Source organism: Wolbachia endosymbiont (group B) of Chesias legatella, assembly GCF_964026945.1.
Taxonomy (GTDB): domain Bacteria; phylum Pseudomonadota; class Alphaproteobacteria; order Rickettsiales; family Anaplasmataceae; genus Wolbachia.
On record NZ_OZ034711.1, the window covers coordinates 519,043 to 634,385 of the forward strand.

Here is a 115,343-nt window from a genome sequence, read left to right on the forward strand (position 1 = left end):
AGTTTGAGAAATACTTTAAGCATGAGCTAAACTATATTTTAAAGATATGACAAAGTTCTGGACAGATTTACATCAAACAATTTGCAGCACACTGAAGGAAGAAATACCGTCTATACAGACATGTGAAATTTATCCATCGATAAGAAAAGAATTATTAGCGCCAGCGGTGTTTGTGGAACTAGCAAGTTTAGAACCAGGTAAAGATCCAGGTACTGAAGAATTAGCTCTGAAAGCAAGATTTGAGGCACGAATTGTGATTGATAGCACAATAGAAAATGCAGCTATTATTGTCAGAACATTAGCAGCAGAAGTAGCAAGAGTAGTAAATAAAAATACTTGGAACGTGGAAAATGTTTCGCCAGGAGAATTTATCTCTGCGGAAATTGACGGATTTAGGCCAGAATTAGATGCATATCTCGTGTGGATGGTTGAATGGGTGCATACAATACACGTAGGGCGATCTATTTGGAAAGAAGGAAAATTTATGCCACACAAAATAGAAATCGGTGAAATAAATGTTAGAAAATAATTTTGCAATTTCGGAACTACAGAGAAAAATGGCCAACATTGTTCGTATAGGAGTTGTAAAAGAAGTAGATTATGAGAAAGCAAAAGTAAGAGTGAAGATAGGAGAACTTTTAACAGATTTTCTTCCATGGATAACTTCTAGAGCAGGAGAGGAAAGAAGCTGGCTACCACCAAGCATAAATGAACAGGTAGTAATATTGTCACCATTGGGAGAGTTATCATTAGGAGTAGTACTTCCTGGAATATATCAACAGAAGTATGCTGCACCAGAGAATAAAAAAGAAATAAATAGTGTGAAGTTTCAGGATGGAACAAGATTGTTATATGATAAAGAGGAGCATCATTTAGAGATTGAAGTAGTAGACAAAATAACACTGAAAGTTGGGGGATCAAGTATAGAAATGACAAAAAGTGGAATAAAACTGAAAGCAGAAAGGATCGACTTAAATTGAACAAAGGAATAGTGAGGTTAGGAGACTGCTGTGGAGAAGCTATACCACATTTCTGCATTAGCGGAAGTAATAATGTTTTTGTAAACGGTAAGTCAATATGTAGACAAGGAGACAGTTTTAGTGAAGGAAAAGTAATGATTCAAGGATCAAAAACAGTGTTTGCAAATGGTCTTAGTGTAGGAAGAGTAGGAGATATAGTTTCATGTGGGTTTAAAGTAATAAAAGGCAGTGAAAGCGTCTTTGCAAAATAGAAATGAAGGGTATGGATGCTAAAACAGGAAAAACGTTAGAAGGAATAGAGCACTTAAAGCAGTCGATAATTGATATACTGACCACTCCTATTAAGAGTAGAATAATGAGAAGAGATTATGGATCAAGATTATTTGAGTTAGTAGATAAGCCAATAAATAGGGATTTAACTTTGGAAATTTACGCAGCAACTGCAGAAGCTTTGGAAAAATGGGAAAAAAGATTTAAGTTAGAAAAAGTAAAAATAACAGAAGTGAAAGAAGGAAAAGTAACGCTTGACCTAGAAGGATTGTACTTACCAAGTGGAAAAAATATTCGCTTTGATGGAGTTGTGGTATAAAGATGGAGCAGCCTAACATTATTGAGCCACTGAACTTCGAAGAAATTCTGTCTCGGATGAGGGAAGAGTTGGTGAAGCGTGACGCAAGTTTTACAGCATTAGTTGAAAGTGATCCAGCGATAAAGATTCTGGAGGTAGCAGCATGGCGAGAACTTTTACTCAGACAAAGGATAAACGAAGCTGTAAAGGGTAATTTACTTAAATTTGCAACGGGAGAAGATCTTGATAATTTGGCTGAGTTTTATGAAGTGGAAAGACAAAAAGGAGAAGATGATGAAAGATTTAGAAAGAGGGTAAAAGCAAAAATAGCAGGTTGGTCAACAGGAGGAAGTAAGGAATATTATAAATATCATGCACTGTCAGCAGATAGTAGAGTAAAAGATGCACTAGTGGAATCAACTATACCAGGGAAAGTACAAATTTCAATTTTATCAACACAAACTGGCATAGCGTTAGAAGAGCTACTTGAAATTGTAAAAAAGCAAGTTACTAGAGATGATATAAGGGTTTTAACCGATACGATAACAGTAATTGGTTGCAATATTACGGAAATAGATATCCACAGCAGAATGAGCATAAGTCCTTTAATATCAGAGGAAGAAATCAGGAAGCAGTTTATTGAGAAGTTTGAATTAGCAAAAAGATTAGGGTGGAATGTTACAAGATCATGGATAATAGCAAATTTATTTGTAGAGGGTGTAGAAAACGTAGAATTAATCGAGCCAAGAGAGGATGTTGTGGTGCTAGGTAATGAGTGTGCAGTTCTTAGTCATGTTAAATTAGAGGAAATATAGGATTTGAAACGTATTCTTTTACTAGCAAGCACTTTTAAGAAGTTCATAATATTTTTGAATATATTACATTAGCAGTAAATCAATTGACACGATATTACCTCAGATTATATTGTATGTGTGGAGAATACAAAACTTAAATAGGTAACATTAGGGGGTATTTTAATGGCACAGGAACAACAATCAAATGCAAACTTTTGCGGGGCTGTAGGCAGAGCACTACTTTTGCCATTACATGCAATAGTTTATGTGTTTAATCCATGTAATTGGTGTAATTCATCAGATAAGGTTAAAAGAGATGCAAGAGTTGCATTAAAAGAAGTGGTGGATGGCCATCCAAGGGTTTGTTTACACGCAGAAATGTTAAGAAGCAGTGCAGAGTTGGGCATGAAGATCTTGAAAGTTGGATCTGGATTTGTTGCGTTTTCAATACCCAGGTGCTTTTCAAGTAAACTGAAGCAGAAAGAAATTGACGATCTGCAAAGAGAACATCCCAACATCAAGCTTAGTAAGGAAGACAGAACAGCTATTATTGAGATTGATATTGTGGAAATTCAAAGAGGGTTGCATGGCAGAAAAGCTATTATTAACCAAGTTGCAAGCAGGATATGTTCAGACCTAAAAGCATTGACACGAGCTGGCATTGAAAAAGTATCATATGGTGATATGAAGCTCATTTACAGTATTGCAAAAGCGTTGCATGATAGCCATAACTATACTAGAAGCGAGGAGAAAGAGATATTCACAAAATCTGATGGTGCTATGATAATTTGCATTGCCAACAAAGGTATTGTATCTCTCGGTGGTAGAAATCATAGAATAGAAGATAATAAAAAAAACAGAGTATCTCTCAATGAGCCTGGAAGTAGTATGTCTAATGTAACGGCAAGCAGTTTTTACGTTAAGCAAATTTAGTAACAGATACACTTTTAATGAGGAAATTTCCGTACCAAGGTCAGAACTATCTCTTGTTTACTTATGTATCATATAAGCAAAAGAGTTAGAGCAAGAAAAAGCAAATGAAAAGTTTATTACCGCCAAACGCAACAAAGCAAGAAAAAGTGCTAGTAGAAGCAATCGACTACAAAGTTAATCCAAGTTGCATCAGGGAATTTAAATTTAGTCTCAAAGATGAAATACTGCCGTGGATAATAGAAGAATATGGTTTAGAAGAGATACTGCGTTGGGTAAAAGATAGAAGAAAAGCCGTAATAGAAGGAGTAAAATTTCAAAGACTGAGAGGAACTCCAGCATCACTCAAAATAGCACTAAAGTGGGCAAATATAGAAGATATTACAATTATCGAAGAGCCACCTGGTAAGCACTTCTTTGAGCTGCAAATTGGAATAAAAGATGTTCCAAATGACTTCTTCGTAGATGCAGTAGTAGAGCTGGCAAAACTATCACTGCCTGTAAGATCGCGGCTAATGAGGATTTTCAATGACCACTACAACGTTGACAGGTTTATTTTAGATGAGAGTGTATTTGGCAGCTTATTATCAGACTATTCAGGTAGAAAAGTTGAAAAAGATGGACCAGTATTATCGTTTGGAAGAGTAAATTTTTTTAAGTTTAGTGGTACATCAATTAAGGTTATAGAGAGTTATCTACGTAACCATTATGAGCAAGCATTTAGTAATGACATATATCGATTAGATGTAGCAGTACTTGGAGAAACAGAGCCTCACACAAAGGATTACAAAGGCATCTATGAAAGAAATCATCAGTGGTACAATTTAAAAGCACTATATCCATTACCACAGAGTTTATTACCAGAAATTAAGTTTGCGAAGGCGCAAGTTATATTATCGGACAGTTGGAACTTAGAAGAAATAAATGCGTGCTTTCCGGTTGGTAGCATAGAAGAAGAAGGAAATAAATTTTTATTAGGGAGTAGCAAACTATCTGAACAATTTTGGAATTTAAAACACAAGCCAATTCTGGAAAGATTCAGCATTATCCATAATTACAAAGTAGAAAATTATACTGATCAGAAGATCACAAAATATGTTTTAGCAGAACACAACGTTTACTATAAAAATGATTTGGATTCAGAGCAAAAAGACTCAATACACGAATTAGAAAAGCACATTTTAGTATTTTACCCGGGAGTACTGAAGTGGCATGAACATCGACATTTGCACAGAAGTTGGAAAAGTAGTCAAGTAATATCTCTAATGAGTTAAGCGCTTATATTTAGATCCTCATATATTATATTAATAATAGGTAAAAGTGTATGAAATAAAAAGAAAAAGACTTGCTTTCTCATGCTAAAAAGGACATGACTTGAATAGCAGCAGGTAAATATAAGAAATTTGTCTGGCGCTAGAAAAGCTAATTTTGTGAGGTAAGTATGAAGTTTAGCAAAGAATCTTTTAGTAAGTTTTTTAAAGAAGTATCAAGTAACGGATTTAAAAATATTAACAAAAAAAATGAAGAAGGAGAGACGATCTTGCATCAAGCATCCGATTACAAAACAGTGAGATTATTAATAAAAAAAGGAGCTGAGGTTAATGCAAGAGATAAGAATGGTTATACACCACTACACTGTGCAGTATTTGCGAAAAGCTTAGAAAATGTAAAAGTGCTGCTAATGTCGGGAGCAGAAGTAAATGCCACTCAATATGTCACTGGATGTACGCCACTGCACTCTGCGTGCAAAATAGGAGGAGCAGGAGTTGAAATAATAAAAGAGCTAGTAAAAGCAGGGGCTGAGGTTAATCAACTGAATAAATATGGTGCAACACCAATGTATTACATCTGGGAAAGTGAAAAGTATCGTCTATGTGATAGCAAAGAGAGTGAAAAGGCAAGTAAATTTTTGAGAGAAAAAGGAGGAATAACAAAAAGTAGAGAACTGACCTGCTATGGAATAGAGGGGCTAGTGGGAGAAATAGCAGACATGTTGAATGTAAGCTACATGCCGGAGCTAAAAATAATAGAGATAGGAGAAATAAGGAAGAGAGACAAATCACTGATAAAGGAAGAATGTCAAAATTTAGCAAGCAAGATAATGAGCCAAGTAAATGAGATGATAGATGAGGTGGTGAAAAGGAGGGCTTAAAATTCAAAGAAAAGGTGAGGTAGGTCATGAGTAAAAAAGGAAAAGAGGAGTCACTATTAGAGAACTCATTTAAAAGTATTTATGCAAGAGACGAAAAAGGAAGAACAGCTCTACATTATGCAGTAGAGGTAAAAACAGTGGAGTTATTAGTCGAAAAAGGAGTGAATGTGAATGCAGCAGATGTAGAAGGATACACAGCACTGCACCTAGCGGTAACGGAAAAACGCCTAGAAACCGTGAGAGAGTTGATAAAGTCAGGAGCAAATGTAAATGCTGAAGAGTATGGCAATAAATGCACTCCATTGCACCTTGCATGTATGGTGGGGAAAGTAGAGATAGTAAAAGAGTTAGTGGAAGCAGGAGCAGAAATAGAGCAAGCAGATAAATTTGGAATGACAGCGATGGATTATGTGAAAAATAGTAAAGAGGTAGCTGAAGTATTGAAGAAAGAAACAGACAGAATTGAAAAGCTATTTATGAAGGGCTAAAAATATGGAGAAAGAAATAGAAAAGAAAGTAATGAATTTAGAGAGAAAACCTTTAGATGAGCTGAGAAAAATATGGAAGAAGGTATATGGGGAAGAGGCACCTAAACATTCAAAGAAATATCTGATACCAAGACTATCATATAGAATGCAGGAGGAAGCATATGGAAAAATGTCAAGAAAAGGGTCAAAAAGACTAGAGTATCTGGCAGATCGACTAGAGAAGGGAAAAAGAATAAGTAGTGACAAATTGCCAGTAGCAGGAACAGAGCTAATATTAGAGAGAGGGGAAGAAACGCATGCGGTAATGGTAACAGACAAGGGTTTAATCTACAAAGAAGAGTTTTTTACATCATTGTCAGCAGTAGCCGGAAAAATAATGGGAATGAGTTACAATGGGCCGCTCCTATTTGGTTTGCGTGATCAAAAGGGAAGGGAAAATGTGTAAAGGGATAAGATGTGGAATATATACGAGAAAGTCAAATGAAGACGTTCTAGAGCAGAAGTTTAACAGTTTAGATGCGCAACGAGTAGCATGTGAGAAGTACATAAAGAGCAAAGAAGGCTGGGTAGCATTGGCCAAAAGGTATGATGATGGCGGATATTCAGGAAAGAATTTAGAAAGACCAGCAATAAAGGAATTATTTGAAGATGTTAAAGGAGGAGAAGTAGATTGTGTGGTAGTGTATACTCTGGATAGGCTATCAAGGGAAACAAAAGATAGTATAGAAGTGACATCATTTTTTAGAAGGCATAGAGTAAATTTTATAGCAGTAACGCAGATATTTGATAATAATACGCCAATGGGAAAGTTCGTACAAACGGTATTATCAGGTGCAGCACAACTAGAAAGAGAGATGATAGTAGAGAGAGTAAAAAACAAAATAGCAACATCAAAAGAACAAGGTTTATGGATGGGTGGAACTTTACCGCTGGGATATGATGTAAAAGATAAAGAATTAATAATAAATGAGAAAGAAGCAAAAGTGGTAAGTTATATATTTGAAAGATATGTGGAGCTAAAGTCAATGGCAGAACTGGCAAGAGAGTTAAATAGTCAAGGGTACCGGATAAAATCAGATATCTTTAAAAAAGCGACGGTGAGAAGAATAATAACAAACCCAATATATATGGGAAAAATACGGCATTATGAGAAAGAGTATGAAGGAAAACATGAAGCAATAATAGAAGAGGAAAAGTGGAAAAAAGCACAAGAATTAATAAAGAATCAGCCATATAGAAAAGCAAAATATAAGGAAGCGCTGCTAAAGGGAATAATTAAGTGCAAGAGCTGTAATGTAAATATGACACTGACATATGCAAAAAAAGAGAATAAGAGATATCGATACTACGTATGTAATAACCACTTAAGGGGAAAGAATTGTGAATCAGTGAATCGAACAATAGTAGCAGGAGAAGTAGAAAAAGAAGTGATGAAGAGAGCTGAACAGCTATATGAAAAATGGGGAGAAAAAGCGGAAGAGTGGAAAAATTTAAGTTTTGGAAAGCAGAAAGAAGTAGTGAGGAAATTAATAAAGGGAGTAATGGTAAAAGAAGATGGAATAGAAGTATGTTCTGAATCAGAGGAAAAATTTATACCAATAAAGAAGAAGGGAAAGAAATGCACAGTAATCGAGCCAGAAGGTAAGACAAATAATGCGCTACTTAGAGCAGTGGTAAGAGCCCATTCCTGGAAACGTCAGCTAGAAGAGGGAAAATATAGAAGTGTGAAAGAGCTGAGTGCCAAAATTAATATAGGTACAAGACGTATACAGCAAATTTTAAAAAAAAATGTACTAAATAACACTTGATCTGACACTTTAAAAAAGTAAGTTATAAAATAATAAACAAACAAAAGGAGTGTTAGAAATGAGTACAATACAAACAAAAATACTAAAACCAAAGTTGGGATTGCTAGAACTTGCAAAGCAATTAGGAAATGTATCACAGGCGTGTAAAGTAATGGAGGGATACATTTTACCGCTTCAAAGAACTGTATGAAACAGGAGGAGAAGAGGCTTTACACGAGATAAGCAAAAGCAAGCCATTGTATGCAAATAGAGTGTCGGAGGATATAGAAAAAGCAGTATAGTATTTTCTAAAATGAATGATAAATTTCCATTATGGTATTACCAACCAAAAGTTGTAAGTCTGTACATTTATACATTAGAGGTCTGAGGCGGCTTTTGATGGTATGCCAACAGTGTTCTATGGGATTCAAATCTGGTGAATATGTTGGAAGATACAGCACATGACAGCCAAAAGACTCTATTAATGATTTTGTTTTAGTGGTCTTATGAAATGTAGCATTATCCATAACTATGGTTGTGCCAAGTGGCAATTTAGGTAATAACATCTTCTCCAACCATATATTGAATACCTCTTTGTCACACCCACCTTTGAAAGTCATTGGTGCAATAAATCTCATTCCAATCCACCCGGCTACTATACTGATTCTCTCTCGAGTTCTCCCTGGAATATCTGCATAAATTTTCTTTCCTCTTGGAGCACGTCCATATTCTCGGTATAACTTATTATCAACTCCTGCTTCATCTATATATAAGATGCTGGAATGGTCTATTTTTGAGATTTTATCAATAAATTGCTGCCTATCTTCTTGATTGCGCTCTTGATATAGTGTGACTTTTTTTTAAAGTAATTTTTAGCTGTTTTAGTCTATACCAAATTGAATTTATTCCAAATCCAAGATTTTGTTTCATCTCTGCCAGAGTATGATCTGGATTCTTTGTAACATATTCTTCGAGTATTTTTGGGTCTATTTTTCGAATAAAGCTACCGTTTTTAGATGGCTTTAGGCTTTCACCAGCAGCTTTCTTTTTTAACCAGCGGTACAGAGTTGCTATTCCTATCTCCATGAGCTCTGCTATCTCAACCTTTGTCTTCCCTTTTTCTATCATCAATACTGCCTTTTCCCTTAAATCCACACTATATGCCATTATAACTCAAATACTTCATTATACCTTTATCATTTACTTTAGGAAATACTATAGTTGAAATAGCAATAGAGTTTCCAGCATACGGACAAGAAAGAGCAGCAAACGAACTGAAAAAGAGAGATCTCTGCAAGTGGAATAAGATCAGTGTGGCAAAGAAACGATCTTGAAAATTTTAAAAAGAGGTTAAAGGCATTAGAAGCAAAAGTAGCTCAGGATGGTATCATTTTAACAGAAGAACAGATAACAGCTCTAGAAAAGGCTAAGGAAGAAAAAGAGGCCCATGGAGAAATTGAAACAGAGCATCCAGGATACTTAGGTAGCCAAGACAGTTATTATGTTGGTAATATCAAAGGTATTGGACCAGCAAACCTTTGTTGATACCTATTCCAGAGTTGCTTTTGCTAAGCTTTACACAGAAAGGACTGCTATCACAGCTGCAGATCTTCTTAATGATAGGGTAGTACCGTTCTTTGATGAACAGAAAGTATCATTGCTACGTGTTTTGACGGATCGTGGTACAGAGTATTGTGGCAGACCTGAAAATCACGCTTACCAGCTATATTTAGGGGTAGAAAATATTGATCATTCTCGAACCAAAGCTCGTTCTCCACAGACTAATGGCATATGTGAAAGGTTCCATAGAACTATGCAAGATGAATGTTACAATATTATCTTTAGAAAGAAAATTTACACCTCTTTGGCAGAACTTCAGTTAGACGTAGACCATTGGGTGCATTCTTACAATAGATCTAGACCACATTCAGGTAAATATTGCTATGCCTATGCAAACCTTTTTTGATAGTATGCATATTGCTTATCAGAAAAATATTGATAGCATTAAACAGGATGCTGATATCGGTTTTGACTTTGTCAATTCTTCTGTCAGATAATTCATGCCTGTCAGATTAAGTCTAAACTATTACACAACAACATTAGTATAAGGAAAACTTACAATTTAACCCACTGGAAAAAGAAGACAAGGTATGAAATACGTTCACGTATCGAGAGTTTTTTCCTGAGGCTCAAAAAAACATTTGGATTTAGTTTTAAGAATAAATCTGAGGTAAATCGCTCTCAAGAGGTGCTTTTAAAATGCTATTTGATTAATAACTTTACTGATATAGGTATGCCTATTTTCAAATTTGCCTCGTAAATTCCTTTCATTACTCCTCCTCATTCCTTGCCATTCAACAAAGCCACCCATCTTGAAAACTTCAGAAAAACTTACTTGTCGCTTTTAACCTGCTTAAATTTCCAAAACCAATCTATTTGGATCTTCTATGTAATTTTTGATTTTCACAAGGAAAGTAACTGCTCCTTTACCATCAACTATTCTGTGGTCGTAAGAGAGAGCAATGTACATCATTGGTCTGATTTCAATTGAGCTACTCACAGCAACTGGTCTATTTTGTATTGAGTGCATTCCAAGTATTCCAGATTGGGGAGGGTTGATTATTGGAGTAGAAAGAAGTGAACCGTATACACCACCGTTTGAGATAGTAAATGTTGCACCTTCCATTTCCGATACTTGCAGCTTACCTTCTCGTGCTTTTTTGCCAAGGGCAACTAAAGTTAGTTCAATTTCAGCAAATGACATTTGATCAGCATTGCGAATAACTGGTACAACAAGACCTTTGTCAGTGCCAACAGCAACACCTATGTCATAATAATTTTTATATATGATTTCATCACCTGAAATTTCAGCATTAATCTCACGAATTTCTTTTAGTGCTTGCACTGCTGCCTTTATAAAAAACGACATGAAACCCAGTTTTATTCCATATTTCTTTTCAAAAGTTTCTTTATACTTTGCCCTCAGATCCATGACATTTTTCATGTCAATTTCATTGAACGTGGTCAGTATTGCAGCAGTATTTTGCGATGCTTTCAAACGAGCAGCAATGACTTGCCTTATTTTGCTCATTTTCACTCGTTCTTCTCTTCTCTCTCCACTTGCTACACTTTTTGGCGATTCATATTGTTTTACCGCAGGTTGTTCAGCTTTACTCATATGGTCTATCACATCTGCTTTGGTTACTCTGCCTCCCATGCCAGTTCCCTTTACATTTTCTGCACTAATTGCATTTTCTTCCATAATTTTACGAGCTGAAGGGGCATCTTTTTTATCAGCGCTTTCGCCTTTATCTTCTTTCTTCACTTCTTCTTTTACTTCTCCTACAGCAAGTTTTGCCAGTAATTGATCAGGGCTGATTACATCATCTTCTTTCACAAAAAATTCGGTTATTTGTCCTGAAGCTTCTGCAGTTAGTTCTAGCGCCGTTTTATCAGTTTCAATTTCAAAGATCAAGTCATCTACTTTTATTGCTTCACCGATATTTTTCTTTATTTTTACTATACCTTCCGTAACTGATTCACCACCAAGAGTTTTTGGTGCTCTGACTTCTATAATTTTGCTCATAAAACAACTTCTTTATAAAACTTTCTATAAATTTATACATGAAAAGAAACATAAATAAACTAATAAATTCATTAGGCCTTTTATCATAATGCTTGATTATTTCTTTTTATATATTTAAAATTAAAATACTAAGTAAATTGGAATAAGATTATGGCTTTTGATAAAGCAGGCAGCTCAAAAGATTTAGGTAACGAAAAATTTCAACGGATATGTAAGTTGTATAACGGAAAATTACTACCAACTCAAAGAGTTGTTGATGGCATCAATTCAATGAATGAAAATAAATTTGAAATCTTATGCAAGTGTTACAAGAATTTTAGTCTCGAAGGTATTGAAGAATTACTATCAGATGAGAGCATTGTTAATCACATCAACAATTACGATGATGAAGTGTTTAGGTCCATACTAGATTGTGCATCTTCGGAGCTCAATATTCTAGAAATACTAAAAGGTGGAGAGGTTTGCAATACCAATAATGAATTTGAGAGTAGTGATAGTGAGGAGAATTATGATTACGAGGAAGATGAAAAAAATGATCCGAATAACTTCGCTAAAGAAGCACTAGGAAATAAAGGAATTAATGAAAAACATGTTGATGATGTTCAGTTTTGCAACGATGCAGATGTGGGAATACCACTAGAAAATCAAAATGCTATTAGGAATATCCGTTTTATTCAATGGATGATAGTTGAGAGTGATGGTAAGCTTAGTGAGCAAAATGTTACAGAATTACTAAAAGATTCGAGTTCTATTGATCGAATTAACTCTCTTGATGATCAAAAGCTTCAACTTATACTCAAGAGTGATAAGTTTAGTGGTGAAAATATTATAGAGTTATTAGGAAATCAAAGAGTTGTTGAATACCTCTATTTTATTGATTATGAAAAATTTGAACTCATTCATAATAGTGATAAGTTTAATAGTAGCAAGTATGCTAGTAGCAGTCACAAGGTTATAAGGTTGCTAGAAAATCAAGAGCTTGTTAAGCACATCAATTTTATTGATTATGAAAAACTTCAATTCATACTTTGTAATGATAAGTTTCTTCTTAGCGATATTATAATACTACTAAAAAATCAGGAGGTTGTTGAGAATATCATTTCTTTTAACATTGAAAAATTTCGACTCATATTTTATAGTGATAAGCTTAACTGTGTAGATACAATAGAATTACTAGAAAATCAGAAAATTGTTGATTGCATCGATTCGATTGCTCTTAAGAAATTAGAACTCATATTTAATAATGGGAATTTTAGTTTTGAAAATATTATAAAAACACTAAAAGATCAAAAAATTGTTGATTGCATCAATTCAATTGCTCCTGAGAAATTAGAACTCATATTTAATAAGTTTAGTTCTCAAGATATTATAAAAGTACTAGAAGATCAAGATGTTGTTAAGGGCATCAATTCTGTTACCAATAAAGAGCTAAAAGCAATAACAGATAATGTTACTGGTAAGGTATTCATCAGTATATTTAAAAATTTTGAACCTAGCGTAAAGTCAACTTTGAGGTTTGTCATACCTCTGTTTAGAGCTGGTCGAGTCAGAGATATTAATATCGATTATTTGAATAACAAAAATAGTGTTTACAATGATATAATTGAACATCTTTACTCAGAGCCGAATATAGAGTTGCTTATTAAACATTTTTGCCCAAATCTGGATATAATATCGCTTGTAGAATTCCCTACATTCGAGAAAAATATCACATGCGAAGAACCTGTGTCAAAATTATATAATTTATCTTTAGAGCAGGTTATTGAGAATATCAATTCACATAAAAGAGCTAGGTATTTCTAATAACACCAAATTCATTTATTTATAATAATTTTACTATATCGTAAAACCATCTATATCAGACTATTTTTACTATATTTTCTTGGTAAAATCACTGGCAGCTGACACCGAGGTTGAGAAAATTTTTGTAATATAGACTATCAATGATTTTTCAGTAATAATATAGTTTTAGGTGGATATAGTGAACGTTTCATACAGAGATATAGACATTAAGCTAATTAGAACAGGTTGAATTCAAATGTTGAATCTAGAATCTCTGCCAAAACATCTAGCAATTATTATGGATGGTAATGGTAGGTGGGCAAACAATCAAGGAAGGGTAAAAATTGATGGCTATAGAAAAGGCAGTGAGGTTGCATTTGATATTGCTAAGTATTGCACAGTCCTGGCCATACCTTACTTAACTTTGTATGCATTTTCCATGGAAAATTGGCTCAGATCTGAAAACGAAACAGACTACCTATTTAATTTATTTTACTCCACTTTAACTAATGAAGATAAAATGAAATTCATTTACAATTGTAACATTAAGTTAAATTTTATTGGCAATTTAAGTCTATTGCCCAGTAAAATATTCGATCAAATCAAAAAAGCAGAAGAAGTGACACATAAGAACGATGGTCTATTACTCACTGTTGCAGTTAGTTATGGAGCAAAGCAGGAAATTATACATGCTATCAACAACGTCATAAAAGGAAATATTGATTGCGTATTGGAAGAGGAATTTGAAAAATTTCTGTATACTAAAGATTTGCCAAAATTGGATTTATTAATTCGCACTGGTGGCGAAAAAAGGTTGAGCAATTTTTTATTATGGCAAGCAGCTTATGCTGAATTGTATTTTTGTGATACTTTGTGGCCCGATTTTTCTTGTCAAGATTTGACCAAAGCACTAGAAGATTATACAAAAAGAGAAAAAAAATATGGTAGATAATAACTTTATGGTTAGAATATTGTCCTCAATAGTAATATTACTCATATTTTCTTTTGCTACATATTTCAGTGATTTATCATTTTATCTACTAATTTTTTCAATTGCAGTTTTATCTTCTTTTGAATGGTATAATCTAACTCAGGGCAATAGAATCTTATACATTTTCGCATTACTATTAATCGCACTACCAAATGCCTCGCTAATATGCCTATATAATCTACCACAGGGAAAATATGCATTAGTATGGCTTATCTTAACTATTTGGAGCATCGATATTGCTGCCTATTTTTTCGGCAAAAATTTTGGTAAAACTAGAATTTGTCCAATCATTAGCCCTGGGAAAACTTGGTTAGGACTTTTTGGTGCAGTCTTAGCTGGAATAGTGTGTACAATTTTTGGCTCAATATTTTTGAGTTTATTTCCAATTTTTTATTCTCCAATAATTGGTTTGATAGTTGCTATTCTAGCTCAACTTGGAGATTTCACTGAGTCACTCATCAAAAGAGTTTACAATGTTAAAGATAGTGGAGGTATTATACCAGGCCATGGAGGAGTACTCGACCGTATGGATAGTTTCATTTTTACTGCCCCTCTCATTGCTATTTACATAAGCTAAAAAAATGAAGTACTATTAACCTTTGGTTCTTTCCTTCTTGCTTATTACTTTCACCTCAACAGATTGAAATTCTTCGGCACTCACTATTTCATCCATTGACTTATTACAATAAGGACAATACATTTCTCCTTCTTTGTGTAAGTATACTATTGGATGACCAGAACCATCATCATTCTCATCACCACGGCAGCAAACTATTACATTATTATCCCTCACTTTTAACATGTCTCTCCTTTAGCTTACAATATTTTACACATCTAACATACTCTTTTGGAAATAAAAAAGACAACAAATACTTATTCTCCATTTTCTACCCTATTTAGATTAATCAATTCACTTTGGACACTTTTTGACACAAAGTTGCTAACATCTCCTCCTAATCTCGCTATTTCCTTTACAAAACTTGATGAGATAAATTGAGTATCCTCAGATGCAGGAAGAAATATAGTTTCGATTTCAGGAAAGAGCTTATAATTTACCCAACTCATTTGAAACTCGTAATCAAAATCCGATACTGCTCTCAGTCCTCTAATAATAACAGAAGCATTTTGCTCTTTGGCAAACTTCACTAGCAACCCATTAAAGGATATAATATCTGCATCAATTCCTGCTCCTTTCACTTCATTTTTAGCCATGCTTGTGCGTAGACTTATGTCAAAATTAGTATGTTTATTAACATTCTCTGCAACACCAATTATCAACTTATCGACTAGCTTACATGCTCTTTTTATTATGTCAAGGTGCCCAAAAGTTATGGGGTCAAATGTACCAGGATAAATTCCTATTTTGTTACTAATGTTCATTCTTTGTTTCTATACTTCAAAAACTTTTGATGGACATGATAACGTTTTTTATCTAAAAATGAAAGTACGTAGTTGGCCTGATAGCTCAGTTGGTAGAGCAAAGGACTGAAAATCCTTGTGTCGCTGGTTCGATTCCTGCTCAGGCCACATTCTTTTTCTTAATGTTCTATAATATATTATAATATTAATATAATTATTTAGGAAATAATGTATAAATGTTACAATAGAATATTTAATATACTATTAATTACATTTCTACTATTGAGTAATATTGCTTATAGTGAAAAAGTAAACAAAGAATTATCTGCTTTGACAGTGGAAAATGCAGTAAATTATAATATAATTGTTGGTTTATTGCAAACAGATGAATCTCAAAATATCTATGAGATATTCAATAATTTTGGGGTTAAAACTATATTCATTGACTACGACAAAATAATTAATCTAAAAGAAATCCAAGAAGAGTTCGCAAAACAAGATGAAATATTGGCAAAAAAGCTGATACTAGATCGAATAAAAGTTGAAGTTGCAAAATTTATCAAAGAGCAAAAGATAAACAGAATATTTATTTCAGATAACTTTCATTCAGCTCTTAACCCTTACCGCCAGCTTGTGAATGAAGCAATTGTAAAAATAGTAGATGACAATCCTACAATTCATTTGCTTGCCATATGCGGTGGTTTACAAGACATTATGAATGCAAAAGAAATTGAAATAACAAATGTTGTTAATGATGAGAAGAATCATTTAAAATCATCATCCTATCCACAAAAAGAGAATATATCTCTTCAGCAGATAAAAATTGTTCCAGGTAGTCGTTTGGAAAAAGTGGTAGCTAGATTTTTACTACCTAATCAAAATGGCTGGTTTTCAACTTATTTTCCGAATGCTCATTCAGGTACAGTAAGTAATACTACAGAGAATAGAAGAAGGCTAGAGCTACTTGGATATAAAATTGCAGCATTTGCCAATGACGGGGTAATAGAAGCTATCGAAGATAAGCATGGTAATATTTACTTTCAAAGTCATCTAGAAGCCCTTGTTGTCAAATCAGATAAAAACTCTCGTTTGTCAAGCCAAAAGGTACGTCAGGTTTCAACACTAGTTGCTATAGCGATTATAAATGATTTTCTTCATCGCGTTTAATGCTAAAATAAGGAAAATCATTTAATGTCATGCCAGTACCCTTTTTCTTGTCATTCCAGTGCGTGACGCTGGAATGGCTTTGTTGCATAGGTCAAATAAAAAGAACTGGCAGTTACTGACAAAATTCACTATAAGACAAGCATTTAACCTACTAAAGAAAAATATGCCACAAAAAATGAGAGTCAGTAACTGCCATGAATATAACAAATTTCTCCAAGAGAGGGGAAATATTTTTTATTACGTCAATGATGCCATAGAAAATTGGTACGAAAAAGGTCCAAAAATGGCTGGTGGCAACTATATTTATAGCGATAAGGTCGTGATTCTGGTTCACATAATAACTTATTTATTTAGAATAGGTCTGAGACAAACAGCGGGATTTATAGCAGGGTACCTTGAGCAAGTAAGGAAAAACTTGCAAGTTATTAGCTATTCCTAGGCCTCAAGAAGGCTTAAAAAACTTAACATCAAAATTAATGATCGAAGACATGATAAAAATAATACAGAAGATATTGGGATTGCCATAGATAGTACTGATCTACAATAATATTCCAGAAGGCAAATGGTACAGATAGAAAGTATCGCCGCTATGAGCAAACAAGAAAACTGCATGTAATGCTAGAGATAGGTAGCAAAAAAGTTATAGCAGCAAAATACAGTGGCGGAGTTTATTCTGACCACTATGAAGCATGTGATCTTATTGCAAGGATTGATGTTAAATATAATATAAGCACACTATATGCAGACAGGGCATATAATCGAAAGAAGTTATACAAACTGTGCGATGAGCTTGACATAAAGACAAGGATTCCTCCGCAAAATAATGCAGTAGAGCATCCAAAGTTGGATTATATGGATGAGAGAAATTCTACAATCAAGCTCATAAAGTCATATGATGAAGATGGTATGAAGAGGTGGAAAAAAGAGATAAATTATGGGAAGAGATCTTATATAGAAAGTTTTTTCTCGCGACTGAAGCAAACATTTGGGTTTAGTTTTAGAAACAAATCTGAGGTTAATCGTGAGAGAGAACTGCTACTCAAGTGTTATTTGCTTAACAAATTTACTGATATAGGCATGGCTAAATTTGAGATAGCTTCATGAATTTATTCCACGTTACCTATTATCCGAAGAGTGATGCAACAAAGCCCGCTGGAATTCAGTTTTTCATTTCATCAAATTTAGCATAAGCTCAAGTTTGCTTATAAATTTTTCTGGATGCCAGTGTCTGGGCACTGGCATGACATTATGGAATTTGGGCTCCAGTGTCAACTACTCTAATGACACCTGATTATGATGAAAGAAATCTAATGATTTATATAAACCCCATAGCATGTCGAACGAAGCTTTTTTTAAGAAAATCTGAATTTTCAACTACCATTAAACCAAGATTGCTCAGAACTTTAACGCAAAGTATTCTGTTGGAAAATATTCTATTTAGTCCATCAGTTGCAAGTGCCATAGTAAAATTATCAAAGTATCTATCACGTGAAATTTTCTTCAATAGATAATTACTGCCAACATCAATGCCAGAGGATTTTGCAGCAGTTATTTGTCTAATAACACTCTCTACATCTCTCATTCCAAGGTTAAGTCCTTGACCTGCAACCGGGTGGATTGAATGTGCTGCATCGCCAATCAGCAAAATTCTGCTTTTATGAAGCTTTCTCGCAAAAGTAAAACTCAAAGGGTAAGATTTTCTTTCACCCTCTAATTCAATTTCTCCCAAATAAGAACCAAATCTTTTTTTGAGTTCTATGATAAACTCCTCTTCAGATAAGCTCATCAGCATTTTTGAAATTTCGCATTTTTCTGTCCAAACTATTGAAGAAGTATAGCCACCTTTCATTGGCAAAATTGCAAATGGACCACCAGGAAAAAACCGCTCTACAGCTAAGTTTTGGTGATGTAATTCATGTTTTACATTAAATACCATGCTATTTTGTTTATAATCAAATTTTATCATTGGTATAGAAAACAACTCTGGCAACTTAGAGTTTTTACCTTCAGCACAGATAAATAGTGATGATATCAATTTTTGATCATTATCAAGAGTAACTTCCATGTATCCTTCGTCACAAGAGATTGTTTTATAGGAACGTGGAGAATATATATTGAGTTTATGCAAAAAATTGTTATTGATTGCATTCCATATAATAGCGCTCTTGATTACGTAGCCCATTGGCTCTTCACCAACCATTTTATGGTCATAATGCACAGTAAATGGACTATCTCCATCTAATATGCATATATCAAGTATTGGTTCAGCTTCGCCTTCTAAGAGCCGCCAAATCCCTAATTTTTCTAGTATTTTTTTTGATCCTTGAGAAATAGCAAATGCTCGATTATCATCAACTGCACGTGGTAAACTATTTTTCTCAATTACGGCTACAGATACAGAGTCATTACTCAGGCCAATAGCAGTAATAAGACCAATTAGCCCACTACCTGAAATGATTACATCGTAATTCATTTTATTTACCTAAAATTACATTTTATTCGTTTTGAAAATAGTTTAAATAAACTTCGTAGATGCTGGACTTCTTATCACTACCTTAGTATACCTCAGATTAGTAATAAAGTATTAATTATTTTATGCTAAAATAGGTTTTAATTTTATTAAAGGAAACAGCTTATGACTACAGATTGTAAAGAAGAAATGAGAAACTGTATCTCTAAATATAGAGAAGAACTTGCAGAAAATAAAGCAGCAATTAAACAAACCGTAACTGGCAATAATAAAATCAATATAAGCGATTACTTTTATCAGGGTGATAAAATCTGTAACAAAGAGCTGTTTAACATAGGAAGTGAGTGTCAAGATACAAAATATGGTAGTCGACAAGAATATACGTATGATGAGTGGAAGGAAAAAATTGAAAAACCTCATGCTAAAGATCTACTTAAAACATTAAAGGAGACAGCAGAATGTAGGATATTAGAGAAACTTAAAGATTATGAAGGGTATCATAAAGCAGCAATTGAAGAAATAAGAAAAGAGTTAGATATAGATTCAAAATTAAAAGCAATATTTAAAGAGAAACAACAGCCAGAGACCGATGAAACTAGAGAATATTATGATGTTATAAAAAGCTTTTATGAAAATGAAGATATGAGATTAAAATTGAAATGCAGAGATTTTGATTGTTTTAATAGAATAATAGAGAGTAAGTTATCCGAGAAAGAAGAAGAGTTAGCAAACATTAAGAATAACTTTGTAGAAGATACACAGAACATCTTGAGGTATATTCAAGTAGAAGAAAGCATTGTATAGTAAAAGTTGAAAGAAAAACTAGCCTGACATTCGCTAAAAAAGAGGTTAGTTTTTCTTGTGTTATGGAGAAAGCTCAAAAGAGAAATACCGATGTTATGGAGTGAGCAGATGGAGAAATTTTACGGGTTTAAGCAAGCTGTCTGCCAATAAAAAATAAGATAATTTCTTTAGAAGAACCTATAAATAATTAAAGTTTCTACAATTCTTTAACCTCGCTTATGGAAAGATTAGTAAATTTAACACTCCCACTAAATTGGATAAATTGATTGCAAAAAAATAACATTTTCAGGAAGGTAACCTTTCATAGGTAACAAAGCCAACCTTCCTGATATTTCTCCTTACCTTGAGTTATAATCATTCCACTGTTATTTGATTCACTACAATTTCAACATTGCTATCTTTAAGTAAATTTGAAGGACTATTACAACAGTATATGACTGCAGCAGCAATTAGACAACAAACTCCAACTGCTATTCCTACCGCTAACATTCCTGAGTAAACTGCAATAGCTATCCCTGAAACAATTCCAGCTATTGCTAATGTGAAAGCACATACAGTAGGCAGTTTATTTTTTTCTTTACTTCGTGGAGCATCATTATTTAAATTACTCGGCTGTTGATTATTATTTTGAATACCATTTGTTTGATCTGTTGCTACAACTGAAGTTTCTGAGTGTGATCTTTTTGGAACTAATTGTGTATTATTTTCCTCTTCTCTTGTAATATTCTCTTGCTGATTAGATGGCTCTTGTGTAAAATCTTGCATTTTTTTTTTACCTCTGACAGTCCATTGATGATAAGTTTGTATTCATCATTATTTGGTATAAGTCCATAGTAATTCGGTAAAGCCTTTTGAATATGTTCATAAAAATATTTATTTATCTCTGCTAAAATTTTTTGCCGTTCAAGGGTAATTTCTTCAGGATTATCAATATTTACATTGCATATAGCAAAATCTTCAAGAGCTTCTTTCAATTCCGGATGAGATTCCGCATGTTGAACTAGATTCTTAGCCAAATCTTCCAGAAATGGTTTAATGTTCTCTTCTGTAATAACATTTTTCTGTGCTTCTAGTTTTTGTTCTTCTTCTAAATAGCGATCATATTGATCCACGATCTCAGAGCTAATTTCGTTTATACTATTAATAATTTGGGTCCATATACCTGTTGTACAAGCACTTTCATTTTTACCATATGTTGTTGACGCTACATATATTTGTTTTAGAAGAACGAACTCTTTTTGCTCTCTCCAGATCTTTTCTATATCTAAGTCACTGATTTCTTTAAACAACTCATCTACTTTTTTACCGTCATCTATACCATTTAATAATCCATGTAGTTCTTCTTTATTAAACTGTTCTTTATCGAGGATTACGCTATTTCCAAGTTTTTCTTTTACCTTAGATGATTTGTTCTTTACCAAATCTGGATTTTGTTCCATAAGAGTGACTAGCAACTCCTTTTTTTCTTTCAGTGGAACGGAAAAATTATCAATAAGTAGTTTTATATAACCTATAGATTCAGGTATAGTAATCTTTGCATCATATCTCGTATAATCATATTGTAATGGTTCTGTAGGGTATCCTCGTTCATATTCACCAAATTTATTTTTCTTTAAGTATTTAGTGTTTAATGCATCTTTAGCTTTGTCGATTACAGTTTTTATAAACTCTTTGTCATTTGGTACAGGATTATAACCTAATGTTTGTGCCATCACATTGCTTTTTTCACTGTCAATTAAACTGAGAAGCTTTAGTCTTATTGGATCATTCTGATATTGTTCAAGTAGTTCTATACTTTCTACGTAAGAAGTCGCTGCTTGCTTTAACTGTTCTTCACTGGCTTCCGTGGATTCAACCAATTTTTTAGTAAAAAAGTTTATCCGCTTACTTACTGAACCTCTATGAACAGATTGAGGGTCTTGTGCAATGCGCAAGTCATCTCTTCTTTGTTCAGGTATCATACCACGTTCAAACAAAAAATTTTGCATTTGAAGGTCGTTGTTATAGAAATGAGATAGTGTGTGTCCTTGCTCATTTCTTGAATTAATTAGAAAAGGATATTTATCATAGTCATCCAGCAAAACCTCTATTCCCTCTGTATGATGACCGCGTTGTGCAAGATCAAAAAACAACTTTTTTACAGTGCTTTCATCTAGCTTGCAAACATTACTCTTAGATTTTGCTCTTGCTTGAGACCATAATTCTTTCAGACGTTTACAAAAACCCATAGGTTCGTTATTATCTTCTATATGAGTAATTCTATCGAAGAATTCGTTATTATCTTCTATATGAGTAACTTTATCTATGAATTTGTAGTATTTCTCAGATTCGGCTAAAGCTTTTGCTCCTTTGTGACCAATCATATTGTAACTTAAATCAAGTTTAGTAAGTTTTGTAAGATTACCATTAGCTAAAGCTTCTGCTCCTTTTACATCAATCTGATTGACACTTAAATTAAGTTGAGTAAGGTTTGTAAGATTACTATCAGCTAAAGCTTCTGCTCCTTCTGCATCAATCAAGTTAAATAGCAAACCAAGTTGAGTAAGGTTTGTAAGATTACTCTTAGCTAAAGCTTTTGCTCCTTCGTGACCAATCATATTGAAACTTAAATCAAGTTTAGTAAGGTTTGTAAGATTACTCTTAGCTAAAGCTTTTGCTCCTTCGTGACCAATATTATTGTAACTTAAATTAAGTTCAGTAAGGTTTGTAAGATTACTATTAGCTAAAGCTTTTGCTCCTTCGTTACCAATATTATTGTAACTTAAATTAAGTTCAGTAAGGTTTGTAAGATTACTCTTAGCTAAAGCTTTTGCTCCTTCGTGACCAATATTATTGCGATGTAAATCAAGTTGAGTAAGGTTTGTAAGATTACTATTAGCTAAAGCTTTTGCTCCTTCGTTACCAATATTACAACGAATGAGAGAAAGTTCTTTAATATATTTGTTCTGTTGCAAAAATCTTATCAATTCATTGATATCTACTTTTATATCATACAAACGTAATCCGTTGGCTCTAACATAATTAGAGAAATCCATTTTTATCCTACTAATGTTATTTGATTAACAATTATAACAAATTGTTTTACAATTATCAACTTTATGAATATATTAACTGAACTATATTATAGTTTGCAGAAAATACTGGATTCTATAGCGTTACAACAAATTTAATCATTTACTCTTTTAAAAGATGCAAGAAAAATGCCTACCTTTGTGAGAGCAGCTCAAATAAAAGCAGGATTGTGAAAATAGAAGCTTGAAATCTTTACAACAAATTTAGACAAATTGGTTCATATGTAAATTTAGCTGAAGTAGGCTAATATAGATAGTTTTAGCGTATAGCAAAATTAATATATAAAAAAGTTCGTATGGATCACGTGGTAGACCAATTGATTCCAAGAAAAACACTTCTCACCACCATTAGTTTTGAACACTGGAAATGGTCATATTGTTTAGGTTCTTAATAATACTTAATATTAAATTAACAGTAATCCATTTGAGAATAGCAAAAGACCTGCTGCAAAAGGTAATTGAAAAAGTGATGCGAGAGAGGTAGAAGAAGAATAAGCAGATCGAGTAAGGTAAAAAATGAGCTTTAGTTACTATAAAATGAAGAAGCACCCAAGAAACTTTCGTAATATAACAGGTTTAACTATAGAGGAGTTTGAAAAGGTGGTGGAAAAAGTGAGGTCTGAGTGGAAAAAACTTGAAAAACAGAAAAAGTGCCATGGTAGAAGATCACAACTACCAACTCTGGAAGATAAGTTATTTTGCGTAATTTTGTACTATCGCACTTACATAACACATAGATTTTTAGGGTGCCTGTTCAATATGCACAACGCAAATGTATGTAGGTTACTGAAGAAAATAGAGCCATTACTTGCCAAGAAAGTTACTATAACAAAAGATAGAAGTATGACATCAGAAAAAATACTAAAGATTCTGGCTGATGTTACAGAACAGCAAATACAGAGGCCAGAAGATAGTAAAAAACGGAAGAAGTCATATTCAGGAAAAAAAAGAACCAACACTATGAAAACTGAGATTGTTATCGAAGAAGATGGAAGAATTTTATCAGTGTCAAAGTCATATCGTAGTAGAATTAGTGATTTTCGCATAAGGAAACAAGGAAAATATCTACCACTCGATAGCATAAAATATGCCGATTCTGGATATCAAGGTTGGCAAAAATTGCAAAGTAATGTCATATAAAAAGTACCGTAAAAAGCCATTAATTTCAGAGCAGAAAGAGCATAATAGACGATTAGCATCATTTAGAATGAGAGTAGAAAATAAGATCCGTGAGGTAAAGATATTTAAGATTATGTCCCATGTTTACCGCAATTTTCAGAAAAAATATAACCTGAGGTTCAATATTATTGCTGGTATTGTGAATCTTAAGCACTCCTTTTAGTTAACCTTGATTTTAGTCACCCTCCTTCCCTTTTTTTATCGCTTGATTCGCAGCAGGTCTTATGCTATAGATACTCAAATTTATATAATTTAGTAACAGCTTTATAGTGTAAAGAAAGGTTAATATCATTGGGGGGTTTATGCAAATATCTGAGCTTACTACAGAAACTTCAACAACTATAACAGAGGTTTCTATTGAGAACCCAAACAGCGAATTATTTGATGCTGTAAAAAAGGTAACCTTGATAGAGTTAAGGAGCTTATAGAAAGAGGAGCCAGCATTAACACTAAAGGTAGTGATGGCAATACTCCTTTACACTTAGCTGCTAAAGTTGGTAATTTGAGTGTAGTAACCTATCTTGTGGGTGAAGAAAGAGCTGATATTTATGCAAAAAATCAATACGGACAAACACCTATATCTCTTGCTGCTAAAAATAATCACTTAGAGCATGTCTTCAAACCAAAAAATGAGCTAATTTGTGAAGTATAATAGTGATCATATTAAAGAAGATATTAGTTTTTGAAGTGAGGGGAGAATGCTCATAATCCTTGTTCATACGTCTAAAATTGGAAAGCCAGGCAAATGTCCGTTCTACGATCCAACGTTTAGGAATAATCTGAAATCCTGTATCAACCAATTTCTTGGCAATTGTTAGCAAACATCCAGTTTCCAATAAACATCGATTTTGTAATTTACCTGTGTACCCTTGATCGGCAAAAAACTTTCGTAAGGTTGGGGCTTTGCATTTAGCCTGAGCAAAAAGATCTAGAGCACTATCGCGATCTTGAATACTTGCACTGTGTACTTCAGCAGCAATTACAAGACCCACAGTATCTACAATGATATGGCGTTTTCTGCCCTTTATTTTCTTTCCAGCATCGTATCCCTCTCGATCCCCTTTTTGAGTCGTTTTTACTGACTGGCTGTCTATTATTCCCACTGATGGAGTTTCATTCTTACCGATTATCTCTCTTACTTTTTTAACTAGAAAATCATGAATTTCTTGCCATATTCCACTTTTTTTTAAGCGCGAATCACAACTATACACGGTTTTCCATGGTGGAAAATCTTTAGGCAGTTGTCTTCATTGACATCCTGTTCTCATCATATAGCGGATTGCGTTAACAATTGTTCTAATACTATGTTTTCTTGCTCTGCCGGTCTTTTAAGGTTCAAAATATGGCTCTATTATCTTCCATTCTTTGTCACTTATGTCGCTTGGTACATCTTAAAATATATCTTATACCATACTTCTTAACTTCTTTCTACTCAGTTTCAAGACGGGCTCTAACAACCCCAACTTTGATTTTAGTATTTTTTCTTGTGTTGTACTCATATCTGACACTCCTTTAAAATTTGTTTATATTTTTATCTTACTTTATTACCCTGTCAGATTAAGTCTAAACTATTACATCTGCAATCTCTCCTATTTGACCTACCAACAATGAGTATTGGTATTAGCAATGGGATAAAAAACAAATAGCAAACACTGAAATTAAATAAGTACATAAGCAAAGTGCTCTAGTTCGTTTGTGTATCCCTATAACTATCAAGGGCTCTCTCTGCTTTTACATTATTTTGAATATTAGAGCTAGGTTTATCTCCTTTTTCTTTCTCATATAATGACCACCCACATAGTCCAATTACTGCAGGTACAATAAGTGCTGCTAAAAATATATATGTTTGTGTCACAAATGCTAATGCTATAATCAAAGCTGAAAGAGATGCTGATAAAGTGAAATACACAGTTGACCTGTGACGTTGAATGTTTTGTGTCTTATTTTGTACTCTGTCAGATTTCACATTTTCTCCCCTGTAACAATTTTTATCTAGCACCTTTTCATTAAATGCTCCACTAAACATTAACACAGTTTCTCCTAACGTTCTTCTAGTAAGATTTTCCTCCACTGCAATATTACCTCGTGCGGATAATGCACCATTACCAACGTATCCAACTCCCTCACCCATTATAGATTCTGCAAACTTTCCTTCTTTTGATACCCTACTTGGCGCGCTAAGATCACCATAATTAATAGCAATGCTTTTGATGCCACTGTCGCTTATCAGCTTATTTAAATCTTGAGTATTTCCAGTATTGACAAATATCCCACAAAATCCTGAGTATTTTCCACTATCTTGCTCTATTTCCTTAGCAGCTTCTATTGCTGCATTGACAAAAGCTATTTTTGCTTCTTTTTGCTCATCATTACTCAAACCACTCAAAAAAGCATTAGGTACCACAATGCTTAATCCTTCTTTATGTTTGGCAGCCATTAAGGCATTCAGTTTTACTACGTTTTTAAACTTATCTTGTAGCTCAGATTTTCTGCTACCTATTAACTCTCGACTTCTAGCAAAATACTTGTAGTCTAAGGTATTTCCTTTTAACTTAGGAAAAGTAGTATAATGAACAACGCTTTCTATAGGATCATTCAGCAGCTTTCCTGAATGATCTAAATGTTGTGTTACTTCAGCCCTTATAACTATATAAGAAGATTTTTTCTGTAGCTCTCTCCTATAATCTTCAAAACTTTTATATTTAGATGGTATTGTTACTCTTTTACCAGCCTTAAGAAGCTGAATATCATGCACTTCTTTTGCGCCAATACGATCCTTATCATATATTAAATCTATTTTTTGTTGTTTATTTTTAATCTCTTTTGCATATACTGTTTTAGTTGTGTTATCTATTACTATATCCGCATCCACTCCTTGTGTAAGCTGCACAATAGGGGCTAATTTATTATCAGTTATCATGCACTTCCCAGTGTACGGATTAGAACAACAGCCTTTTTTAGACCCTAGCCCAAACATTTCCATTAGTGGCCTTCGAATTTCATAATGCAATGAATAAGGAGTTGTGCAAAATGGAATTTCTTTTGTTTCTTCCTGAATTAGTCTAAGATTCATAACCTCCTCACTTTACACATTGTAGTATCATTAATGATAGCATTTTATAAATCAGGAGTCAAGCATTCCAAACAAATATAAGCTACATATACAAAGCACAAAGATTTTTGAAAATAGCTCTAAATAGAACTCTTGTATTGTGAATCAGATAGCTAAAATGCTGCTAGATAATGGAGAAAATGCTAACTTGAAAATCAGGATTGTGTACCATTACACCTTGCAGCTCAAAAAGGTTACAGAGAAATTGTCGAAATTCTGTTAAACAATAATGCAGATCCTGAATGGCTTTGTTGCATAGCTGTCAATAAGATGTAGAGATGGAAGGAATTTACAAGGCAAATTCGAAAAGAGGCATACCGATATCAGTAAATTTATTAAGTAATACCAATTCCCATTCCCACTATACAAAGAACGGATAGACAATAATGGAAAAAAAGCCATACTAAAGTAAGTGAAGTAGCGAGGTTTAAATGGCATTAAGATCAAAATTATTGGATGAAAAAGTGAGCAAAAGAAATGCTGAAGAAAGTAAGGAACAATGCATATGTTTCAAAAAAACTAAATGCTGTAATTGCGGCAAAAAAGCATAGTATAACGGCTGTAGCAAAAATATATTGCATTTCAAGAAGCGCACTAACTTCGTGGATAAAATTCTTAAAATTTGGCAGAGAAGAAAAACTGTTTGCTCCTCCACAACGCCGTAAAAGAACTAAATTAAATCAGGCTCAACTACAGCAAGTTGAAGCATGGATAGAAGAAAATCCTAATATTACCATTAAAGAAATGAGAATAAGAATCCAGGAAAAGTTCGGATTAAATATCAGCAAATCTACAGTACACCGCCATATACAAAAGATGAAATTTTCATATATTACACCAAGACCAGTACACAACGTACAAGATAAAAGTAAACAAGAGGAATTCAAAAAAAAATCTCAATGAAGTTATTGGCAAGTATCCAGAAAAAGAGCTATTTTTCTTTGATGAATCAAGGTTTGGCACACATTCGAAAGTTGGGCTCTGTAATATCTTTCTTCATAGGTAATCTCCTAAATTGAAAGAATTACTTGGAGTTTACCCACTTTCCAGCCTTTTTTCACTTCTTTCTAACCCATAGTTGGGGTTAATAGAATTTTTTTTGTGCCGTTAAACTTTACACAATTTTTTAGCTGTGTTTTATCTTGAACCGATAGAAAATCATAGTATATTGAGTATTTTAATCGGGTTAGGTAATGAATTACACTCTAATGCCATCACTTAAGCATAAAGCTCTTGTGGAAATAGCTATTACGTTATGGAATCAAGATGATGCCTGGGATTTAGCGTCAAAGTTTTACTTCTCATCACCAATCCTAAATGTCAGTGAAAGAAAAAGAGAATGGCAAAAGGTAGAGGATGAAGTGATAAAAAAGGTACTAAAACTTCCGCTGCCAGAATTGTTAAAAAAGGAACTATCAAGTTTTGTTGAAGCAATAGGTTGGCAGATACTCATATGGAAACAATATCATAAAAATCTTTTAGGTGGCAAAGATGCTAGAGCAAGCTTAAGCAAGCTTTGTTGGACACCACAAGGCACTATTGATAAAGAGAAAACAGCAAAGATATTAGTGCAAGATGAAAATTTAGATATTGCTAAGCGCTATAGATTAGCATGCACTTATTGTTTAGAAGATAACATTCTCACCCTATGGAAACAAATCAGTGGTAGGAAACTCTATGGAAAAGATCTTAGGAAAATAAGAATAAATGAATCACCTCTAGTATCGTTCTGGTCCCATCATATAGAAGAAGAAACAGCTCAGTTAGGCGATATAATAAGAAGATATTGTCAAGATGATAGTGTTACTCATTATGAGTATGCATTTCGACGTTCAGCAGTTAGTGGCAATGAAGCAGCAACCAGATATTTCCTACAAAAGTTAACTCCTGAAGAAAAAGATAAGGTCTTAGTAAGAACTGCAGAATATGTGGCAAAAAGACGTTGTGACTGTGTTAGTGAGTTTACAGATTTTTCCAGGGAGAATTATATTGATGTTTTGTGCTTTTTACTTTCAGAAATGGATAGAGAACAACAAATGGAAGTGTTCAAGAGCTGCTCTTATGAAGTGCTAAAGTGCTTTTTGGATTGGCCATGGCAGAGTTTTTTTATGGAAACAGCGCAGCATATGTGGGCTTTCCTTTCTGAAGAAGGTTATGATTGTTTATTGAGAGTAATCGTTAATAAGATGATAGATGGTAATAAAGATTACAATTATCAAAAGCTCTTTGGAATATTTTGGCAGCAAGGTCCTAGTACTCACACAAAACATGTAATAGATAAATGCGGATCAGGTGGGTTATTATTACTAGACTTATTTAAGGTTGAAGATGTGGAAAATATCAAACTGATCTTTCAAGATGCAACTCCCAAAGAGAAAGAAAGGCTTATTTTTTGTAGTAGGGGGCAAGATATTTGCCAAGATTTGATTTATGGTGATAGGGGGGGATTTATTGAGTTCTTCATTCGAGAATGTATATCATCAAAAAATGAAATGGTAAAATTTAGGGAGGAATTTAAAGAACGTATAACATGGTGTTGTTCAAGAGAGGAATTTACAAAGAGGAAAGATAAATGGGATAAGTTTTTTCAATTACTGGATAATCTTATTCAAGAAAATGACAAAAAGAGAGGAATAGAAGGAGAAGAAAGTAGTCCAGCAAAGAAACTTCGTAGTATAGAACTTGAGGAAGTGACACACAGTATGAAGAAATAGATAAGAAAATGCCAAGAGCAACAGCTGAAGCGAAACATATTGAACACAAGCTTGAGTTAATAGAATTATTACTCACTGAACCAATTAATCCAGGTAACAGTAAGGGTAACCCTGTTCTCTCAGTAAATTTCGATGCACCTAAGGGATTTGCTGAAAAGTTTAGTTTATTTCTTCGTGAAACTCCAAATATTGGTTCAACATCTAGTCCTGAGTTTTTTATTCATAGCATATTAGGATCGATTTTAACCCTTCCTAATAGTGGTCTAGTAGAAAAGCTTGGCATCAATAAGGTGTATATTAAGCGTACTAATTTGAAAGTAGAGGGATTGAAAAATGAGATTAGCATTGTAAAACTATGCTTTTTTCTTGAAAAAAGTGGAAGAAAACAAGTGGTTCTTAGAGCTTTTACAAATGATCAAATTACAGGTTATGGGGATTTAAAACGGAAATATTGTTATAATGATGATGAACTTAAAGAGATAGCAAAAACACTAGAGATCTCTGACATAGATAACACAGATATAAATGAGTATTCGTTTCATATGCGTACTGAAGAAGATTTAGGCAACCTGTCATTCGAACTATATAGAGAACAAAGAGATAGAGTAAAAGAAAAATTTAAGGATTTGGTGTCTTCTCCATCTCAAACTAGTGAATTTGAGGAGATCAATATAGGTCGGTCTACAAGTCTTGAAGGTGCATTTAAACAGCTTTCTGATAAGAGTATAGATCAAGTAATAGTTGGTATTAGAGAAATTTTTCTTGAACTGGCCGAAATATACAAAAGTAATCAGGGAAAGTTTTCACTGGGCAACTCAGAAGCAGCATATCATGGGTTTGTTTATGGAGCTTTAGCATTAAATTTTAAATATCGTTATGGTCTTAATTGTTATGTTGAACGTGCTGCAGGTAACGGACGTGCAGATTTAATACTTATGTCACGTACAAAAGATGCAAATGGTAGGATAAATCCTAAACCTGTTCCAGTAGTTGTTGAGTTTAAAGGAGAAGGTCATACTGCTGATGAAGCTATAACACAGATCAAGAACAAAGGTTATTTGTATAACCTCAGCATTAGAACTAAAGCAGAAGAGGCGGTTATAGTGGGAATTAGTTATGCTGAAGTAAAGACAGAACAAGCTAAGATTTTTCAATCCCAAGGTTTTGTGCATCAATTATTAGAAGGTGCTAAAGATTTTGATGGCAATGAAGCAAAGGAAAATTTAAAGGCAGAACTAAAGAACTTATATCACTTGATACCAAGTAAGGATAAAAACTATTTAAGCAAACTAGTGTTCGGACAGATTTTAGCTATGGATAGTATAGATAAAAATATTTTCACTTATCAGAATGAAGATAGAAGTATAGGAAGAGAGGCTACTACATTTCTACTATTCAATCAAGGGGAAGATAGAGCAGTAATATTAAATATTATAGAACGTAGTGGTGAATTAAGAGAACTTAGAAGGCAAAAGAGATTTGACAGTAATAAAATTCCTCCAATTGATGAACTGGATATTGATTCTGCAGTTAAAATCGACCTGATAATAAACACAGGAGTAAAGAATAACCTAGGTGGGTTTGAAGTAGGAGAAAGAAAAGATAAGTCTTATTTTCAGGATATAAATATAAAAGAAGTCTCTCATAACTCTAAAAATAGATACAAGGGTAAATTTGAAAGAATAGGGAATGTTGACGTAAATAGCTTAATTGAACAATTACGTGGAATTGATGTTGTAGACTTGCTTAAGGAAAGTAAAGATGAAGAGATGATGGGAAATAAGTTAAAAGAGTCACTATCTCCTTTAGTAGAAGCTTTATTGCCTTTTAAGGAATTAATAAAAAGAGAAGTGGACTTTCAAGCAATAATGCAAGGGTTATTGATAAATGGAAAAACGCAAGATGGTAAAGAGATTAAAGTGTATGTGGAATCTAATATATCTTCATTAGGGAAAATGGACCTGGCGCTATCTTTTACATATTTGCAAGGAGATGAATCTACTATTGAGGAAGATGAACCAATTATCATAGAATTAAAATGTGCTAATAGTAGTGTAAAGAAAAAATTAGGACATGCAGAAAAACAGATGAGTGACAAATATAAAATTCTTAGATCTTTTACTGATAAGAGAACAGCCAAGTTTTTAGCCATGGTTTTTAATCAATCTAGTAGGTCCGATAAAGATTTAATTACAGCAAGCATAAAAAGTATTGAAGTCTATCATACCACATCTCAAGGTGAGATTAGCTCTCCCGAAAGAGGTGGTGCAAGAAAAAGGCTAAGGCTTGAAACTGGGCCTCAAATGGAATGTTTAGAAGCTAAAAGAAGAAAAATAAGAAATATAGGCATGTACTGCATAGACTCACGTGATGAAGAAAATATTACAGAGGAAGAAAAAGAGCAACGTATTAAAGAGTTGTTTAATGCTAACAAGGTAGCGGAAAGAGTAAAGAATATTGAGTTTTATGATCAGCTTTTCAAAGTTTCTGAACGAATCTCTAGAGGTGAAGCTACAGACCAAAATGTTGAAGAAGCATTTATTGCAAAGGTTAAAAATGTAGATCTAAATTCAATAGACCCAGAGATCAAGGATATTGTAAAGGAGATGAAAGAAAATAAAGAAGAAATCAAAAATATTCTCAGAGGATATGGGGTAGCAGAAAAAATAGGGAAAGTAGCAGAAAGTGCAGGTTTTGCCTTTACAGTATTTTTAGTTGGTAAACATATAGCAAATGGAGATGTAGAAGGCCTAGGTTATGATGCATTAAATCTCTGGGTAATGCCAAAGATTGGTGAGAAAATCTCTGGAAAAATATTAGGATTAGGAGAAAAACTTGATTCTCAAATGCTAAAGGGGTTTGCCCCAGTTATGGGACCTGCTATAGGTAACTTTGCAGCATTTTTAGGGTTAGCAGAGTCGATAAAAGCTCGGGAAAGTGCAACGAATCCTGTAGATATAAAGATTGCTGACCTAAACATCGCAACTAACTCCATTTTTATAGCTGCAGATGTACCTGCGATTGTTACTGAGACAATGTCAGCCGTAGGAATAGAAGCTGGAGTAATGGGAGAATTTGCTGGTCCAGTTGGTACTGCTATTTCAGTTGCTGTTATTATTATATCGCAATTTGTAGAAGCAGAGCTTGAGGTAGAGAAATTGGAAGAGCACATAAATCTTACAGATCAGGAGAAGCATGATTTGTATTGGGATTTCTTTCTTGGTAAAAAAGTACCAGATTATATAGAAAATGATATAGAGGCAGAAAGTATATATAAACAATATGTATTAAAGCTTATAAGCCAATATAAAGGTAATTATGATAAAATAGTTATGTCGCTGCCTTATATATTGGTTACAAAGGAAAAGCGTGTTTATGGGGAAATACAACTCCTCAGAGTTTATTGTCGTACTAACACAAAAATAGTTGATACTAAGTTTGATTTTGGATTCAATACGAATGTTACATATCCATTTCATATCAGTGATATTAATTCTAGAGTGATTCCTACGAACATTGAAAGTTATAGTGTCGTTTGCGGACCACACGATAGCGATATTAAAGTACAAATTGATAATCCTCCCTGTACTGACTGTGTTGTAAATGGAATTGGCTCAGGATGTGATAACTTATATGATCATAGTAATGTATTACTAAATAGAACATTTGAAAAGTGGTTTTTACAAGAATACCCTAGCGACTGTTATAATGCGGTTATATACAGAAATAAGAATTTCCGTGGGTATGGAAGCGTATACTATATAACAGCTCAAAATGCTAATATTAATGTTGTTTTTCAAGAAAAGGATATTTTAAATGGTGATCGAGGTAGAAGAGGTAAGGTAGAAAATAGGTACTATTTTGAAAAGTCATTAGATAGTTGCAAGGTGTATAACTCAGGTAGAAATTTCTTTTACATAGCAGGGAAGTTCTCTTGTGATTTAGGAGCAGATAGACAAAAGAATATAGTTATAACACAAGGTAATCTTACTACAGATTCAATAAACATACATTCTATTATCGGCAGTAATAGAACTAATTATATAAAGTTCTCTAATGCAGATTATGTAGATGGTAAGGGTGGAAATGATATAATAACAGCAAAAAACTTTGCTACAATAAAAGGTTATTTTGGTGATTCTATTCACGGAAGTGGCTTAGTATTATTGCCGATAAATTTTAGTGATATAGATAAAATAACTCATGTTAACGACAGAACAAATATTTATAATAAAAGTGGAGATTCTATAAGTGTAGATAAACAGACATTAATAAAAACAGCAGATGGTTTGTTTGTAACTCCAACGAAAGTAGAGAGTAATACTGGAACAGTAGCAAGTCTACAAATAACAAAAAGCGTTGGTAGTGATGTTATATTAGATGATGAGTTAGATAAGTTGCAAACAATAGATAATCGGAACTTTAATATTACAAAGCAATTATCAAGTACTAATTATCGTAGTACTATAGGTAGTTTTAGTAATCATATTTTTTATCCTGATAAAGAGCACCATAATTTTTACTGGGAAGCTCCAAGTAATATAAACCATCTTTATCTTTTCGATGAAAAAAGTGCTAATATTACGATTGCTCAAGCAAATGGTATATTAGACTTTAGTCAATTAAATAGCACATTAAATGATATACAATTTGCAGAGAATAATGAAGGAGAAATAAAGATTAACAAAAGTAGACTAAATGTAACCCTGCTACCAGATTATAAAGATGTTACGGTAACATTTGATAGGGAAAAATATTATAAACTTCAGAATGGTGAACTAGAGCGTGATTATTGTTCTCATAGCTTAAAAATAGATGGAAGATTTAGCGTTAATGGTACTGATCTGTTAAATCATTATAATTGTTTCACATTTGATTCAGATAAGGTGCTTTTTTTAAAACTCAATAATGATTTGCTATTGTTATCAGATAAAGGAGCATATATCACAGATTACTATTCTTTTGTTCATAGAAACTGGGATTTATCTATAGAACTAAACAATAGAATTATAGAACCAGAAGAATTTGGAGAAAGAGCTGATGATTTTAGTTCTTTCAGGTATTATAAACCAGATGAACAAGGGTTACAGATTTATCATAATCAGCCTATTAATAAGAATGATATTGGTTTAGTTGATTTGAAAGGTAAGTCTATATTAGATTTCGATATGAAAGTTATGAATGATACCTTATTGCTATCACATAAAAATAACACTCTTGTAAAAGTAGAGAACTGGAATACTTATCAACCAGCAAGAGAAATGATGTTTGCTTTTAATGATACAATAGTTTCTAACTCAAAATGTATAGCTTCTACTTGCAATCCACAAGATGTTATAATGGACTTTAATAAAGAAAAACAGAAACAGTATTCTCAGCTAATAAAAACCTCAGGGCCTGAAGAAGCAAAGTCACTTATAAGAAAAGCTATCCAGGAGAATAAGTCGAACTTGCTTGAAGCTCTTCTTGATGGTATGAGAAACAGGGATGATAGATATACTCTTATCAATGCTAAAAACGATTTCGGCGAGACATTTCTGCACCTTGCTATCTCTCAGTGTTTTGTTGATAACGGCGTTAATAACCTAAAAGATACTAAGTTAAAGATTGTAGAGCTGCTGCTTAACAGTGGTATTGATGTTAATGCTCAGGATACCCAGGGCAAGACGTCTTTGCACCGCGTTGTCCTTCTAATGGGTTATTTAGTTCAAAATAATCATGATTTTAGTTTGTTACAACTTCTGATTTTTAAAAATGCTGATGTTAATATTCGTGACAATAATAGTAAGAAGCCTTTAGATATTGCAAGAGATAAAGGTTTCACAAACATAATTTCCTTTTTAGAGAAGGCAGAAAGAAGAAATGAATACGTTGCACCAAAGCATATACGTCATCATAAAAGACATGCTTATCATAGAGGGAACCGTCATCGTTATTCACCTATTGAAAAGACAACAAAAGCTAGAATAGAAGGAAAAGCTATAGTAGGTAAAATTGAGTCTATGATAGATGAAAAAAGTCCTACAGTAGGATATGATGATGTAGAGGTTATGGTAATAGGTGGCATAGAGATTGCTGCAATAAATAGAAAAAAAATCAAAGTGAATAAGGCAGAAGAGGTGCGCTATAAGAAAGCTACAAGCAGAGCAAGTGCACTATCTTCATGGATAAACAGTTTGTTCGGTTCAGTAAAAACCTCAATAGGTCGGTTATTAGATTCTAAACCTACATTGTCTGACGGAGTATCAAGTACTACAAGTCCAATCTCACAAGTTGATTCACCAGTAGATATAAACGGCACAATCATGTTACTTGATGTGCTTATTAGAAAAGTTACAGGTCAAAAATACATTTCTACAGCAGATCAGCACGTATCATTACTGGAAGCGCAGGGCTATGCATTAAATATTACAGAGGAATTTGAGAAAGTAGTAGAGCAAGCTGGATTAAAAAGTGGTGTGTCAATGCATCGATTAAATATTGATTTTGTGGAAATACAGAAAGAAGTTACAGGAAAAATCATGAGTGGTAAATTTGATGAGATTTCGGGGATTTTCAACTCATATGTAGAGAAAGCATGTTCTGGTAAAGAAGCTGGTAAATTAAGTCCGAAGAAATTTGAAAAGTTTATAGCTCAATTTAATAAGGGTCTGCTAAATCAATCAATAGAGCAGATATTACACAACAGAGATGGTAGATTAGAAGTTGATGGTACAAAAAAACAGCAGATAAGTTTAGAGCCTCAAAGTTATTTAAGTAATGCTTCAGTTCACAGCCATTCAAAGGACAAAGTATCAACTTGTCTTTCTGATGTAGGAGTAACCAAGCTTGGAAATACTTTGAGTAAGTAGATGAGAATATGGAAGGTATAATATGCCAAATAGTGAAAAGCTTATAATAGAATTTAAAGTGGAGGTGGTAGATCCCCTTAGCAAGTTTGATGGTTCTAATACTAACATGGATGAAGTAGGAATGAGAAGTACAAGACTAGAATTGGGAAATAAATGGTTAATGTACTATCAATATTAAACTTACGGTATATATCTTTAATATGTAAGGCTGAATAAGAGGGTAACGTTATGATAGTAATTTATATAATTCTATGTGCAATCTTTATAGCCATTTTAGACAGTTCACTAGATTCTTAATTAGGGGACATGTCTAACTTAGAAAAGGTTTTTATAAGTGTTAAAGTGAATAAGTAGGAATATTATGTTTTTTCTTTGAGTTGTGAAATTTCAGAATGAGAGAGACCGGTAATTTGAGCTATAACATCAATAGATACACCGGCCTTGAGTGAGTTTTTTGCTACTTCAATTTTTTCTTCTTGTCTACCTTTTTCTTGACCTACTTTAAGGCCCTCATCAAATTTTTGAGCTAAAGCAGCTACCTCATCCATTATGCGTTTTTTCATTTGTTCATATGCTAGTAACTCTTCTTCTGACCAATTAAACTTATTCATTTCTTCATAAGCTCGTTTTATTATTACGTCACTACCAACTATCTTATCTAGATCCTCTTCCCTTGTTTCTCCTGCATAGCGAAAAAAGTAACACCATTTTTCTACTATATTTTCTAATTGGTCTTCTTTTGTCTTTGTAAATTTTGGTAGTTCTATGAATACAAAGTAAAAATCCTTTAAGTCATGTTCAAAGCTATTTTGATCTAAAATGACATGATTAGATTTGTACTCAGCCTTATCTGGAAAAATAATACAATCAGCAACAGCTATGAAGATAATTTCCTTGAGATTATGATAATTATCACCTTGATCAGCTTGACTTGAGTAGGCTTTAGCAGCATAATATTGAGCACGTTTTTCGAAGCCTTTGGTCTTAGTAAACTGGTCAGGTAAGGAAGCAGTATTACTACTACCCCCTCCCTTAGAAACGCAGCATGCAGGTTTCCCCACACTACGCTTGAGCCCCTTATCTAAGTTCTTCTTTTCTAGAACCGGCTTGTCCTTCATGATTCCTCAGGAAACATCATTCTTAATGGTGACACCAACAGTAGAGAACCTTCTCTTGAGAAAGAGCTTGCTAACATTCTTGTTCGTTTCACTCTCTCATCAAAATACTTTTTCCATTTTAAGTCAAGGGGATTTGCATCCGCTCTGATTTTAACATGTCGTCTGATAGGTATATCAATCAGCTTAAGCAGTCTTAAATACCGTATCTCTTTTGGTTTGTTCTTGCATAGGGGTGCAGCAAAGACCCATTGTCGTTGACCCATTACTTTGAAGTAACGATTCTTTATCCAACGTAATCCTTTACGAGGATGTCTTTTCTTTGCCCATTTCCATAAACTATGCCAAATTTCATTGTCGATCTTTCTAAACGCTTTTTTAGCACACACATGGTGATAGTAATTTCCCCATCCTCTCAGTAGAGAGTTGAGTGACTTAATTACTATAGCCTGAGTGTTCGCTATATTTGCTTTTATCAATGTACGTGCTTTATTAAGAAGTCTTTTAATACTTTCTTTCGAAGGTTTAATAATTAACTTCTTATTATATCTACGTACATTACAACCAAGAAAGTCAAACCCTGTTGTGATAGATGTAATCTTTGTCTTCTCTTCTGACAGAATTAAACCTCGCTCATGAAGAAAAGATGATACTAAAGGCTTAACTTCCTTTTCCAGTACTTCATGTGTGAAACCTGAAATAATAAAGTCGTCTGCGTATCTGATTACATTCACTCCACTTCTGATTTTGTTTCTTTTTCTACTGCCGAGTTTACCAAATCGACTTTCCAATAACTTTTCAAGTCCGTTTAAGGCTAAATTGGCTAGTATTGGAGAAATTATACCACCTTGCGGGGTACCTGCAGTTGTGGGATACAGAGTTTTTGATTCTAGGAAGCCAGCTTTTAACCAACTATGCAGAATTTTTTTCTCCATAGGAATATGCTTCATAAGCCATTCATGATTAATGTTGTCAAAGCATCCTTTGATATCACCTTCAAGTATCCATTGTAGTTGATTACGACTTGCCAGTAACAAATGACAAGCTACTGTAGCATCTGCACAGGATCTTTTAGGTCTAAAGCCATAGGAGTGACGATCACTGATCGTTTCAGCTATCGGTTCCAGAGCAAACAGATATAATGCTTGCATGGCTCTATCTTTTATCGTGGGTATTCCAAGAGGTCTTCTTTTGCCATTAGATTTACTGATATAAATCCGTTTTAGCGGAGAAGGTTTATATCCTCTTTGCTTTAACTGCTTTATTCCTTGAAATTTAGCATTGCAAGTTGACCATAGTTGACGATCTACACCTGCTGTGGTTTTTCCTTGGTTTTCAGTTACTCTCTTAACAGCCAAAGCTTTTCCGCTAAAAGAGCGTGTGAGAAGATGTTGTAAAGCTTTTACCTTACCCCATCTTCCTTCTTGGACAGCCTTAACAATACGTCTTTGTAGCCTCACAATAACTTTCTGGCATTTCTTCCATGGCAATTGCTTCCATGCTTCAAAGCTTTCGGTAGATGCACTTACAGGTTTACTTGTAATCATCTGCTTTCCTACCTTAAGTGGTTAACAAAGTTTCTTGTCACGAGGGACCAAATGGAAGTCTGCTCGTTTTCACGCGAATTAATGTTACAAATTCTATCCATTTCGTTACAAAATGGCATTCGCTTTCTCCATTCTCCTTTACCTGCACTTCCATCAGCATTCCTTGCGGTTTGCTTGCCATGTAGGCGAAAATACAGGCTTACCCTGTTTCTCCAGTCATACAACAGTGGGTTAGGTGGCTTCTCTATACCGGTGGAGTTATTATTTGCGTACATCTAGAAATGAAAAATGTAACTTATCCACATTACCTTTTGGTCAGAGCTTATCAGCATCTTTAGCTCTTTCATCGTATCGGTACTTATAAAGCTTCACTTACGTTCACCATACCACTAGCCTAGCCCTCCAACCACATGATGCTTGCAGTTTATGCCCCTCTCACGATTGAGCATCTTCTTTTTCAAGAGGAGGTTCATTGTCCGCATCGCTTGGCACCAACCGGTTGCCCGATTCGCACTGATGCGTAGACTCAGACGGCAAAACATCTGGTTTAATAAGTTTTAGAATCCTTTCAGTTTCTTTCTGAATGAATTCCTCTCCTTTTAAACAATATGACCGAAGACTTTCAGGTCGCACCATCTCGCAAACGTACTGAACACCTGAAGAATCTCTACAGAGGACATCAACAATACTTTGTTTTTTAGAGGCAATATCAGGGTCTTGAATAGTACTTAAGAACTCTATATCCTGTATTGCGTTTTTGCCAGTAAAGCCCAGAATATCGTTGAGAAAGTGAATGAGGATGTCTTTATTCTTTTCAGTACCAAAGATACGGCGAAATGCGACATCATTCTTCGGGTCGAGAAACTTTGAAAGAGCCATAGCAAGAGTACGTAAAAAGCATTGATAATTATACACAATTGTGAAGAAATATACAACGTTTTTATACTAAAGCCTATTAAAGTTAGCAAAATTTCAAGAGTTGGGAAAAATTATCTTCATAGATAACCCTAGTATGCACCTTAGACGCCCTTTTGTAGATCTTTTTATCAACTCTTCTATAAGATATATTAAAATGCCAAAAATGGATTTATGATTTAGCAGCCTCCAAAGATACCTATTTAAAGTGTGAACTTCTTAGCTTGTCACATTATAGGCATTTAATATACTAGTTCTCAACAAAGGTAACATATGCTAGCAAAATTTCTATCTAAAACTTTTAAAATGGCAGGTTATGAAAAAGAATGACCGTTAGCTATACTAATTCTTTAGATCACGAAGTGGGAGAGAAGGTAAGAAGTTTTAGGTTAGCAAAGGGATATACTCAAAAAGATTTAGCGGGAAAAATCGGTGTAACATATCAAATAGTACTACAGTATGAAAAAGGAATACGTAAAATTTCGATTGAGAAATTGTATGCTATAGCAGAAGTGTTATCGGTTGGCATCATAGATCTTATTCAATTTGCCTTAAAAACGAAGAAGAGGAAATATTCAATCTAGTAAGAAAATATAAAACGATTAATGATCAAGAGTTGCGCAAGGTGTTTTACTTGCTAACAAAATTTACCCGAGTTGGTGAGAAAAGTAGTAAAAAAGCAGAGAAAGTAAAAATTGCAAAGGGCCTGGTTAAAGCAGGGATTTCTGTTGATATTGTTTCACAGGCAATTGGCCTCTCTGCTGATGAATGTGTTGAAGAAAAAACAGGTTATATATACTACAAAATAGGAAAAAAGATAAAGGAGTGTAGGGCAGTACGGGAGTATACTCAAAAGGATTTAGCAGAGAAAATGAGTACAACACGTGACGAAATAAGCAATTATGAACAAGGAAGGGTTGCTGTTCCACTTGATAAATTATATGAGATAGCAAAGGCATTATCGATTAATATTATCGACCTACTTGAGCTAACAGAAGATGCAGATGATAAAGTGGTACCTGATTTAATAAAAGAATACAAAAAGATTGAAAGCCAAGAACTACGTAATGCACTAATGAAATCTCTGTTTAAAAGCATACAAATTTGCGAAGAGAAAGTGAAAAGAGCAGAAAAGATGAAAATTGCAAAGAATTTAGTTAAGGAAGGAATTTCTATCAATATTATTTTAAAAACAGTAGGCATCTCTTTAGACGAAATTCAACAAATTTAAAATAAAAAAATCAGTATCTATTAATATCTTTACTTTTTGATGAAAAAATAAGTAAAAAAGATTTAAAAATTGATTTGACTTCACTCAAAAGCTATGGCTTTATGCCAATGCTGACAAAAAACAGCAGTAAATATATAAAAACATTTTGTTATTAGTGAAGGGTAATTTTTATGAATAATAAGGAAAACAGTAAGGATCGTAGAGAAGAAATAGAATTCAGAGCATTAGAAAGCAACGGTAAAGCACTACTTGATCGTGAAGTAATAGAAACGTTTCTAAGTGCAGTGCATGACAGGGAAGAAGCTCGAATTATTGCTAGAAAGCTAATAGATAGTTTTGGAATAGGAGGAGTTTTAGGCCAGGAAATAGATGACTTGAAAACTATAGAAGGGATAACTGACTCTACAGTAGCAGTAATTTTATGCCTAAAGGAAGCTTCAAAGAGAGTACCAAGAGAAGAGTTAAAGAAAGGACCTGTAATGGATAACTTGGAAACCATAGTAAAATATTTAAGGGTGAGTATTGGCTATTCAGAGGAGGAAAAGATGAAAATAATATATTTTGATCAAAAGTGCCGTTTAAAGGGGGAAGAAGTGTTTACTGGTACAGTAGATAAGGTACCTTTTTACATAAGAGAAGTAACAAGAAAGGCATTAATAAGAAAAGCGACGTCAATAATAATATCGCATAACCACCCAGAAGGAAGGTTAAAGCCATCTGATGAGGATGAAGCTGTAACTAAAGACTTGGCTAAAGCTTGTCAGACTATAGGGATTAGGTTACTGGATCATATTATCATCACAAGTGTTGGGTATTTTAGCTTTAAAGAGCAAGGACTGTTATAAAGGAGATGTTTGAAGATTTTCATGAGCTGTTTAACTACTTGAATGAAGAAAGTATTTGTAAATGCATTAATTATTGCTTATAATTAATGAAAAAGTATATATTAAGTTAATAATAAAGTAATAAAGTCGGTTGTAGACTTAGTAAAGTATATTTAATAGCGGAGGCTAATATGGTTAATAAAATAATTGTACCTTTTGATGATCAAGAAGGAGGTGTTTACGAATTAAATGTTGATCTTGATAGATTATCAAAGGGTGAAATATCAAATGCGATTATAGGAATTGGTCGTACTAAGGAGCAATCCACCTTTGTAGGCAAAATTAATAAGGCTAAAAAACCTGGAGAAGTGCCCTCCTCTAATAGAGACGTTCAAATCAACTATGGAAAAGGGCTTGATTATATATATGGTACAAAACCTTTAAACGATCAAGCAGAATATTTAAATCCATTTACTTCAGCTTTGAAAAAAATAAAGCCAAGTGCAAGCGAAAGTGAAAAGTTAAGCTGGTTTAAGAGTTCTGTAGTAGAGGCAAAAAGCGTAAATGAATTGCATAAAGCCATAGACCAAGTATTAGCATCTGGAGAAAGGCTAAATGCATGTAATGATGGGGAATGGAGCTTTGCTGAGTATGTAATATTGGGTACACATTTTCATAAATTTGATAAGGCTGATCGTAAAAAGCTAATACGTAAACTAATGCTAAACGGTGCAGAGTTTCATGATACTTTATTGGAGAATAAATTGATAGGTGAAATCTATAATGAGCTACAACCAGAAGTTCAGCCACAGATAGATGAGAGACTAGAAGAACTAGAGAAAGCTGGAGAAAGTGCTGTGCAAGAAGGAGAATTAATAGATGTTGAAATAGATAATACAACATCGTATATAGAATTTTCTGGGGATAGCAAGGTAGAGGTAGCCAAAATACTGAGAGAGTTAGGAAGTAATATTTTAAAAATTGGCAATGATGCAGTTGAGGTTAAAAGTGAGAAGGGAGGTATAAGAAACTATATCGATATGTCAGATGGAAGCTCTATTATATTAGAATTTCCTACAAGCATTGGTAAGCTAGATATTATATTGTACCACGATGTAAAAAAATATGATCAAGTACAAGTCAGAGTAGAAAATAAGGAAATGTGGTCTAAATTACAAGAAAGAGGCGAAGAAATAGGAAAAAATTGTCTTTTTGCTGGAGTAAAACTTAAAGAAGCAGTAGAAAAGGGAAGTTTTATGAGATGTGGCATATGGAATAGCAAGCAGCTTATGAAGGAGGTTGATAGCCCAAGTGAAAAATTGTCTTCATGGGTAGATAAAGTACGTGAAAATAGTAAAGAAACTTTTAGGGGGCTTTAATTCATTTATTTTAAGGTTCCAGAGTCTAGTGTGCCGTAGAGACACAAGGAATGTTCAAGTAAGAGCAAACTAAGTGCAAAAGCTACGCAATAGATGGGGGTGGGCCCCTCGGAGCCGGCTTACAAGAGCAGGCTTCAAACAACCATAAGCTGCTTTGGTAAAAAGCTAAGGTAGTGAGCGTTATGGAAAAGGCGCAAATATGCGTCATGTGTAAAATAGAGAGATGAATGAAAATGAACCACTGATAAAGTGTCGAAAGGAATTGGATGATGTCAAAACCAGGGGTTAGACTTAACCTGGGATAAATCTATCGGGAGCTTGTTTACTGGATAGATGGCGTCCGGCATAGAGGTGGCATGAATCTATTTTGGGCTATTGCGTGGAACTGCGGGAACCTGTCGTTTCGATGATAAGGGAGAAATCCAAGGAGCTGATCTCTGAGGATGAGAGTACCGATGCGGAAAACAGGGGCGGATCAGCTCGTAGTAGTGAAGAAGTTTCTGTAATGGAAATGGAGCGAAGGAGCTGAGTTATTTAGTTTTAGTTATTTATCAACCGAAAGGGAGGAGTTAATGAATAAAACAAAGTCTTTTGATATACCAAAGCAACTTATTTGGAGAGCTTATAAACAAGTATCGAAAAATAGAGGTGCTGCTGGTGTAGATGGGGTTTCGATAACAAAGTTTGAGGAAAATCTAAAAGATAATCTATACAAACTATGGAATCGTATGACATCCGGAAGTTATTTTCCAGAGCCTGTAAAAGCTGTAGCAATACCGAAAGATATGGGAGGAGGACAAAGAATTTTATGTGTTCCTTCAGTATCAGATAGGATAGCGCAAACAGCAGCAACAATGTATCTCGAACCGTTAGTGGAGCCAAAATTCCATGAGGATTCATATGGTTATAGATCGAATAAATCAGCATTGGATGCGGTAGATACAGCGCGTAAGAGATGCTGGAAGTACGATTGGGTGGTAGACCTTGATATATCAGGGTTCTTCGACAATCTGGATCACGACTTAGCACTTCAGGCTATCAAGAAACACACAGACTGCAAATGGGTCATACTATATGTTGAAAGGTGGATGAAATCCCCTATACAACTTGCAGATGGCAGTAAAGTAGTTAGGGATAAAGGAGTTCCGCAAGGAGGTTCAGTTAGCCCAATCATCTCTAATATATTCATGCATCATGTGTTTGATATATGGATGAAAAAGAACTATCCGACGGTACCATTTGAGAGATATGTGGACGATGCGATAGTGCACTGCAGAACAGAGAAACAGACAAGATTTGTGAAAGTAATGATCGAAGAAAGATTGGCTGAGTATAGGTTGAAATTACATCCTAAAAAGACACAGATAGTGTACTGTAAGGATGACAATAGGAGAGATGAATTTCCTAAACAAAGTTTTGATTTTCTGGGTTACACATTCAGACCCAGGTTAGCAAGAAATAAAATAGGGAAGCATTTTGTTTCATTTCTCCCAGCAATTAGCAACAAGGCCAAGAAAAAGATTACTACAACCATAAGATCATGGAAAATGCTACGAAATACGCATATAACATTAGAGGAGATATCAGGAAAAGTAAATCCAATAGTCAGAGGCTGGTATCAGTACTATGGCAAATTTTACAGAACTGAGGTCTACAAATCTCTAAAGAATGTAGAGCGGCATCTAGAAAAGTGGGTCAAAAGGAAATATAAGAGACTCAGGAGTCACGGAAGACTAGCAAGACAATTTCTAGGAAAGGTGAGAGATAGGTCTCCAAATATTTTCTATCATTGGACACTAGGTTTAGGGTCAAAAAGGCTAAATAATGGGAGCTGTATAAGCTGAGAGGTTTATGTACAGTTCTGCGAGAGACTGGTAGGGGAAGTTCCACTGGTCTACTCTCCCCATTATATCTGGAGCCTTTGAGCTATAGTAGAAAATATTATATGTATGGTTCTTTGTATGGAAAAAAGTCTAGACTGTGAGGTAGGGCAAAAAGTAAAAAATTGGAGGTTAGAGAGAGGGTATACTCAGAAGGATTTAGCGGAGAAGGTTGGTGTAAAGTACTGGGCAATACTGCAATATGAAAAAGGGAGTCGTAAAATTCCAATTAAGAAATTATATGCTATAGCAGAAGCATTATCAGTAAATGTTAAAGGTCTAGTTTGTGGAGAGACGCTACCAAATGAAAAAAGATATTTTGAAGATGAAGAAATATTAAATTTAGTAAAGGGTTATAAAGATAAAGAATTAAGCGAGGTATTTTATTTATTAACCAAATTTATTCGTTTGAGTGAGGAAAGAAGCAGAAAAGCGGTAAAAATAGAAGTAGCAAGGGGTTTGATGAAAGTAGGAGTTTCTGCTCATGTTATCTCTCGAACAACTAACTTATCTATTGGTGAGTGTGAGGAGAACAAAATTCCCATTCCATACAAAGTAGGGCAAAGGATAAAAGAGTGGAGATTGATACGAGGATATACACAAAAAGATTTAGCGAATAAAGTTGGCATAACAAATCAAGGAATATACGAGTATGAACAAGGGAGAGCTGCTGTCTCACTTGAAATGTTAGATGAAATAGCAAAGGTATTATCAATCAGTATCATAGATCTACTTCCCGAATCAGATGAGGATAGTGAAGCGGAAGAAAAGCTATCAAAGTTGATAGAAGAATACAAAAAGATTGAGAGTCGGGAATTACGCGATATGCTAATCAAGTCTTTATTTGAAGGTATACATGTTTGTAGAGAAAAGGTCAGAGAGGAAAAGAAGATTGAAGTTGCAAGGAATTTAGTGAAAGAAGGAATTTCTGTTGATATTATCTTGCAAACGACAGGCTTATCAAATTATATGATTGAGGAATTTTTGTGATTTCATAAAAACTTAGCCAATAGTGGATTTTTTTGTGATAGAATATATGTTTGCTTCTGTAGGAAAAACAGCTTTTAGAGGATTTATCTATGATAATTCAGAGCATATTGAGCTACGAGCTGGGGAAAAAAATAGAAGGTTGTAGGATAGTACAAGGGTATACTCAGGCAAAATTAGCAAGCAAAATTGGTTTAACATATAAGGAAATACATAACTTTGAACTAGGGTGCAAGGCTATTACAATCAAAGAATCGTATATAATAGCAGGAGCATTATCAGTTAATGTTATAGATCTACTTCCAGTACCAACAGTACTAAGAGAAAACAGTTGGTATGAAGATGAGGATAAAGAAATAGTCTATCTAACAAAAATACATAGAGAAATTAAGGATCAGGAATTACGCAAGAAGCTGTATCCATTAGTAAGGTTTGTATATATTAGCGAGAAAATTAGCCAAGAAGAAGCGAAAATAGAAGTAGCAAAGAATCTAGTGAAAGAAGGAGTTTCAGTTGATATTATTTCCCAAGTGACTCGCTTATCTACTTATGAATATGATGATATAGAGAAAGAAATTTGTACTGATTCTATACTCTACAAAGTGGGGAAAAGGATAAAAGAGCAGAGATTAATACGGGAATACACTCAGGAGGACTTGGCAAATAAAATAGGTTCAACACCTAAAGAAATACACGACTATGAACGAGGATATACAGACATTCCAATTGAAATATTATATAAGATAGCAAAGACATTATCAGTTAACATTAAAGCTCTTGGACTAACAGAATATGAAAATGAGCCAGTTTTTGGGTTTATAGGTAAATGCGAAAAAATTGAGGATCAAGAATTACTGGATACGGTAGCCAGATCTTTATCTGAAGGAATGCAAACTGGTAAAGAAAAGGTTAAAAAAGCAGAGAAAATCAAGATTGCAAAAGATCTAGTTAAGGAAGGTGTTGCTATTGATATTATTGTGCGAGCAAGTGGCCTAACTGCTGATGAGTTGGGTGAGTGTGAAAATTGAATGTGTTTAAGATATAAGTAAAGTTAGTTAATGATTTAACCAGTAGAATTTGCTAACCAACTTTTTTGGCTCAGTTGAATTTTGCTTGGTATAAATTAAGATATGAAATCGCAAAGTTTATCTATTAATTTCTGGTTGTCCTTTATCATTGCATTTGCCTCTTGCTGAAGAGATTTGATATTTTTGAGTGTAATATTGTCCATCTCAGTCGATGCTACTTTCAATTGCGATTGTATTCTTATGTATTTATCATCTATTACTTGTTCTAGTTGATAATCAACGCAATCCAATCCAGAGGCAAACATCACATTCAGTAGTGGCTTGATCCACCCTATTTTGCCAAATTTCCTTGAGTTAGCATACTTTATACTTCTATCTGTTCCACCAGTGCCTATTGATAGCAGTATAATCTCATCATTTGGAAATAACCTCTTACCACTTGCATATGCACAAGCCGCTGGATTATTGGCAAACACTCCACCATCTATCAATACTCTCTCTGTTTGGCTAATTTTCAGACGTTTTGGTGTGAAGTACGTTGGAGCAGCTGTTGTAGCTCTGAGTGCATCTTTCAACTTAATGTTTTTTTCTTTCCAACTTTTGAAGAAAAATTCACAACTATTGTGAATGTCATAACTGGTGAGTAGTAGATTACTCGCAACATCGGCCATAGTACTTTCACCAAAGTATTTGTTGAGAATAAATTCCATATTTCTATATGAGTACTGAGAACCACTCAGCCAAGAAGCAATTGATTTTCTCCAAAATGATGATTGAAAGATATATGCTCCATACTCTTGGTAAAGTTCAACCAAATCATTGGCAGAGTATTGAAGTTTATTGCTTTTACAAAGTCCAGCAACAATAATCCCACCGGTTGAGGTTCCTGCCATTAAATCAAAAATCTGGGAAATTGGCTTTTTTGTCCTAGATTCAATTTCTGCTAGAATAATGGCAGGTATTATCCCTCTAATGCCACCTCCATCTACAGATAAAATGTACTTTGTCACTGTAAAATTTATTTGTGTTTGTGAATAGCTTCAAGTTCGTTGACTTCTTCAGTGAGGTTTTTCACTCTCTCTTCAAGTCGATAGACTATTTCGATTAGTCCTTGGTTTTTTTCTATAAATTTATCATGGATGTGTACACGTAAGTCAAGTTTTGCCAACCACCATATGAATCCTACAGTCTGTAGAACTATTGTTATTATTACCGCTATTGGGATTTTTTGCTTTTTCATGTGAAAGTATTAATCTATTATGGATAGTTTGAGGATTTATATAGAGATCATAGAAAACTTACAGCTTTAGTGATTACTTTTTGTTGATTCGTATTGATCCTCTGCTTTAGCAAGTAGCTTTATGATTTTATCGTAATGTTTGTTATTTTTATTGTGTCGCGATTCCACTACAGCCATATTTCTAGGTCTTCTTCCGTCTTGAGCTGTAGCTGTAGGATTTGCTCCTTTGCTTAGTAAAAACTCAACGATTTCCAAATGTCCCTTATCTGCTGCATGGTGCAAAGCTGTCCATCCCATATACCCACCTGTAGCATTTATATTTGCTTTTTCTTTCACTAAAAACTCAACAATTCTTAGACACCCAGAATCAGATGCATGATGTAATGCTGTTAACTTATTAATCTGTACGCTAGTATCTAACAAATTTTCTACTGAGAATTTAACAATCTCTAAGTTACAATTTTCAGATGCAATTTGTAATATTGTTTTATAATTATCTGTAGCTTTTGCTTTCATATAGCAATAAGTAATAATAACACATACTACTGTTACTATAAACCACCAAAAATGTAGCTTATTTCTTGAGTCTCTATTCATATTCAATACCTTTTTCAATATTAAACATTTGTTTTACTGATTTTTCTTTAACGTTGATGCTGATAACACAGTGCGATAACCTGAACTATCTAACACATGTTCTGCTCTGTCGATTACCCATTCACCATCTATGTCTTGATGAAATTCTAATAAGCTAAGTTTCGCCTCTGCAAATAGTTCTGGATTACCAGGCATAGTGATATCCAATACTGCATTATTTTGCTTTAGTTGTTTTAACTTAGCATTTGCTGCACTGATTGCTGATTCTACATTAGAGTAAAGCGTTTGTATAGTATAACTTGGACTACCAGTGCCAGCTGTTTCTGACATAGTTTCACCTTTTTCATAGCTATGCCATTTCGCAATTACCGAGGTGTACCTGCTCACTGTAAAGTGCACTTTCCAATTTATTGTGTCTTGAGGTCTAATAGCTGTTGTTCCTAAAGCTTTTCCAGTTGCCGACTTTGCTTTGCCTTTTGGAATAAAGAGTATATATCCGCCAGCTAGTTTTGCCATTGCTCCGTATTCTATTGCTATTTTTGTTAATAAACTTATATCACTTTCTTCTATTTGGTTAATATATGGAATCAACACATTTTCAAACTCTTCTGCAACTCTGTACCCATATCCATGCTTTTCTGCTATTTCCTTAACCAAGTTACCTAGAGTAATTTGATTCCATTCTTTGGATATTTTTTCCTTTAATGATAATTTCAAATTTGTTGCATGAGCTTTTATGAGTAAAGTCTTTGGTGGGTTCTGCACCGTAATCTCATTAACTGTATATATACCCATAGGCATCACTCCGGTTTCCCTGTACCCTAAAGAAATATTCAATTCATTCGGAATATTTAAGTTTTCATCTCTGTAATTAACACACACTTCAACTACATCGTCTATTGTCCCAGATTCATCTGTAAGGCGCAATGATATAACTCTATCTTTAATTGATTCACATTTATCTATTATAAAATCTGGCTGCATTTATTCCCATACTTTTAATTTTGACTTTTGTAGAGGTTTTTCTGTTACAGGCAATTTAATTTTTAGTCCTACCGGTAAAAAACTTCCATGTTCTGCAAGGCCTGGATTTTTAAGCAATACTTCCTCCACTATTCCATCGGTAAATCCATAATGTTTCCAGCAAATTAGATCTAGCATTTCTCCTTCTTTAGTTAAGTAATATATAGTCATCTATAGCTCTTCAAACTCAAACTAAATTCAACTTTTCTTGGTAGTCCATTAGGTAAAAAATACATCTGCTTTTCTTCTAACCTAGTAATTACGAATTGTCCTAAAATATTACCTAGACTATCTACTAAAACATGCGGTTTTTCAGCTTCTTTCATATTCTTTAATTGATTTACTCTGTTGAGAATATTAAGGTAAATAACTCCTTCTATATCTACATTTTCCACTCCTCGACCAATATTTTGTAGTGACGGCATTTTATCGATACATTCAATTACACTCCAACGATTTTCTTTACTATACTTCAAACTTATCGGAGTAAATTTATATGGACCAAGAGATAACACAAATAAAAAATTTTAAAAAACATAGTTGATCAATAAAACGTCTCTACTGTATCAAATAAAGCATCACGTGATTTTTCTCTTATCCTTTTTATTACTTCATCTGCAAGACTACGAACATCTTGATTTGGCTCTGCTTTAATGCTGATAGTGTAATTATTAGTGATGTTCTGAGTTTTATTTTGTTCTTTATTTTCAAATTTACTCCTTCCAAAATCTGCAAATATCTTATCATTATCGCTCTCTGTAAACTTTTTCTCCTCAATAAGGCTTTTGATTCTGAAATTATTCTGATTTCTCTTGGAAAATTCTTTAATTATACTGTTACTTAGCAAAGGATTTCCACTGTTGAGAATATTACTCTTTAGGGGACTATGTACTGCTTTTACTTCAGTTTTTCTTTTTTCAAACTCTTTCAGTGGGCTATTCCCTAATACTTTTCCAAATACACTTTCCCCTATCCATGAAAAAGTTTCTTCTATGGGTTTTATTATCGATTTCCAAAAGCTAAAGAAAAAGTCTTTCACCTTTTGCCAGTTAGTGATAACAAGAGCTGCGCCAGTAACAAGTCCAGCAATTAAAAGCCCTATAGGATTACTCATTACAGCAAGCGTTATTGCTCTTAGTCCTGTTACTACTGCAGGAAAAACTGTAGCTGATAAAAATGAAAATACTCCAAGTAGGTTTGCTTTCAGACCAAAAATCGTACTTCCTAGCAATGTAAATCCGTATCCTAGTCCTACTGCTGCAATTTTTAAACTTATCAAAGCTGCTACAGTACCCATGATCGTCGTGGTTAAAGTTGGATATTTTTCTGCAAAAGAAGCTATATGCTCTGTTATTGTTTTCAAACTTCCAGCTACATAATTCAAGGTAGGTAACATTACTGACCCTAGATTCATGCCAGCTTCAACTATTGCATTTTTAAGTAATTGTAATTTATTAGCTGTAGTGTCTGCACGATTTTTGAATTCTTCTTGCAGAGAGCTTCCGTACTTTTCTGTATTAGCCAGTAACTTTATTGCATCCTCATACTTATTAAAACTTCCAGCTAATAATGCAATATCATCTTGATATTCCTGACCGAAAAGTTTCATCAGGATTGTAGAACGTTCCTGATTATCCATTTTCTTTAGAGTTTGAAAAAAGTGAAGTAGTGCTTCTTCTCCGCTTTCACTGATCCTTTGTACCATTTCTTCCGCGGTTATGCCCATTTCTTCTAGTGCTGCTTTGAATTCTTTTCCTTGACCTTCAGCAGTTTGAAGTTTGCTAAGCAGTGCATTTATAGCAGTTGCAGCTTTTGCTGGTTGTTTACCTAAACTAATAAAAGCATTTACTAAGCTGCTTGTTTGTTCAAACTTTAATCCAAACTGCTTTGCAGTACCACCAACTGTTGCTAGAGCTTCAACCATATCTTTTGCTTTAGCAGCAGTGTTATCTGATAAGTGGTTGATTACATTACCAACATGCTCCATTTCACTAACATCAATTCCATAGACGTTAGAAAGTTTAGCTATGGAATCACCTGCTTGCTCTGCAGACATATCAAATGCTGTAGACATTTTTGCTACTGTTTCTGTAAACTTAAAAAGATCTTCTTTCTTGATACCAAGTTGACCACCGCTTGCAGCTATTTGTGCTAATTCTGCGGCTGATAATGGTATTGTTCTTGACATTTCCTTTAACCCTTCAGCAAATTTAGTTACTTCATCTTTTTTATTATCAAACTTTACTACCTTCTTAACATCAGCCATAGCCGATTCAAAATCAATCGCAACTTTAACTGGAGCTGCAAGCGAAAGACCTAGCCCAATAGTCTCTATAATTTGTGACTTAAAATGTGCTTTACTTGCTAAAAAACTTTGGTGACTACGTATTGCAGACCCAAGCTTACCATACTTACCTTTTAGCACTTCAATAGAAGAACCAAGTTTATATTGATCACTTACTAATGACTTAATATTTCTTCCACTTTTTCTTACTTCTTCATTAAATGAATGTAAAGCATCTCTCTTTTTCAAATATGCTTCTTTTGCTTTTGTTGCAGAAAACTTAGCTTTATCAAACTCAGCTTTTAAAGTTTTGCTTGGTTTCTCTATCGCTTTCATTTGTTTAGCTAAAGATTTTACTTGATCCTCAAAACCTTTCCATGACCTCTTGCTAGTCAAAACATCATGACCCAACTGCTTAAACTTTGATACTGATTTTAAAGATGAGTCAAGCTTTCTTATATTCTCACCAAGATGAGTAAGTTGACTACTACTTCCTTTTATTACAGTATTAAAACTGCCATCTAAGACTGCTCCGATTTTTATAGATAACGTTGACATTGTACCTTCCTCGCTGCTTCATGCCATAAGATAAATTCGTTAATTTCCATATCAAGCAAAGGCTCAATTCCACTACCAATAATAGAACTGAGCTCGGTTACTTCTGACCTCAAGTTTTTTGGATAATTGGTGAAAAAAAATCTTTTAATACCTCTTGCACTTTTACATAATCAGCAATATCTAACTCTTCAATCGCTTCTTTTGCAACTGATGTCAAATTGGCAGTCAAAGTTACTTCCTTATTTAGGTCACTACCATTAAGGCGTTCTATTACCAAATAGTCTCTAACTTTTGGACGTCTAACAGTAAGTTCTGAGACAGAAATACCATCAACTGTTATTGGGTTATTAAGTGTTATAGCTTGCATGTTCCTCCTTAAAAAGTTAATTAAATAAAAGTCTATATCGGCTTTTACATAACTAATTTCTTTGTTATAACTATGGTGCTATAAATAGGGTTAGCTTTGATAAGAATCTTTCCTATGTTCAATTGAAGTAATAACTACTGTATGCTCTGGCGCATCTATGTAATAAAGTATACGGTAGGTACTTACACGTAGACTACGTTGCCCGCTTAAGTTGTGCTTTAATGGCTTTCCAAGTCCAATTGGATCAGCTGTTAGACGCTCCATTATTGCCTTCTTAATCATTAACTTTACTTTTGCTGGAAGAGCCGGAATGTCTTTCTTTATAACAGATTCTGAATAGTCTATATTGTAAGGCTTAATCCCAGAAGGCATCTTGATGTTTAACCCTCTTTTCTTTATAGCGTTCGTCAGCAATCTTAGATAATTCCATATCTTCAATTTCTTCTTCCATTAATTCAGTTAATAACTTTAAAACGGACTTGTCTTGAGATTGTGCTACACTAACAAGTAAACCAGTTAGCTGCTCTATGGAATTTGTATGAGCTTTAGAATCCATATTAACTATATACCTACAACTTCTTATATTTTAACATTTTTATGTAATTTTGTCAACCATATTAGATCCCTAGAATCGTTTGCAGAAAGGCCATTTGATCAACGCCATTTATCTTTCTAATCATATTTTCAGCGTCGATCTCTATCAGTTCATTACCACCTATCGTAAGTTTATAATAATGGGCAGCTACAGTGCATTTGAGAGTGGCTTTTTCAGCAGGTTTCCAGCTACCAAAATCAAATTCTTTGAATATTCCCCTGAGATTGATTACTACAGCTTCAATATCGTTACTACCACTCCCTTGCATTCCACCTCTGAGTGTCAAAGCTACTGAATTCCCATCTATCAAACCGAAAAGCCTAAAGAGCTCAGAGTCATATTCAGAAAAAGTGAGCTCTGCTTCTAATTTCTCCATGCCCATGTCAATGCTGACTGGTATATCCATTCCACCTGCGCGATATTCTTCAGTTTTTATCGCAAGTTTTGGTAGGCTAATTTCATCGATACGACCAGCATAACCTCGACCATCAACGAATACGTTAAAATTCTTTAGGATCTTTGGTAACATCTCTCTTTCTCTCCTTTTTACAATATTACGCCACTCACAAGGTGTGACCTGAAAGTAACCTGTTCTGCCGGATATGGTGGTGTAAACTCAAAGTCAAAGTATACTTTTCCACTTGCAATGTTTGTTGGTGTATTGAGTTCTGGTGTTGCATAACATTTTCCGCTAATAATAGCTCCTTGTGCTTTTAAATTGGCCAATAAGAATTCACCCCCTCAATCACATCATCTATATAAGTTTTGGTAATATTGCGATCAACTGCCCATAGATGAGCTCGCAGCAGACTATCGTTGATTAAATCTGCAGTTCTTCTCACTGATAGAAAAGCCCATTTTGAATCATCTGAACATGTTCTATTTCCCCAAAGCCTATAGCCATTTTGATGAATTATCGTTGTTACTTCATTTTCATTTAAATGGTTTGCTCTACAATTTGTATTACCGAGCGTAAAATCAATAGGCCTGCTTGTGCCAACAATACCATTTATCTCTTTATTTGAAGGTGAGTGCCAAAATCCTTGTTCGCTATCTACTTTTGCTATTAAACCAGCTACAAATGGGCTTGCTGGCAAGGTTCCTTCTTTTCCTTCAATAAATACCTTAACCCATGGGTCAATCACGTAAACTCTTGAGCTGCCTACACTTTTTCTCCATTTTATTACTTCTTCATCATTAGTATTTGGTCCATCTGCTACTATTATGCTTCTCAGTTTTTCTGCTATAGGAGTTAATGCTGCAACTACTGGATTTTTGCCATCTTCTGGTAGTTGGTGAGTAAATTGAGGTGCAATTAATATTCTTGGCGCAACATGAACGATACTTTCACTGCTGAGGAATGCCTCAATTCCCTGATATTCTCCAGTTTCTTCATCAACACCGCCAATTATATTTTTCAGCGTCTCTTCTTCTTTTAATTTTAGATCGCTGTTTTCACTTTCCTCAACTCGAATAACTACTACTGTTGCACCAATTTGGGAAAATACTCCATTTACTGCTGAAAAAAGAGTCCCCTTTTTGCCAAGTTTTACCGCTTCTTTTAAGCTTCCTGCTATCAGTACTGGCTTATTCAGTGGAAATTTTTGCCCATCTGCTTCAGGTGCAGTACCAATTACACCTATCACTGATGATTTAGCTGTGCGTACTACCTTGGCCCCTGAGGTTACCTCAATAACATTTACACCATGTAAAAATTGCTCTGTCATTTTTTTTGCATTCTTTGTTTAAAATCATTGAGCAAAGCCTGTAGCTCTACTTCACTTTTAGCTTCTTCAATTTTCCTCTTCGCCATGTCTTCCAACTCCTCGCATTTCACTATCGCTTTTACTGCTTTTTTCACTTTTTCTTCGATTATTCTTGCCATTTCAATAACTGTAATACCACGGACTTTTGCTAAAGGTTCTATAATTTCTTTATCCTTTGCATTCATAGATTCTGGTGCTGCTAAGATGTTCTCTGCGGCTTTCGCTTGAATCTCATAAGATTTAGACTTCTGGTAAGAATGTCCTGCGTATTGGTGAGTATGATTATCATAATAAAAACGCATACTATCAAGTGCAGAAAGCTTTGCATTATCCAGTAACTCCAACTCAATATCTTCTTGATTTCGCTGAGCAATTTCTCCTCCTTCTGTTAAACAATAACTTTTTTGCCAATCAAAATTCTTTGGCGCTTCATACCAATCATTTCCTGTTGGCTTATTTTCAAGTATTGTTGTTTCAATCTGCTTGTGGTTTTCAAAACGTATATAAATAGTCACAAATTCCTCCTCATCGCCATATTTGATCAGTTCGTTCTAATCCTGGACATTGCCAAGCTTTTAGCGTTCTCTCCACATCTACTTCAAGTCCTGTATTTAGAACATTGCTACGTATGTTATAAATCCCCCACTGAATAAATTGACCATAGTTGTGTACATAATTTGATGCAAGCATACCTTGACTGACTTGTGTTCTGGAACATAGGTAAGATGATGTGTAAAGTAATATTGCAACTGTTTTTCCTGCTGGAATCTCCACATTACCAGATCCGGCTAACTTGCTATCAGAACTCGTGTATTGGTAAACATTTTTCCATACTATTTTTGAAATACTTGATTTATTAGAATTAGTGTTATCAGGAGTTCCCACAAATAATCCTGCTCCCCCATACTCCGTACTAGAATAAGATGATCCAACAAATTCCATTGTCTTATTTATGTTCACATTGGTTGTATTTTTTACAAATACTACTCCAAGTGCAGCATACGGGTAATAGTATATCTCATCATAACTACCAGAAAAACTTTTTGTGCATAACTCTCCGTAAATAAATGTTCCTTTACTTCCCTCTATAAAACTTAGTTGTCTTGGCCGATAAAAACTAACGTAATCTGTATTGTACGTATGGCTACCTGCTAGTAGTTGTAACATATAGTCAGTTTTTGTTATATCACTACTCCACTTTCCAAGCTCTGTCGTAAAAGTTCCGTGGCCAAAATAATTATTTTTTCTGCCAAGTACACCAAATAAGAAAGGTAATGACCCTGGTTCAACCATGTTGCGCTTTCTTATTTCATTTATAAGAGACACTTTTAACTGTTCATCCCGAGTTTTTACCTCATTAGAGATGTTTTCAATTCGAGTTTCTATTTCTCCTATAATTGATGAGCCAGGTGGTACATTATTAACAGCACGAAAATCTTCTACTAAACCTTTAAGACCATCTTTATGACTATTACTAATGCTATTTATTGCTTCAATATTGGCATTCTTTCTCGTATCAAGTAGCGATAAATTTGTTGTTCCTTTTTCATCAATTCTCTTTAATAACTGCTTCTCTGATTCAGAGATCACTGCTAAAGAACTAGCTTTTTTATTATCCAGATCAGTTAAGTGTTTTTTTGCACTATCAAGAAGTTCTTTTAGCTTACCATCAGTCATCTGTACAATTTCAGAAACTGCACTTTTGTCGACTATTGATTCCAATGCTTTAGCAAGATATGCTAATTGATCTGGTGTACTGTTTGCTGCTAAATCCTTAAGCCTCTTTTGTAGTGCATCAATTATCTCTTTTATCTCAGTCATCTGCACAATGTCAGCAATAGCTTTTTTATCTGCTATCAATTCCAGCGATTTTGCAAGATATGCCAGTTGATCAGGTGTGCTGTTTGCTGCTAAATCCTTTATCCTTTGGTATATTGCTTCTTTCATTTCCAAAAATCTAAAAAAGTCTCAAAATTAAACCGCTCAAAATTACTCTTAAGTTGATTATGCTCATCTTCTCTTTCGGTAATATCTGCATCTATTTTCTTAATTGTGGTACGGATACGAACAACATCTTGCACAGCAATGTTTTCTGGATGAGGCAAAGAGTATCCTCTACTTGTTTTATCATCTGACATTCTGCTAAGTGATAATGATTCGTAGATTTTTGACTTTTGGACGATAGACAACCGTTCCACTTAAAACCAATTTTATCCTTGTATCATTACCATTAAAATTTGATAGCACATGAGTTCTCTCTACCAAATTTTCTCCAATTGGTTTTCCTGATGTTAAATTTACTAATTGCCAATCCACGTTTTTTTGTACATATGCTTTAACATCTGCAGTGCCAGGTATCAGCGCATCATATGTTATGGTAATCTTAGTGTTAGCTCCTGCTGTAATGCTTCTTGTAACATAATCTCCGAACTCTGAAAGATTACCCAGAACTAGCTGTAACCCAGGATAGAGAACAGGACTTTTTTCTCGCCTTCCTTTTAGGCTTGCTTTTACCGTTAATTCCCCATTTATTCTTTCACGCAGCGCGAGCGGCAAATTATCAGACAAAAAGTTTTCTCTTCCCTCTTCATCTGTTAAGATAAATTCTACATTGGTATCAAATGCTACTTTTTCGACGTTCGTCAAAACAATTAAATCTGATACATTATTTACAGTAACTTTGCCCAGGTCAACAACATGAGAAACTTCACTAAATTTTGCAGCTAGTAGTCGAAACGTTAAATCTAAATTTTGATGTGGAGTCCAGGTGCTTGCATTGCTAGATGACAGTAATACTCCTACTTGATATGGTTGACTTGTTACCCAACGGCTATTTACTGCATCATACTTGCCAAGCTCTGCTATTTTTACTGCAGTATCTGCATCATCAGTAAGTAGTACTATCGCATACTCCTCTCCTGCATGGCAAAACATTGGTGACCATTCTATACGTGTTGCTGTGCCATCTATCTTTATATCTTTTGGCTCAATATAACTTTCAGCAATGACAGTCTGCGAGGGCATTCCCACTGCTGTTTCTCTAATCTGCACAACAACACGTTTTTTGCCTTTATTTATAAACCATAACTCTAGACCTCCTATGTGTCTGCTCTCATTTAAAGTAAATGTTTGCGCTAAAGGATCAACTCTTCTTGCTGCGATAACTCTTCTTCTCTCTTCTATGGTAATAGTTTTTTTACCAGTGTACGTTGCTTCTCCATAGCTTCCTTTATCACCATAAAACTGTACTAATTTAGTACCTGCTGGAATATTTGCTGGGATTTTTATTTTTCCACTTATTTGTCCTTGATTGTTAACTATTAACATATTTTTATGCTATAGGTTGAATAATTATTCCGTCAAATTTTATCTCTTTAAGCTTCTCACTTGGCTCAAAACCTTCAATTTCAAAATTCTGTACTGCTTCTCTCATAAATTCAGTTTCGTATGAGGTACTTGACAGCAGCTCTGTTGTTTCTTTAACATTAAATACTCTGGTTACTGGACTTTTCCAATTCGTGGTAACCTCTGTCCAGTGGTCAATGTTTTTATTTAGAGTAATTTGTGCCGAAACTGGATCAAAAGCTTGATATGGATTGATCTTTTCTCCTTTAGTCTGTAAAAGCTGCTCCAGTACCGGTTCAAGTTTATAAGGTAAAAGATAAGGTTCTTTACCTCTTTCAACATCAATAATTTCCACATCTATAGGTAAAATTAATTCTTTGTTTACTATTGCTGCAGACTGCGAAATTCCTTGATCACGCATATCATCATCAAAAAACGAATCAACAAATACTCCTTTTTTCGTTGTAGGTTCTCTTGAATTTGCATCACTGCGTAAACGTTCCTGTGCAACCAGCGCATAAAGATCATTTATTCCTTTTTTCATTGCTTCAAGCTCATTCATCGGTACAGCATGAATAGCATTATTCACTATTTTTACCCCTTCTTTTTCTCCGTTTTTCCATGTCTGATGAATGTAGCAGAGCAAAAGTTGTCCGCTAGGTGCTTTAGGCATCGATGGTCTCCAAGAGTGGGAAATTCCTTTTATTCTTCTTACCACCCCTTTGCTATCGATAGTAATTAAATCATAGCGGGGCATTTTCCAGGTGTAATCAATCAAAACCAAGCTGTTATCAACTGCTCCTTTTACTTTGCATCCCTGTTCACTTATATCTTCAGGACTTACATGAGTACGACAGCGGTAAGTTATTTGATAACTACTTCCAGGAGCTGGTTCTTTACCTGGTAATGACCAATCAACATTTCCTGCGTTTAATTTGTAATCTATACTATTTTCATAAATAACATTGCCTTGTTTAACTTGAATAATCTCAAGTACTGCAGAGTCAGGTATTGGATCAACAGCTCCTGAATATGAACCATGAGTAATGGTAATGGTTTTTTGAACGGTTATATCTACTTTTTTAATTTCACTTATTGGAAAATCATTAACTTTAAGTTCCATTACTCTTTGGCTATTTGGCTGAAAAGTATGTGGTTCTGATTCAACTGATTTTATATCCGGATCTTCATCAAAAGAAACACGAATACTGTGAGGAAGTTCAATCTCATAGCCATCAACATGAGCTTTGCCCTCATTAATCACAAATATTTTTTTTCCTCCTTCTCCCTCTTCCTTTTGCAGGAACATTACTTCAAGACCATTTACGACATAGGAACCATTGGCTTCTTTGTCATAACGAGCAAGAGCAGTAGTTACTATATTTGCTTGTGGTGGCGGTGAATGTTCTATTAATACTCCATTTTCAATGTTATAAATTGGATAAAATTCTCCTTCAGAAAAACGTGGAGAAAGACCTTCTGCTTGATAACCCCAAATGGTGGAAACTTTAAGCCTTGCAGCTCCTACTTCCTGATAGTTTCTTGTACCAACAGCAGGATCACGAAGATTTTCGTCCTCAAGTTCTGTAATCGTAGATTCTAGATAATAAACACCTATGCGAACTATAGTACTCAGTGGAATAATAAATTCTTCTTTTTCGACTTTTCTAACTGCTCCACGAAGATAGATTTTTCCTGATTCAAGCGTAACTTTACCAGTTTCTCTATCTATAATACAATTGCTTCCTGTTATAACATCACCATCACGAAATATTGCATCACCTATGCCTTTAAGCTTAGAAAGAGCATACTCCTGAGTCTCGTTTAATTCTGCTGACTGTAGACCTCTTCCTGCCAGGAACAAACTTTTTTCGTATTCTTTGTCAGGATTAAAGCGATTGTAATAGGCGTTTAAAGTCATTTTATGCTAGAAAAATTCAAAAAGTTACAACAAATGAAAAAGTTTCCCGGGTGGCAGCAGTTCTGATAAGCGGCACTGTATGCTCAAGGACCAATAAAATTCCAGGATCTTCTATATCTTGTGGTTCAAAATATCTCTGTCCTTCAGGTAATCCTTCTTTTATTTTAGTACCAACCATAACCCCTAATTCCCGTATAACTTGATTTGCTGCGTCCGTGAAATCGAAAGTAAATTTAAGGTATAAATTATTGGTTGGTACATTTGAGGACCTAAACCTCCCTGTTGGAGTCAAAAGCTCTCCATTCTCATCACCTGTGCAAAAAAGAACTTCATCTGCAGTACGTCTACCAAGCTCATTGAGCAGTTTTTCAGAAGTTATCAGCTCTGGTGGTGTGCTTTCAGTATACTCTATAGTAACTGCACTATTTGCCGTGATAGAGCTATTTTCCGTACGTTTTATTACACCACTACTGCTATCAACTATATAATCTATACTTGGCTGATAAGTTGTTTGTCCTGTAAAAACCCTTACATCTTTAATAGTATGGTGATCTAGAGCTATTTCATCCTCAACAAAAACTTTTTCGACTTGATGACTACTTTCCCAATTGGCATCACCACTGCCCCAAGCAAGATGTAGAGATTGCTCTTTTATGCTGGCTGCTATTGCTGCTCTTCCTGATTGTGTAAGAATTGACACCTATGATGAGTTTGAAAGGCTTATATAATATATATTCAGGATTTGGAAAATTTTTGTCCAAAAAAAATGAATTTTTGCCTAATTTTTTGTTGCAGTATTATTTAAAAATCGAACTGTATTATTCTCGAAAAAAAACAATAGAATATCAATAGGTTAAAAATTGCATCTGTATTATTTATTTTTGCTCCTGTCCTACAAAGTGCACCTATAGTTTCTCATCCTTAAAGCATTAATTGTTTTAGGGAAAAGTTATGAAACTAAAAACTGCCATAGTTGTTCAAAATATACGGTATCAAGCTAAGAGATTAAAACTTTTTGAATGCTTTGCTCATGAAACTCATGAAGATCTTGAGCAAGAACTTTTCTGTGAAATTTGGACTTATCTTGATAGATATGACGAAAGTAAAGGTAGCTTTAACACTTTTGTAGCAAGATTAACTGAACGTCGTGCCAATAACTTATTGGAGAAACAACTATGTATGAAGCGCAATATTAATAACTATGTCAATATTGAGAAAACAGAAGCTTTTGAAGATGAAGTAGCGAAACGTACTGATGTAGATTACATGATTTCAACGCTACCAAGAAAGATGCAAAAGATATGCGAGCAACTCAAGTACTTTAACTTATATGAAGTTGCTAAGATGAACAACATATCAAGAACTACTTTAAATACTATGGTAAGAAAAATACGTATAAAACTCTCTTCCATCTACTACAAGGGCAAAAAGAAAAATTGAACATAAATTCTACCTTTCCTGAATATATAACATATACCATTGAGGTGAATAAATGACTTTTAAAATTTTAAACAATAATGAAAGATTGAAAACAACTACAGGCATAAAAGTAGTAATTTTTGGTCCTTACGGTATTGGTAAAACCAGCCTCTTAAAGACTATAAGTGAACCAACACTATGTCTTGACTTTGAAGCAGGTCTGCTTGCTGTTCAAGATTGGCAGGGAGATTCAATTAGTGTTCGTACTTGGAATCAAGCTCGGGATATTGCCTGCCTAATTGGTGGTCCGAACCCTGCACTAAAATCTGATCAGGCGTATAGTCAGAAACACTATGAGCATGTCTGTAGCAAGCACAAAGATCTTCTTTCTGAAGTGTCTAAATACCGATGCATCTTTGTGGATAGTATAACCGTTGCTTCACGTTTATGTCTATTATGGGCAAGGATGCAACCTGAAGCTTTTTCCGATAGATCAGGAAAAGAAGATAAAAGAGCTGCTTATGGGTTGCTTGCTCAAGAGATGATGGCTTGGCTCAATCAGTTTCAACATATCAGAGATAAAGACATCATCATAGTTGGCACACTAGGTCAATATCTCGATGACTGTAATCGTTCAACATGGCTACCTCAATGTGAAGGGGCTAAAACTGCTAGTGAGATTCCAGGGATAGTTGATGAGGTAATCAGCATGGTTGGAATCAAGAAAGATGATGGCACAGAAAAACGTTCATTTGTCTGTCAGACTATTAACTCTTGGGGATACCCTGCTAAAGATCGCAGTGGCTGCCTGAATATGGTTGAAGAACCGCATCTGGGTAATTTACTTGCGAAAATTAAAGCTAAGGCTTTTGCTACTGCTGCTTAAATTTCTACTCAAAGTTAACTTTTAGAGGTTATATATGTTACAAGACTTTTTCACCATTACTCAAAAAATTCCCTTTTTCAGTGTAAAAGAATACTTGGATGATCAATCGCCAATACCAGAAGATATAATCGCACCAAGGATTCTAACTAAAAGAGGTCTATTAGTACTGGGTGGCCCACCTAAGATTGGCAAAAGCGACTTTTTGATCTCTTGGCTTGTTTACATGGCTGCTGGAGTTTCATTTTTGGGTATGACTCCAAGCAAACCTATGAAAATTTTCTATCTGCAAACTGAAATTGAATATGAATATATGAAAGAACGTTTGCAACAACTTCAACTGGATAACGAACTTTTGAATATAGCTGCCAATAACTTAATCATTACACCAAGAGTACAATTATCTTTCAGCAGTGAAGAAATAGATGAAATTAAAAATGTTATTAAAGAGCGTTTTAAACCTGATATTATTGCAATCGATCGTGTGTCCAGAGAAGGCAAGTATGTTCAGTGGGAGGTAGACCCACCAGGATAAAAGTCGAAGTCCTGTAGCTAGGGTAGCAATGTGGAGGGAAAGCAAAATGTTGAAGCCTACCGACAACGTTATCATAGGATAATGGCGAATTACTAGGCCGTAGCGAAAGCAAACACATAGGTGGCCTCGAAAACGATAAGAACTGAAGGCTGAGCCAGCGGTCAATGGGCGAAAGCAGAATAGGCAGTTGAAAAACGACTGATACAATTGTTCTACTTCAGCGGGGTGGTAGTGATAGCATGGTAATGAGGACATACAAAGCAACTGGAGAAGCCCTCCTCATCCCAAGGAGAAATACCTTGGAGTGGTAGGTTCTATAACTGGAAAACAGGAAAAGAACAGAAGATGAGAGGGTGGCGGATGGGTGCGTAGTAGTAAAGAAGTGAGGTAACTCTCATGGAGCAAAGGCACCCTACTAGTAGAAATCTTTTAACAAAAAGGAAGGTAAAGGTAAAAATGATAAAAATGCCAATAAAATTACAAGACCTGAGAAGAAAGATATATACCAAAGCGAAAACAGAACCGGAATGGCGATTCTGGGGAATCTATGTTCACGTCTGCAAGATGGAGACACTAGAAGAAGCATATAAGCTGACAAAGAAGAGCAAAGGGGCACCAGGAATGGATGGGGTGACATTTGAATCGATAGAGGCAGAAGGCTTAGAAAAGTATCTTCAACAAATAAGACACGAACTAATAACCAAAACCTATAGCCCAAATAGGAACCGGAGGAAGGAAATACCAAAAGTTGGGGGAAAACTCAGAACGTTGAACATACCCTGCATCCGGGACAGAATAGTGCAAACAGCACTGAAGCTAATACTTGAACCAATATTTGAATCTGACTTTCAGGACGGATCATATGGATATAGACCTAGGAGAAAAGCGCATGAAGCAATTGATAAAGTATCGAAAGCAGCAATCAAAGGCAATACAAAAGTTATTGACATAGATCTGAAATCCTACTTCGACAATGTGCGACACCATATTCTTATGGAAAAGATTTCCAAAAGAGTAAATGATAAAGAAATCATGCACTTGATCAAGCTAATCCTCAAAGTAGGAGGGAAACGAGGAATAGCGCAAGGATCACCACTTTCACCACTAATAAGCAATATATACCTCAATGAGGTAGATAAAATGCTAGAGAAGGCAAAAGAGGTGAATAAAGAAGGAAAATATCGACATATAGAATACGCAAGATGGGCGGACGATTTGGTGATACTGATAGATGGCCACCAGAAATGGGAATGGCTAGAAAAATTAGTGTATAGAAGGGTACAAGAAGAATTAGCAAAACTAAAGGTAGAAGTAAATAAAGAAAAGACAAAAGTAACTAACCTAAAGGAAAGAGAGACATTCAGCTTTCTAGGATTTGATTTTCGAGAGAAGATCACAAAACAAGGAAAGTGGAGGGTACAAACAACACCACAGATGAAAGCGCGGACAAACTTACTTCAAAAATTGAAGGAGGTATTTCGCGACCACAAATCGCAACCAATATGGAAAGTGATAAATATCATTAATCCAATACTGAGAGGGTGGACAAACTACTTTAGGATAGGAAACTCAGGTCGAAACTTTAACTACGTGAAACTATGGGTAGAGAAGAAAGTAAGACGTAAATTAATGAAAGCTAGAAAAGCAAAAGGATTTGGCTGGGAGAGGTGGAGTAGCGAATGGATATACGAAACACTAGGTCTATATAAAGACTATAGATTAAGATATTACGTTCCGAAAGCAGCCCCAGTACAAGATGTTATAAACTTTGGTAAGAATCTGCTAGGAAAGCGTAGTGCGGGAAAACTGCATGCTGCGTTTGACGAGGCGGGAGCTGGAAACGTAAACATGGGAATTTTGGATTGAGGCCCAACATGAAAATAATGGATCAGCCACCAAGCCCTAAAGAGGCGCGCCAGTTCTCGACCCTACCTCTTCGCAACATCTTCAACTCAAGTGAATATGGCAATGAAAATGACAATAGCGCTATGCTATTCTTTTTGCAAAAAACGCTTGAAAGACTGAGAAATGTTATCAATCCAGATTCGGGCATAATACTCACTCACCACACAAAAAAATTATCGAAAAAGATGCTGGAAGAAGATCCATTTCAAGGCCTAAGCGGTGCTGGATCTTTACGTGGATTTTATAGCACTGGCATGGTGATGTTTGCTCATGATGAGGAAAGCACTGTCCGTCAAATAGTATTTGAGCTTCGTAATGGTGAACGTGTAGCAAGTAAGCTTGTTGATAAGATAGATGGTCGTTGGAAGCTTGCAGACCAATGGAGTTGATTCCTTTTTTTCACTTAATTTATAGGAGACAATATGTTATCAGATTTTTTAACTGATTTTAATACTGCAAAATTACAAAGTAATTTAATACCAAAAGGTACAATAGTCAAGGTAAAAATGGCAATTAAACCAGGAGGTTATGAAAATTGGTTCACTAAAAGCTACACTACTGGCAGCATCTATTTAAACGTTGAATTTACTGTCACTGAAGGTCCATATGCAAAACGCAAGATTTTTCAAGTAATTGGTATTAAAAGTGGCAAAGCAAGCGTTGAAGGAGAAGATACTTGGGGAGAATCTGGACGTTCTATGCTTAGAAGTATTTTAGAGTCAGCACGAAATATTCATGCACATGACACTTCAGAGAAAGCAGTTATTGCTAGAAAAATCAACTCTATAGCTGATTTTAACGGGTTAGAGTTTACTGCAAAAGTTGGTATTGAAGCTGATCGATATGGAGAAAAAAACAAGATTGCTACGGTTATTATCCCAGAGCAACCTGAAGTTGATTGGGTGCCATTTTGAAGTACGACGAAGAGAAGCTCTGGATTGCTGTAATTGAGAGAGCTATCAAAGATGCAGCAGTAGAGCTAAAGAAAGAAGCAATTAAATGGTTTGATTCAGAGTCTTTTGAAACTGTTTGTGAGCTAGCTAATCTCAGCTCTAAACGTATGAAAAGTATGTATGGGGGTTTTATGCAGAGAAAGGAAATAAAAGGATTATTGATTGATAATATTAAGAAGTGTGTACCTTACCTAATTCCAAACGGTAATTTTTATCGAGAGAGGACTTATGTTGGCAACTGTGACGGGGATATGATTACGGTTAAAATAGTGGGTAAAGAAGCTGGAAATTGGCGTAATTTTACTAAAGGAATTAGTGGTGATATTATTGATCTTTGGACTTTAGTTAAAGGTGATATAAATTCCGCTAAGAGGTGGTTAAATACTAAAGAAAACACAACAGAACATAAAATTACATCGTTTTCAGCAAGGCATTACTTGAATGATAAATCACCAATGCCAAAAGATATAATAGGCCCAAGAATTCTAACTCCAGGCGGTCTTTTGGTTATAGGTGGAACTCCTAAAATAGGAAAGAGTAATTTTCTACTTTCCATGTTGGTACATTTAGCTGCTGGAGTATCATTTCTTGGTATGAAGCCTGCAAGGCCACTTAAGATATTCTATCTACAGGATGAAATGGAATATAGAGAGCGCTTACAGAAGCTAAGAATCAGCAAGAAAACCCTTGATGCAGGGACAGAAAACTTAGTCATCACTCAAAAAATAAAACTAACCTTGAATGTGGAAGAAATAAAAGAAATTATGTACGAAAATCTCGATGTAAAAACAGTTGACGTTATAGTGATAGATTCTCTTTTTGATTATAGGAGTATGATCTCTTTTCTGAAAAATGATGTTGATAAACTACGTTCTATAACTAATCCTATGGCCGGAGTAATCTTTACACATTATACCAAAAAAGTATCCACAACTACGTTAAAAAAGAATCCATTTCAAGCATTGAGTGGTGATAATGTTTTAAGAAGTTTATATACATCTGGAGTAATGATATTTAGGCCAGAAAGGAATACTCTGCAATTGATGTACGAACTTAAAAATGGCAAACCAATACCAACAAAATTCATAAATATGGTTAACGGACGCTGGATAGCTACAGCTTAACCAAATTTCTAAACTTTAAATATATTGGAGATTTTATGGATATCTATTGCAATTTTAATACTGCAGCTTCACGAAAAAATGCATCGTTAGTAGAAAAAGAACAGCTTAAAGCTCAGCTTTTGTTAAATATCAGATCATGCCTTTCATATCTATTACCAAGAGGAACTTTTCGTGGTGATAAGTTTTATGTAGGCAATGTACAAGGCGATAAAGGAAAAAGTCTAGTAGTAGAATTAAGTGGTAGTGAAGCTGGACTATGGCACGATTTTGCAACAAAAGAAGGTGGAGATATAATTGATCTTTGGGCAGAAGTGCATAGAAAAAGTACTAGAACAGAGTTTACTGAAGTAATCGACTCTATAGCTGAATGGCTTGGTCATTTTAAAAAGATCAAAACTGACAAAACTGCAGGTAATCCAACTGCATATTGGGATTATTACGATGAAAACGGCCAAGCTATTGTTAGAGTATATCGTTATGATGATGATAGTGGAAAGAGATATCTTCCTTTTGATATCAAAAAATCCACCTTTAGTGTACCAGAGATAAGGCCGCTATATAATATTCCAGGTATTTTAAAGTCCGATAAAATTATTCTTGTAGAAGGGGAAAAGTGTGCAAATGCTCTCATAGAGCAAGGTATTACTGCCACAACTGCAATGTCTGGAGCAAATGCACCTATTGAAAAAACAGATTGGACTCCACTTAAAGGTAAACACATTATTATATGGCCAGATAATGATGAAGCAGGTAAGAAATACGCTGAAAAATCTGCTATGAAACTTACTTGTCTTGGAGTTGAAGAACTTTGCATTTTGGAAATACCTAAAGATAAACCAAAGGGTTGGGACGCTGCTGATTGCGTGAAAGAAGGTATAAATGTTGAAAAATTCTTATCTTTAATTCTTCAAGTTCCATATGTGAAAAAACTATCAACTACCGAGGAATTCTCGAAAGTTCAAAAAGCAGGACGTTGCATTTCACTTTCAGCAATTCCAGTAATAAAGTATTTAAACGATAAATCACCAATGCCGAAAGACATAATAGTTCCAAGAATTTTAACTCCAGGAGGACTATTGGTGTTTGCAGGTGCACCTAAGGTTGGAAAAAGTGATTTTCTTATTTCTTGGTTATTACACATGGCAGGAGGAATTCCATTTTTGAACATGATGCCCACAAGACCTTTGAAAATCTTTTACTTACAAACTGAAATTGGCTATCACTATATGCGTGAACGTCTTCAGCAAATTAAACTAAATGAAGAACTTCTTGAAATTGCTGGATATAACTTAGTTATTACACCACAAGTGGAGTTACTTCTAAATGATGATAGTATAGAGATTATTGTAGATAAAATAGAAAGTTCATTTGGCTCGAATGCAGTTGATATAATAGCAATAGATCCACTACGCAATATTTTTGATGCCGGCGAGAATAGTAGTGAAAATGACAACAATGCTATGTTATTCTTTCTACAAGAAAGGGTTGGTAAATTGAGAAAGCTGGCTAATCAAGATGCAGGAGTTATTTTAGTACACCACACAAAGAAGATGCAAAAGAAATCATTGGAAGAAGACCCATTTCAAAGTTTTAGCGGTGCAAGCAGTTTAAGGGGATTTTATACTACAGGAATAATTATGCACAGACCAGATGAACAACAAAGTAAACGTCAACTAATCTTTGAGTTACGTAATGGCCACGCTATTGCATCAAAATACATTGATAAGATTAACAATAACTGGTACGTAGTTGATTATGAATCGCAAAGACTTGTGAACAAAGATTATGGCCAAAGGTTAGATGCAGAACGTTCGCGTAGGTATGATACTATTCTACAATTAATTTATGATGAAGCACGGAAGGGACGTCTATATACAATAAATTCGTTCTGTCAGGCATTTGAGAATAAAGCAGGTCTTGGTAGTCAACATTCGATCCGTGAACGTATTGATACTTTAGCTACAAAAGGCTATATAAAATTTAACAGAGAAGGTAAAAATGGAGCAAGAACTAGATATGGAGTACTTTGTGTTGCAGGCATGGAAAAGAAAAGTAAGGTATTTGATCACCAACTGAATAAAGAAGTGACAATTTATGAAAAGGTCTTACCAACCGACTATAAATCAACGGAGAATGGTAGCATTTTACCAGTTGAAAATCCGAATACTTGGGTTCATCATAGCATCTGCGATTAATAAAATTAAAATAGAAAATATGAGTTATTTCAGTCTTCGGATTTGCTCAGTTTGTCTTCAGAATTTGCTTAGTCTATGCAGACTGAATTTAGTAAGGATGAAAGAAATGCGAGATTTTCAACAACTTAGAGGGATTGTTGAATTTTATAGCTGCAGACTGAGCAATAGGGAAAAAGTTCAGGAATATAGAGGGTTTTGTTCAACTCTCAGTTTTCAGAATAACTCCTATTATTATATAATAATATAGTAGTATGACTTTAAAACATACTACTCTGTTCGTTTCTCTTTTACTTACAATAATAAGCTATGGAAAGCTCTCTTTCAAAGTTATCTGATAAAAGAAACGAAAGAAAACGCTCAGAAAAAACAAATGGCCCGTAATTGCGTTTTAAAGTCATCCTACAACTTCAGGGTACAATTATACCACCTTGACCTAAAGAACGCTTATAACAGCCCTTAAAAGCCGATTAACACCATGTCTTAACTTATAAGAAAGACCATATGTTGATTTTATCACGTTTTACTTTAGTTGTAAAGAAATTTTTTTAATGTATGACAGATTTGTATAGTCGATATTTTACGTAACTTATGGCGTTTAATTGGTTATTTAGTATCTCTAAAACTTAACGAGTTGCTTTTATAACCAAAGTAAAAGGGTTAATACGGTAACCATAATCTCTACGCGATGATCCAGGCCAACCAACTGTTTGAATCACATCATTACGTTCGATGTTTAGTCCTAATTTTTTAGCTAAGGTGGTTTTTATTGTTCTTTGGATTGTGTTTAGTGGTTTTCTGATGTGATGTTCTGGATCTGCTTCTGGATCAAGATTTAGGCGCTTTTCTATTTCAGTTATGCTAAGCAACATGTGTTTTTCAGGAGGTAATTCTTTTTTACAATCATTCAAAAATTGTTCAAATAATATGCGAAAAACCTTCATACATGCTACAGCTTTCTTATTTAGAATCTCTATATTGTTTACGTAAAGTGAGCCCTCTATCAATTGCAACTTTAGTAATTCTTTCTCTTTAGAAGGTTCAATTAGATTAAGTGCAGTATGTAAGATTTGCATTGAAGTATTTGGTATGAACTCTAGTACTCCTCTTTGTGCTGCTTCTTGGAATACTTCAATTAAAGTCTTATGCTGAAAGAAAAGGTCAACCATTTTTACTATGGGCAAATCAAGAGGTATGTTTGATGGATTTTTTCTCAGTATTATTAATACAGTTGGATTAGCTTTAAGCTTATCTATCGTTAAGAATGTTGGATTGGTGCAAAAATCAAGAACAATGAGATTTACAAATTGACCTTGTCCACCAACATGATAAACTCCACTTTCCACTTTTTGCCACATAAAATTTGTATCACTTAGCTGACCTTCAAACCAATTCATAAATTTCTCTGGGTTAAAATATACAGATAAGCGGTGAAATCTTTGCTTCTTGTAGGTATTAGGCAAAATATCACGGTTGCAATTTTCACAAATTATATTATCGCATGCTTCGTTAAAGTCCTCATCAATGAAAATCTCATTGTTACAGTATGGATCAACTATATTTGGCCAATCTAATTTATCTTGTCTACGAGAGCAGATAATGTAAGACCTCTCTTGCATCTGAATTAATTCAAGATCTGACAAATACCTTGCTGCTTTGATGTAATTTTGATTTGGATTAACCCAAGAGCTGCCAGAATTAAGAAGATCAGAGATTTGCTCTTGGCAAGATTGTAAGACCATAAAATTGTTTTATGTATGCTTTAAAATCCTCTCTTTCCCTTTTATTCAGAGGATGTTCAGAGTAGTAAATTGCTATGTACTCATCACTTCTCTTGAAAAATAAGCCTATCTTTTTGCCTTGAAATATTACTTTAATCGACTCTATAAGTGGCACTATGTTTCCTACAAATGGCTTTAAAACATGCAATTCCGGTGCAATAGGATCATATGGAGCGACAGTCAAAGTGATATTAGTATAGCTGTAATTGAAACGATTTGACTGAAACTTTAACTCAAAAACACGAATATTTGAATCAGATTCATTAATACAAGTTTCTATAAATTTATGCACCTGTTCCGCGAAGTTTTTATCCTGCACATCTACAAAAATACATTCGCAGCCAAAGTAACAACTTGCAATGCTATTTGCTATTTCTATAGCTTGATCAATATTTCTAGCACCAAGATCTACCTGAGTGCCATTTAGTAGAAAATCCAAAATCATCCACTCTGCCTTATGGCCATGAATAACTTTGTTTGAATTTAACAACAAATCTATATCGCTAGCTTTGCGTATTAACACATATAAACGATTCTGATGATAGAAGAAACCTTGTAGTTGATTCTCGAAACTGTCATTTCTCTTAATGTTATCTTCTTTCAGTATTTGTTGTATGATTTCCTCTGAGATAAAGTCCTTAAATGGAGTACTTGGTCGTCTTGGTATTTTTTGTAAGGTAAAAGACATGAAACTCTTTCTTTGTATTTTTTCAAAGTGATAGACAGACTTTAAAAGATTGTAATCTGCATGAAACAGTAGAAACAGCAAAGACTTTTTATCATATTTATTATTATTTTTTACAAGGTAGGATTTCATGAGTTCCGTAGTTAATGCAGATCTTGCAATTTCACTGACAGTAACTTCTAGTTTTGCACGGTCAAAACAGGTAATCAAGTAGTAAGTAACGAGAGAATCGGAATAATTAGCAATCACTTTACGTTTGTATTGTACAGATGTATTATCGTAACTTTCATCATCAAAGAGTTGAGCATTTAATTTATCTTTAAAGGAGTTTTGAAAAATAATATTTAATTGCTTACCAGAAAGTGAATCTATCCAAGACTGACGTATTTTTGTATTGTGAAAACGATCAAGCAAATGGTTAACAGGGACTTCTAAATCATCTTCCCAAAATTTACGATTTGGATAAATGTTCATAAGAAACTAACCACACCATAATAACATAATAGACTATTTAAATAGTTAAGATAGAAATCTGAAAGTCTTGACCAATAATTATGCAAGGGCTGTTTACTGATTTTTAACCAAGTTTTTTCTAAAAAGTTTGCTTAAGAAGAAGATTTTTTGGACAAAAATTTTTCAAATCCTGAATATATATTATATAGCACTCTAGCAAAACAAATTCTGAATATAAATGTCAACCCTAACACTGGACCTTGGCAAACAAACAGGCTGGGCAATTCTAACCAATGGAGTAATTGAAAGTGGAAGCAAAAGTTTTCATGGTAGCCGTTTTAGCGGAGGTGGCATGTGCTTCTTGAATTTTCGTAATTGGCTTAATTCTTTGAAGGACATTTCTGCAGTGTATTTTGAGGAAGTAAGAAGACACTTAGGAACTGATGCTGCTCATTGCTACGGTGGTTTTCTTGCCGTTCTATCTGCTTGGTGTGAAGAGAACAATATTCCCTACCAAGGTGTTAATGTTAAAACTATAAAACGCTTTATAGCAGGCAAAGGTAATGCAAGTAAGAGTGAAGTTATTGAAGCTGTAAAGGAAAAAGGATTTTCACCTAGAGATGATAATCAAGCAGATGCTTTGGCATTAATGTTCTATGTTATGAATTTTAGTAAAGATTTTAACACATTAAAAATACCATAAAAGTGGGTCCTTTCGGCCATACTGGCGGGTTTGGTGGTGCTGACCCCAGGCCTTCTTTAGCGTCAGACATATTTTAAATATTAACTTTTTAATTAGTATAGCAATTATATGAATTTAGCAATCCACTATTATCCTGTTGAAAACCTCGTCGAATATAAGCGTAATCCTCGTAAAAATGATGACGTAGTAAATAGAATGTGTGCTTCAATCAGGGAATTCGGCTTTCGTATTCCAATAGTTGCAAAAAGCGATGGAACTGTGGTTGATGGTCATTTAAGACTTAAAGCAGCAAGAAAACTTGGTATGGAAAGTATTCCAGTGGTCTTAAGTGATAATTTAAATGAACCACAAACTAAAGCTTTTCGACTACTTGCCAATCAATCAGCTAATTGGGCAAAGTGGGATGATGATCTTTTAAAGGTAGAAATTCAAGAGCTAGAAGATTTGCAGTTTGACCTTAAAATGACAGGATTTGAATTGGAAAAAGTTCAACATTTCCTTGATGATTTAGACAGTGAAAAAGAAGATCTTTCTGACTTAGCTATTGATGACAAACAAGTAACAAAACCATGGGATTTATGGATTTTAGGTGATCATCGAATCTATTGTGGTGATAGCTCTGTAGTTGAATCATATAAAGCGCTGTTAGATGATAAGATGGCAGACATTACTGTTTGTGATCCTCCATATAACGTTGATTATGGTAATAGCCAAGATAAAAAGATATTAAATGATAATCAAGGTGAAAAGTACGAACTTTTTCTCTATGATATTTGCAGTCATATTTTAGCATACACCAAAGGTGCGATTTATATCTGTGCATCATCATCAGAGTTTTCAACGTTGCAAAAAGCATTTGAGGAAGCGGGAGGAAAATGGTCAACATTTATCATTTGGGCAAAGAATCATTTTACGCTAGGCAGGTCTGATTATCAAAGACAATACGAAGCAATGCTCTATGGATGGAAAAGCGGCAATAAACGTGAGTGGCATGGAGGAAGAAATCAAAGTGATCTGTGGTTTTATGATAAGCCAACACACAATACACTACATCCAACGATGAAGCCAGTAGAGCTAATGGAAAAAGCAATAGTAAACAGCAGCAGATCAGGAGACATAGTACTTGATCCATTTAGTGGTTCTGGCAGCACACTAATTGCATGTGAGAGAACAGGAAGAATTTGCAGAACAATAGAGCTAGATTCAAAATTTGTAGATGTAACCATAAAACGTTGGCAAATATACACAGGTAGGGAGGCAATTCTTTCTGGTACTGGCAAAACTTTTGCAGAAATTCAAGAAGAAAATTCGTAAAAAGGAGCAAAAAGAGTGGAAAAGATAACGCAAACAGAATGGGCAAGAGAGATAGGAGTATCAAAGCAATATGTCTGTTATTTAGTAAAAAAAGGAATAGTTGAGTTGGAGGATGGTTTGATCAATAGAGAACAAGCAAATGAAGCAGTAGCGGCAATAAGAGATCCAAGTCAGCCACTTAGGAGGAAAAATCCAGAAAACGAAAATACAAGTAACCTTTCCACGATGTTGCTAAAAACTCGAATAAAAAATGAAATGGAACGAGGTAAACTTCTTGAGGCGAAAGCTAAGGCTGAGATAGGAGAACTTGTGGCAGTAGAGGAAGTAAAGCGCGATGCATTTAATGTAGCAAGAGTTGTACGTAATAATTTGCTTAATATTCCAAATAGAGTTTCAGCACTGCTTGCATCACTGAGTGACACTGAAAAAATTCATGGAACATTGACCGAGGAAATTACAAACTCACTTGAAGAGTTATCTAATATTAAATTTTAAATAATGGCTGATAACTTAAGTTTAGAATTAATAAAATGCCTCATCAATCAACCTGGATTAGATGTTAATGTCAGAGGATTAAATGGAAAAACCCCACTACATTGCGCTATAGAGTTTGATGAATTAAGTATGGTGGATCTGCTACTCACAAAAAAGAATATCAATCCTTTTGTAGAAGATAATGATGGCAAAACATCTCTTGATTACGCCAAAGAAGAGAAAAAAGCAGAGATATTACAAGCGCTAATTAATAACAAATACGGGTCAGAACAAGATAGCTTACTTCATTTAGCTGCAATGATAGGTGAAGTTAATGCAGTTAGATATTTGATAGGAAAAGGTATTGACGTTAATGTACGAAATGCTTTGCACCATACTCCATTACATCTAGCAGCAGGCATAGGACATGCAGAAGTTGTAAAGATTTTGATAAGAGAAGGAAAAGCTGAAATCGAGGTTTTTGATGCACGAAATCAGACACCGATGCACTATGCAGTTAACAACAAAAAATTGGAGATAGTAAAGTTATTACTGGAGCTAGGAGCAGATGTAAATAGCGCGCGCATGGGACAAAACTCAATGAAATTGTCACCTGTTCATATAGCTGTAAGTAATACTAATTACGATGAAAGAGATTTATGTCTTGATATCCTCAAATGCTTAATAAAGGAGCCTAATACTCAAGTAAATTTGCAAGACTATGAAAATAAAACGCCACTACATTACGCTGAAAGACTTAAAACAATAGAGGTCTTACTAACTCGAGAAGATATAGATCCATTGGTAAAAGACGATAGCGGTAAAACACCATTTGATTACGCTGAAAATAGACCTGAGATAAAGAAGGCTTTGATGAGTAATAAGTACGGTCCTGAAAAGAATAGTCTACTCCATTTAGCTGCACAAAGAGGAGTTGTAGATGCAATTTTAAAAGAAGAAATTGATATTAATATTTTAAATAACAAAGGTCACTCTCCGATTTACCTTGCTGCAGAAAAAGGGCATTTACATGTAGTAAAGTTATTGCTGAAAAAAGGAGCAAACTATACACCTGTTTTGCACTTAGCAATCAAGTCAAATAATTTAGAATTACTTAAAGTTTTATTTAATGAAAAAAATGGAGCGTTACTCTGCAGAGATACCGTTGTTAATTTTCCAACCCTTCATAATAAATATATAGCACAGAGAGAAATAGCAGATAAAAGGATGAAAAAACATAATAATATTATCTGCATCTGTATTACAGTCAGCGCAATAGCAGTAGCAGTATATATAGGATTAATAACAACAACAATAAGCAGTGCGATCATTTTTGCAACAGTAACAGGAGTATTTGCGCTTGTTATAGCAATAATGATAAGTGAGATGAGCAAAAGATATATAGAAAACGAATTTCAGAAAAAGATGTTTATGGAATTGGAGGAGTCTGGAGAAATAAGTTCTGCTGTTAATGATGTTGCAATTATGAGTAGATGCAGACAATGATATACGCCATATCTTTTTCTGAAGGTTTAAAACCAGATCCAGAGCTTAAAGTATCAGAGTGGGCGAATGAGTATCGAGTTTTAGCTCCAACTGCAGCATCAGAACCAGGAAAATGGAGAACGGAAAGAACTCCTTATTTAAAAGAAATCATGGATTCACTTTCTCCGTCCTCACCAGCAGAAAAAGTAGTATTCATGAAAGGAGCGCAGATTGGGGGAACAGAAGCTGGTAACAATTGGATAGGCTATATCATCGATCAAACACCAGGTCCAATGTTAGTTGTGCAGCCAACAGTCGAAATGGGAAAGCGTTGGTCAAAGGGAAGATTTGCGCCACTGATTGAAAGTACACCATGTTTAAAAAGTAAAGTAAAAGACCCAAGATCAAGAGACTCAGGCAATACTGTGCAGAGTAAGGAATTTCCAGGTGGAATAGTAGTAATAACTGGAGCAAATAGCAGTGTAGGACTTAGATCTATGCCAGTAAAGTATCTCTTTCTTGATGAAATAGATGCCTATCCAGGAGATTCGGGAGGTGAAGGAGATCCAGTTTTACTCAGCATAGCCCGTACTAATACATTTGCACGGCGAAAGATTTTTTTAGTATCAACGCCAACGATTCATGGAATAAGCAGAATTGAGAAGGAATTTGAAGCTACAGACAAGAGATATTTTTTTGTACCATGTCCGCATTGTAATTACTATCAAGTTCTAAAATGGTCACAAATAAAATGGGAAAATAATGACTCAAGAACAGCACATTATGTCTGCACTGAATGTAGCGGCAAAATAGAAAATCATCAAAAAACAGAGATGCTTGAACGTGGAGAATGGAGGCCTACTAATAGAGTAAAAGGTGAGAAAAAAGGATTTCATCTTTCAAGTCTTTATAGTCCAGTAGGCTGGTATAGTTGGCAACAAGCAGTAGAGGACTTTCTCCATGCAAAGGAAAGCGAACAATTACTGAAAGTTTGGATAAATACCACACTTGGAGAAACTTGGGTAGACAAAGGAGAAGTACCAGACTGGAAGCAATTATTTAACAGGAGAGAATTTTTTCCCGTAGGCACAGTGCCTAGGAGAGAAGTGGTACTTACTGCAGGAGTTGATGTTCAAAAAGACCGCTTAGAAGTAGAAGTTGTAGCATGGGGAAGAAGCCGTGAAAATTGGTCAATAGACTACCGAGTATTTGAAGGAGATACAGGAGGTGGGGAAGTATGGGGAAAACTCTCTGAGCTCTTAAATCATCATTTTATCGGTGAAAATGGGCTTGAATATATGATAAGTATGATGGCAGTAGATGCTGGATATGCAACGCAAGAAGTATACAATTGGGTAAGAGGTCATCAGGGCTCTGGAAGAGTAATGGCAGTCAAAGGTGTAAACAAAGCGCTAGTACCACTTAGCAGCCCAAGTAGAGTAGATATAACAGTTGGTGGTCAAAAGCTAAAGAGAGGAATAAAGCTATGGCCAGTAGGAGTATCGATATTAAAGTCAGAGCTTTTTCAATTACTTAATGTTTTAAAAAACGGGGAAAAGGAGAAAGTGCCAGCAGGATATTGTCATTTTCCCGAGTATGCACCTGAATATTTTAAGCAGCTAACAGCAGAGCAATTAGTCAGCAAAGTGGTAAAAGGATACACCAAACAAGAGTGGCAGAAGGTAAGAGAAAGAAATGAAGTACTGGATTGCCGAATTTATGCGAGAGCAGCATCTATTGCGCTTGGAATTGATCGTTGGCCAGAGAGTAAATGGAATAGTTTAAGTGAAAAACCAGAAAGCAAAAAATCAAAGAAAATAGTCAAAAGCAAGTGGATCAGCAAGTAGTAAATGTATAACGCAGAATATTTAATTCAAGTCGAAGAAGCGATCAAAAAACTGCAAAATGGAGAGCGAGTAGTATCAATTGCATATGGTGACCATGTTGTGAGATATGCAGAAGTAGATATAAATGATTTACTAAGCTTAAGACAACGTATTAAAGCTGAGCTAAAGATTGCTGGAATGGAGCTAAAGAGGAAAATTGTTTTTTCAACGAGTAAAGGAATTTTATAAATGCTGCTAAAAACCTTCAAGCAATTATTTAACAAACAAAAGATAAAAAGCTCAGCGTGGGATGCAGCAGGCTCAGGAAGAAGATTTTTTCACTTTCAACCAGAGTTAGGAAGTATAAACAATTTGCTGTCTCAAAACCTTGAAACTTTACGTAGTAGATCACGTGATATGGTGAGAAAAAATCCTTACGCTGCAAATATAATTGATACGATAGTAAGTAACTCTATTGGAACAGGAATAAAACCACAATCAAAAGCAAGAGATGGAGAATTTCGAAAGAAGGTGCAAGAATTATGGCTAAAATGGACAGATGAAGCAGACAGTAACGGAGTAAGTGATTTTTATGGATTACAAGCTCTAGTATGCAGAAGTATGATAGAAGGAGGAGAATGTTTTGTAAGACTCCGAACAAGAAAACAAGAAGATGGTTTTTGTGTACCATTACAACTGCAAGTACTTGAGTCTGAACATTTAGACAATAAAACAAATCAAACTTTAGCAAATGGTAATGTAATAAGAAATGGTATTGAGTTTAATAGAATTGGGCAGAGAGAAGCATATTACTTATTTAGAGAACATCCAGGAGAAGGCTCATTTGGAGAATCAGTGAGAGTACCAGCAAATGATGTTTTACATATTTATAGACCATTAAGACCTGGGCAAATCAGAGGGGAGCCTTGGCTTTCTAATATACTGCTGAAGCTTTATGAGCTTGATCAATATGATGATGCAGAATTAGTGAGAAAAAAGACAGCAGCAATGTTTGCGGGATTTATTACGAGACTCGATCCTGAGGCAAATATTTTAGGAGAAGGCGAAGCGAATGAGCAAGGAGTAGCATTATCAGGTTTAGAGCCTGGAACAATGCAGCTTTTAGACCCAGGAGAAGACATAAAATTTTCAGAACCATCTGATGTTGGAGGAAGTTATGAAGCATTCATGAGACAGCAACTGAGGGCAATAGCAATAGGTACAGGAATAACATATGAGCAGCTAACAGGAGATTTAACAGGTGTTAATTATTCATCCATTCGAGCAGGATTAATAGAGTTTCGTCGTAGATGCGCTATGCTGCAACATAACATTATGGTATTCCAATTTTGCAGACCAGTATGGAGTAGATGGCTAGAACTTGCCACTTTATCTGGAGAGCTTTCTACAACAGATAATCAAGTATTTAAAGATGTAAAATGGATACCACAGGGATTTGATTGGGTGGATCCACTGAAAGATCAGCAAGCACAGCAAATGGCAGTAAGGAATGGCTTCAAAAGTCGAGCAGAAGTAGTATCAGAAATGGGTTACGATGTAGAAGAAATTGATCAAGAGATTGCCGAAGATCAAAAGCGTGCTGATTCTTTCAACCTTCTCTTTGATTCTGATGTCAGAACACAAACAAAATAAATCTCATTTACATTATGAAAATTTTACAAACCAACTGGATGTGCAAGCCGATGATGATAGAGCAAAAAAGCTTTGACTTGTTGTCGCTATATAACGGAAAACAGCCTATATTTAAAAATATAAAACATGCAATAAATCAAAATATAGAAAAAACAGCAGTAATAGCAATACATGGAATTTTGACCAAAAAACCAGGAGCTTTTGATGATTTTCTAGGCATGACATCGTATGAGAAAATTCAAGAAGAAATAGAAGAAGCTTTAGAAAATAAGGAAGTAGAAACTATTATACTTGATATAGATAGTCCAGGAGGAGAAGTAAACGGTGTATTTGATTTAGCTGATTTTATCTATAGTGCAAGAGGAAAAAAGAGGATAATAGCGATAGCAAATGATGATGCGTACTCTGCTGCATATGCTATAGCTTCAAGCGCTGAAAAGGTTTTTGTGAGTAGAACCTCTGGTGTTGGCAGTATTGGAGTAATAGCAAGTCATATAGATCAAAGTGGATTTGATGAAAAATGTGGAATAAAATATACCACAGTATTTGCAGGAAGTAGAAAAAATGATTTAAATCCGCATGAGCCAATAACGTCTGAAAGTCTGGAAAGCTTACAAAAAGAAGTAGGCCGACTATATGAAATGTTTTTGCAGCTAATAGCAAGGAACAGAGGTCTTTCAATTGAAAAGATTCGATCAACAGAAGCAGGGCTATATTTTGGCAAGAACGCTGTGGATATTGGTCTTGCAGACGGAATGACAATTCTTTCATCTATTAATAAAAACAGGAGTATTACTATGAATGAACAAACTACAACTGACCTAGAAACTGATAATTTAACTAAGTATCGTACTGAAGTTGTTGAATTAATACGTTTATGTAACTTATCACGAATGCCAGAGAAAATAGGAGAATTTATTGAGCAGGGTGTAAGTGTTGAGCAAGCAAGGGAAGTTTTAATGGAACTACTAGCAGAGCGGACGAAAAAGACAGAGATACTGAGTGCAATACCACAGAATTCAGGAGAAGAGTTGATGATGCAGGTAGCTAAAGCTAGAGCACAATCAAGTATTTAAGTTTTTTTATAACCGCCGCGTACAACAATTACAAAGATGGCGGTAAAACTAAAGGGAAAAAAGGAGGAAAAATGACAAGTATAACTGAAGCAAATAATCTTGGTGACCTATTAAAGTATGAGGTGTCAAGTCTATATTCAAGAGATCAGATAACAGTAGCAAAAGGGCAGAACCTAAAGCTTGGTACAGTAGTGGCTCTCGATAAAGATAGCATGGTTAAGATAATAAATCCAACTGCCACAGATGGGACGCAAACAGCAATAGGTGCGATAGTAAGTGATGTGAATGCGACAGAAAATGCCAAAGCAGTAATCATTACACGTATAGCAATGCTAGCAGATCATGCAGTTGTGTGGCCAGCAAATATCACTGAAGAACAGAAAGCTGCAGCAATAAAGCAACTTGAAGGACGAGGGGTCATTATCCGCAAGGGAGCTTAAAAAAACTATTAAAAATACAAAAGGGGGAAAAGAAAGAATGCAAAATCCATTTACAAATACAGCATTTAGCATGACGGCACTAACAAATGCGATGAATATATTGCCGATAAATTATGGACGAGTTGAAAATTTAAATTTATTTCCAAGTAGGTCAGTAAGATTTAGACATATTACCATAGAAGAACATAACGGAGTTTTAAGTTTACTACCAACGCAAGTTCCAGGAGCACCAGCAACAGTAGGAAAAAGAGGAAAAAGAAAGGTAAGAACGTTTACGATTCCACATATTCCACATGATGATGTAGTGTTACCAGAGGAAGTACAGGGAATAAGGGCATTTGGATCAGAGAGTGAACTTAAAGCGCTGGCAGATGTAATAACTGACCATTTGCAGCTAATGAGAAATAAACATGCAATAACATTAGAGCATTTGCGAATGGGAGCGCTAAAGGGAATCATTCTTGATGCTGACGGGTCAGAATTATTAAATCTGTACAACGAATTTGAAATAACACCAAAAGTAGTAAATTTTGCCCTTGGAACAGCAACAACAGATGTCAAGCGTAAGTGTATGGAAGTACTCCGGCATATAGAAGATAATCTAAGTGGTGAATATATGACAGGAGTACATGCCTTGGTAAGCCCTGAATTTTTTGATGCATTAACTTCGCATAGTAAAGTGAAAGAAGCATATGAAAGATGGCAAGAAGGAGCAGCGCTAAGAAACGATATGAGATCAGGATTTACGTTCTGTGGCATAACATTTGAGGAGTATAGAGGGCAAGCAACTGACCCTGAAGGAACTGTGAGAAGATTTATTGAGAAAGATACAGGGCACTGTTTTCCACTAGGAACAGCGAGCACATTTACAACATATTTTGCACCAGCAGATTTTAATGAGACAGTAAATACTCTTGGACAGCCACTCTATGGAAAACAAGAACCAAGGAGATTTGATAGAGGAACTGATTTACATACGCAGTCAAACCCTCTGCCAATGTGTCACAGACCTGGGGTATTAATCAAAATTACTGCAAGTTAATGAGTATAGAGAGGTTGTTGGAGGATTGTTTTGAGCATCTAGGAGTGGAAGCCACATATTGTAATAAAAATAAGGAGGGTATTCATAAAATAAAAGTGCTAATGAAACGTCCTGAGACTACGTACTCTTTAGGTACAGATGGAGCATTAACTCAGCAAATTGCTTCTATAGAAATACGTGATCAGGACGTTACTTCCTTTAGCATAGGTGATTATATCAAGATTGAAAAAAGGTTCTACAAGATTTTTGAACCACCATTGAAAGATTCTTCAAGTAAAATATGGAAAATTCAAGCTGTAGGAGAAGGAAGTGTTTCATAATGTAAACCAGGTAATAAGTGATATCAGAGGAAAAGAAGCTCAAATCAAATTAGTAGTAGCAAAAGCACTGAATAAAACAGCAATATGGTTAAAGGGACAAGCAGCTAAGGAAATCAGTGAGGAAAAGAAGATAAAATTAACGGTAATGAGAAAAAGGTTGCGAATCTTTAAAGCGAAAGCAGGTAGGTTAGAGGTTTTAATAAGAGCAAACTTGTATGATGTAAGGGCTTCATCTATTGGCAGTATGAGAGAAACAAAAAGAGGTACGAAAACAGGAAATCATGAGTTTATAGGAGCATTTACTGCAACAATGCCAAGAGGTTATAAAGGAGCTTTTAAACGTGAAGGAAGAGCAGCATTGCCAATAAAGGAAGTTAAATTGTCACTCGAACCTGAGGCTTCAAGGATAATAGGGAATCTTGTTAATTATGAGGTTGAGGAAGTGTTTGAAAAGTTCTTTGAACGTGATATTACAAGAAATATATGAATTTTAAAGATTTGCATAACGCAATCTGCACTACGCTGAAGAAAGAAATACCAGCAATTCAAACTTGTGAAATTTATCCATCGATAAGGAAAGAATTATTAGCGCCAGCGTTATTTGTAGAGCTTGTGAGTTTAGAATCGGGAAAAGATCCAGGAACAGAAGAATTAGCACTGAAAGCAAGATTTGAAGCACGAATTGTGATTGATAGCACAATAGAAAATGCAGCTATTATTGTCAGAACACTAGCTGCTGAGGTTGCGAGAGTAGTAAATAAAAATACTTGGAATGTGGAAAATGTTTCACCAGGAGAATTTATCTCTGCGGAAATTGACGGATTTAGGCCAGAATTAGATGCGTATCTTGTTTGGGTAGTTGATTGGGTTCATGAGATACATATTGGTAAATCAGTGTGGTCAGAAACTGGAATTAAGCCGCATATTATAGAGATAGGTAACGTACATGTTGGATCATAGTTTTGCAATTTCAGAGCTAAATAGAAAAGTAGCGAATATTATCCGTATTGGATTGGTGAAAGAAATAAATTATGAGAAAGCAAAAGTAAGAGTGAAAATAGGAGAATTTTTAACAGATTATTTACCGTGGATAACAAGTAAAGCAGGAAAAGATAGAGATTGGTGTCCGCCAGATATTGATGAGCAAGTAGTTATACTTTCCCCGCTGGGAGAATTATCTTTAGGAGTAGTACTTCCTGGAATATATCAACAAAAGTACTCTGCTCCAGAGAATAAAAAAGAAATAAATAGTGTGAAGTTTCAAGATGGAACAAAGTTGTCATACGATAAAGATAAACATCATTTAGAGATTGAAGTAGTAGATAAAATAACACTGAAAGCTGGAGAATCGAGTATAGAAATGACAAAAGAAAGAATAAAACTTAAGGGAAGGAGAATAGATCTAAACTAGCATATGGGTAAAGCAATCGTTTGTGTAGGGGATAATTGTACAGGAATACCGGTTCATGTTTGTATGAGTGGAAGTGAAGACGTATTTGTAAATAGTAGATCTGTGTGTCGTAGATACCGTCTTGCAAGTCAACAAAAAAATTACAAAAATTGTTCAAGCTGTATCATAAAATTAAAAAATACTTCCAATTCACATTTTGTGTAACGGTACACAGATTATAGTTAGTGAATATGTTGATAAGTAAATTTCCGCTTTTTTGTACGTATAAAATTAATTTACTTATCAACATATTCACTAACCAGTTACAAAATTTGTGTAAGATACTATTTTACATAATTGGAGCGTTTTTTGATTTTAAAGCACTAAACTTTCAGCCAAACTCCTAGCTCTGTAGTTTTTGATATGATCTGGATCAAAAGCCTTCTTTGACCTTAAAACACCAAAAACAATATGGAGTAACTTACGCATTGCAGCTCCCACAATGGCCATGTTATGCTTGCCTTTCTCTTTTAACCTTTTGCAAAAAGTCATAATAGTAGGATTATGATTCTTAGCTACTATGGCAGGAAAGTACATTGCCTTACATAATGTTCGTGAACCGGATTTACTTAATCTGGGCTTGGCATGTACAGACGTACCTGACGTTATATTTCGTGGTATAGCTCCAGCATATGCTGCCAATTGCCTGGCATCCTTGAAAGCTTTTATGTTAGGAACTTCAGCCAAAATAGCTACTGCTGATTCTTCTCCTATTCCTGGAATGGTCAATAGAAGTTGAAAATTTTCCAACAATTCTTTGTGTTTATTTAATAGTTCACGTAAGGAGTTTTTTATTCTTTCTATTTTTTGTTTTATGTTCATTGCAAGGTCTTCCCAAGCATTTGCAACTTCTTTAGGCAGTCTCTCTTTTTTTTCTAAGTGGTTATTTACTAATGTCAATTCATCTTTTAACGCAGCCGAGCAACGATAAAGATGCTTTAATTTCTTTAACTCAGGAGAAGGTGGTGCCCAACGAATAGGTTCCTGTCTTTGGCAATAATCGGCAATTATCTCTGCATCAGTCTGATCATTCTTTTGTCGTATAAGCTTACTTTTTGCATAAAATCTTATACAAGCTGGATTAACAACACTCACAAAATGTCCAGTATTGTGTAGAAATTCAGCTAAGGCTTCACTATAACAACCAGTAGCTTCCATGCAGGCTTTTACTTGTTCTACATTATGCTTTTGTAGAAAGCTCAGTAAACCTTGAAACCCATGATCATTATTCTTGAAACTCCTTTTCCTGGTTTCACGTTTTCCTTTGTTGCTTATGAATGAAAGAGAAACATCAAAGCGATCTTTTGATATGTCTATACCCAAAAAGTTGTTGATCATATATAACTCCATACGTTACTATTAAAATGAAAAGTAAGGCTAACCTTGTGGATACAGAATTATAACCATTTAGGTCTTTCTACGATACCGTTCAGCCTATACTTTTGAGAAGGGAACTCTTGTCTACCACACAGATTTTATATCTAAGGAGATATTCAAAGTTCTTCCCTTCTCCACCTAATGCTTAAGCTTAAAACATCAGATGCTTTTGACAAGATACAAGGAGATATAGTTTCATGTGGGTTTAAAGTAATAAAAGGCAGTGAAAGCGTTTTTGCAAAATAGAAATGAAGGGTATGGATGCTAAAACAGGAAAAGCGTTAGAAGGAATAGAGCACTTAAAGCAGTCGATAATTGATATACTGACCACTCCTATTAACAGTAGAGTAATGAGAAGAGATTATGGTTCTCGATTATTTGAATTAGTAGATAAGCCAATAAATAGAGATTTAACTTTGGAAATCTATGCAGCAACAGCAGAAGCACTGGGGAAATTTGAGAAGAGATTTAAGTTAGAAAAAGTAAAAGTTGAAGGAGTAAAAGAAGGGAGGGTAACATTGAATTTAGAAGGTGTCTATCTTTCAGAAGGTAAGTTCATAAATATTAATGGAGTAGTTGTTTAAAAATGCAGCAGCCAAATATTATCGAACCACTGAACTTTGAAGAGATTTTTTCTCGGATGAAGGAAGAGTTAGTAAATAGAGATGAAACCTTTTCAGCATTAGTAGAAAGTGATCCAGCGATAAAGATTCTGGAGGTAGCAGCATGGAGGGAATTGTTACTAAGACAAAGAATAAATGAAGCAGTAAAGAGCAATTTACTAAAATTTGCAACGGGAGAAGATCTTGATAATTTAGCTGAGTTTTATGGAGTGGAGAGGCAGAAAGAAGAAGAGGACGAACGATTTAGAAAAAGAATCAAAGCAAAAATAAAGGGGTGGTCAACAGGAGGAAGTAAGGAATATTATAGATATCATGCACTGTCAGCAGATAAAAGAGTAAAGGATGCGCTGGTTGAGTCAAAAGTGCCAGGAAGTGTAGAGATCTCAATTTTATCCACAGAGTTATCCACAGTGCCAGAAGACCTACTTGAAATTGTAAAAAAGCAGGTTACTAGAGATGATATAAGGGTTTTAACCGATACAGTAACAGTGATAGGTTGCAATATTACGGAAATAGATATTCACAGCAGAGTGAGCGTAAGTCCTGTAATATCAGAGGAAGAAATCAAGAAGCAGTTCATCAAGAAGTTTGAAGCAAGCAAAAGATTGGGATGGAATGTTACAAAATCTTGGATAATAGCGAATTTGTTTGTGGAAGGAGTAGAAAACGTAGAATTAATCGAGCCAAAAGAGGATGTTGTAATTAGAGGAAATGAATGTCCTATATTGAAAACTTTGAATATTGAATTTATAGGTAAAAACTAATGCTTCTACCACCAAATGCAACAAAACAAGAACGTAGAATAGTTGAAGCAATAGATTATAAAGTAGATTCGAGCTGTATAAGAGGGTTTAAGTTCAACCTGAAAGAAGAAACATTACCATGGATAATAGAAGAATATGGATTAGAAGAAATTTTATTCTGGGTGAAGGATAAGAAAAAGGCTGTAACAGAAGGAGTAAAATTTCAAAGAGTTAGAGGAACGCTAACATCATTAAAAATAGCTCTAAAATGGGCAAATATAGATGAGATTACAATTATTGAAGAACCGCCTGGAAAACATTTTTTTGAGCTGCAAATTGGAATAAAGGATGTGCCAAATGACTTTTTTGTAGATGCAGTTGTAGAATTGGCAAAGCTGTCATTACCAGCAAGATCGCGACTAATGAGAATTTTTAATGACTATTACAATGCTCAAAGATTCATATTAGACGAAAGTTTTTTCGGAGATCTTCTATCAGACTATTCAGGGGTGAAAGTTGAAAAAGAAGGGCCAATGTTGTCTTTTGGTCGGAAAAATTCATTTAAACTAAAAATAGCAAATGCAACTTTCAATTTTAGTACATTTCGAAATCATTATGAGAGAAGTTTTAGCAATGATTTATATCGCCTAGATGTTGCAATACTTGAAGAAACAGAGCCACATACCAAAAACTACAGTGGAATATATGAACGAAGTCACCTGTGGTATAATGTCAAAGCACTATATTCTATTTCGCAGAGTTTACTACCACCAATAAAGTTTGCCAAAGCACAGATTGTACTGTCAGATAGCTGGAAATTAGGAGAAATAAATAGCTGTTTTCCTCTTTGTTATCAAGAAGAGATAGGAGGCACACTTTTCCTTGGTAATGATAAACTTTCTGATCAGCTATGGAACTTGGAATACACACCAATTTTGGAAAGATTTAATATCAGCTATGAATATGAAGCAAAGAATCTTACTGATCAAAAGGTTGCGAAAGCTAATTTAACGGAATATCACGTTAGTTGCAAAAATGATAGAAGTTCAGGAAAAGAAGATTCAATACACGAATTAGAAAATTACATTTTAGTGTTTTACCCAGGAGTACTGAAGTGGCATGAACATCGACATTTGCACAGAAGTTGGAAAAATAGTCAAGTAATATCTCTAATAAGTTAAGTACTTATATTTAGATCCTCATATATTATATTAATAATAGGTTAAAATGTATGAAATAAAAAGAAAAGGACTTGCTTTCTCATGCTAAAAAGGACATGACTTGAATAGCGGCAGGTAAATATAAGAAATTTGTCTGGCGCTAGAAAAGCTAATTTTGTGAGGTAAGTATGAAGTTTAGCAAGAGTAAGTTTTTTAAAGAAGTATCAAGTAAAAACATTAATAAAAGAAATGAAGAAGGAGAGACGATCTTGCATCAAGCAGTAGAAATCTCTGATTACAAAACAGTGAGATTATTAATAAAAAAAGGATCAGAGGTAAATGCAAGAGATAAAAAGGGTTATACACCACTACACTGTGCAGTATTTGCGAAAAGCTTAGAAAATGTAAAAGTGCTGCTAAGAGAAGGAGCGGAAGTAAATGCCACTCAATATGTCACTGGATGTACGCCACTACACTCTGCGTGCAAAATAGGAGGAGCAGGAGTTGAAATAATAAAAGAGCTAGTAAAAGCAGGAGCTGAGGTTAATCAACTGAATAAATATGGTGCAACACCAATGTATTACATTTGGGAAAGTGAAAAGTATTCTCTGTGTGATAGTAAAGAAAGTGAAAAGGCGAGCAAATTTCTGAGAGAAAAAGGTGGAATAACAAAAAGCAGAGAACTGACGTGCTATGGAATAGAGAGGCTAGTGGGAGAAATAGCAGACATGTTGAATGGGAGCTATATGCCGGAGCTAAAAATAATAGAGATAGGAGAAATAAGGAAGAAAGATAAATCACTAATAAAGGAAGAATGTGAAAATTTAGCAAGCAAAATAATGAGCCAAGTAAATGAGATGATAGATGAGGTGGTGAGAAGGAGGGCTTAGAAAAGGGATTTAAATTCAAAGAAAAAGGTGAGGTAAATTATGGTGACACTCGGTAAAAAAGAAAAAGAGGTATTTAATAAGTCAGCAAAAGAATTATTAGAGAACTCATATAAAAATATTTATGCAAGAGACAGAATAGCTCTGCATTACGCGGTAGACGCAAAAACAGTGAAGTTATTAGTTAAAAAAGGAGCGAATGTGAATGTAGCAGATGCGGAAGGATATACAGCACTGCACCTAGCAGTAACGGAGAAACGTCTAGAAATCGTGAGAGAATTGATAAAATCAGGAGCAGAAGTAAATGCTGAGGAATATGGAAATAAATGCATACCTCTACACCTTGCATGTATGGTGGAGAAAGTGGAAATAGTAAAAGAGTTAGTGGAAGCAGGAGCAGAAATAGAGCAAGAAGATAAGTTCGGAATGACAGCAATGGATTATGCGAAAACCAGTAAAGAAGTAACTGAAGTATTGAAGAAAGAAATAGACAGAATTGAAAAGTTATTTATGAAAGACTAAAAATATGGAGAAAGAAATAGAAAAGAAGGTAATGAATTTAGAGAGAAAACCTTTGGGTGAGCTGAGAAAAATATGGAAGAAGGTATATGGAGAAGAAGCGCCTAGATACTCAAAGAAATATCTGATACCGAGATTAGCTTATAGAATGCAGGAAAAAGCGTATGGAGAAATGTCAAGAAAGGGGACAAAAAGACTAGAGTATCTGGCAGATCGGCTAGAGAAGGGAAAAAGAATAAGTAGCGATAAATTACCAGTAGAGGGGACAGAATTAATATTAGAGAGAGGTGAAGAGACGCATGCGGTAATGGTAACAGATAAGGGTTTAATCTACCGAGAAGAATTTTTCACATCATTGTCAGCAGTAGCCGGAAAAATAATGGGAATGAGCTACAATGGGCCGCTTCTATTTGGAATGAGAGATAAGGAGAAAGAATGCTGAAAGAGGTAAGATGTGCGATATATACTAGGAAGTCAAATGAAGATGGTCTAGAACAAAAGTTTAATAGTCTTGATGCGCAGCGAGTAGCATGTGAGAAGTACATAAAGAGCAGAGAGGGTTGGGTAATATTGGCCAAAAGGTACGATGATGGAGGTTTCTCAGGAAAAAACTTAGAAAGACCAGCGATAAAGGAATTGTTTGAAGATGTAAAAAAAGGAGAAGTAGATTGTGTAGTAGTATATACGCTAGATAGGCTATCAAGGGAAACAAAAGACAGCATCGAAGTAACGTCATTTTTTAGAAGACATCGAGTAAATTTTGTAGCAGTAACACAAATATTTGATAATAATACGCCAATGGGAAAATTTGTACAAACGGTATTGTCAGGAGCAGCACAACTAGAAAGAGAAATGATTGTAGAAAGAGTAAAAAATAAAATAGCAACATCAAAGGAGCAGGGATTATGGATGGGTGGAACTTTGCCGCTAGGGTATGATGTAAAAGATAAAGAATTAATAATAAATGAGAAAGAAGCGAAAATAGTAGGGCACATATTTGAAAGATATTTGGAGCTGAAGTCAATGGCAGAACTAGCAAGGGAATTAAATAGTCAAGGTTACAGAACAAAATCGGATATCTTTAAAAAAGCAACGGTGAGAAGAATAATAACAAATCCAATATATATGGGAAAAATCAGGCATTATGAGAAAGAGTATGAAGGAAAGCATGAAGCAATAATAGAGGAAGAAAAATGGCAAAAAGCGCAGGAATTGATAAGTAATCAGCCATATAGAAAAGCAAAATATGAGGAAGCGCTGCTTAGGGGAATAATTAAGTGTAAGAGCTGTAGTGTAAATATGACACTGACATACTCAAAAAAAGAAAATAAAAGGTACCGATATTATGTATGCAACAATCACTTAAGGGGAAAGAATTGTGAATCAGTAAATCGAACAATAGTAGCAGGAGAAGTAGAAAAAGAAGTGATGAGAAAAGCGGAGCAGATATATGAAAATTGGAGAGAAAAGACCGAAGAAAAATGGGAAAATTTAAATTTTGGAAAGCAGAAAGAAGTAGTGAAAAAGTTAATAAAAGGAGTAATGATAAAAGAAGATGGAATAGAGGTGAGTTTAGAGGATAAGGTGGAATTTATACCAATAAAAAAGAAAGGAAAGAAATGCACAGTAACTGAGCCAGAAGGCAAAACAAACAATGCACTACTGAAAGCAGTGGTAAGAGCCCATCTGTGGAAACGGCAACTAGAAGAGGGAAAATACGAAAGTGTGAAGGAGCTGAGTGCCAAAATTAATATAGGTACAAGACGTATACAGCAAATTTTAAGGTTAAATTATTTAGCTCCGAAGATTAAGGAAGACATAGTAAATGGGAGACAGCCAAGGGGTTTGAAGCTAGTTGATTTGAGAGAAATACCGATGCTGTGGAGTAAGCAAAGGGAGAAATTTTACGGCTCAGCGTCGTAACGTTTATAAAAACAACAATATGAAAAAACATCGAAAAAAGTATGTGCCAGAAAATTAAAAAAGGTTATTGCAAAAGGAGCTACTGCAAAGGGCCACACAAAAAGATGTTGAAATCGATATAGAAGAGCAAATAAATGTTACAAAATCAATTATGTAAAAATATCAATACAAGTGATGAAGATTTTAGCATATTAGGTGCAACAATGGTAGAAAATGATCCAATTTTAGCTGCATATTTTAGTATAGTATTTCCTAAAGTAAATGATAAAGGTATAATGAAGTATTTGAGTTATAATGGCATATAGTGTGGATTTAAGGGAAAAGGCAGTATTGATGATAGAAAAAGGGAAGACAAAGGTTGAGATAGCAGAGCTCATGGAGATAGGAATAGCAACTCTGTACCGCTGGTTAAAAAAGAAAGCTGCTGGTGAAAGCCTAAAGCCATCTAAAAACGGTAGCTTTATTCGAAAAATAGACCCAAAAATACTCGAAGAATATGTTACAAAGAATCCAGATCATACTCTGGCAGAGATGAAACAAAATCTTGGATTTGGAATAAATTCAATTTGGTATAGACTAAAACAGCTAAAAATTACTTTAAAAAAAAGTCACACTATATCAAGAGCGCAATCAAGAAGATAGGCAGCAATTTATTGATAAAATCTCAAAAATAGACCATTCCAGCATCTTATATATAGATGAAGCAGGAGTTGATAATAAGTTATACCGAGAATATGGACGTGCTCCAAGAGGAAAGAAAATTTATGCAGATATTCCAGGGAGAACTCGAGAGAGAATCAGTATAGTAGCCGGGTGGATTGGAATGAGATTTATTGCACCAATGACTTTCAAAGGTGGGTGTGACAAAGAGGTATTCAATATATGGTTGGAGAAGATGTTATTACCTAAATTGCCACTTGGCACAACCATAGTTATGGATAATGCTACATTTCATAAGACCACTAAAACAAAATCATTAATAGAGTCTTTTGGCTGTCATGTGCTGTATCTTCCAACATATTCACCAGATTTGAATCCCATAGAACACTGTTGGCATACCATCAAAAGCCGCCTCAGACCTCTAATGTATAAATGTACAGACTTACAACTTTTGGTTGGTAATACCATAATGGAAATTTATCATTCATTTTAGAAAATACTATAGTAGACCTGGAGTGTAAAAGGCAGCTCAGCCAATTGTATGTCCCATATCCTCATTTTGTAGCCAGCTTAAAAACAATATAAAAGAGTATTCTTAGAAGACATTGGTACAATTTCCTTAATCTATAAATTATAGTAGTTTGTATTTAAATAATAATCTTCAACTTTTATGGCAAACTAGCAATTTTTCCCCTAGAATCAGAAGCCCTTCTTAGCTCTTCACGTCCTACCCATGAATCTTTGTTCTTGTTAGACTCGCTTATTACTTCAGGACGCATTAATCCACCAGATCTAGCAAAAACACCTCGATCTATAGCTTCAATAACCGGTAAACCTCCCAATAAGCAATTTTGCCCTATTTCTTCATGACTTGCTATTTCTTCAAATAGATCTTCATCGCTCACTTCTACTCTTATCAACTTTTTATTGTTCTCATCAGGATATAATCTAACTTCTAATTCTCCTAAACTAGTATAAAAAGTTAATGCTATACTGCTACCTTCTGTAAGATCTGTGTAATTCCTTATGCCATCTTCAGTTTTAATTTCTACTTCACTATTACCGATCTTTACTATATTTCTTCCACACTTTACATCCCCATCTGTTAGACCTAAATCCCTTGCCCCATCTGTTATCTTTATAATGTCTATTTTACTATCTTTAGAATATTCTAAATAAAAAACGGAGTTGTCTACTCTTGCATCTTTTAGCTCGCTATTGGTTGCACTTTTTGCGATTTCAATAAATTTATGAGAATTGCTAATATAATCTCTATAAGCTTTTTTTAGGTTAGTTTTATGCTCTTTAAATTCTGATGTCAGTGTGTTGGCATCAATTGTATTACCAAACACTGCCCCTTTTGATACTAATTGACATATTATATTACTAGCAACTTTAGGATTTTTTTCCAACTCACTGATTTTTTTCATCACATAATCGGTAAAAGTGTACTCATTACCTGAAAAGAAATCTTGTGAAAGAGAATAGTTTAATCGTACACCAGACTTTATAGCATCGTTTACAATCTCTTCAAGTTCAGCCATGTTTTGAGCCTGAAACACCTTATCAGAAAACTCATTTAACTTTTCCTTTTGATTTGAGGTTAAATTAACGAGTAATTTACTGACCTGTCCTTTCTTTTGCTGACGATAAATATTTATACCATAATCTAATGCTCCTGCTTCTAGAAATATTTTTCTTAACTCTTGAGCAAGATCTTCATTATCCCAAGCAAAACGATCAACATACGAAAACACTTTTGATTCACCCATTCCTTGCCTAATATTTAGCACTACTTTTAGGTCTGAATCTCTTTTATGCTTACTTAAAAACTCCTTTAAATTTTTAGTGCAGTCTGAATCGAGTACAAGTAAGTCATACAATTCCTTATTCATCTTTTTCTGTTTACCAGTTAAAAATAATTCTTCAATATCATAGCAGAGGTTATTAGTTGCTATTCGTTGTGGAGTTTTACCCTTTCTACTTGTTATATTAGGTTTAGCTCCTTTCAAAAGAAGAGAGTTTGCATTATCGTGGTGACCTTTGGCAGCAGCAAGGTATAATGGTGTTTTTCCTTTATTATCTTGTATGTTAGGATCTGCGCCTGCTTCTAAGAGTAAATCTATAGCCTGATTTCCTGTGCGACGAAATCCACCAATGTTTGCTCCTGCAATCGCATGCAATACTGTTGATTGAGATTCTCCTCTTCTTAGGTTAAGAATTACTTTTAAATCTTTATTGTTTCTATTATCATGTAAAAATTCTTCAAGGGGCTCAGTATTATCAAATGAACCACAGTTAGAAGTTAAACATTTTAGAGCACTAAGTAACTTTTTGTTTAAATTTTTTTGACTTGGTGTAAGGTCATGATCTAGAGCAAACCAAACACAAATCTGTTCACTTAATCCAAGTTTGCTATCTATCAAAGATAATGGTTCATTATAGTTTCTGACTGATGGTAAGTCTCCTGAGTACCACATATCATTCATCAGCTCATTTAATAAATGCTCTTTAGATGATAGATGTTCTATAATTGATTCATATTCAAAATCAGATGGCTCTGGTTTGGATTTTGGTTTTAGTAGATTGATAATAGATTTTACTATCCCAGTAGACTCACCCATACTTATCCCTCTAAGCTAAGATATATGATACATTGTATGCGATATGTAACATTAAGTCAATAACCATAATCTTTTTACTACTCACGTCGTTAAGCTTTTGTGAAGTTTTTATGGTGAGTAATATAAGATCTTTAGACAATCAAGCAGTTTAGCATTTACCCTACAGTACGGCTTGTTGTCTGTTTTGAATTTGTTACTATCTCACACCAACTATTTTTTTTCTTTTCATTAGATAAGGTAATTTTTTCAGAAGATTGACGTAGTGTTTCATGTTTTTCAAAATATCCTCGTTTAATCGCATCATGTACTGAATATCCACCAAGTAAGCAATTTTCTCCTATTTCTTCCTTATCTTTTAATTGATCAAGTTTCTTCTTGTCATCGTCACTTATCTTTACTTCAATTTTATTGTTGTCTTTATCACTAGAACGTAGATGAATACTAATCTTTCCTACTTCAGTAGTAAAAGACATTTCAATGCCACCTTCTAAAACGTCTGTATAATTTCTTTTTCCTCCTACATTTTCAACTCTTACTATACTCTTTCCAACATGAAATATATGATGTCTAAAACTTAAATCTTTCACTTTTGGATTATTTATAACTTTTGCAACCTCAACAGTGCTATCTTGCGAATATTTTACATAAAAATATCCATTATCCATTTCTACGTGTAAAGCTTTGCCTTGGGCACTACTGTTTATAATACCTTCATCTGCTACACTTTTTAGCTTGTTATCGATTTCTTCACGTTCTGCAAAAATCTCATAACTGAACCCATAAGTTGCATACAATAACTTATCATCATAAAAGGAACTGCATTTTACTCTTCCACCCTTTAATAGTAAATTACTCATGATATTGCGTATAATACCTATATTTTTATCATCTGATACACCCTCGTAGGCAGGAATATCTCTTATTCCCTTAGAAACTAAACTTGTTATAGTCTCACTATCGTCTGATAAACTCTCATAAGGTGGTAATCCCTTATGCTGTCGTATTCTATCAGGGATATTTCTTATTTCCTTAAAAATTAAACTTGTTATAGTATACTTATCATCGTTATATTTTGAATTGAGTCTTATCCCTTTTTGCAAATATTTATTTGTTATGCACTCTATACGCTCTAAAGCAGTGTTTGTAAAATTTTCATGCTTATCCCTATAACCTTGATCATTTTTTGTTACTACATCTTTTAACTCTTTACGAAATTCATCAATTAGACTTCTCTCACTTTCAGTCAGTAGTAGATCTAACTTAATTAAAGCAGAGTCTCTTGGACTAATAGAGTAATTTTTCCAATATAAATCACTATCATCAGTTTCACTCTGATACGACAATGTATGTTTTACACATGTGTCAACAGCCTCCCTAGTTTCATGTCTCTGATCAAGGTCATAACATTCCGAACGATTACTTATTCCTTGAACAAACAAACTATAATCATCTAAATCTGTTATGTCATCTTCAGGCGTTGGTTCCTCATTGCTATTACGCTCAATTTTTGAATGCCATGGCTCAGTATTTAATTCCTCTCCTAGCTTTTGTTCACTGATAGATTCTACAACATATTTTACTGACTCTGTATCCATACTACCTCCTAGCCTAGATATAGAATATATTATGTACAATATATAATATTGGTCAAGCTAATTTCAACACAATCTTTTTACTACTCATATTTTTGTTAAGTTTTTATGGTGAGTAACAATGGAGTATGTAGATAGGTTAAAAGTTGCTTATGACTGCAAATTTGAGCTAATTTTACTATAGATTAAAATAGTTAAGACCTATATTTGATATCACTATTATTAAGAGCGTGATGGATTATGCTTTAAAGGAGTACGGAAACTGCTGAAGTTTTTACAGCAAACCTGTATGGAGCAACTTCAGCAGAATAAACAAACACATGCCAGTATTAGTAGAGAATTATTTATAAGTCAATTAACTTTTTCAAAAAATATTTTAGTGAAGATACCATGCTAGCTAGTGTTATAAACAATTCAATTGTTTACTCCTTCAAAAAAGATCGTATATTTTTGAGAACAAGTTGCGTAAAAATAAGGTTATAAAAATAGAAGATTTAAATTATTTCCATAAGCTTAGGCAAAACAGTTCGTATGTATATATGGATAAAATGGGCTAATATGGCTAGTTTTAGCGTATAGCAAAGTCAGAATACAAAAAAGTTCGTATGTATCGCGCGGTAGACCAATCTACCCCAAAACGAACGATTCTCACCGCCTGTGGTTTTGGTTGCTGAAAATGGTTAATTCAATTGATATATTAAGTAATATATTTTGCTAAATTAATATTATCTTGCTTGCAGAAGGATTAACGAACTTATAACAAAAACAAAATTTAAAATAAACAAGAGTTCATGTATGGAGCTCGTTATCAAAAATTATTCCAAATCTAAAAAATCTTCTAAAATAATGGTTGACAAATTTTAAGGGTGGGGTAACTTTAACTATTATGACACACGAATCAAGAAATAAGTAGTACATAGGGCAAGTAGTGCAGGCGTTTGTGCTTGTTCGCCATATAAGGGCTAGAGGAATAATGTTTTATAGGTATTGAATTGTAAAATATCTGCATGTAGGTTTTGGGTAAATAAAGATAAAGCAGCAGAACCATTGTCACAACGTCATCCTAGATTCGCAGTACGATCGAGCAACTGATTTATAAGTAAAGCTATGTTAAATAGTAATATGTCTGATTTACCTGTTTGTAAACAAACTACAAGAGTTTGTGAAACAGTGGGTGATGGTAACTGTTTTTTTCATGCAGTGTTTGGTGACTATACACCTGATGGGTATCGGGCTGAAAGAGCGCAAGATATGAGAATGGAATGGCATAGATTTCTTAATCAATTTACGTGTTTAAACGATGAAAGCATGCCTGCTGATTTAAAGAGTCAGTTGTACTCAGTTCTAACTACCTTTTTAGGTGAACCAGAAAAGTTAGGTAGTAACTCTCATAAAATAAAGGATTTCGCTAAAGAAGTAAATGATAAGGTTGATAAAGCTTCTAATGACATTCGAGAATTAAGAGAAGCAATTGCAGCAAAGTTTCGTGAGGATGACGAATTTGCAAAGATAATATATTCAGTAATAACTGATGTGTATAATACCAGATCTTTAGGAAATAAGAAAGTTTCTCTTACTATCTCAGATTTACGTAAAGAAGAAAACAAGAATAAACTACTTGCTCCTATCGAGGAAGACACTTTCCCCTATTTATCATGTTACATTCCTGGTCTTCATATTAGAGACTATGACGTTAGATACAATCCTAAATTCATAAGCGACACGTTTATTGAAAGTGAATCCTTATATCAAGCCTATCTAGAAGAAATACAAAGTCAAAGTTATTTTATTTTCATTGAAGAAGTTCCTATTTTAGCTTCCCTATCTAATACTAGAATTATCGTCAATATTGAAGGTAATTCTGAGCAAAATGTACATGATTTTAAACCAGACTCAAGAATGATAAATACTAAGTATGTAAGGGTAGATAAATTATGGGGTAGTAAAGAGCAAGAAACAATATTTTTATCAGCAGGGCATTTCTCTAGACTCGTGCTCTAGGTCCAGAACAAATAGCAGGTGATTTAGCAGGTCCAAGCTGTGCAAAACAAGGATCTTCTACTGATATAAGTAGTTCTAAAAATGAAACACAAAAGCAGTCATCAATATTAAAAGGGCCTCCTGTTACAAAGAATCAAAAAAAGGCGGGACCTGCTTCAGGTATATGTCTTCTGAGTAAAGATTTTCAAGAGAACTTGACAGGTAATAATTGTCGATCTTTTCTTGAAAATTACGTTATCTCGGATCTTGGAAAGCATATCTATAAATGGACTGAAAGTAATGATATAATTTTTGGAGTTGAAGGTTGTGAAATCTTACGAGCGCAATTAAACAAGTTCAAGAAGAATAGAGATAAGAAATTAATATACATTCTTAATCAAAATTCTAACCACTGGGTAACATTGGTTGCTATCCGTGATAATAGGAAGGAAGATATTTTTTTCTATTCAGATTCTCTTGGAGAAGGTATCGAAACGTGTCTTGTAAGTGCTACTGGTAGATGTAATGTCGGTCGTAATATGAAGAATAAAGCTTCTTCTGTTAAACGGACTTGCTTAGATGAGTTTTTAGAAAGCAATGGATACTCGAAGAATAATATTTACAATGTATCTTGCAAACAGCAGCAGGACGGTCATAATTGTGGAGTATTTGCTTTGGAAAATGCGAAAGAGATTTTAAATGTAATAGGGGGTGGAAACTATGATCACGTTAAGGTAAAGGAGAGCTTAAAAAGCTTAAAAAAAGATCCTGTCTCTTTAAGAAAGGGTTTTGCTGAAGGTCTTAAAGAAACTTTAAATTCTGAGTCTACGGTAGCTAAGAAATCAGAGAGAAGTGTTAATAAGCCAAAAAAAGCTTGCAAATTAAAAAGTGGTGTTATTACTAAAAATGCTTCCGGTAATGATGATTCTTTTTTTTACTTTTTAAGAACAAAAGAAGAGAAAGCGATGTTTGACTTCTTGTCTAAAAATCAATATATAAGCGGTATACAGTCTATTATTCGTGGATCGGGATGTAAGTCTGAAGAAGCATTCAAGGCAGCATATAATACTTTCTTTGATTCGAACGGAAAAAAAACAGATGAGCTACAACATGTATTAGGTATTGGGTTCACTATGGATCATGTATTCTCCATTATGACTAATTCGGGAGTGAGGGTGGGGAAGTTATTCAATGAATTTCATAATGCTGTGTGCACTAAAGAAGGAGAAAAAACACCAGAACTAGAGCATATCTTGAGTACTGGACTGACTCTGTGTGATGTAAAAAATATTATGAGAGGAGTAAGAGGAAAGGCTGCAGAAATGTTTAGGAAGTTTTATGATGTATTTTTTTTTGAAGGAAAGCCCAAAGCGATACTAATCCGTCTGTCAGCAAGTGTTATGAGTATGCAAGACTTGGTCACTATTCTGGGTATGAGAGGGATCGTGCATGTGGAAGTATTGGAGAAGTTGATAAATAAGTTTTTTGATAGCGAGGGGAAAGCAAAACAGGAACTAGAGCATATGTTAAATGCTAGGTGCACTATGCATGATATATCTTACATTTTAAGTGGGTCAGGAAGGCATACTCTAAAAGTATTCAATGACTTGCATAATATTTGGTTTGATAAGGAAGGAAGAAAAAAAAAGGAGCTGTCTTGCATGTTAAACTTTGGGTTTGATTGGAAGAGTATCTCTCGTGCTTTGGGTAAATCAGGAGACAAGTCTCCAGAAATGTTTAATCAACTTCATAGTATATTTTTTTCGAAAGATGGATCGGAAAAGTTAAGGCTCATGTTAGATAATGGATTGACTGTCTCTCATATCCTATCCATTGTAAATAAATCAAAATTAAATTTTTCAAAAGCATTCGACTCGTTCTATAAAGTATTATTTGATGAAAAAAAAGAAAGAACAAAAGAATTCAACGATTACTTAGAATACGGTTTTACTTTAACTAGAATATTCAACGTTATATCTATTTCATCAGCAAAGATTGCAGATGTATTTAAGGATTTCCATGATGCTTTGTTTTTTATCGTAAATCAAGAAAGCAGGATATCCTATATATCGCGCAGATGTCTGAATAGTGAGAAGGTGTCCTCCTTAATGATTGGAGCGGGATCAAAGGCTCCAGGAGCATTCGAGAAATTGTATGATGCCTTATTTGATAATAGAGGACAGCCATCATCAGAACTACAGGATATACTAAGAGCTGGATTATCTTTGACTGTTGTGTTCAGCATCTTAAGTGGATCGGGAGCACAGGTTGTAGAAACATTCAAGAAATTGCATGGTATTTTATTTAAGTCGGATGGAGAGAAAACAAATGAGCTAAATCATATGATAGATAGCGGGATATATTTGCCTGGTATAGCCAGCGTTTTGCATGGATCAGGATCAAAGGCTCCAAAAGCATTCAAGAATTTGCATGATGTTTTATTTAAGTCGGATGGAGGGAAAACAGATGAGCTAAGTCATATAATAGATAGCGGGATACATTTTTCTAGTATAACCAGTATCCTAAGTGGATCAGGAGCAAAGGCTGCAGAGGCATTCAAGAATTTGCATGATGTTTTATTTGAGTCGGATGGACAACAAACAGATGAGCTAAGTCGTATGTTAAATTGCGGGGTGAGATTTTTTTGCATATCCAACGTTTTGAGTGGAGCGGGATTAAAGGCTGCAGAAGCATTCAAGAATTTGCATGATACTTTATTTGATAAGGAAGGAAAGGCCACAAATATTCTATCAAGTATTACAAATAGCGGTCTCAAGTTATCTTTCGTGTTTAGCTTGATAACTAAAGCAAAGGCAGCGGCTGCAGATGAATTAAAGAATTTACATAAGATCTTTTTTGATAATAAAAGCGAAAAAATACAGAATATGTTAAGTGGAGGTATAGATTTTGCCAATGTGTCCAGTATTTTAAGTGGATCAGGAACAAAGGCTTCAGAAACATTCAAGAATTTGTATGATATTTTGTTTAAGTCGGACGGAGAGAAAACAGATAAGCTAAATCATATAATAGATAGCGGTATAGATTTTGCCAATTTATCCAGTATTTTAAGTGGATCAGGAGTAAAGGCTCCAAAAGCATTCAACGATTTGTATGGTGTTTTGTTTGATTTGGACGACAATCAACAATGCAGGCTGGATTATATATTACGAAGCGGGATTAGGTTTTCTAGCATATCTGGTATTTTATGCGGATCAGGAGCAAAGGCTGCAGAAGCATTCAAGAATTTGTATGATGTTTTGTTTGATGGTTCGGGAAGAAAAAAAACAGAGTTAGAGCATATGCTAAACGAAAGTATAGATTTTGTCAACGTGTCCAATATTTTAAGTAGATCAGGAGCAAAGGCTGCAGAAGCATTCAAGAAATTGCATGATGTTTTATTTGAGTCGAACGGAAATCAAAAAAGTAGACTAAAGTGTATATTAAATAGCGAGATAAATTTTTCTAGCATATCCCATATTTTAAGTGGATCAGGAACAAAGGCTGCAGAAGCATTCAAGAATTTGTATGATGTTTTGTTTGATGGTTCGGGAAGAAAAAAAACAGAGTTAGAGAATATGCTAAACAAAGGTATAAGTTTTGTCAACGTATCCAATATTTTAAATGGATCAGGAACAAAGGCTGCAGAAGCATTCAGGAATTTGTACGGTGTTTTGTTTAAGTCAGATGGGAGGAAAACAGATGAGCTAATTGATATGACAGATAGGGGTATAGATTTTGCCAGCCTTTCCAATATTATATCTTCGGCGGGAGCTGGGATTGGAGAAGTATTCTATGAGCTCTACTATGCATTTGATTTGAAGGGAAAAGAAACAGGTAAGCTAAGTCGTATATTAGATATCGGTATAGATTTTGTGAGCATTTCGACTATTATGGCTAGGTTAGGACCACGTGCTCCAGAAGTATTTAATAGGTTGTATGATGCTTTGTTTTCTTTGGATAAAAGTCAACGATGCAAGATAGAGTATATGCTAAAAAGAAAAGTGAACTTTTCTAGCATATCTTGTATTTTAAAAAGGACAGGAGTAGAGGCTCCAAAAGCATTCAATGGGTTGTATGATGCTTTGTTTGATTTGGACCACAATCAACGGTGCAAGCTAGATTATATATTACAAAGCAGGGTTAGTTTTTCTAGCATATCTTCTATTTTAAAAAATGCAGGAGAAAGGGCTCCAAAAGCATTCAATGGGTTGTATGATGCTTTGTTTGATTTTAATGGAAGAGAAACAGATAAGCTAACGAATGTATTAAGTAGCGGGATAGCTTTTTCTAGCATATCTGGTATTTTATGCGGATCAGGAATAAAGGCTCCAGAAGCATTCAAGAATTTGTATAGTGTTTTGTTTGATTCGAGCGGAAATCAAAAAAGTAGGCTAGAGTGTATATTAAATAGCAGGGTAGATTTTTCTAGCATATCCCATATTTTGACCGAGACAGGAGCAAATGCTCCAGAGGCATTCAAGAATTTGTATGATGTTTTGTTTGATAGCTCGGGAAGAGAAAGACCAGAGTTAGAGCGTATATTAAACATAGGTATAAATTTTTCCAGCCTTTCCCATATTATAGGGGTGCGAGCAAATGCTCCAGAGGCATTCAAGAATTTGTATGATGTTTTGTTTGATAGTTCGGGAAGAGAAAGACCAGAGTTAGAGCGTATATTAAACATTGGTGTAGATTTTACCAATGTGTCCAGTATTTTAAGTAGATCAGGAACAAAGGCTGCAGAAGCATTCAAGAAATTATGTAATGTTTTGTTTGATTTGGACGACAATCAACTATGCAAGCTGGATTATATATTACAAAGCGGGATAGCTTTTTCTAGCATATCTAGTATTTTAAGTGGATCAGGAACAAAGGCTGCAGAAGCATTTAAAGATTTTTATGATGCTTTATTTGATGAGGAGGGAGGGAAAACAGATGAGCTAAGTCATATAATAGATAGCGATATAGATTTTGCCAGTTTGTCCAGTATTTTAAGTGGAGCGGGATTAAAGGCTGCAGAAGCATTCAAGAATTTGTATGGTGTTTTGTTTAAGTCAGATGGAGGGAAAACAGATGAGCTAAGTCATATAATAGATAGCGGTATAGGCTTTGCCAATGTGTTCAGTATTTTAAGAAGATCGGGAACAAAGGCTGCAGAAGCATTTAAGAATTTGTATGGTGTTTTGTTTAAGTCAGATGGAGGGAAAACAGATGAGCTAAGTCATATAATAGATAGCGGTATAGATTTTGCCAGTTTGTCCAGTATTTTAAGTGGATCAGGAGCAAAGGCTGCAGAGGCATTCAAGAAATTATATGATGTTTTGTTTGATTCGAGCGGAAATCAAAAGTGTATATTTGATCAAGAGTTAAATGTAACTCATTTTTTCAATATTTTAGCCTGTTCTGGAGAAAAGGCTCCAGAAATTCTCAAGGATTTTTATGATGCTTTTTCTGATAATAAAGTGGACCTAGAAGCGGATTTACAATGTATGTTAAGCAACCAAATGGCTCCGGACAATATATCCGATATTTTATATGGATCAGGATTGAATGCTAAAAGTTGTTTTAAGGACTTGCGGTATGTTCTTTTTGATAGTAATGGAGCTGTGGTGCAAGATCTGGACGATATGTTAAAAAATGAAATAACTATATGTGATCTATCCAATATATTAAGTAAAACAGGAATAAAGGCTCCAGAAGTATTCAAGAGATTTTATCATGTTTTGTTTGATGATAAAAGAAAGCCGAAACGAGAGCTAAAGGATATGTTGTTTCACAAGATAAGTCTTGGGGATATATTCAACATTTTGGGTGGAGAAGGAGAAGTTTCTCCAGAAGCATTCAGGAAATTGCACGGTGTTTTGTTTAAGTCAGATGGGAGGAAAACAGATGAGCTAAGTCATATAATAGATAGCGGTATAGATTTTGCCAGTGTATCCAGTATTTTAAGTGGATCAGGAGCAAAGGCTGCAGAAGCATTTAAAGATTTTTATGATGCTTTATTTGATAAGGAGGGAGGTAAAAAACCAAATCTAGAACGTATATTGAATGAAAAAATAAGTTTTGTTGAAATATCTCGTGTCTTGTATGGAACAGGAGCGAAAGCTAAAGAGCGTTTTAATCAGTTATGTGGTTTTTGGTTTGATTTTGAGGGAGAAGAAGTGAGCGATGTTTATATAGCTTCTATCTTTAATCTTAAGGTGCTCAAAAACAATTCAGTATTTGGTCTTCCTGAAAATATTGCTCAAATCTGTGTCTGCTTATCAACATGGTCATCAGAGATGCTAATGGGTAAGAATGTCCAATCCCTCAGTGATAAGCTTATAAAAAATGTAAAAAAAATCTCCGCGCAGTTTAAGTTTCAGGATATTGCTCCTATCTATAATGCGATAACAAAATTATATGAAAGTAAACAACGATCAGCTAGTTTTTCTCATGCTAATTTTGATAACAGTATTTACAATGATTGTGTTTCTGATCTTGCAGCTCGTGCTATTGCCATCGCTCCTGTAAAACATAATATACGATACATTATGAATACAGTCTTTAGCTTATCTAGATTGACCCATGCAGGTTTAGTGATAGATGAAGACCTATTATGTGAGTTAATTCGTTCTTTGACAAAAGGCCTTGGTGATTGTCGATTAGATAGTAGCTATTCCGATGAAAATTACTTATGTATTCGTGTTCTTGTTAATTCTTTATGTACACTTGTTTATCTCATTTATCAAAACGGAGAAAGAGATGCTATTATTAATAAGGAGCTTGCTCAAGGTATGCTAAGAATGGTTTCTAATTTAAATAGTCTTCAGAAGGATGTTAAATCTTCTACTGAGATATTGTCTATATTAGGTAGAGTATCTAAACTGACGAAAGACAAAGTAGAGATAAAATTCTTCCAAAGGACTATTGGTAGGGTATTATACAGACTACACTTTATTGGTGAGCATCGAAATGATGATTTAGAAAAAAAAGCTCTTTCCGTCGTTCATGAGTTGTCAGATGAATTAAAAAATTTACTACATTCAGATTGGTACCTGGACTATCTTTTAGGCAAAACAAGAGTGGAAGGTCATTTGAAGCGCACGAAAGGAGAATCTCCAATCACTAGTGATAATATACTTATTGATGAGGACCAACCAGAAAAGTATACGTTAAAACAAATTAAGGAACAAGGCAAAATTAAGTACAAGGCAGGTATTGAAGATCAAATTAAGTATAATTACCGTGCATTGGGCTTAAATTCTGACTTTAATGTAGAGAAAAATGATTCTAGTATTATACTTGCAAAAATTGCCTGCTTAGAAGAAGAAACGGTTTATGGGTTGTTTTTGAATACCCAAGAAAGAATATCTCCTAAAGCTTTCTTGGGAACGGGTAATAGGGAAATGAACGAGTGTACTCTGGAACGTTATTCACAAATATCTACAAATTCAGAGAAAGAAAGAAACTGGGTAAGTTACTTAAATCATGCATCGATAGGCACCAGTAATGTTGTTGCCACTTTAAATAGGATTCAAAGACATGCCTGTTTCATCTTGAGTACAAGTAGAGAAATTTTGCCTGGTCATCAACTGCTTTTTAATTATAAGCAAGATTGTTCTCGTAAATTAGATTCTACTCCTATCTACCTGCATTACACTGATAATTACAAGTCACCTTCACAACGTTATAATAGCGCAAAAGATTTTTATTATGATTATGTTTTCTCTTTAGAGAAAGAGATTGCTAGAGGTTTAGGGTACCGCGGGCAAAAGTATTTTGTGGTAACTAAATTATTCAAAGAAATATACGATAATAGTCTTTCGCAGGCAGGTTGTGCGCCAGACACTATAGCTGCATTGTCAGAAGGATCGAATATGCCGATCTATGCGGTAACTTTGAAAAATAAGAAATGGAATTTTGATAAATATAGCGAACAACAACAGATAGTTCCTTTAATGCTTGCATGTTATTTGGGACAGGAGGATATCATAAAAGTGTTATTGGAAAGAGATTACGTTGATGTTACTCGTCGTTCATTACATGATGGATATAATGCATTGACTTTTACAGTCATCAGTAGAAGAACTGATTCAGAAACAAAAAAAAGGATCCTTGGTCGTTTGATTGAGAAGATAAGTACAATAGATAAGATGCATGACAATGCAAAGCAGGTAGTGATGTTTGTATCTGAGGTGCTATGTTCTACCGATTCCCTTGGTTACAACCTATTTGATCACCTGATGAGTGCGGGTGAGTATTTGTTGTATCAAGAATTTTACAAAAAACTTTCTCCGCAATCGCAGAGGAAAGTTGCAAGAAAGTTTATAATTGAAAGAGGAATATTCAATGTTGTATTTAGCTTGGGTGATTTAGAATATATTAAAATAGTAAACTTATTGCTAAAAAAAGTTTCAGTCAAAATGATAAAAGAATGTTTAGAAAATCATGAAAAAAGAGGTGTTGATTGTAATGAGGAACTTGCAGACTTACTATCTAATAACAGAGATATGAGGTTGAGTAACTTTGGCAAGCTTACAAGTCTTAGTGAACCTATAAAGCGGAAGATATTTAGTTTTTTAGTAGGAGAGGAGCCGCCTCAGGAGGGAGTCAGTCCTAATGTAGCAGGAGAGCTGCCTCAGGAAGGAGCCCGTCCTACTAGGAAGAGAGCCTGTCCTAATGTGGCAGGAGAGCCACCTCAGGAGGGAGTCGGTTCTAGTATAGCAGGAGAGGAGCTGCTTCAGGAAGGAGCCTGTCCTAATGTGGCAGGAGAGCCACCTCAGGAGGGAGTCGGTTCTAATATAGCAGGAGAGGAGCTGCCTCAGGAAGGAGCCCGTACTAGTAAGGAAGGAGAAGTAGATTTATTAGTTAATCTAGCTAATTGGGATGCAGATATTAATGAATACTATAAAATATCAGACAAATGTAAAGGTAAAATTTTTAAATCTTTAGTAGATCAAAAGGATTCAAATTATGTGAATTTCAATATAGATTTTATAAAAAAAACAATAAGGACTATAAGATTGAGTAAATCTAGTCTATCTCCTTGTAATAAAGAAAAGTTATTAAAGTGTTTTTTATGGGATGTATTAAGGTTTAATCATAAAAATGAGCTCAAAAATGAGCTCAAAGAAGTGTTTTCTTTAGCTCTCGATCTGGGTTGTGATGTAAAAAAGATCCTTAGTGATTTGTCATATCATTCTGTTAGATGTGCTATCTATTCTGGTAATATTTATTTTGTAGAATTCATATTAAACAAAATAGGTCAAGATTTTGATAAAGAAAAGATGAAGGATGCTATCTTATATGCTACACTTTTGGCTGTGTTGAATGGTGATTTAAAAATTCTATTGTTTCTACTGAATAATGTGAAAGAAGGAGAAAAAATGTATTTTTTAAGTGAAATCATAAAAACTACTATTTACTTGCATAGTAAAACCTATATGTATGAAGAATTAGATAGTACAGAAGTTTTTTGCCATTTTGCTAATATTATCACTTATGATGATAGGGAAGCTATATTTAAATCTGTCAATGCTTCTTATAAAGTAAATTTAGAGCTTTTGAAGGAGAAGCTGGTAGTATCTTCTGTGAGAGAAGATGCCTCTATTAGTACAGAGGAGCCACTTCAGGAGGGAGCCTGTCCTAATGTGGCAGGAGAGCCACCTCAGGAGGGAGTCGGTTCTAGTATAGCAGGAGAGGAGCTGCTTCAGGAAGGAGCCTGTCCTAATGTGGCAGGAGAGCCACCTCAGGAGGGAGCCTCTCCTAATGTGGCAGGAGAGAAGCCACCTCGGAAGGGAGAAGTACGACTACGTGAGTGTTCTACTTTTGAACAAAAATTGAGAAAGTTACAGGCTTTTCCGAGGGATTCTCTTCCTCCATCAAGCGCTCTAGATGATTTATCACTTCGAAAGATAAAAAGAAGAGAGAGTGATATTTTGATGTAGCTCTCTATGAACTAATCGACTTCTTGGAGTATGTTTTTGAACTGATTAGAGAAGAAAATGATATGAATTGTTATTGCTTGGTTAGAAGGATGAGAAGGTATAATAACTCCTCAGAGTGGATAGGTGGTAGGTTGAACATTTTTGTGAGAACCTTTCTGCTTTTTGCGGTATGGAGGAAAAAGACCTCATAAGGGAGGTTAGTTGCCTCTGTCACCGAAAATCATCGTGCGGCCTATAAAATTTAGTGACTACGTATAGGAGAATGGACCAACTGGTAATATTCTACTCTGATATGTTGGGGTATTCAATAAGAAGAAATTTGTGCGTTATATAGGTGTTGATTTACATACTAATAACCCCAGTTATGGATTAGAAAGTAGAATTAATAAAAAGAGGAATAGGGTAAACTCAAGTATTTTAGCAATAATTAAGAGATTACCCATGAAGAAAGATATTACAGAACTTTACTGTTTCATAGAAGATTTTTGTCGCATTGCTGATGAAAAACTTTCAGAAAAGCTTCTATCAAGTGGCAAAAAAACAACAAGAATACCTAAAATTACCGTGCCAGAAATACTTATACCAAAATCCATTACTGAGCGAACAAATAAGAAACATTACAAACTCGTTTAATAGTAGTGCTGGAAATATTAACAATAAAATTACACAAAACATCTTCAAACCCCAACTATGGATTAAATAAAGAGATAAAAGTGCAGCTAAGAAGAGGAAAACAGGGTAAGCTCGAGTATTTTAGCAATAATTAAGAGGTTGCCCACGAAGAAAGATATTACAGAACTTTACTGTTGCGTCGAGGATTTTTGTCGCACAGTCGATGATAATTTTGCTAATATGCTCCTATCAAAAGGCAGAAAACCCACTAGAATACCAGGAATTAACACTTCGGAAATTCTCACCATAATTCTATTATATCATCAATCCCCTTGCAAAAGTTTCAAAGCTTTTTACCTACTTTATCTGCCACTTTATAAATCTGAGTTTTCTAAATTGCCAACATATGACCGATTTATCGCTCTTAAATCACGGGTTTTATGGTATTTAGCATTACTTTTGCAATGGTTCTGCAAACAAGCAAAAATGACAGGTATTTCCTACATAGACACTTCTATAATCGCTGTTTGCCACAAAAAAAGAATCTCCAAGAACAAAGTTTTGATGGTTTGGCAGAAATTAGTAAAAGCACATACGGCTGGTTTTTTGGCTTTAAATTGCACTTGGTAATTAATGAAATTGGAGAAATTCAAGCACTTACTCTAACCAAAGGTAACGTTGATGACAGAAAACCTGTGCCAACTATAACTAAAAGATTGACCGGACTTTTGTTTGGCGATAAGGGCTATATAAAGAAAGAGCTCTTTGAGAAACTCTTTGATAGAGGCCTAAAACTCGTCACTAAAGTAAAAAAAGGTATAAAAAACGTACTCATTTCATTTAAAGAGAAGATTTTACTAAGGAAAAGATCGATTGTTGAGACTGTTTTCGACTCCTTGAAAAACAAATTTGAGATTGAGCACACAAGACACAGATCGCTAACAAATTTCCTAATTCATGTTTTTTCTGTTCTGATTTCCTATTCCATGCAGTCGAAAAAGCCCTCTATTTCTATGCCTTTCTTTGCTGGTTAATCCATAGTTGGGGTTATAAGATATAAAATAGCACAAAAAATAAGAAGCTGGAGGTTAAAACAAAAGTATACCCTAAAAGATTTAGTAGATAAAACCAGCATAAAATATCATACCTTTTTAAGATATGAGCAAGGAACATGTGGCATTCCAACTAAAAAATTAAAAGTCATAGCGGACGCATTATCAGTTCATGTTGGCAGCTTATTTCCTAGACAAAAAGTACTGAGAGAAAATTGTTCTTTTAACAAAGAATGGATGATAGCAAAAATAAAGGGACAAGAGTCATGCAAGTTGATTCGGGACTTGACTGGGTTTATTCAAGCTGAAGAGGATGTAATAGTTTAGACTTAATCTGACAAGCATAAATTAACTGACAGAAGAATCGACGAAGTCAAAACGGGGATGTTCAAAAAAGTGTGTCAAACCGAATTTTTAGTTCGACTCAATTTTTAATCTACTAGGGAAAAAAATATCGAGTTGAGATATAGATAATGCCCAATCATGTACAGGCATCGTCCATTTTTCCTCCACCTTTCTTATAGCACAATATACCAGCTTGTACAAGGCATTTATGCTGGTGAATGCGCCCTTGGTCTTGGTAAATTTCCTAATTTGCCTGTGTAGCCCCTCGATGGGATTAGTGGTATAAATTAGCCTTCTAACAGGACCTGAATACTTGAAGTAACCGGATAAACTTTCCCAATTGTTCTGCCAAGATTTCACAACTAATGGATACTTTTCGCCCCATTTTTCCTCTAGCTCAAGCAAATAATTTTCTGCAATTTCTTTACTTGTAGCACGGTATATTTTTTTCAAATCATTCATGAAAACTTTTACATCTTTGCTCGATACGTATTTCAGAGAGTTCCTTATTTGATGCACTACACATAGCTGTACTTCCACATTAGGAAATACGCTATTTATAGCTGCAGGAAAGCTTTTTAGGCCATCGACACAAGCTATCAAAATGTCTTCTATTCCTCTCTCTTTCAAGTCATTTAATACGCCTAACCAGAAGCTAGCTCCCTCGCTTTCTGCTAAGTAAAAACCCAGTACTTCTTTTCTGCCATTTTGGTCTATTCCTAATATGTTATACATGCACTTACTTACACAGCGACCGTCTTCTTTTACCTTAAAGAACATCCCATCCATAAATACTATTGGATACACTGATTGCAGTGGACGACTACGCCATTCATTGATTATAGGTAGTAATTTATCTGTAATTCCAGATATCTCTGCTGCAGATATTTTATGGTCATAAATTTCTTCCACATATGATGATATATCTCTGTATCCCACACCACTTGCAAACATGTTCAAGACCTTTGTTTCAAGTTCTGGATGTAGGCTTGTTTGCCTTTTTTTCACTATCTGTGGTTCAAAACTTCCCTCTCTGTCTCTTGGTGTCAATAGTTCAAATGAACCTGCACTTGTCTTCAAAGTTTTTCCATTCCTTCCGTTTCTACGATTGTTTTCTTCGCTTTCAGTAGATAAATGATGTTCTATTTCACCCTCCAAGCTTGCTTCAAGTAGCCTTTTTACAAATGGCGTTAATGCACCGTCTTTTCCCATTAATGGTCTACCTTCTCGTATAGACGACAAGATATTTGTTTCTAATTCTTTATAATCTACCAAACCAGTAGTTCTATTTGCTTGACTCATGTCAAACCTCCATTTTTATCTCAATTATATTTTATTTCTCGGTTTGACACACTTTTTTGAACATCCCCTTTTTCCTTGAGTTGTAAAATTTCAGAATGAGAGAGACCGGTAATTTGAGCGATAACATCTATAGAGACACCGGCCTTGAGTGAGTTTTTTGCAACTTCAATTTTACCTTCAATTTTACCTTTTTCATGGCCGATTTGAATGCCTTCTTGTCTACCTTCTTGTCTACCTTCATGTTTAGCATCATCGAGTTTTTGAGCAAGGACAGCCTGTTCATCACGAATGCGCTTGATCTCTTGTTCATAAGCAATAAATTCTTTTTCTGACCAGTTGAACCTATTGAGTTCTTCATATGCTCTTTTAATTATTAGATCACTTCCTATTATTCTCTCTAGCTCTTCTTCACTAGTTTCATCTGCATATCTAAAGAAGTAGACCCATTTTTCAACTATACTTGAAAGCTGATCTTCTTTGGTTTTTGGAAATTTAGGCAACTCAATAAATATAAAGTAAAAATCTTTTAGATCATGTTCATTAGTATCTTCATCGCGAATAGTATGCTTTGATTTGTACTCAGACTTATCAGGAAATAAAATACAATCTGCTATAGCAATAAAGATAATTTCCTTAAGGTCATGATATTGATCACCTTTGTCAGCCTGTCTTGAATAAGCTTTAGCGGCATAGTATTGGGCACGTTTTTCAAAGCCCTTAGTTTTAGCGACCTGGTCAGGTAAGGAAGCAGTATTACTACTACCCCCTCCCTTAGAAACGCAGCATGCAGGTTTCCCCACACTACGCTTGAGCCCCTTATCTAAGTTCTTCTTTTCTAGAACCGGCTTGTCCTTCATGATTCCTCAGGAAACATCATTCTTAATGGTGACACCAACAGTAGAGAACCTTCTCTTGAAAAGGAGCTTGCTAACATTCTTGTTCGTTTCACTCTCTCATCAAAATACTTTTTCCATTTTAAGTCAAGGGGATTTGCATCCGCTCTGATTTTAACATGTCGTCTGATAGGTATATCAATCAGCTTAAGCAGTCTTAAATACCGTATCTCTTTTGGTTTGTTCTTGCATATGGGTGCAGCAAAAACCCATTGGCGTTGACCCATTACTTTGAAGTAACGATTCTTTATCCAACGTAATCCTTTACGAGGATGTCTTTTCTTTGCCCATTTCCATAAACTATGCCAAATTTCATTGTCGATCTTTCTAAACGCTTTTTTAGCACACACATGGTGATAGTAATTTCCCCATCCTCTCAGTAGAGAGTTGAGTGACTTAATTACTATAGCCTGAGTGTTCGCTATATTTGCTTTTATCAATGTACGTGCTTTATTAAGAAGTCTTTTAATACTTTCTTTCGAAGGTTTAATAATTAACTTCTTATTATATCTACGTACATTACAACCAAGAAAGTCAAACCCTGTTGTAATAGATGTAATCTTTGTCTTCTCTTCTGACAGAATTAAACCTCGCTCATGAAGAAAAGATGATACTAAAGGCTTAACTTCCTTTTCCAGTACTTCATGTGTGAAACCTGAAATAATAAAGTCGTCTGCGTACCTGATTACATTCACTCCACTTCTGATTTTTCCTCTTCTTTTGCTACCTAATTTACCAAAGCGACTTTCTAATAACTGTTCAAGACCATCTAAGGTAAAGTTAGCTAGTATTGGAGAAATTATACTTCCTTGCGGAGTGCCAGCAGTTGTGGGATACAGAGTTTTCGATTCTAGGAAACCAGCTTTTAACCATCTATGAAGAATTTTCTTTTCCATAGGAATATGCTTCATAAGCCATTCATGGTTAATGTTGTCAAAGCACCCTTTGATATCACCTTCTAGTATCCATTGTGGTCGATTGCGTCTTGCCAGTAATAAGTGACAAGCAGCAATAGCATCCGCGCAGGATCTTTTAGGTCTAAAGCCATAGGAGTGACGATCACTGATCGTTTCAGCTATCGGTTCCAGAGCAAACAGATATAATGCTTGCATCGCTCTATCTTTTATCGTGGGTATACCGAGAGGCCTTCTTTTGCCATTAGATTTACTGATATAAATTCGTTTGAGCGGAGAAGGTTTATATCCTCTTTGTTTTAACAGCTTTATTCCTTGAAATTTAGCATTGCAAGTTGACCATAGTTGACGATCTACACCTGCTGTGGTTTTTCCTTGGTTTTCAGTTACTCTCTTAACAGCCAAAGCTTTTCCGCTAAAAGAGCGTGTGAGAAGATGTTGTAAAGCTTTTACCTTACCCCATCTTCCTTCTTGGACAGCCTTAACAATACGTCTTTGTAGCCTCACAATAACTTTCTGGCATTTCTTCCATGGCAATTGCTTCCATGCTTCAAAGCTTTCGGTAGATGCACTTACAGGTTTACTTGTAATCATCTGCTTTCCTACCTTAAGTGGTTAACAAAGTTTCTTGTCACGAGGGACCAAATGGAAGTCTGCTCGTTTTCACGCGAATTAATGTTACAAATTCTATCCATTTCGTTACAAAATGGCATTCGCTTTCTCCATTCTCCTTTACCTGCACTTCCATCAGCATTCCTTGCGGTTTGCTTGCCATGTAGGCGAAAATACAGGCTTACCCTGTTTCTCCAGTCATACAACAGTGGGTTAGGTGGCTTCTCTATACCGGTGGAGTTATTATTTGCGTACATCTAGAAATGAAAAATGTAACTTATCCACATTACCTTTTGGTCAGAGCTTATCAGCATCTTTAGCTCTTTCATCGTATCGGTACTTATAAAGCTTCACTTACGTTCACCATACCACTAGCCTAGCCCTCCAACCACATGATGCTTGCAGTTTATGCCCCTCTCACGATTGAGCATCTTCTTTTTCAAGAGGAGGTTCATTGTCCGCATCGCTTGGCACCAACCGGTTGCCCGATTCGCAC

At 34.7% G+C, this 115,343-nt stretch carries 101 protein-coding genes, 1 tRNA gene and 10 pseudogenes (1 of these 112 running past the window's edge); 73 read left to right on the forward strand and 39 right to left on the reverse strand.

The window, feature by feature from the left end:
• The 13 genes and pseudogenes from AAGD65_RS02350 to AAGD65_RS02410 all read left to right on the forward strand — a co-directional run.
• On the forward strand, positions 1–50 hold the final stretch of the coding sequence (locus AAGD65_RS02350; protein ID WP_264683234.1) for a phage tail protein. It extends 466 nt beyond the left edge of the window; only the last 50 of its 516 coding nucleotides appear in the window; its start codon lies beyond the left edge, outside the window; its stop codon occupies positions 48–50.
• Entirely contained in the window at positions 47–529 is a 483-nt protein-coding gene (locus AAGD65_RS02355) for a hypothetical protein (RefSeq protein ID WP_264683233.1), read from the forward strand. The genes AAGD65_RS02350 and AAGD65_RS02355 overlap by 4 nt, the downstream gene beginning before the upstream one ends.
• Positions 516–980 (forward strand): phage baseplate assembly protein V, encoded by a 465-nt coding sequence (locus AAGD65_RS02360; RefSeq protein ID WP_264683232.1) that lies wholly within the window; start codon positions 516–518, stop codon positions 978–980. Before AAGD65_RS02355 ends, AAGD65_RS02360 begins: the two co-directional genes overlap by 14 nt.
• Entirely contained in the window at positions 977–1,231 is a 255-nt protein-coding gene (locus tag AAGD65_RS02365; protein WP_264683231.1) for a PAAR domain-containing protein, read from the forward strand. The genes AAGD65_RS02360 and AAGD65_RS02365 overlap by 4 nt, the downstream gene beginning before the upstream one ends.
• Positions 1,232–1,233: 2 nt before the next feature.
• Complete coding sequence (locus AAGD65_RS02370) at positions 1,234–1,569, forward strand: GPW/gp25 family protein (protein WP_264683230.1); 336 nt, start codon at positions 1,234–1,236, stop codon at positions 1,567–1,569.
• A gap of 2 nt (positions 1,570–1,571) precedes the next feature.
• Complete coding sequence (locus AAGD65_RS02375; protein ID WP_264683229.1) at positions 1,572–2,363, forward strand: baseplate J/gp47 family protein; 792 nt, start codon at positions 1,572–1,574, stop codon at positions 2,361–2,363.
• Positions 2,364–2,525: 162 nt separating this feature from the next.
• A complete protein-coding gene (locus tag AAGD65_RS02380) occupies positions 2,526–3,275 on the forward strand; it encodes a hypothetical protein (protein ID WP_264683228.1) in 750 nt (249 codons plus the stop codon).
• A 104-nt stretch (positions 3,276–3,379) separates the two neighbouring features.
• On the forward strand, positions 3,380–4,546 hold the full coding sequence (locus AAGD65_RS02385; protein WP_264683227.1) for a phage tail protein: 1,167 nt from the start codon (positions 3,380–3,382) through the stop codon (positions 4,544–4,546).
• Between the two features lie 167 nt (positions 4,547–4,713).
• Positions 4,714–5,424 (forward strand): ankyrin repeat domain-containing protein, encoded by a 711-nt coding sequence (locus tag AAGD65_RS02390; RefSeq protein WP_264683271.1) that lies wholly within the window; start codon positions 4,714–4,716, stop codon positions 5,422–5,424.
• Positions 5,425–5,450: 26 nt separating this feature from the next.
• Positions 5,451–5,912 (forward strand): ankyrin repeat domain-containing protein, encoded by a 462-nt coding sequence (locus AAGD65_RS02395; protein ID WP_264683226.1) that lies wholly within the window; start codon positions 5,451–5,453, stop codon positions 5,910–5,912.
• A 4-nt stretch (positions 5,913–5,916) separates the two neighbouring features.
• Entirely contained in the window at positions 5,917–6,357 is a 441-nt protein-coding gene (locus tag AAGD65_RS02400) for a DUF2924 domain-containing protein (protein WP_264683225.1), read from the forward strand.
• A complete protein-coding gene (locus AAGD65_RS02405) occupies positions 6,350–7,720 on the forward strand; it encodes a recombinase family protein (RefSeq protein WP_341810981.1) in 1,371 nt (456 codons plus the stop codon). The genes AAGD65_RS02400 and AAGD65_RS02405 overlap by 8 nt, the downstream gene beginning before the upstream one ends.
• A gap of 58 nt (positions 7,721–7,778) precedes the next feature.
• Positions 7,779–7,998: pseudogene (locus AAGD65_RS02410) on the forward strand (helix-turn-helix domain-containing protein); the annotation flags it as partial.
• A gap of 9 nt (positions 7,999–8,007) precedes the next feature.
• Here the strand turns inward: AAGD65_RS02410 and AAGD65_RS02415 are convergent.
• Positions 8,008–8,508, reverse strand: coding sequence for an IS630 family transposase (locus AAGD65_RS02415; protein ID WP_306794344.1), 501 nt, complete (start codon positions 8,506–8,508; stop codon positions 8,008–8,010).
• 10 nt (positions 8,509–8,518) lie between these two features.
• Positions 8,519–8,866 (reverse strand): transposase, encoded by a 348-nt coding sequence (locus AAGD65_RS02420; RefSeq protein ID WP_264336399.1) that lies wholly within the window; start codon positions 8,864–8,866, stop codon positions 8,519–8,521.
• A 50-nt stretch (positions 8,867–8,916) separates the two neighbouring features.
• Between AAGD65_RS02420 and AAGD65_RS02425 the strand changes: the two are divergent.
• Positions 8,917–9,756, forward strand: a pseudogene (locus AAGD65_RS02425) (integrase core domain-containing protein); the annotation flags it as partial.
• A gap of 356 nt (positions 9,757–10,112) precedes the next feature.
• Here AAGD65_RS02425 and odhB read toward each other — a convergent pair.
• Complete coding sequence (gene odhB, locus AAGD65_RS02430; RefSeq protein WP_264683223.1) at positions 10,113–11,285, reverse strand: 2-oxoglutarate dehydrogenase complex dihydrolipoyllysine-residue succinyltransferase; 1,173 nt, start codon at positions 11,283–11,285, stop codon at positions 10,113–10,115.
• Between the two features lie 150 nt (positions 11,286–11,435).
• On the opposite strand from odhB, the gene AAGD65_RS02435 reads away from it, so the two are divergent.
• The 3 genes from AAGD65_RS02435 (at position 11,436) to AAGD65_RS02445 (ending at position 14,635) form a co-directional block, all read left to right on the forward strand.
• The gene (locus tag AAGD65_RS02435; RefSeq protein WP_264683222.1) at positions 11,436–13,088 is read left to right on the forward strand and encodes a hypothetical protein; all 1,653 of its coding nucleotides are present in this window, start codon (positions 11,436–11,438) and stop codon (positions 13,086–13,088) included.
• A gap of 235 nt (positions 13,089–13,323) precedes the next feature.
• Positions 13,324–14,019 (forward strand): polyprenyl diphosphate synthase, encoded by a 696-nt coding sequence (gene uppS, locus AAGD65_RS02440; protein ID WP_264683221.1) that lies wholly within the window; start codon positions 13,324–13,326, stop codon positions 14,017–14,019.
• The gene (locus AAGD65_RS02445; protein ID WP_007302837.1) at positions 14,009–14,635 is read left to right on the forward strand and encodes a phosphatidate cytidylyltransferase; all 627 of its coding nucleotides are present in this window, start codon (positions 14,009–14,011) and stop codon (positions 14,633–14,635) included. The genes uppS and AAGD65_RS02445 overlap by 11 nt, the downstream gene beginning before the upstream one ends.
• Positions 14,636–14,650: 15 nt before the next feature.
• On the opposite strand, the gene AAGD65_RS02450 is transcribed toward AAGD65_RS02445, so the two are convergent.
• Both AAGD65_RS02450 and coaD read right to left on the reverse strand, forming a co-directional pair.
• A complete protein-coding gene (locus AAGD65_RS02450) occupies positions 14,651–14,860 on the reverse strand; it encodes a zinc-finger domain-containing protein (protein WP_007302836.1) in 210 nt (69 codons plus the stop codon).
• A 71-nt stretch (positions 14,861–14,931) separates the two neighbouring features.
• Positions 14,932–15,438: a pantetheine-phosphate adenylyltransferase gene (coaD, locus tag AAGD65_RS02455; RefSeq protein ID WP_264375308.1), complete on the reverse strand. Its 507-nt coding sequence runs from the start codon at positions 15,436–15,438 to the stop codon at positions 14,932–14,934.
• A gap of 74 nt (positions 15,439–15,512) precedes the next feature.
• On the opposite strand from coaD, the gene AAGD65_RS02460 reads away from it, so the two are divergent.
• From AAGD65_RS02460 to AAGD65_RS02475, 4 genes are all read left to right on the forward strand, one after another.
• Positions 15,513–15,585 (forward strand) — tRNA-Phe (locus tag AAGD65_RS02460).
• Positions 15,586–15,645: 60 nt separating this feature from the next.
• The gene (locus AAGD65_RS02465; protein WP_264683220.1) at positions 15,646–16,584 is read left to right on the forward strand and encodes a gamma-glutamyl-gamma-aminobutyrate hydrolase family protein; all 939 of its coding nucleotides are present in this window, start codon (positions 15,646–15,648) and stop codon (positions 16,582–16,584) included.
• Between the two features lie 58 nt (positions 16,585–16,642).
• The gene (locus tag AAGD65_RS02470) at positions 16,643–17,023 is read left to right on the forward strand and encodes a transposase (protein ID WP_341810982.1); all 381 of its coding nucleotides are present in this window, start codon (positions 16,643–16,645) and stop codon (positions 17,021–17,023) included.
• 176 nt (positions 17,024–17,199) lie between these two features.
• A complete protein-coding gene (locus AAGD65_RS02475) occupies positions 17,200–17,688 on the forward strand; it encodes a transposase (RefSeq protein WP_341810983.1) in 489 nt (162 codons plus the stop codon).
• A 211-nt stretch (positions 17,689–17,899) separates the two neighbouring features.
• On the opposite strand, the gene ubiH is transcribed toward AAGD65_RS02475, so the two are convergent.
• Positions 17,900–19,057, reverse strand: a complete 1,158-nt coding sequence (gene ubiH, locus AAGD65_RS02480) for a 2-octaprenyl-6-methoxyphenyl hydroxylase (protein ID WP_264683217.1) — start codon at positions 19,055–19,057, stop codon at positions 17,900–17,902.
• A 162-nt stretch (positions 19,058–19,219) separates the two neighbouring features.
• On the opposite strand from ubiH, the gene AAGD65_RS02485 reads away from it, so the two are divergent.
• Complete coding sequence (locus tag AAGD65_RS02485) at positions 19,220–19,858, forward strand: hypothetical protein (protein WP_264683216.1); 639 nt, start codon at positions 19,220–19,222, stop codon at positions 19,856–19,858.
• Positions 19,859–20,212: 354 nt separating this feature from the next.
• Here AAGD65_RS02485 and AAGD65_RS02490 read toward each other — a convergent pair whose 3' ends face one another.
• Both AAGD65_RS02490 and AAGD65_RS02495 read right to left on the reverse strand, forming a co-directional pair.
• On the reverse strand, positions 20,213–20,623 hold the full coding sequence (locus tag AAGD65_RS02490; RefSeq protein ID WP_341810984.1) for a hypothetical protein: 411 nt from the start codon (positions 20,621–20,623) through the stop codon (positions 20,213–20,215).
• Positions 20,548–22,893 (reverse strand): hypothetical protein, encoded by a 2,346-nt coding sequence (locus AAGD65_RS02495; protein ID WP_341810986.1) that lies wholly within the window; start codon positions 22,891–22,893, stop codon positions 20,548–20,550. The genes AAGD65_RS02490 and AAGD65_RS02495 overlap by 76 nt, the downstream gene beginning before the upstream one ends.
• A 552-nt stretch (positions 22,894–23,445) precedes the next feature.
• On the opposite strand from AAGD65_RS02495, the pseudogene AAGD65_RS02500 reads away from it, so the two are divergent.
• From AAGD65_RS02500 to AAGD65_RS06965, 3 genes and pseudogenes are all read left to right on the forward strand, one after another.
• Positions 23,446–24,271, forward strand: a pseudogene (locus tag AAGD65_RS02500) (transposase family protein).
• Positions 24,272–24,410: 139 nt separating this feature from the next.
• Positions 24,411–24,536 carry a hypothetical protein gene (locus AAGD65_RS02505; protein ID WP_255702879.1) on the forward strand — a complete coding sequence of 42 codons (126 nt, stop codon included), beginning with the start codon at positions 24,411–24,413 and terminating at the stop codon, positions 24,534–24,536.
• Between the two features lie 14 nt (positions 24,537–24,550).
• Positions 24,551–24,760 carry an ankyrin repeat domain-containing protein gene (locus AAGD65_RS06965; protein WP_264690065.1) on the forward strand — a complete coding sequence of 70 codons (210 nt, stop codon included), beginning with the start codon at positions 24,551–24,553 and terminating at the stop codon, positions 24,758–24,760.
• Here AAGD65_RS06965 and AAGD65_RS02510 read toward each other — a convergent pair.
• Both AAGD65_RS02510 and AAGD65_RS02515 read right to left on the reverse strand, forming a co-directional pair.
• Positions 24,726–25,319 (reverse strand): IS5 family transposase, encoded by a 594-nt coding sequence (locus AAGD65_RS02510; protein ID WP_230609172.1) that lies wholly within the window; start codon positions 25,317–25,319, stop codon positions 24,726–24,728. The two genes, AAGD65_RS06965 and AAGD65_RS02510, sit on opposite strands and share 35 nt — an antisense overlap.
• Before the next feature lie 473 nt (positions 25,320–25,792).
• Complete coding sequence (locus AAGD65_RS02515; protein ID WP_341810987.1) at positions 25,793–27,181, reverse strand: hypothetical protein; 1,389 nt, start codon at positions 27,179–27,181, stop codon at positions 25,793–25,795.
• A gap of 237 nt (positions 27,182–27,418) precedes the next feature.
• Here AAGD65_RS02515 and AAGD65_RS06970 point away from each other — a divergent pair.
• From AAGD65_RS06970 to AAGD65_RS02535, 5 genes and pseudogenes are all read left to right on the forward strand, one after another.
• Positions 27,419–27,496 (forward strand): annotated as a pseudogene (locus AAGD65_RS06970) (hypothetical protein); the annotation flags it as partial.
• A 155-nt stretch (positions 27,497–27,651) separates the two neighbouring features.
• Positions 27,652–28,199, forward strand: a pseudogene (locus tag AAGD65_RS02520) (IS630 family transposase); the annotation flags it as partial.
• A gap of 214 nt (positions 28,200–28,413) precedes the next feature.
• A complete protein-coding gene (locus AAGD65_RS02525) occupies positions 28,414–29,934 on the forward strand; it encodes a hypothetical protein (RefSeq protein ID WP_149168922.1) in 1,521 nt (506 codons plus the stop codon).
• Positions 29,935–29,942: 8 nt separating this feature from the next.
• The gene (locus AAGD65_RS02530; protein WP_230609175.1) at positions 29,943–36,785 is read left to right on the forward strand and encodes a latrotoxin-related protein; all 6,843 of its coding nucleotides are present in this window, start codon (positions 29,943–29,945) and stop codon (positions 36,783–36,785) included.
• A gap of 22 nt (positions 36,786–36,807) precedes the next feature.
• Positions 36,808–36,963 carry a hypothetical protein gene (locus AAGD65_RS02535; RefSeq protein ID WP_167495309.1) on the forward strand — a complete coding sequence of 52 codons (156 nt, stop codon included), beginning with the start codon at positions 36,808–36,810 and terminating at the stop codon, positions 36,961–36,963.
• Positions 36,964–37,144: 181 nt separating this feature from the next.
• Here AAGD65_RS02535 and AAGD65_RS02540 read toward each other — a convergent pair whose 3' ends face one another.
• From AAGD65_RS02540 to AAGD65_RS02550, 3 genes and pseudogenes are all read right to left on the reverse strand, one after another.
• Entirely contained in the window at positions 37,145–37,903 is a 759-nt protein-coding gene (locus AAGD65_RS02540; protein ID WP_264690050.1) for an Rpn family recombination-promoting nuclease/putative transposase, read from the reverse strand.
• Positions 37,900–39,447, reverse strand: a complete 1,548-nt coding sequence (ltrA, locus tag AAGD65_RS02545) for a group II intron reverse transcriptase/maturase (protein WP_341810988.1) — start codon at positions 39,445–39,447, stop codon at positions 37,900–37,902. Before ltrA (AAGD65_RS02545) ends, AAGD65_RS02540 begins: the two co-directional genes overlap by 4 nt.
• 633 nt (positions 39,448–40,080) lie before the next feature.
• Positions 40,081–40,326, reverse strand: a pseudogene (locus AAGD65_RS02550) (PD-(D/E)XK nuclease family transposase); the annotation flags it as partial.
• A 362-nt stretch (positions 40,327–40,688) separates the two neighbouring features.
• Between AAGD65_RS02550 and AAGD65_RS02555 the strand changes: the two are divergent.
• From AAGD65_RS02555 to AAGD65_RS02580, 6 genes and pseudogenes are all read left to right on the forward strand, one after another.
• Positions 40,689–41,593, forward strand: a pseudogene (locus AAGD65_RS02555) (helix-turn-helix domain-containing protein).
• A gap of 170 nt (positions 41,594–41,763) precedes the next feature.
• Entirely contained in the window at positions 41,764–42,438 is a 675-nt protein-coding gene (locus AAGD65_RS02560; RefSeq protein ID WP_341810989.1) for a RadC family protein, read from the forward strand.
• Positions 42,439–42,608: 170 nt separating this feature from the next.
• Positions 42,609–43,796, forward strand: coding sequence for a hypothetical protein (locus AAGD65_RS02565; protein ID WP_264376223.1), 1,188 nt, complete (start codon positions 42,609–42,611; stop codon positions 43,794–43,796).
• Positions 43,797–44,368: 572 nt separating this feature from the next.
• The gene (gene ltrA, locus AAGD65_RS02570) at positions 44,369–45,640 is read left to right on the forward strand and encodes a group II intron reverse transcriptase/maturase (RefSeq protein WP_264377358.1); all 1,272 of its coding nucleotides are present in this window, start codon (positions 44,369–44,371) and stop codon (positions 45,638–45,640) included.
• A gap of 117 nt (positions 45,641–45,757) precedes the next feature.
• Positions 45,758–46,666, forward strand: a complete 909-nt coding sequence (locus AAGD65_RS02575) for a helix-turn-helix domain-containing protein (protein WP_264374906.1) — start codon at positions 45,758–45,760, stop codon at positions 46,664–46,666.
• Between the two features lie 89 nt (positions 46,667–46,755).
• The gene (locus AAGD65_RS02580; protein WP_341810990.1) at positions 46,756–47,691 is read left to right on the forward strand and encodes a helix-turn-helix transcriptional regulator; all 936 of its coding nucleotides are present in this window, start codon (positions 46,756–46,758) and stop codon (positions 47,689–47,691) included.
• A gap of 95 nt (positions 47,692–47,786) precedes the next feature.
• Here AAGD65_RS02580 and AAGD65_RS02585 read toward each other — a convergent pair whose 3' ends face one another.
• The 18 genes and pseudogenes from AAGD65_RS02585 to AAGD65_RS02670 all read right to left on the reverse strand — a co-directional run bounded on the left by AAGD65_RS02585 (position 47,787) and on the right by AAGD65_RS02670 (position 62,087).
• Positions 47,787–48,701, reverse strand: coding sequence for a patatin-like phospholipase family protein (locus tag AAGD65_RS02585; protein WP_264706846.1), 915 nt, complete (start codon positions 48,699–48,701; stop codon positions 47,787–47,789).
• Positions 48,702–48,709: 8 nt separating this feature from the next.
• Complete coding sequence (locus tag AAGD65_RS02590) at positions 48,710–48,931, reverse strand: hypothetical protein (protein WP_015589022.1); 222 nt, start codon at positions 48,929–48,931, stop codon at positions 48,710–48,712.
• 66 nt (positions 48,932–48,997) lie between these two features.
• Positions 48,998–49,528 carry an ankyrin repeat domain-containing protein gene (locus AAGD65_RS02595; protein ID WP_230609188.1) on the reverse strand — a complete coding sequence of 177 codons (531 nt, stop codon included), beginning with the start codon at positions 49,526–49,528 and terminating at the stop codon, positions 48,998–49,000.
• A gap of 33 nt (positions 49,529–49,561) precedes the next feature.
• Positions 49,562–50,512: a contractile injection system protein, VgrG/Pvc8 family gene (locus tag AAGD65_RS02600; protein WP_230609189.1), complete on the reverse strand. Its 951-nt coding sequence runs from the start codon at positions 50,510–50,512 to the stop codon at positions 49,562–49,564.
• Entirely contained in the window at positions 50,513–50,722 is a 210-nt protein-coding gene (locus AAGD65_RS02605) for a tail protein X (protein ID WP_064085527.1), read from the reverse strand. It lies immediately after the preceding gene.
• Positions 50,719–51,066 carry a phage tail protein gene (locus AAGD65_RS02610; protein ID WP_230609191.1) on the reverse strand — a complete coding sequence of 116 codons (348 nt, stop codon included), beginning with the start codon at positions 51,064–51,066 and terminating at the stop codon, positions 50,719–50,721. The genes AAGD65_RS02605 and AAGD65_RS02610 overlap by 4 nt, the downstream gene beginning before the upstream one ends.
• 29 nt (positions 51,067–51,095) lie before the next feature.
• The gene (locus tag AAGD65_RS02615; RefSeq protein ID WP_265017162.1) at positions 51,096–53,393 is read right to left on the reverse strand and encodes a phage tail tape measure protein; all 2,298 of its coding nucleotides are present in this window, start codon (positions 53,391–53,393) and stop codon (positions 51,096–51,098) included.
• Positions 53,394–53,502: 109 nt separating this feature from the next.
• Positions 53,503–53,760, reverse strand: a complete 258-nt coding sequence (locus AAGD65_RS02620; RefSeq protein ID WP_264374790.1) for a phage tail assembly protein — start codon at positions 53,758–53,760, stop codon at positions 53,503–53,505.
• A 90-nt stretch (positions 53,761–53,850) separates the two neighbouring features.
• A complete protein-coding gene (locus AAGD65_RS02625; protein WP_143688798.1) occupies positions 53,851–54,132 on the reverse strand; it encodes a type II toxin-antitoxin system RelE family toxin in 282 nt (93 codons plus the stop codon).
• Positions 54,116–54,316, reverse strand: coding sequence for a hypothetical protein (locus AAGD65_RS02630; protein ID WP_007303020.1), 201 nt, complete (start codon positions 54,314–54,316; stop codon positions 54,116–54,118). Before AAGD65_RS02630 ends, AAGD65_RS02625 begins: the two co-directional genes overlap by 17 nt.
• A gap of 61 nt (positions 54,317–54,377) precedes the next feature.
• Entirely contained in the window at positions 54,378–54,884 is a 507-nt protein-coding gene (locus AAGD65_RS02635; RefSeq protein ID WP_143688799.1) for a phage major tail tube protein, read from the reverse strand.
• Between the two features lie 17 nt (positions 54,885–54,901).
• A pseudogene (locus tag AAGD65_RS02640) lies at positions 54,902–56,082 on the reverse strand (phage tail sheath subtilisin-like domain-containing protein).
• Complete coding sequence (locus AAGD65_RS02645) at positions 56,079–56,636, reverse strand: hypothetical protein (RefSeq protein WP_264688657.1); 558 nt, start codon at positions 56,634–56,636, stop codon at positions 56,079–56,081. The pseudogene AAGD65_RS02640 and the gene AAGD65_RS02645 overlap by 4 nt, the downstream one beginning before the upstream one ends.
• Before the next feature lie 10 nt (positions 56,637–56,646).
• A complete protein-coding gene (locus AAGD65_RS02650; protein WP_341810992.1) occupies positions 56,647–58,068 on the reverse strand; it encodes a hypothetical protein in 1,422 nt (473 codons plus the stop codon).
• Positions 58,065–58,259 (reverse strand): hypothetical protein, encoded by a 195-nt coding sequence (locus AAGD65_RS02655; RefSeq protein WP_096097256.1) that lies wholly within the window; start codon positions 58,257–58,259, stop codon positions 58,065–58,067. Before AAGD65_RS02655 ends, AAGD65_RS02650 begins: the two co-directional genes overlap by 4 nt.
• A gap of 4 nt (positions 58,260–58,263) precedes the next feature.
• On the reverse strand, positions 58,264–59,448 hold the full coding sequence (locus tag AAGD65_RS02660) for a hypothetical protein (protein ID WP_341810993.1): 1,185 nt from the start codon (positions 59,446–59,448) through the stop codon (positions 58,264–58,266).
• 4 nt (positions 59,449–59,452) lie between these two features.
• On the reverse strand, positions 59,453–61,387 hold the full coding sequence (locus tag AAGD65_RS02665) for a DUF4815 domain-containing protein (protein ID WP_341810994.1): 1,935 nt from the start codon (positions 61,385–61,387) through the stop codon (positions 59,453–59,455).
• A gap of 16 nt (positions 61,388–61,403) precedes the next feature.
• A complete protein-coding gene (locus AAGD65_RS02670; RefSeq protein WP_264690058.1) occupies positions 61,404–62,087 on the reverse strand; it encodes a hypothetical protein in 684 nt (227 codons plus the stop codon).
• Positions 62,088–62,338: 251 nt separating this feature from the next.
• Between AAGD65_RS02670 and AAGD65_RS02675 the strand changes: the two genes are divergently transcribed.
• From AAGD65_RS02675 to AAGD65_RS02710, 8 genes and pseudogenes are all read left to right on the forward strand, one after another.
• Complete coding sequence (locus AAGD65_RS02675; RefSeq protein ID WP_230609203.1) at positions 62,339–62,827, forward strand: sigma-70 family RNA polymerase sigma factor; 489 nt, start codon at positions 62,339–62,341, stop codon at positions 62,825–62,827.
• A gap of 52 nt (positions 62,828–62,879) precedes the next feature.
• Entirely contained in the window at positions 62,880–63,692 is an 813-nt protein-coding gene (locus tag AAGD65_RS02680; protein WP_230609204.1) for an ATP-binding protein, read from the forward strand.
• Between the two features lie 34 nt (positions 63,693–63,726).
• Positions 63,727–64,170, forward strand: a pseudogene (locus tag AAGD65_RS02685) (AAA family ATPase); the annotation flags it as partial.
• Between the two features lie 510 nt (positions 64,171–64,680).
• The gene (gene ltrA, locus AAGD65_RS02690; protein ID WP_341810995.1) at positions 64,681–66,090 is read left to right on the forward strand and encodes a group II intron reverse transcriptase/maturase; all 1,410 of its coding nucleotides are present in this window, start codon (positions 64,681–64,683) and stop codon (positions 66,088–66,090) included.
• Positions 66,091–66,155: 65 nt separating this feature from the next.
• Positions 66,156–66,518: pseudogene (locus tag AAGD65_RS02695) on the forward strand (hypothetical protein); the annotation flags it as partial.
• Positions 66,519–66,551: 33 nt separating this feature from the next.
• The gene (locus AAGD65_RS02700) at positions 66,552–67,043 is read left to right on the forward strand and encodes a hypothetical protein (RefSeq protein ID WP_264687470.1); all 492 of its coding nucleotides are present in this window, start codon (positions 66,552–66,554) and stop codon (positions 67,041–67,043) included.
• Entirely contained in the window at positions 67,040–68,206 is a 1,167-nt protein-coding gene (locus AAGD65_RS02705) for a helicase RepA family protein (protein ID WP_264688662.1), read from the forward strand. Before AAGD65_RS02700 ends, AAGD65_RS02705 begins: the two co-directional genes overlap by 4 nt.
• Before the next feature lie 35 nt (positions 68,207–68,241).
• On the forward strand, positions 68,242–70,401 hold the full coding sequence (locus AAGD65_RS02710) for an AAA family ATPase (protein WP_264683894.1): 2,160 nt from the start codon (positions 68,242–68,244) through the stop codon (positions 70,399–70,401).
• A 623-nt stretch (positions 70,402–71,024) separates the two neighbouring features.
• Here AAGD65_RS02710 and AAGD65_RS02715 read toward each other — a convergent pair.
• Positions 71,025–72,140, reverse strand: coding sequence for a hypothetical protein (locus AAGD65_RS02715; RefSeq protein ID WP_264683892.1), 1,116 nt, complete (start codon positions 72,138–72,140; stop codon positions 71,025–71,027).
• Complete coding sequence (locus tag AAGD65_RS02720; RefSeq protein WP_264683890.1) at positions 72,106–73,338, reverse strand: hypothetical protein; 1,233 nt, start codon at positions 73,336–73,338, stop codon at positions 72,106–72,108. The genes AAGD65_RS02715 and AAGD65_RS02720 overlap by 35 nt, the downstream gene beginning before the upstream one ends.
• A 217-nt stretch (positions 73,339–73,555) precedes the next feature.
• Between AAGD65_RS02720 and AAGD65_RS02725 the strand changes: the two genes are divergently transcribed.
• The 14 genes from AAGD65_RS02725 (at position 73,556) to AAGD65_RS02790 (ending at position 85,061) form a co-directional block, all read left to right on the forward strand.
• Complete coding sequence (locus AAGD65_RS02725; RefSeq protein WP_264683889.1) at positions 73,556–74,020, forward strand: crossover junction endodeoxyribonuclease RuvC; 465 nt, start codon at positions 73,556–73,558, stop codon at positions 74,018–74,020.
• A 108-nt stretch (positions 74,021–74,128) separates the two neighbouring features.
• Positions 74,129–75,334, forward strand: a complete 1,206-nt coding sequence (locus AAGD65_RS02730) for a DNA modification methylase (RefSeq protein WP_341810996.1) — start codon at positions 74,129–74,131, stop codon at positions 75,332–75,334.
• 15 nt (positions 75,335–75,349) lie between these two features.
• A complete protein-coding gene (locus AAGD65_RS02735) occupies positions 75,350–75,829 on the forward strand; it encodes a hypothetical protein (RefSeq protein WP_341810997.1) in 480 nt (159 codons plus the stop codon).
• Positions 75,830–75,832: 3 nt separating this feature from the next.
• Positions 75,833–77,314: an ankyrin repeat domain-containing protein gene (locus AAGD65_RS02740; protein WP_341810998.1), complete on the forward strand. Its 1,482-nt coding sequence runs from the start codon at positions 75,833–75,835 to the stop codon at positions 77,312–77,314.
• A complete protein-coding gene (locus tag AAGD65_RS02745) occupies positions 77,311–79,140 on the forward strand; it encodes a phage terminase large subunit family protein (RefSeq protein WP_341810999.1) in 1,830 nt (609 codons plus the stop codon). The genes AAGD65_RS02740 and AAGD65_RS02745 overlap by 4 nt, the downstream gene beginning before the upstream one ends.
• A 3-nt stretch (positions 79,141–79,143) precedes the next feature.
• Positions 79,144–79,368, forward strand: coding sequence for a gpW family head-tail joining protein (locus tag AAGD65_RS02750; protein ID WP_341811000.1), 225 nt, complete (start codon positions 79,144–79,146; stop codon positions 79,366–79,368).
• The gene (locus AAGD65_RS02755; RefSeq protein ID WP_341811001.1) at positions 79,369–80,772 is read left to right on the forward strand and encodes a phage portal protein; all 1,404 of its coding nucleotides are present in this window, start codon (positions 79,369–79,371) and stop codon (positions 80,770–80,772) included.
• Between the two features lie 14 nt (positions 80,773–80,786).
• Positions 80,787–81,848, forward strand: a complete 1,062-nt coding sequence (locus AAGD65_RS02760) for a S49 family peptidase (protein WP_341811002.1) — start codon at positions 80,787–80,789, stop codon at positions 81,846–81,848.
• A gap of 71 nt (positions 81,849–81,919) precedes the next feature.
• Positions 81,920–82,288 carry a head decoration protein gene (locus AAGD65_RS02765; protein WP_264688670.1) on the forward strand — a complete coding sequence of 123 codons (369 nt, stop codon included), beginning with the start codon at positions 81,920–81,922 and terminating at the stop codon, positions 82,286–82,288.
• Between the two features lie 37 nt (positions 82,289–82,325).
• A complete protein-coding gene (locus tag AAGD65_RS02770) occupies positions 82,326–83,330 on the forward strand; it encodes a major capsid protein (protein ID WP_264339573.1) in 1,005 nt (334 codons plus the stop codon).
• Positions 83,330–83,650 (forward strand): hypothetical protein, encoded by a 321-nt coding sequence (locus tag AAGD65_RS02775; RefSeq protein WP_264336602.1) that lies wholly within the window; start codon positions 83,330–83,332, stop codon positions 83,648–83,650. Before AAGD65_RS02770 ends, AAGD65_RS02775 begins: the two co-directional genes overlap by 1 nt.
• The gene (locus AAGD65_RS02780; RefSeq protein ID WP_264688674.1) at positions 83,640–84,137 is read left to right on the forward strand and encodes a phage tail protein; all 498 of its coding nucleotides are present in this window, start codon (positions 83,640–83,642) and stop codon (positions 84,135–84,137) included. The genes AAGD65_RS02775 and AAGD65_RS02780 overlap by 11 nt, the downstream gene beginning before the upstream one ends.
• Positions 84,134–84,610: a hypothetical protein gene (locus AAGD65_RS02785; RefSeq protein WP_264339124.1), complete on the forward strand. Its 477-nt coding sequence runs from the start codon at positions 84,134–84,136 to the stop codon at positions 84,608–84,610. Before AAGD65_RS02780 ends, AAGD65_RS02785 begins: the two co-directional genes overlap by 4 nt.
• Positions 84,597–85,061 carry a phage baseplate assembly protein V gene (locus AAGD65_RS02790; RefSeq protein ID WP_264339125.1) on the forward strand — a complete coding sequence of 155 codons (465 nt, stop codon included), beginning with the start codon at positions 84,597–84,599 and terminating at the stop codon, positions 85,059–85,061. Before AAGD65_RS02785 ends, AAGD65_RS02790 begins: the two co-directional genes overlap by 14 nt.
• Before the next feature lie 354 nt (positions 85,062–85,415).
• Here AAGD65_RS02790 and AAGD65_RS02795 read toward each other — a convergent pair whose 3' ends face one another.
• Entirely contained in the window at positions 85,416–86,438 is a 1,023-nt protein-coding gene (locus AAGD65_RS02795; RefSeq protein ID WP_070357039.1) for an IS110 family transposase, read from the reverse strand.
• 287 nt (positions 86,439–86,725) lie between these two features.
• Here AAGD65_RS02795 and AAGD65_RS02800 point away from each other — a divergent pair, with 287 nt between their 5' ends.
• The 10 genes from AAGD65_RS02800 to AAGD65_RS02845 all read left to right on the forward strand — a co-directional run bounded on the left by AAGD65_RS02800 (position 86,726) and on the right by AAGD65_RS02845 (position 93,485).
• The gene (locus AAGD65_RS02800) at positions 86,726–87,061 is read left to right on the forward strand and encodes a GPW/gp25 family protein (protein ID WP_264704625.1); all 336 of its coding nucleotides are present in this window, start codon (positions 86,726–86,728) and stop codon (positions 87,059–87,061) included.
• Between the two features lie 2 nt (positions 87,062–87,063).
• Positions 87,064–87,864, forward strand: a complete 801-nt coding sequence (locus AAGD65_RS02805; RefSeq protein ID WP_341811003.1) for a baseplate J/gp47 family protein — start codon at positions 87,064–87,066, stop codon at positions 87,862–87,864.
• Positions 87,864–89,024, forward strand: a complete 1,161-nt coding sequence (locus AAGD65_RS02810; protein ID WP_341811004.1) for a phage tail protein — start codon at positions 87,864–87,866, stop codon at positions 89,022–89,024. Before AAGD65_RS02805 ends, AAGD65_RS02810 begins: the two co-directional genes overlap by 1 nt.
• A 167-nt stretch (positions 89,025–89,191) precedes the next feature.
• Positions 89,192–89,893: an ankyrin repeat domain-containing protein gene (locus AAGD65_RS02815; RefSeq protein WP_341811005.1), complete on the forward strand. Its 702-nt coding sequence runs from the start codon at positions 89,192–89,194 to the stop codon at positions 89,891–89,893.
• Between the two features lie 39 nt (positions 89,894–89,932).
• A complete protein-coding gene (locus AAGD65_RS02820; protein ID WP_341811006.1) occupies positions 89,933–90,412 on the forward strand; it encodes an ankyrin repeat domain-containing protein in 480 nt (159 codons plus the stop codon).
• Positions 90,413–90,416: 4 nt separating this feature from the next.
• The gene (locus AAGD65_RS02825; protein WP_264339131.1) at positions 90,417–90,851 is read left to right on the forward strand and encodes a DUF2924 domain-containing protein; all 435 of its coding nucleotides are present in this window, start codon (positions 90,417–90,419) and stop codon (positions 90,849–90,851) included.
• Positions 90,845–92,332, forward strand: a complete 1,488-nt coding sequence (locus tag AAGD65_RS02830; protein ID WP_341811007.1) for a recombinase family protein — start codon at positions 90,845–90,847, stop codon at positions 92,330–92,332. The genes AAGD65_RS02825 and AAGD65_RS02830 overlap by 7 nt, the downstream gene beginning before the upstream one ends.
• A 134-nt stretch (positions 92,333–92,466) precedes the next feature.
• Positions 92,467–92,637 carry a hypothetical protein gene (locus AAGD65_RS02835; protein WP_341811008.1) on the forward strand — a complete coding sequence of 57 codons (171 nt, stop codon included), beginning with the start codon at positions 92,467–92,469 and terminating at the stop codon, positions 92,635–92,637.
• A complete protein-coding gene (locus AAGD65_RS02840; protein WP_264336399.1) occupies positions 92,627–92,974 on the forward strand; it encodes a transposase in 348 nt (115 codons plus the stop codon). The genes AAGD65_RS02835 and AAGD65_RS02840 overlap by 11 nt, the downstream gene beginning before the upstream one ends.
• Before the next feature lie 28 nt (positions 92,975–93,002).
• Positions 93,003–93,485, forward strand: coding sequence for an IS630 family transposase (locus AAGD65_RS02845; RefSeq protein WP_252154099.1), 483 nt, complete (start codon positions 93,003–93,005; stop codon positions 93,483–93,485).
• A gap of 175 nt (positions 93,486–93,660) precedes the next feature.
• Here AAGD65_RS02845 and AAGD65_RS02850 read toward each other — a convergent pair whose 3' ends face one another.
• Positions 93,661–95,616: an ankyrin repeat domain-containing protein gene (locus tag AAGD65_RS02850; protein ID WP_341811009.1), complete on the reverse strand. Its 1,956-nt coding sequence runs from the start codon at positions 95,614–95,616 to the stop codon at positions 93,661–93,663.
• Positions 95,617–95,771: 155 nt separating this feature from the next.
• Entirely contained in the window at positions 95,772–97,211 is a 1,440-nt protein-coding gene (locus AAGD65_RS02855; RefSeq protein WP_264376879.1) for a hypothetical protein, read from the reverse strand.
• Between the two features lie 1,104 nt (positions 97,212–98,315).
• On the opposite strand from AAGD65_RS02855, the gene AAGD65_RS02860 reads away from it, so the two are divergent.
• The 5 genes from AAGD65_RS02860 to AAGD65_RS06980 all read left to right on the forward strand — a co-directional run bounded on the left by AAGD65_RS02860 (position 98,316) and on the right by AAGD65_RS06980 (position 111,108).
• On the forward strand, positions 98,316–99,209 hold the full coding sequence (locus AAGD65_RS02860; RefSeq protein ID WP_341811010.1) for a hypothetical protein: 894 nt from the start codon (positions 98,316–98,318) through the stop codon (positions 99,207–99,209).
• A gap of 194 nt (positions 99,210–99,403) precedes the next feature.
• Positions 99,404–109,117, forward strand: coding sequence for an SET domain-containing protein-lysine N-methyltransferase (locus AAGD65_RS02865; protein ID WP_341811011.1), 9,714 nt, complete (start codon positions 99,404–99,406; stop codon positions 109,115–109,117).
• A gap of 321 nt (positions 109,118–109,438) precedes the next feature.
• A complete protein-coding gene (locus AAGD65_RS06975; RefSeq protein ID WP_410530298.1) occupies positions 109,439–109,750 on the forward strand; it encodes a hypothetical protein in 312 nt (103 codons plus the stop codon).
• Positions 109,751–110,169: 419 nt separating this feature from the next.
• The gene (locus AAGD65_RS02875; RefSeq protein ID WP_341811012.1) at positions 110,170–110,763 is read left to right on the forward strand and encodes an IS982 family transposase; all 594 of its coding nucleotides are present in this window, start codon (positions 110,170–110,172) and stop codon (positions 110,761–110,763) included.
• A 99-nt stretch (positions 110,764–110,862) separates the two neighbouring features.
• Positions 110,863–111,108 (forward strand): hypothetical protein, encoded by a 246-nt coding sequence (locus tag AAGD65_RS06980; RefSeq protein ID WP_410542123.1) that lies wholly within the window; start codon positions 110,863–110,865, stop codon positions 111,106–111,108.
• An 87-nt stretch (positions 111,109–111,195) separates the two neighbouring features.
• Here the strand turns inward: AAGD65_RS06980 and AAGD65_RS02880 are convergent, their stop codons facing one another.
• From AAGD65_RS02880 to ltrA (AAGD65_RS02890), 3 genes are read right to left on the reverse strand one after another with little or no spacing between them, the layout of a single operon-like run.
• A complete protein-coding gene (locus AAGD65_RS02880; RefSeq protein WP_341811013.1) occupies positions 111,196–112,428 on the reverse strand; it encodes an IS256 family transposase in 1,233 nt (410 codons plus the stop codon).
• Positions 112,429–112,448: 20 nt separating this feature from the next.
• Positions 112,449–113,285: an Rpn family recombination-promoting nuclease/putative transposase gene (locus AAGD65_RS02885; protein WP_341811014.1), complete on the reverse strand. Its 837-nt coding sequence runs from the start codon at positions 113,283–113,285 to the stop codon at positions 112,449–112,451.
• Entirely contained in the window at positions 113,282–114,829 is a 1,548-nt protein-coding gene (ltrA, locus tag AAGD65_RS02890; RefSeq protein WP_019236826.1) for a group II intron reverse transcriptase/maturase, read from the reverse strand. The genes AAGD65_RS02885 and ltrA (AAGD65_RS02890) overlap by 4 nt, the downstream gene beginning before the upstream one ends.
• Between the last annotated feature and the right edge of the window lie 514 nt (positions 114,830–115,343).

Bases quoted from the DNA above. Each gene is read 5' to 3' on its own strand.
- AAGD65_RS02355 (WP_264683233.1), top strand. From the start codon at position 47: ATGACAAAGTTCTGGACAGATTTACATCAAACAATTTGCAGCACACTG.
- AAGD65_RS02360 (WP_264683232.1), top strand. From the start codon at position 516: ATGTTAGAAAATAATTTTGCAATTTCGGAACTACAGAGAAAAATGGCC.
- AAGD65_RS02370 (WP_264683230.1), top strand. From the start codon at position 1,234: ATGAAGGGTATGGATGCTAAAACAGGAAAAACGTTAGAAGGAATAGAG.
- AAGD65_RS02375 (WP_264683229.1), top strand. From the start codon at position 1,572: ATGGAGCAGCCTAACATTATTGAGCCACTGAACTTCGAAGAAATTCTG.
- AAGD65_RS02380 (WP_264683228.1), top strand. From the start codon at position 2,526: ATGGCACAGGAACAACAATCAAATGCAAACTTTTGCGGGGCTGTAGGC.
- AAGD65_RS02385 (WP_264683227.1), top strand. From the start codon at position 3,380: ATGAAAAGTTTATTACCGCCAAACGCAACAAAGCAAGAAAAAGTGCTA.
- AAGD65_RS02390 (WP_264683271.1), top strand. From the start codon at position 4,714: ATGAAGTTTAGCAAAGAATCTTTTAGTAAGTTTTTTAAAGAAGTATCA.
- AAGD65_RS02395 (WP_264683226.1), top strand. From the start codon at position 5,451: ATGAGTAAAAAAGGAAAAGAGGAGTCACTATTAGAGAACTCATTTAAA.
- AAGD65_RS02400 (WP_264683225.1), top strand. From the start codon at position 5,917: ATGGAGAAAGAAATAGAAAAGAAAGTAATGAATTTAGAGAGAAAACCT.
- AAGD65_RS02405 (WP_341810981.1), top strand. From the start codon at position 6,350: ATGTGTAAAGGGATAAGATGTGGAATATATACGAGAAAGTCAAATGAA.
- AAGD65_RS02420 (WP_264336399.1), bottom strand. From the start codon at position 8,866: ATGGCATATAGTGTGGATTTAAGGGAAAAGGCAGTATTGATGATAGAA.
- odhB (WP_264683223.1), bottom strand. From the start codon at position 11,285: ATGAGCAAAATTATAGAAGTCAGAGCACCAAAAACTCTTGGTGGTGAA.
- AAGD65_RS02435 (WP_264683222.1), top strand. From the start codon at position 11,436: ATGGCTTTTGATAAAGCAGGCAGCTCAAAAGATTTAGGTAACGAAAAA.
- uppS (WP_264683221.1), top strand. From the start codon at position 13,324: ATGTTGAATCTAGAATCTCTGCCAAAACATCTAGCAATTATTATGGAT.
- AAGD65_RS02445 (WP_007302837.1), top strand. From the start codon at position 14,009: ATGGTAGATAATAACTTTATGGTTAGAATATTGTCCTCAATAGTAATA.
- AAGD65_RS02450 (WP_007302836.1), bottom strand. From the start codon at position 14,860: ATGTTAAAAGTGAGGGATAATAATGTAATAGTTTGCTGCCGTGGTGAT.
- coaD (WP_264375308.1), bottom strand. From the start codon at position 15,438: ATGAACATTAGTAACAAAATAGGAATTTATCCTGGTACATTTGACCCC.
- AAGD65_RS02465 (WP_264683220.1), top strand. From the start codon at position 15,646: ATGTATAAATGTTACAATAGAATATTTAATATACTATTAATTACATTT.
- AAGD65_RS02475 (WP_341810983.1), top strand. From the start codon at position 17,200: ATGCTAGAGATAGGTAGCAAAAAAGTTATAGCAGCAAAATACAGTGGC.
- ubiH (WP_264683217.1), bottom strand. From the start codon at position 19,057: ATGAATTACGATGTAATCATTTCAGGTAGTGGGCTAATTGGTCTTATT.
- AAGD65_RS02485 (WP_264683216.1), top strand. From the start codon at position 19,220: ATGACTACAGATTGTAAAGAAGAAATGAGAAACTGTATCTCTAAATAT.
- AAGD65_RS02490 (WP_341810984.1), bottom strand. From the start codon at position 20,623: ATGCAAGATTTTACACAAGAGCCATCTAATCAGCAAGAGAATATTACA.
- AAGD65_RS02495 (WP_341810986.1), bottom strand. From the start codon at position 22,893: ATGGATTTCTCTAATTATGTTAGAGCCAACGGATTACGTTTGTATGAT.
- AAGD65_RS02505 (WP_255702879.1), top strand. From the start codon at position 24,411: ATGCAAATATCTGAGCTTACTACAGAAACTTCAACAACTATAACAGAG.
- AAGD65_RS02515 (WP_341810987.1), bottom strand. From the start codon at position 27,181: ATGAATCTTAGACTAATTCAGGAAGAAACAAAAGAAATTCCATTTTGC.
- AAGD65_RS02525 (WP_149168922.1), top strand. From the start codon at position 28,414: ATGAATTACACTCTAATGCCATCACTTAAGCATAAAGCTCTTGTGGAA.
- AAGD65_RS02530 (WP_230609175.1), top strand. From the start codon at position 29,943: ATGCCAAGAGCAACAGCTGAAGCGAAACATATTGAACACAAGCTTGAG.
- AAGD65_RS02535 (WP_167495309.1), top strand. From the start codon at position 36,808: ATGCCAAATAGTGAAAAGCTTATAATAGAATTTAAAGTGGAGGTGGTA.
- AAGD65_RS02540 (WP_264690050.1), bottom strand. From the start codon at position 37,903: ATGAAGGACAAGCCGGTTCTAGAAAAGAAGAACTTAGATAAGGGGCTC.
- ltrA (WP_341810988.1), bottom strand. From the start codon at position 39,447: ATGATTACAAGTAAACCTGTAAGTGCATCTACCGAAAGCTTTGAAGCA.
- AAGD65_RS02560 (WP_341810989.1), top strand. From the start codon at position 41,764: ATGAATAATAAGGAAAACAGTAAGGATCGTAGAGAAGAAATAGAATTC.
- AAGD65_RS02565 (WP_264376223.1), top strand. From the start codon at position 42,609: ATGGTTAATAAAATAATTGTACCTTTTGATGATCAAGAAGGAGGTGTT.
- ltrA (WP_264377358.1), top strand. From the start codon at position 44,369: ATGAATAAAACAAAGTCTTTTGATATACCAAAGCAACTTATTTGGAGA.
- AAGD65_RS02575 (WP_264374906.1), top strand. From the start codon at position 45,758: ATGGAAAAAAGTCTAGACTGTGAGGTAGGGCAAAAAGTAAAAAATTGG.
- AAGD65_RS02580 (WP_341810990.1), top strand. From the start codon at position 46,756: ATGATAATTCAGAGCATATTGAGCTACGAGCTGGGGAAAAAAATAGAA.
- AAGD65_RS02590 (WP_015589022.1), bottom strand. From the start codon at position 48,931: ATGAAAAAGCAAAAAATCCCAATAGCGGTAATAATAACAATAGTTCTA.
- AAGD65_RS02595 (WP_230609188.1), bottom strand. From the start codon at position 49,528: ATGAATAGAGACTCAAGAAATAAGCTACATTTTTGGTGGTTTATAGTA.
- AAGD65_RS02600 (WP_230609189.1), bottom strand. From the start codon at position 50,512: ATGCAGCCAGATTTTATAATAGATAAATGTGAATCAATTAAAGATAGA.
- AAGD65_RS02605 (WP_064085527.1), bottom strand. From the start codon at position 50,722: ATGACTATATATTACTTAACTAAAGAAGGAGAAATGCTAGATCTAATT.
- AAGD65_RS02615 (WP_265017162.1), bottom strand. From the start codon at position 53,393: ATGTCAACGTTATCTATAAAAATCGGAGCAGTCTTAGATGGCAGTTTT.
- AAGD65_RS02620 (WP_264374790.1), bottom strand. From the start codon at position 53,760: ATGCAAGCTATAACACTTAATAACCCAATAACAGTTGATGGTATTTCT.
- AAGD65_RS02625 (WP_143688798.1), bottom strand. From the start codon at position 54,132: ATGCCTTCTGGGATTAAGCCTTACAATATAGACTATTCAGAATCTGTT.
- AAGD65_RS02630 (WP_007303020.1), bottom strand. From the start codon at position 54,316: ATGGATTCTAAAGCTCATACAAATTCCATAGAGCAGCTAACTGGTTTA.
- AAGD65_RS02635 (WP_143688799.1), bottom strand. From the start codon at position 54,884: ATGTTACCAAAGATCCTAAAGAATTTTAACGTATTCGTTGATGGTCGA.
- AAGD65_RS02650 (WP_341810992.1), bottom strand. From the start codon at position 58,068: ATGAAAGAAGCAATATACCAAAGGATAAAGGATTTAGCAGCAAACAGC.
- AAGD65_RS02655 (WP_096097256.1), bottom strand. From the start codon at position 58,259: ATGTCAGATGATAAAACAAGTAGAGGATACTCTTTGCCTCATCCAGAA.
- AAGD65_RS02660 (WP_341810993.1), bottom strand. From the start codon at position 59,448: ATGTTAATAGTTAACAATCAAGGACAAATAAGTGGAAAAATAAAAATC.
- AAGD65_RS02665 (WP_341810994.1), bottom strand. From the start codon at position 61,387: ATGACTTTAAACGCCTATTACAATCGCTTTAATCCTGACAAAGAATAC.
- AAGD65_RS02675 (WP_230609203.1), top strand. From the start codon at position 62,339: ATGAAACTAAAAACTGCCATAGTTGTTCAAAATATACGGTATCAAGCT.
- AAGD65_RS02680 (WP_230609204.1), top strand. From the start codon at position 62,880: ATGACTTTTAAAATTTTAAACAATAATGAAAGATTGAAAACAACTACA.
- ltrA (WP_341810995.1), top strand. From the start codon at position 64,681: ATGATAAAAATGCCAATAAAATTACAAGACCTGAGAAGAAAGATATAT.
- AAGD65_RS02700 (WP_264687470.1), top strand. From the start codon at position 66,552: ATGTTATCAGATTTTTTAACTGATTTTAATACTGCAAAATTACAAAGT.
- AAGD65_RS02710 (WP_264683894.1), top strand. From the start codon at position 68,242: ATGGATATCTATTGCAATTTTAATACTGCAGCTTCACGAAAAAATGCA.
- AAGD65_RS02715 (WP_264683892.1), bottom strand. From the start codon at position 72,140: ATGGTCTTACAATCTTGCCAAGAGCAAATCTCTGATCTTCTTAATTCT.
- AAGD65_RS02720 (WP_264683890.1), bottom strand. From the start codon at position 73,338: ATGAACATTTATCCAAATCGTAAATTTTGGGAAGATGATTTAGAAGTC.
- AAGD65_RS02725 (WP_264683889.1), top strand. From the start codon at position 73,556: ATGTCAACCCTAACACTGGACCTTGGCAAACAAACAGGCTGGGCAATT.
- AAGD65_RS02730 (WP_341810996.1), top strand. From the start codon at position 74,129: ATGAATTTAGCAATCCACTATTATCCTGTTGAAAACCTCGTCGAATAT.
- AAGD65_RS02740 (WP_341810998.1), top strand. From the start codon at position 75,833: ATGGCTGATAACTTAAGTTTAGAATTAATAAAATGCCTCATCAATCAA.
- AAGD65_RS02745 (WP_341810999.1), top strand. From the start codon at position 77,311: ATGATATACGCCATATCTTTTTCTGAAGGTTTAAAACCAGATCCAGAG.
- AAGD65_RS02750 (WP_341811000.1), top strand. From the start codon at position 79,144: ATGTATAACGCAGAATATTTAATTCAAGTCGAAGAAGCGATCAAAAAA.
- AAGD65_RS02755 (WP_341811001.1), top strand. From the start codon at position 79,369: ATGCTGCTAAAAACCTTCAAGCAATTATTTAACAAACAAAAGATAAAA.
- AAGD65_RS02760 (WP_341811002.1), top strand. From the start codon at position 80,787: ATGAAAATTTTACAAACCAACTGGATGTGCAAGCCGATGATGATAGAG.
- AAGD65_RS02765 (WP_264688670.1), top strand. From the start codon at position 81,920: ATGACAAGTATAACTGAAGCAAATAATCTTGGTGACCTATTAAAGTAT.
- AAGD65_RS02770 (WP_264339573.1), top strand. From the start codon at position 82,326: ATGCAAAATCCATTTACAAATACAGCATTTAGCATGACGGCACTAACA.
- AAGD65_RS02775 (WP_264336602.1), top strand. From the start codon at position 83,330: ATGAGTATAGAGAGGTTGTTGGAGGATTGTTTTGAGCATCTAGGAGTG.
- AAGD65_RS02785 (WP_264339124.1), top strand. From the start codon at position 84,134: ATGAATTTTAAAGATTTGCATAACGCAATCTGCACTACGCTGAAGAAA.
- AAGD65_RS02790 (WP_264339125.1), top strand. From the start codon at position 84,597: ATGTTGGATCATAGTTTTGCAATTTCAGAGCTAAATAGAAAAGTAGCG.
- AAGD65_RS02795 (WP_070357039.1), bottom strand. From the start codon at position 86,438: ATGATCAACAACTTTTTGGGTATAGACATATCAAAAGATCGCTTTGAT.
- AAGD65_RS02800 (WP_264704625.1), top strand. From the start codon at position 86,726: ATGAAGGGTATGGATGCTAAAACAGGAAAAGCGTTAGAAGGAATAGAG.
- AAGD65_RS02805 (WP_341811003.1), top strand. From the start codon at position 87,064: ATGCAGCAGCCAAATATTATCGAACCACTGAACTTTGAAGAGATTTTT.
- AAGD65_RS02810 (WP_341811004.1), top strand. From the start codon at position 87,864: ATGCTTCTACCACCAAATGCAACAAAACAAGAACGTAGAATAGTTGAA.
- AAGD65_RS02815 (WP_341811005.1), top strand. From the start codon at position 89,192: ATGAAGTTTAGCAAGAGTAAGTTTTTTAAAGAAGTATCAAGTAAAAAC.
- AAGD65_RS02820 (WP_341811006.1), top strand. From the start codon at position 89,933: ATGGTGACACTCGGTAAAAAAGAAAAAGAGGTATTTAATAAGTCAGCA.
- AAGD65_RS02825 (WP_264339131.1), top strand. From the start codon at position 90,417: ATGGAGAAAGAAATAGAAAAGAAGGTAATGAATTTAGAGAGAAAACCT.
- AAGD65_RS02830 (WP_341811007.1), top strand. From the start codon at position 90,845: ATGCTGAAAGAGGTAAGATGTGCGATATATACTAGGAAGTCAAATGAA.
- AAGD65_RS02835 (WP_341811008.1), top strand. From the start codon at position 92,467: ATGTTACAAAATCAATTATGTAAAAATATCAATACAAGTGATGAAGAT.
- AAGD65_RS02840 (WP_264336399.1), top strand. From the start codon at position 92,627: ATGGCATATAGTGTGGATTTAAGGGAAAAGGCAGTATTGATGATAGAA.
- AAGD65_RS02850 (WP_341811009.1), bottom strand. From the start codon at position 95,616: ATGGGTGAGTCTACTGGGATAGTAAAATCTATTATCAATCTACTAAAA.
- AAGD65_RS02855 (WP_264376879.1), bottom strand. From the start codon at position 97,211: ATGGATACAGAGTCAGTAAAATATGTTGTAGAATCTATCAGTGAACAA.
- AAGD65_RS02860 (WP_341811010.1), top strand. From the start codon at position 98,316: ATGTTAAATAGTAATATGTCTGATTTACCTGTTTGTAAACAAACTACA.
- AAGD65_RS02875 (WP_341811012.1), top strand. From the start codon at position 110,170: ATGGTATTTAGCATTACTTTTGCAATGGTTCTGCAAACAAGCAAAAAT.
- AAGD65_RS02880 (WP_341811013.1), bottom strand. From the start codon at position 112,428: ATGAGTCAAGCAAATAGAACTACTGGTTTGGTAGATTATAAAGAATTA.
- AAGD65_RS02885 (WP_341811014.1), bottom strand. From the start codon at position 113,285: ATGAAGGACAAGCCGGTTCTAGAAAAGAAGAACTTAGATAAGGGGCTC.
- ltrA (WP_019236826.1), bottom strand. From the start codon at position 114,829: ATGATTACAAGTAAACCTGTAAGTGCATCTACCGAAAGCTTTGAAGCA.